Origin of the sequence: Lysinibacillus zambalensis (genome assembly GCF_040183165.1) — a bacterium.
Classification (GTDB): Bacteria; Bacillota; Bacilli; order Bacillales_A; family Planococcaceae; genus Lysinibacillus; species Lysinibacillus zambalensis.
Window position 1 is genome coordinate 1 of the sequence record NZ_JBEGDG010000002.1, and the last position, 115,343, is coordinate 115,343.

Genomic DNA, 115,343 nt, shown 5'->3' on the forward strand with positions numbered 1-115,343 from the left:
AGTCGGCTTTTCTTCACTTCTACTATAAAAAAATAGTAGCACAAACCATGGCCTTGGTTTGTACTACTAATGTTAGTATGTTTTTAATGTGCTCCGCTTTATACACCATCGCCCGAAATAATTGTTCGTGTAGAACTCCATGTTATTATTAACAGCAGTAATTCTTACTTAAAACATGAACGCCTGCCTTCTGTAAGCATTTATGATTTCCCTCGAAAAAGTATTCCAAAGAAAATTGTAGTAAGATTTCTTCGCCTTATATTGTACTATCCTTCAAAAATGAAATAGCAAAGTCACGAAAACTGTTTACGACGAATGAACTTTTTCTCTTTTTATTCCAAGCAATCCCCACTGTTTGAAAGCAATCAGGATTTGAAATTTCTAATATTTTCACATTGTCTAAATACTGATCTAAAAAGGAGTGTTTAAAAATAAAAGAGATGCCCTTTCCTTCGTTCACCAATTGTAAAATAATCGATAAATCCTCACCTTCAAAAGCAATATTTGGCGTAAACCCTGCTCTTTCAAATAATTGATTTTCAGTTGCACGGAAATTTTGCCCTGTTTCTGACAAAATAAACATTTCATCCTTTGTCTCAATCAATGAAACACTTTCTTTAGCTGCTAACGGATGATTTTTCGGGACTACTAAAAATACTTCTTCTGTAAATAACGGAACCCATTGTATTCTGTCATCTTTTATAGGATTGATGACAATCATTAAATCAATTTCACCACAAACTAATTTTTGAAGTGCTAATTTATCTGGTAATAAATACTGTCGTATTTTAACATTCGGACGCTTTTTATAAAAATCATAAAATAATTTTGGCAATAGTTTTGAATTCATTACATTAATCGCTACACTATCTTCTCTAATATTAGCCAGTTCTTGAATTTCCGTTTTCGCCTCTTGTAAATCATTTAAAGCCTTTTCCACCTTTTCATAAAATATTCGTCCATATTCATTCAAACGAATAGATTTCCCTTTTCGATCAAAAAGTTGTACTCCTATATCATCCTCTAAACGACCTATCGTTTTACTTAATGAAGATTGTGAAACCTCTAATTCTAAAGCAGCTTGCGACATATGTTCCAAGCGAGCTACTACTATAAAATATTCTAATTGTGTTAATTGCATTATTACTCACCTTCTTATCCTTATTACTATAAAGGAATAAGCTCATTCATTCAAAAATATTGAATACGCTTTTTACGGAAAGCTATACTACACATGTAATGAACACTTACAAATATGTGGAGGTAATATTATGAATGGTAATGATTTTGAAGGTCGAGTTGTCCTAATCACTGGTGCAGCTACTGGTATTGGTCGTGCTACAGCAATAGCTTTTGCACGTCGTGGTGCGAAAGTTGCTATTGGCGATGTGGATGACCGTGCACAAGAAACTGTAGAACTAGTTCAACAAGCAGGCGGAGAAGCAGTTTTCTTTAAAACTGATGTAACAAGCCCAGAGCAATTAAAATCACTTGTTGAAAAGACAGTAGAAAAATTTGGCGGATTACATCACGCTTTCAATAATGCAGGTGTTTTAAATAATCCAACAAAGTTCGTTGATATTGAAGAAGGCACATTTGATAAAGTAATGGCGGTTGACGTTAAAGGCGTATTCTTTGCCGTGAAACATGAACTTGAATACATGATTGCTAATGGTGGTGGTACAATTGTAAACACAGCTTCAGTTGCTGGTATCATTGCCGATCCAAATATGGCACCATACGTAACAGCAAAACACGCAGTAACTGGTTTAACAAAAGCAGCTGCCATTGACCACGCTCAAGATGGTATCCGAGTTAACGCTGTGGCACCAGGTTTAACAGAAACTCCAATGACTCAAATGTGGAAAGATAATCCTGAAGTTTGGAGCGAAGTTGTGTCTAACGTTCCGATGGGCAGAGCTGCAAAACCAGAAGAAATTGCTGAAGTAGTAGTATTCCTTTCTTCAGACGCTGCAAGCTTCTGTAACGGCTATGTTTACGCAGCTGATGGTGGACAAGTTGCTCACTAATATTCGGAAGTAATTTTCTAGTCAATTTTTCAAATATTCATTTCAAAATATTAGAAGTATGAACATAGACCAAGATTGAAAAATCTTGGTCTTATTTGTAAACCTTCATACCTTCCCCTCTTTCTTATGTATTTGCAAAGCTTATTCGAAACTTCTTTAGCTACTACTTAATCTTGCGTTAATTCTCTTAGCCAATGTTTCCCACCTTAAATGACAAATATCGTTTCATTTTCTTCTCTGTCAAAAATATGGATTCTTTGCGATTGTTGCTTTTAAGTGCATAATAAAAGGCCTCTAACTCGAGGCCTTCTACTGACTACTTCTCGTTTATTTGAATAGATTTACTTTCATCGTCTATTACGAATTCAACTATCACACTAATATCGCCATTTCAGATGCAGGGTAGTACAATGAAAAGCATTATCTATTATCATTCTTACCTACAATATTAAAAATATCTCTTATTGTACCTATAACAACTTCTGGCTTATCAAAATGTATCGCATGCCCGGCATCTTCAACGATAATATGTTGCTTACTTGTTGACAAGTTTGCAAGCTCTTCTTGAAGTCTCATCCAAGCAGCCATAGATTCCTTTGTATGAAAAGGCTGCAAACCTCCTGTAACGACAATCAATGGGATATTTCCTAAAGATTTAGAAGTACGAACTTGCTCAAAACTTTCTTCAATTTCATTAAGAGATCCTTCTATAGTAAATTGATTATAATATGCTTCCTGAACTTCTTTTGTAAATAAGGGAGGCAATATTTTATTTTGATCCTCATGAGATGAATCTAAGAGAACCACACCTGCGACTTCCTCTGGATATTTACTTGCAAATAATCTTACATTTAATCCTCCAATTGAGTGACCTATTAATACATACGGAGGCTTTATACCTGCTTTTTTTAGTAATATACGTAAGTTATCTACACTTTGCCTACTATGCCGAGGTCTGTCATCCATTTCACTTTTTCCGATTCCTGCTCTGTCATAAATAAACATTCTTGCGAACTTTGATACTTCATCTCTAATCGGATTCCAGTTTTCTAAAGTAACTCCATATCCTGATTCGAAAACAAGTGTTGGACCATCGTGATGTTCACCTAACAATTCATAGTATAATTCGATACCACCTATATCTAGATTTAGTCCCGCTTCATTTTCAATAAAATCATTCATTTTCAAACCTCCTTTTCATTAAGATTTTAAAATAACACCATAGAGTTAATAATAATTTTTTGTTCTTTTTTCTGAAGAAAACGTTTATTAAAGGTAGGTCTTTCAAGTTTCTCTATAAAATAATGGTCCAATGTAGCAATGAAATACTATTGTTATACTACATCAAACAGCAATTTCAATAGTAATATCCTCACACACTATAATTACCCCTTTTAATCAATTCTTCTAAAATAGTTCGATTTCGACCTTTAATACCAACAAATATTTATTCATTTCATATTAATTATACCATATTTTCTAAACAATATAATTTTTGTTAAAATCATCGACCCCTCTCGTCCCTATCAATACAAATTACTACTTAAAATGTTTTGAGTAGACATTTCCTTTTCAAGTGCAAATAACATTGCCCTTTTAATATTCGTTTTTCCGCACTAGTGGCTCTAAAATTCACTAAGAATCATGCTAACCATAAAACACTTGGATACGACAGATTAATCTCATAAAAAAAAGCCAAGTTCAATTTTTATTTCGTACCTGGTCAATATCATCGTTTAACCTTTAAACCTAGCAATTCTGCAAAGCCAATTGCTTGTTCAGTGGAAATCACACAGCCACTTAAATTTTTTATCGTTACATTTAATCGTTCAAATTTACAAGTACTAATATCCACATTATTTAGTGGCGTATCGCTAAAATCAACTTCATCTATGTTACAGTTTTCAAATTTCACTTTTTTAAATTGGCAGTCGTAAAAGCTTGTACTACGTAATGATGACTGATCAAAACAAATTTGTTTAAATCTTGCTAGGCCAAAGTTACATAAATTCATGATACACCCTTCAAAAGAAACGTTTCCTAAATGGGCCTCTGAGAAATCAACACCTAACAGTTTGCAGTTTTTAAACGTAACTCGATGGATAATCCCTTCGTTAAATGTTGAGTTAGATAAGTCACAGTTTTCAAAGATTACATCCGTCATATCAATTTTATTGAAATTCGAGTGAATCAAAGATACTTTTTGAAACAGTACTTTGGATACAATTAAACGGTCAATACTATCATTCTCTCTACTTGTATTCGTAATCAATTGATGCGATAGATAAGGTTCTTCATCATAAAAAACGTCTTCAAAGGTTCCTTGAGGCAAATCATTCGGAATAAGCGGGCTTTCAATTTTAAATTTAGTCGTCATTCTTTTTGTCCTTTCTTACTTTAATTGTGATTCTTATTTTATCCCCTCTCCAATTCTTTACTATTGTTTTAAATTATAAAGGAGTTTTGTTTATTAACAAATAAGTTTTCCCCAGCTATGTATATGAATGTATGCAAAATTACCACAACCAAAAGATTGTGGTAGAAAATTATATGCATCTTCTTTATTTTTTATACCGTTTTTGGGAAGTGTTTACGTTTTGTTGTTTTTCTTGATTTGCATTGTTCATTTGCTCTTTAGTTAGTTCATTTTCTTCACGCACATCTAGATCGTCAGGGCTTAAATCTGCTCCAAATTCTACTTGTTCTTCTTCACTTGTTTTGCGCTTTTTGTTTGTCAAAATTATCACCTCCGCTATATAAATTATCCATTTTGTCGCAAATTATACTTGTGCGAATGAAAGCTAAATGTTACGCTATTTCTTCAGTAATTAGTAATTTTGGTATCATTTAGCGATAACTCATTGATAGAGCAGCTTCAATAAAAGGAGAAATACTTTATGGTCGAAAAATATGTACATCACATTTGCATCCAAACGAATACATATGCAGAATCTTTAAATTTTTACACAGATGTAGTAGGTTTTGAACTAGTACAGGAGTCGCCGAATTTCCACGATAGACATTTTAATACATGGTTAAAGCTTGGAGCCTTTTATATAGAACTCCAAACTGGGAAATTTGATGAAAATCTTGAAGCATGTAATTCAAATGCTCAAGGTATTGTACATTTTTGTTTATGGGTTGATAATCTTCTTCAAGAAGTAGAACGATTAAAGGAAATGAACGTTCATTTTATACATAAAAATGGTGAAATTATTTATAGAGTTGAAAATGGTCAGCTTTGTAAATTAATAGCACCTGAAGGAACTATTATAGAAATTCGCGATCATAAAGGGATATAACCATCACTCTTTACTTGTTTACGTTATTGCACGATTAAATATTTTCCACACATGCCCAGGTCTCATTATACAAATGAGTCCTGGGCTTTTATTTAAATGGCTAATTGCTGCTATCCTAAGATTTTCACTGCTTATAATCCTCTTATTTTTTGTCCAAACTATAAACATAACTTCTTAAGTCCTCAAAATTACACAGGAATTTCTAAAAGTAGGGATCAAAAAATGAAAAAAAAAATTACGTTACTCGTCAGTTTAACTGCAGTACTATTGCTTTCAGGATGCTGGGATGTCTCTGAACCACAAAGAATGTACTATGTTGACGGTATTGGCGTCGATTTTAAAGATGGTCAATATGAAATATATATGCAAATCATCAATTTTGCTAATGTAGCTAAATCTGAAGGACCTAGTCCTCAAGGACCACAATCAGAGATAGGGTACGCTAAAGGAAAAACGATGGAAGAAGCCTTTTTTAAATTATATCGCTCCATTGACCAAGAAGTATTTTGGGGACATTTGACTTACCTTCTTTTTTCAGAGAATGCATTAAAAAGTGAGAAAGGCATTGCTATTATTGACAGTTTTTTACGCCATCGAGAAACAAGATATCAAATATTAACTTATATTACAAAAGAACCTATTAAAGATATTTTTTTAATCACACCGTTATTAAATAAATCACTAACAGCTTCAAAACTAAGCAATCCATTGCATACAAAAGAAATTGAAACATATGTAGAGCCCGTTGATTTACGAAATCTAGTCATCGCGTTAAATGAACCGGGTCATGAGGTGAATATACCACTTGTCTCAATTAGCGAAAGTTGGGAGACGACCGAAGAGCCAACTAAGGAAACTGAATTAACAGGTGTTGGAGTAATTTCAAAAGATGGATTTAAAGGCTATCTAGATAACGGGGATGCAAGAGGTATTCAATGGATGTTTCATAAAAAAACTCGTGGAGAAGTAACCTTTAAATTAGACAATAAAGAAAAAGAATACTTAACAGTCGATTTAGAAAAATTAAGTACAGATATAAAACCAATTGTAAAAAACAATGAAGTAACATTTGAAGTTGATATAAAACTCAATGCGATCATTAATGGTTTCAAAGGAAAGATAAACACCGACCAAATAAGAAAAGGTATTATTAAGGCTGTTAAAACAGATATAACAAAAACATATGAAGAGAGCTTAAACATAGATGTTGATGTTTTCCGCTTATCCGAGCAGCTATACCGAAAAGACGTGAAAATGTGGAAAAAAATACACAAGGATGGCAAGATACCATTAACAAAAGATACAATAAGTAAATTAAATATAACCGTAAATAAAGTGAATCCTGGCCGAAAAAGTTTTGATGAAACAATAAAAGAATAGCTTTTTCAAACACAATTGTGTCAACTATCCAACGTTGTATTCAATTCACTGAAATAAATTTTCATTAAAACTTTGATTTATCATACGTTGTGTTATAATGCTGATAATGGCTCAGCCATTATTAGGGCAAGACCAATTCTGTGCTGTAGCGTTGTCATACGCTACAGCTTTTTATGTTATATTAGCTCTTTAATAATTGTTCTCATCATTCAATAATGTATATTTAAAAATATCAATACGATCGCCTTGTTCATCTAATACTGTTTCAATACGCTCCCAGCCTCTTTTTTCATAATAAACTGCAGCATTTTCTGTTTTTAAAAATACTTTTGTATAACCTATTTTTTTCATATGTTCTAGCAAAGCATTGATTAAATAAAAACCTATTTTTTGGCTTCGATATGAAGGTTCAACAAATAAAGATGCTAACCAAGGTTTAAATTGGGGTCTTTCTTTCCAATCATTTTCAAATACAGATACTGTTCCTACACATTGGCCATCTACATTTGCTATAAAAGTAATTGGAAATTTATTTACATATGTTCTTTTGAAAAATTCGACAACTTCTTCATATGTCTTTTTACTGCTTGTTGGTACTACAAATTCCTTGTAGACCATTTTTGCAACATCTTCTATATGCTGTGGCTTATTTACTAATAAATCAATTTTCATAAATCGCCCCCCTTTTTTCTTAAAACTCGTTCTTTACAACATTGAACCCTAAACTTTCAGCTTCTTGACGGTCAAAGCTCTCATCTAAATGCATACACCAAAATATTGGACGTAAATCAGGACGAACTAACTCGCTAAGTTTTCGTAATGATAAATGTACATTGCCTTCATAATCAGCTTTACAAGTATCAACATAAACATAATCGTAGGCCTTACCCGATTCATGTGGAGTTCCTAAAGATGCCTTTAGGCTATTTGTATCTCCCGTATAATAGATAAGTTTGTCATCTATACATAATTCAATGGAATAAGAAGGGATCTCTTTAACATGACTAGATCTTTCGAATAGTACGTTACAGAAATTTAATGAGTACTGTGTATCTGATTGAAATTTTTTTGTTAAACAATGAACTTCTGGGTTAATCCCATTCATGATCAACAATTCTTCAATTTTCACATCATGAACGGCATAAACTGAAACATTCGGTTTTGCCATTTCGCCATGGCAATAATAGCTATAAAATATAAAATCAGCAAGGCTTCCAACATGGTCTGCATGAGTATGCGTGATCAATACATGGATGTGTTCTATACCTTCCAGTAAATTATTTTCCTTAATGCGGTGAAAAATATTGCTACCACAATCAATCAGCAACATCTGATTCCCTGCTTTAAAATAAGCTGAATTATTACCTAATTTCGTATTAAACGCACTTCCAGAGCCAATAAATTTCAACATAATGCGAGCACCCCATTTCCATCAAGATTAAAGCTAAATATAACCTCAAGTAAGTAGTCCATACTTGAGGTTAACTATAAGAACATTATTAGATCAACAGAACTATACATTACAAATAGTCCCTTTTCAAAATGGAAAAATTAATCAAATCTACATACTTTCCTTTTTCAAATTCATGCTCTCTTAATATACCTTCTTGATAAAAATTTAATTTTTCCAATAATTTAATAGATGATATATTTTCTGGATCGACTTTTGCTTCTATTTTATTCATGTTCATCTTAGTAAAAGCAAAATGAATGATACTACTTAATGTCTCCTTCATTATGCCCTTTCCCCAGTAAGAAGGAATTAAATCATAACCAATCTCTATACGATTATGAGCCTTTTCATAATTTAAAAAACCACATGTTCCGATTACTTTTTTAGTTGTAGGTTCTTCTATAAGCCATCGTAAGCCACTCTGGTCTTCGTAAATCTTTTCATACCAATTCATTTCATTTTTTGAATCTTCCACTGAATTAAAAGGTTCCAATGGTATATATTTCACAACACTTTCAGTTGAATAAAGCTCCAAAAGATCAAAACAATCACTTTCCTGTGCTTTTCGTAATATAAAACGTTCCGTTGCTAATACAGGGAAATCCGTAAAGTTGAAATGTGCGTTCATAAGTATGCCCCTTTGCGTCTAGTAAACTCCTATTTTATAGTACCATATTAAGCAATATAAGGTATTCACTGATATATTAGAGGACCTGCTCAATAGGAATTTGAGTAAGGTCCCTCGTTACTAAAAAGTATAGATTATCATTTCACTAGCTTAATTTCAGGGCCATGATAGTGAGCTAAAAGAATTGTCTACATATAAATCTAGTTAATATACTATTTACCTTGCTCTCCTGTTATGTTCTTAAATGTTTCCAAAATTTTTTGACGTTCAGCTTCAAAGTCAATAGCTTGACTTACTTCTATCTCACTGTCATTTTGACGACGTTGATGGAACCATTCGGGGACTATCTCTTTATATTTTTGATGAGTAGATCGATTAGTATGATTTTGTCGTTGTTGTTTTTGAGCTGCAAATTGTAGTTTGTCCGCTTCTACTTCCTCAATGGATGTCACCTTCTTATTACTCCAATCTTGAAGAATCTTTTCTACGTAATTCCAACGAAGTACATTGTTTTCTATTGCTAACTTCATAGCATGTATAACAAGGTCCTCTGACAGATCATCAATCCAATGATCGATTTTGTTAGTGACATAAGCGACTGGAGAACCAAAGCCATTTTGCTCATAAAACTCGTATGCCGTTTGTGTTTTTAGAAGGTTTTCACCTGTGGTATGCCCCCTTTTATCATCATCATTATTTTTATTTAGTACATTGTTATTTAATGATTTATTATTACTTAGTAGTGGCGGTTTTTCCGTTATCGGTTTTTCCGGTGACGGATTAACCGTTATCGGCTTTTTACTATACGGTTCAGTTCTTGGTGTTTCGAACACGAACAGCTCCAATTTCCCGAATTTCCCGTGGTTTGTTCTGACCTGCGTTTTGTGAATATAGCCCGCTTTCGTTAACTCCTTTATAGTATTAGCCGTGGATTCACGACTGCATTTGCTCTTAGTAGCTAAATTTGAAGTACTAAATGACCAATCATCTGGCAATGACAACATATAAGCAAGCAAACCCTTAGCTTTCCAACTTAAACGGATGTCATTCAAAAACCCTTTGTCTAGCACAACAAAATTCTCCTTTTTACGAACCCTAAATATAGCCATGATGCCCCTCCCTGAAAATTCTTTGAGTTAAGTAAAAAAATGAGATTTCTCTCTCTTTATATACAGTTGTTTCACAAAATGAGGGACAAATATTTTCATTAAAATCACTTTAGAAAGCAGAAAAAATAGGACACGCTACAATGGCATGTCCTGTATCTTTACTTTTTATAGTCTGTTAACGTTTTATTTATATAATTCTTTATAGACGATTACTTTTAGTGCCAAAATTTCTTCGTCTGTTAATTTACCTTCCATCTCTTGAATGATCTGTTCTTTCGTCATTGAACCATTTTGTACTTTTGTTCTTATATTATTAAGCTCCGAAATACCAACTTTTTGAATGATTACTTTTGTTGCCTCTTCTTTAGTTGTAAACGGTAACTTGCTACTATCTGCAGTTTTGGCCTCTTCCATAAATGATTTTAATTGAGGGTCGCTTTCAATCGTAGTTTTAATTTCATCCATTTGACCACTTTCCTCTAATTCTGAAGAAATTGTATCAACGACTTTTTCGGATGCAAACTTCACACCATAATGATAAACCCCATAACCGATGGCACCGAGGACAATGACAATAACTAGAAGGAATTTAATGAATTTCATATTCTCACACTCCTTAATTCTACACTTTATCATACTATATAGTGTGGAGAGATGAGAAATGATATCCTTTCGAGCTTTTTAACAAACCTAAGAGGCTACAAAATCAAAATCAACAAACAAAGAAAATCTCCCGGGTTAATTTTTATGACCGGGAGATTTTGATTTATTTAACATACTTCAAATACTTTTTCACAAAATCTACGATATAAACAACTTCTTCTTCTGAAATAGAAAATCGACTGCTCACTATTCGTAGCTTCGCTGGTGATTTTAATTGTTCACGCACTTGATCAATCCTCATATATCTACATTTACGAGGATTTACACTATCTCGAATCTGCTTGTATCGAAGGTAGGCATAGCGAGCAAAAGCATTTACCATCTCTCGCTCCTGCTCATCTCGTTGTATTTTGTTCGCAACTTCATCGATCACTTCAGAATCAAAAATCCATTTACCATTTGTTATTTGCATAGTACCACCTCTTTCATTGCGTATAGTTGATGTCAAATATCGCTGCACCTTAGTGATCTGGCATTAAGATGACTTCCATTGTTTCTTTTTATAGCTATTAGATGCATAAGAAAAAGCCACACCTAGTTAAATGTGACTCTTTTTGTATTTTGTTTAGTTAATGAACCCCCAGCATCACTCGCCAGCTTTTGTGCTTTATTTCCAGATTGGCCCCTTAAAACTTGTATTTTTTTTATTAAAGGATTATACATATATATTTTCATTAACTAAAATGGAAATATAATGAGTTCCTAAATAAAAAGGAGGCAACATATGAACAATCAAACCTACGTGGACTGGGGCGGACATTATCTTAAACTGACGTGGTTACCAAATAAAAATATTCACGATTACAGCAAAGTAACAAGTGTACACGGAGTTTGTTTTCATAATGGGTATGTTTTGTTAGTTCATGTAGACGGGCGAGGATTTAACTTTCCTGGCGGTCATATAGAAAATGGAGAATCACCTGAAGAAGCATTTCATAGAGAGGCATTTGAAGAAGGCTATGTAAAGGGTCCTATCAACTATATAGGAGCAATTGAAGTCAGCCACGAAGAGAATCCTTTATACAAAGCTGATGGAAAGTACCCGTTAATCGGTTATCAAATGTTTTATTGTATGGAAGTTCAAGACTGTCTCCCGTTTCTTCGAGAACATGAAACGATTTCGCGCATTTGGGTTGAGCCGGACGAAGTACCTTATGTTATCAATGACCACGAGTTTGCAAATGTAGTATTACAAGCGGCTTTAAGTAGCAAACCTTCTTATATGTAAAAATAGTTTTGTGTGAAATGGCTCACTCCCGGTCGAAATATTTTGGTCGGGAGCCTTTTTTATGTCTTCAAATGTTTTGTTAGAAGAAGGGCCCACCCCTCTTTAAATACCTCATCTATCAACTGTTGGATTTTGCGGAGTCATGCTATTAGGTATGGGCTTCACCAAATTGCTAGATGAAAAGAATAAAACAAAGGAACAGCTTATTGAGGAAAAAGATGAAAGAAATATTGAATTAAGTCAAAACGCCAAATCAAAAGCATTTGATTTGATGATTAATTTATTCGGCTTCAGTCTTCTAGCTCTAGCGATGTTTGGTTATATGAACGAGGTTTCTTTTTTCAGTCTTATAGCTCTTTATTTTACCTGCTATGCTTATTACTTGTATCGCCTTAAAATTAATAAGGAAATCATGTAGAAAAAAGTGATGAAAACACAATTTTCAAACATCATCTATAAATTTAATTTTTTAATCTAATTCAGAGGCATTTCACTATACAAACATAGCTACCAAATCATATTAATAGTAGTGTAAAGCTAACTTAGCTTTGTCCTCCTAGTTTGTGGTTTAGGGTCACTTTGGTTCGAGTGACCCTTTTTTACTTCTCTTTCATTGTTATTTTAATTCCCCTAATATTTTTATACTTATACCGATAAATATATAAGCATTTTCAAATTTAGTGAGAGTCCTCACAGTTTATTATGATGAAATACCTTCGAAATAGATTACCTTCAGTAATAATTTGGAAAACGTATTTTTGTTTTATTCGTATATTTATTAGTCCTAAAATAAGTGAGGTGCCGAAAATGATTGCTGGCTATATTATATGTATAGTTCTTGCTTTAATCTTTGTTTTCATGGGTTATCTTACCCATATAAAAAAGAAACTGTGGCTTATTGCGGGTTACCAAGAAGAAAGTTTTTTGGGGGATAAAGATAAACTAGCTAAGCTATTTGGGCTATTCTCATACATAGTAGGTATTGCTACTTTTCTTTTACCTTTTGGTTTAGATTTTTTTGGTATCATTAGCGGTATTATTTATGCCGTTTGTATATGTCTAGGCACAATAGCAACTTTGGTCCTGAAACAAATAATGAATAAACCACTTTAAAAAGAGTCTTTCTTAGGCTCTTTTTATGTTAACCTTAGAATATAGTTTATTACATAAAAAGGAGGATATGTAATGTCTCGTAAGTTACGCCTTTGTTCCCCCATTGTTACTGCTATTTTATTTGTCATCTTTGTATTTATGAATTATTTGGGCTATTGGACAGCAGATAGGTTCATTCAAATTCTATTTTTCTTTATTATGATAGTGTCCGTTTTCAACGCGGGTATTAAAACAGAAGCAATTTTAAAAAGCAGAGGTAAAATCGAATCCTCTAGATAGCGAAGAACTTTCTAAATTTTTTATATATCCCCTTGAATTAGTCTACATTCAAGGGGATACTTTTTTGTGTATTGTAGCACAAATTTTCCCAACGTTTCGTTAGTCATTCCATCGCTTTTCTTTTATCTTGCCGAACGATGAAGAACATGTATAAGCTCGATAATAAAATGATAATGACTATTACTGCCAAGAAATATGTATCTTTCATCTTAAACAAAAATAAATTCAATGAATTTAATAATCCAGCTATCATTAAGAATAACCAATAGTTATTTTTTCTTTTCGATTGATCCCCATTTCTAAGATAACTAGCAGAAAGCCATATAAAAAAAGGTAAGTAACATACAATTGAAAAAATTAGTATGGCCCATCCGATAAATGGCATAGTACATTCACCTCCGAAAATCTTCCTTATTATATACGGTTGAAATTTGTAATGGTTTCAATTTTATTATTCTATAAAAATGATTTTTTCTCGAAATATCATAAGTAACGTGCTCTACTTTCTAAAAAAACTCAAAAATCCGAGGAACCTTTAGCGTTGGTATTCCTTTTTCTGGAGTAATTCCTCATGATCAATTTTCCTATTTTTCAACCGAAATTGAGTAAAATCTAGATGAATACCTCCCCTCCTTTCTACACATGAACATATTATAGATTGTAGAAGGGAGGGATATTTTATGGGATACTACCAAGGTGGAAATTATGGTAACTGTGGCTGTTACGGAGGATATGGCGGCGGTGGTTACGGTGGTTACGGCGGTTACGGCTGCGGTGGCGGCGGTGGTTACGGCGGCGGCTCAGCATTCGCCCTAATTGTTGTCCTCTTTATTCTTTTAATTATTGTCGGAGCAACATTCATGAATTATTAATGAAGTCTTTTACTACTATTCAGATTTTTAATAATAAAAGTTAATGCTAATTATCATTGTTACATTCAATCATTCCATACTCTCTATTGCTAAATAACATCAATAGTAATAGTAGGATAACTTACCAGCCTAACATACTACAGTTAAATCAAAAAAGGTCACTTTTGTCCGAGTGACCTTTTATTATTGATTTCAACTTCATTAGAAGGTTTTTTCATTATACGTAAGGTACTCAAAATTCTAAATCATTTATTTACATAATAAAATAAAACCGCAACAATAATATTTGGTAAAGCAATGTATAAGGAATTTATCGTGATTTTATGCCGTTCGTCCCGATGTTCTGTAGTTTCGGTAGCAAAGTTTGCCCTCATCCGATCCCCACTGGTCATGGAACCTGAAAAAACCATTGAAATGACAATAAAAATACAGCCAACTGCTCCTGGGACTACATAAATCTTTTCCATTCCCCACAAAATCTTCGATAGGAAAACACTACATAGTGATAAGAAAACACCAATTGCCAAATATTTCACCCTAAATCCCCCCTACCTTTATTTTACGCATAGTTCCTCTCTTTTGTTTCTCTATAAGGTGAATTTTTTATTGAACTAGGGTCTATGTATAATTCGAGAACATATAGCGACTTGCAAATTTGGGTAGAGCCTGTTACCTCATTGGAATCGAGTATATAAAAAACACTATACAATCATCATCGTCGATGAAAGTATAGCGTTTTATAATATAGGTTATCTTTGTTATTTAACAAAAATTTCTTCAATTTGGTCCAGCATAATTTCTGCTGCAAGGATGCCGCCAGCTGTGTTCCAAATTACATCATCAACTTTATGGACATTCCCTTTTTGTACTGCACTTAAGTTTTTCCAAAGTGGATCTTCTGTCCATTCTTTTTCAGTAGCTAATGCTGTATCATCACCTGTTGGCATGTAAGTAAAGTAGAAAAGTACATCTCCGTCCATTTTAGGAATTACTTCTTTTCCTACCTCAACAGCTAATTTTCCTAATTTTGCATTATCTTTAAATAGTTCCGCTTGCTCTGGTACACGTTTAAATCCTAATGAATCAAAAATAACGCCTGAGAATGAATCAGTATAGTAGATTCGAGATTTATCAGCCATAAAGCGTACGAATGACACCTCTTGATTCGTTTTATCGCCAAGCTTTTCTTTGACAGCTTGAACTTTATCATTATATGCTTTTAAAACTTCTTCGCCTTTAGCTTCTTGATTTACCGCTTTTGAATAAAGTTTAAAGTTGTCTTGCCAATCACCGCGTAATGTCTCTGCGAAGACTGTCGGAGCAATTTTGCTTAATTTTGCATAGTCTTTCTCTTGTCTTATTTTATTTCCAATGATTAAATCTGGTTTTAAAGAAGCAATTTTTTCAATGTTAACTTCACTCTCAACCCCAACAACTTCTACGCCTTCCAACTGATCCTTTAAATGGTCATACCAAGGATTACCTGAAAATGCTTGTACAGCACCTACTGGTTTAATACCTAGAGCAAGAAGTGCTTCTGTCCCTTCGTTTGTTAAAACGACAACTCGTTTTGGTGTGTCTTTAACTTCAGTTGTCCCCATTGCATGTTCGACACTGTAAGCATTACTCTTAGTTGAACTTTCTTCTTTCGTGTTTTCCTTGTTATTGCCACATGCAGCTAAAACAAATACAGCGACAACAGCAAGCAAAACTAGTAGTTTTTGAAATGCCTTTTGCATCTTTTCTTCCCCCAATGTATATGATAGAATGTTTAAGCAGATTCAACGATAATGAGAATCACTTTCATCTACTTGAGAACGAAATTAAGCATATTGTAAGAATCTATCATTGTCAATATTTTTTTACTAATATGCAAGCACATTCTATTGAAAGAAGAGTACAACTTTATATGATTTTAAAAAATAATTTTTCAAAAACAATTGCTTTAATCGTAGGAACATTACTCCTACTTCTTTGTATCGGAATAAGTATCGTTTACGGCTATGCAAATACGTCCATCCAAACGACTATTGACTCTTTTACACAGTTTAATCATTCAAACGAGCATATTATTATTCAAAATGTCCGTATTCCAAGAGCTCTTATCGCTACTTGTGTAGGTGCTTCCTTAGCTATTACAGGCGTGCTCATGCAGACGTTGACGAAAAATCCTTTAGCATCACCAGGAATATTAGGAATTAATGCTGGAGCTGGCTTTGCGGTCGTATTTGCTATGATTTTCTTCCATGTGTCAAGTTTACAAGCCTTTGCATGGATTGCATTTTTAGGTGCTGCAATAGCCGCTCTATCTGTTTATACTATTAGCTCGACTGGACGAGACGCGGTAACGCCAGTCAAAATAACGTTAGCAGGTGCCGCTATTAGTGCATTATTTGCTTCTTTTACGCAAGGATTACTTGCAACAAACGAAGCAGCACTCGAACAAGTATTGTTTTGGTTAGCTGGTTCAGTGCAAGGCAGAAAGCTTGAAATTCTATTATCTGTATTCCCTTATTTAGTGATTGGATGGATTGGTGCTCTATTAATCTCATCTAAAATGAATATACTTGCTCTTGGGGATGATGTAGCGAGAGGCCTAGGATTACCTTTAGGATTGATGAAGTTGATGGTAGGTATTATTGTCATTTTATTAGCAGGTGGTTCAGTTGCGATAGCTGGTCCTATAGGGTTTGTCGGAATTGTGGTACCCCATTTTGCGCGGAAGTTTGTTGGCACAGATCATCGTTGGCTTATTCCAATGGCTGCCCTATTAGGTGGTATTCTTTTACTATTAGCCGATGTGGCAGCTCGCTATATCATTATGCCTCAAGAAGTACCAGTAGGAGTAATGACAGCGATGATTGGTACCCCATTCTTTATTTACCTTGCGCGAAAAGGTGGAAAAAAATAATGAAACAGTTAAAAACAGTACGTTTATTACAAAATAAAATCTCGTTTTTACTTGATGTTAAAGCTTCTAAAAAACTTACGTTTATTAGCATCATGACACTAGCCGTTTTTTTCTTTAGTGCCTCATTTGGTGATTCGTTTATAAATCCTTTTACGGTGATCCAAACTTTGTCCGGCTACGGTTCTGAGTTCGATCAATTAATTATTGTTGATTTCAGAATGCCTAGAATTTTTCTTGCTGCTTTTGCTGGAATGGCTTTAGCAGTGGCGGGCGCTATATTACAAGGAATTATTAAAAACCCACTAGCCTCCCCTGATATTATCGGTATTTCTGCAGGTGGCGGAGCGGCAGTCGTTGGTTTTTTAGCAATGTTTAGTGATTACAATCATTCTTTAACAGTTAGTATTGAATGGTTACCCCTCGCAGGTTTTATCGGAGCAACCATTGTTGGACTTATTGTTTACGTATTTGCTTGGAAAGATGGTGTGACACCGACCCGTCTTGTGTTAATTGGTATCGGAGTCTCTGCATTTATGCAGGCCATTACGACGATGTTAATGATTATTGGTCCCATCTATCAAGCTAGTGAAGCCAATAAGTGGATTACAGGGAGCGTCAAAAGTGCTGATTGGAATCAAGTTCAAATTGTAGTTCCCTTAATACTAGTTCTACTACTTATCACATTTTTTATTACCCGACAGTTAAATGTCCAAGAATTGGGCGATGATACAGCAGCTAGTTTAGGACAGTCTGTACAAAAGGCAAGACTCTTTCTAATAATTTTGAGCTCAAGTCTAGTTGCTAGTGCGATTGCGTTTGCAGGAGCAATAGGATTTGTCGGCTTAATGGCACCACATATTGCAAGACGCATTGTAGGGCCTTCATTCGGTGTATTAATTCCTACATCTGCTGCAATTGGCGCATTACTTGTAATGGTTGCAGACATTATCGGACGAACAGCATTTAGTCCTTTAGAAGTACCAGCGGGTGTGTTTACGGCTGCCATTGGTGCTCCTTATTTCATCTATTTATTATTTAGAAACCCTAGAAAATAAAGGAGTCAAATTTCATGACTACAACTTTAGAAACTAAATCACTTACATTAAATTATGGTGATTCCAATATCATTGAAAATCTGAATTTATCTATTCCAATGAATGAAATTACTGTGCTAATTGGCGCCAATGGTTGCGGAAAATCTACACTTTTACGCTCCATTGCTCGATTATTAAAGCCTAAAAACGGCTCTGTATTATTAGATGGTCAAGATATTTTTAAATTATCGACTAAACAAGTAGCTAAAAAACTTTCTATTCTTCCGCAATCACCAGTAGCACCAGAGGGATTAACAGTACTACAGCTTGTTAAGCAAGGTCGTTACCCACATCAAAGCTGGCGCAAGCAATGGACAGAAAAAGATGAACAAATTGTGTTAAACGCCTTAAAAGCAACAGGTGTTGATCATTTACAGGATAAACCGGTGGACGAGCTTTCAGGCGGTCAACGACAACGTGCCTGGATTGCCATGACACTTGCACAGGATACAGATATTATCCTCTTAGACGAACCAACTACTTACTTAGATTTAACACATCAAATAGAAATTTTAGATTTATTATTTGAATTAAATCAACAGCAAAAACGAACAATTATTATGGTTTTACACGATATTAACTTAGCATGTCGATATGCTGACCACATCATAACGGTTCGCGACCAAGGCGTATTCCAGCAAGGAAGACCTGAAGAAATCATGACGACGACGTTGGTAAAGCATGTTTTTGATCTAGATTGTCAAATGACGAATGATCCTATTTTTGGCACACCATTATGTATTCCTTTTGGTAAAGGGCGTAAAATCTCTTATTCATAAAAATTAGACATTCCTATTGCTTCATTTACATTTAAAAACACGTAACCCCTCATTAGTACAAGATACTAAGAGGTTACGTGTTTTTTATTCTATATATGAAAGGCTAGTAGTGACGATTTATTTCTTCTCAATGCATAAGCCTATCCTAGTCAGGAAAGGCATGAGTGGCTTACTTAAAGTTTCGTAATTATTTATTCATCCCCTAAATATTCCACAACTAGCTCTTCCTCCTTGATATCCTTATCCAACGAGACCTTATAGGCTTTACCATTTGGTTTTGAACTAATGATTTTATGAATTTCTTGATCGATAAAATGGACGGCTACTCCATCGTCAGCGGCAATTCCAGATGACAGTTTATTAGCTTTCACCAAATTATGATATGCTGGTCTTCGATTGATTTCTCCATCATAATGAGGGCAATTACTACCTGGAAGAAACCCTAAACATTTTATCGGCTCTAACTCTCCCCCGAATGAATCTGTTATTCCTTCCTCAAACCAACAAATTGATCCAGCACTAATGCCTGTTAATAGGATTCCCTCATGCCAAGCAGTTTTTAAAATGCAATCTAACGACCATTCCTTCCATAAAGCCAAAAGGTTTTTAGTATTTCCTCCCCCGACATAAATGATATCCTTTTCCATAATAAAACTTTCTAAATCTCGCGTTGGAGGTGAAAAAAGTGATAAGTGGGACGGTGTGCATTGTTGTGAGTTAAAAAAAGAATAAAATCTTGCAATATAGTTTTCTGAGTCTCCGCTTGCAGTAGGAACAAAGCAGATCTTAGGATTAACTTTGTTAGACTGCTGTAAAATATATGTATCTAATAAAGGATTATGCGGCTCCATAGAAAAGCCTCCTCCTCCTAATGCGATAATTTGTTTCATCTCTTCCCACTTCCGTTCCATTTTAGTTTTTTGAAAATACTGAACTTAATTATACGACGCCGATACTATTTAATCCATTTTCTTACAACAAATTATTAGTGAGGTTTAAACCAATGCTTTAAATTTTAGTTGTATACAAAACAAATAACAGTCCAAAATGTAAGCAAATAACGCTGCACATTCCAAGCCATAATGTTATATTATTGGGAAGGAGTGTGATTATTTTGATAATAAAGGTAAGAGAAGAAGATTTTGATTTTAATGGCCCCAGTCTACATCAAAGGTGCTTTGAACCACTAATTAAAATTTATAAGGTAAGAATGTCCGAAGAAACGAATATCTATGTGAAAGAACATTTTTATGAGGAACTTTCGGAAGGCCAAAAAGCATTATTTATGTTTAATGTTTATTATACCCATATTAGTGAATCTCTTATCGAATTTTATTGGTGGAGTGCTTATTTTATGGCTCAACCTAAAAGTTGGGCAGCTATCAAAGCATGTTTAAATTATTTTAATGATGAATCCTTTCTTTTACTCCTTGAGAAAATAGAGCAAGAAATCAATTATGCCTCGGCATAATTGCGTCAGGAATCAGCTTTGTGCTTGCACAAAGAACTCCTTTCTGATTCCGTGACATCCGCCGGAGGCTTTAACTTCTTTCAACGGGTGTTTCTACACTCGCTGAAAGAAGTTAAAACGACATAATCACCCTAGTACGTTAGAGAATTTTTCAATCACTCGTGATGAATTAAATCATAACAAAGAGCTCCATGCATCATTTGAATCGATTTATGTAATGTTCGAAAATATTTATCCAACTACTATAAAAAAAATAAATAATTTCATCGAAAAGAATTTACAAGAATTTATACAAATTGAAAATTAAATAAAGGAGTTATTTTATGGCCACTATAGAAGACTTCATGAATCTTGATATTAGAATTGGTACTGTGATCCAGGCTGAGGTACTTCCGAAAGCAAAGGTTCCTGCCATTAAAATGAAAATAGATTTTGGGGAAGAAATCGGACACAAGCAATCTTCTGCTCAAATTACTAAACACTATACACCTGAAGGAATTATTCATAAGCAAGTAGTAGCAATCGTTAATTTCCCTCCCCGTCGTGTAGCAGGCTTTAAATCAGAAGTTTTAGTGATTGGTGGCGTTCCGATAGAAGGAGATGTGATTTTATTAGCGCCTGAGCAACCTGTACCAAACGGAACTAAAATTAGGTAAGTCGAGGATTTTGTGATAGTGGTATCCTATCAATAAATCACACAATTGCATCCGGAATCGTCTTTGTGCTAGGCCGATACGATTTCGGTATTGCCACACTTTGACTGTGTTCCTCTATTTTAACGGGTGTTTGGACACCTGCTGTAATAAGTTAAAAATAAATCTAGTTTGAAGGCACAAAACTAACTTTAATTGCTTCACCATCATATAAATAGTAGTGTAAAGCTAATTTAGCCTTACACCTCCTGACTTGATACTAAGGGTCACTACTATTGTGGTGGCCCTTTTTGTTTCATCCATTGCCATATGTTACAATTTTCGTTACTTAAAATTGTAAGAACAAATTCCTAATTTGAAAGGAAATTAAAAAATGAAATTTTATATAGATTGGTGCTATATCGTTAAAATCTTCAAATAAAAAATGAAAAGGAGCGTGATACATGAAGAGAAAAAGGAGAGAACATTGTGAAAAACAGACAAGCAACAACTAATGACTATGAAACTATTATAAATCTTTGGAATAGATCCGTTTCCAAAACCCATGATTTTTTAAGTTTTAAAGATAAGGAAGACATTAAAAAGGAAATCCCCATGTATTTCCCACATCTTGATGTGAGACTTTGGTTCGTGGAAAATGAATTGATAGGTTTTTCAGGTACGAATCATCAGCATTTAGAAATGCTATTTTTAGAACCTGCTGAAATTGGAAAAGGTTATGGAAAACAAATAATACAACAACTTATTAGAGATTTTAATGTAAGGTCTGTTGATGTTAATAAAGACAATGAAAACGCAAAGATGTTTTATTTGAACAATGGTTTCACAATTGTCAGCGAAGATCCAACAGATAGTTCAGGTCGCCCTTATCCAATAGTACATTTAAGATTGAAATAAATAAGAGAGGCCCCCCTCTACTTTTATCAAAATAATTTAATTTGACATTAGGCTGCAACCAAGCTTATGTTTGATTGCAGTCTTTTTTAATGAAACCCTATCTTATTCGTGGCTCCCCTTTTTTTACACTTCTGTTAATATCCAATTTAAATCATGTATTTTCAATAAAACATTCCAATAGAATGATATATATACATAATATGAAAAGAGGAATGTGTATGAACTCTGAAAAGAACTATAAATCCCTACTCTTACTAATTGGTTGGTTAAACGCTTCCTTTGCACTTGTCTTTTTTCAATTGTTTTTTGGTATTATGGCCATTTGTATGGGCATTGTTTTAAGAAGTGATTATTATGAGAAAAAGCATGGGCTTATTTTAATTATTGTTGGAATTATTGCTGGGATTGCCGGATGGATACTTAATTACTTATACTTGTAGACTAGCAAAATTGTAAAACAAAAAAGCACTAACATGTTGTACGTCAGCGCCTTCGAAACAAAATAGTACTTACTTCTTCACTTTTGAAAGTGTCATACCATCACCAATTGGAATAATAATCGACTCTAATTGAGGGTGGTTTGCTACTGCAATATTGAATTTCTTCATTAATTCCGTATAACGTTTTGGTTGGGCATTTGAGTCTGCCACACTCCCATTAGCAAGGACATTATCCGTAACGATCATTGCATCAGGTTTTGCTAACTTCACACAGTAATTTAAATAGTTTTCATAATTATCCTTATCAGCATCGATGAAGAAAAAATCGAATCGCTCATTGCCCTGCTCCAGCTTTTCGAGGCTTTGCAATGCAGGTCCTGTCATATAGCTTACTTGTTCAGCAAAACCTGCTTTCGTTAAATTACTGTAAGCTAGCTGCGCGTATTTTTCCTCTAATTCTAGCGAAGTTAATTTCCCATCACTTCCGAACCCTCTAGCTAGACAAATGCCACTATAACCCCCAAGAGCCCCTACTTCAAGAATGTTTTTAGCACCAGTCATCGAGACAAGCATTGTTAAAAGTTTTCCAGAAGAAGCAGAAACAGAAATGGCGGGCATCCCGTTTTCTTGAATGGACGTAATAACCTCCTCTAAAATAGAGTCTTGCGTATGAAACACAGAATCAATGTAAGTATTAATTATTTTCATTTACGTTATCCCCTTCTTCATCATGGTTTATAGATTTTTCATCCTGTTGATTGTCGGGTGTATCCAGCGTTTCACTTTCATGTATTTCAAATAATTGAATGAATTCATTGATGACCATATCAATAGCTTTTAATTCACCTACTAATATTGGCTGAATCGATTGGAACTCTGGTTGCTCTAATTGTTGCTTAATCGTTGCACGCTTTAAATTCATCATCTCTAAAAAAGCGATTGCTCTTCCTCGACGGAAAGTTTTAGGTCCGCGTTGATGAGAACCATCTCTTCCTCTATGACGTCCCCCTCGATGATGTCCTTCTTCTCTAAATTCCTTCATTTTTTCACTTCTCATTTTCATTCCCCTCTCTTTGTATACATTTGTATACAATATCGATTACATTTACAGTGTATACAAATGTATACAATTTGTCAATTAACCTTCTCTATTCATTTCCCGTTTCCTAATTTCATACTTTAACAACAGAAACATTAAACGTTTAAGGAATTATGTTATATGTACTTCCCTCTGTTCTTCCATTAAACTGTAAATAATAGCCATCACCATAAAACGGTAATTAATAGTTGTGTGACTTCTAGGAGTAAAGGGTTCATTGGTATTGAAGTAGAGAACTTCATGTTCAAAAGAAGGAGCGATAAAATGAAAAGGCCATTTTTAAAAATTGGTCTATTACTTGTTTTTGGCGTAGTGTTTTTAACTGGGGTGCAATCATTTTTTAATCAACAGGAAATTAATTTGGCAAGTGAAAGGTGTCTAAAAGCAGGTGGAGAACCCATTGTAGAAAGAGATCTTCTTTCATTAAATTACACCTTTGCATGTCACATCAAATAATTGATTGTATGAGTAATTTCGCATAATGTTGTGGTTTCCTCTGACTGAATATCACTTCACTTCAACAAAAAAAGCGTTAATCATTCTTTGATTAACGCTCCCTTTAATTGAACAAGATTTGCCAAGCTTCCACTACCCGCAGTCTTTTTTCTACCTCGTTTTGTCCGCATCTTATTCGTATTTAGAAATCTAATATGCAATACCTACTCGCGATTTCACATATTCCTTACTCTGAATTTGTTGATAGGCAAACTCTGCCGTATCTGCTACAGATATTTCTCCCCCACCATCCGGTAAAAAGTCTTGTTCAATGCGATAGGTACCCGTGTATTCACCGTCAGGTAAGTATGTAGGACAGACGATTGTCCAATCAGAGTCTGATTTCTTCAATAACTGATAGACTTTATGATGCTCTTCTGCCGCAAAGGTTGTTTTTCTTTTGGACTCACTCGATTGGTAACGCAATACATTTGGTGTCAGACGACTTTGTAGAATTCCCGCCGTTCCAATCGATATAATTCTTTTCACATGCTGTTTTTCCATTGCTTCAAGAATTAGCGGCATACTCTTAGTTAATGTATTGGTGCCGTCTGTGTTTAATGCACTGATCACAATATCAACATTCACCATGACATTTTCTATATCTTGTTTTTTTAATACATTTCCTTGTACAATCTGTAAATTTTCATCATTTAGGTTTAGCTTATTTTGGGTACGAACTAACGCTGTAACGCTATGTTCATCTCGTAAAGCTAGTGAAACAATGTGGCTTCCAACGCGTCCAGTGGCGCCTAAAACTAAAATTCTCAGAATAATCACCTCTTTTCTTGATTATAGCACATAGATTTTTGTATCTTGTTAGAGGCATTTAACCATTCTTACTTGTTGTGAATGCATCAATAAGTCTGACATTAACGATAAACAGTTGAAGATCATTTGTTTCCGCAATACTATTGACGATATTTTGGATTTCGCTTTCTGTACTTTTTTCTAATTTATCTAAATTATGTAATGGTATAGTGATTACTTGATTGTTTGGAGATTCAATTAAGTAGCCGATCGTACTATCTGGATAATAGCCTGCTGCTCGTAACGCTACTATAATTTTTTTTGTAAAATTCGTATTTTGTAATTTCTCTCCAATTTCTTCATTATAATTTGTATCGGGATTTTTTTGAATGGATCTTTCATTTGAAGGTTGATTATACTTAATCAAGGCAGCAGCTATTACGATCACGGAAAATAAAATAAAAAGGCTTTTATTGAACCCTCTCATATATTCTCTCCATTCCATCTTTTTAATAGAATACGCTTCTCTTTTTAAATCATGAATTTATCCGATTTTCCCGGAATGTACAGCATTGATCGAAATGATTTTTATCAATTTGCCAGGCTACCATTTAATTCACCTGGCAAATTTGTTGTAAAGGACAAAAATTACCTTAAAATTTATTTATTAACGATAACTTTCACAACAGGTTCTAATTTTCCTACATATGCATCTCCAAGATAATCCACATCTATAACTATAACTTGTGGCACGAAACGTTGAATGCTTTCTAAAAGACGTGCAGTATTTCGTCTTTTGGCAAGCTGGAAAGGTGGAAGAGTGTCTAGTCTAAAACCAAAATCTCTGTACAAAGGGCAAGAAATTACGAAAGTAGATAATATATACGCTACATTTTGTAATATTTCATCAACGCCTGAAGCATTAAAATCAAAATTATTTTTGCCGGTTACTTGATGTGTCATTCTATCAACCTTTCTACTACGATACATGGAAAGACGTTAGTAATCTTTCTGAATATGAGCTTTTCATCAAAAAAAGAGCACTTAGTTATTTATGCTAAATGCTCAAAAGTTATGAACGAGGTACACATTCGTTATTGTATGTATACGATGCAATGTATCGCTAAACAATTGCACAGTGTCAGGTTCCGTATTTGCGCTTCTTTAATTGGATTCTATCTAAATATTGCGTAATAAATGACATATAACCAGCTTAAACAACCATGTATGATGGCCCAGATGATCGAATGATTGACACTCCAAGAAATAGTAATCGCCAATACCGAGCCAAAACTAATACCACTCTTAATGACTGTTTTGTTTTCCATTTTTCTCACCTTCTTTACTTTTCTAGCTTCTGAAGTATGTCTCCTCATCTTCATTCCTCCTCATCATGCCATCACTGTAACATTGCTGTTTGAACGTAAAAATGATTTTACCGCTAATAAAAATCGCAATCTACACGCCACTCGTTTAGCTCACGATTAAAAAAGAAATAGAAATTCCCATTATCGACGATATTAAAATATGCCTTCCCGTCTGAGGCAATTTGGAGTACAAACGGAAATTCCTCACCATAATCACGACCACTTTGGCAAAAAGCTGGATAGCCACCAATTTTATGCACGGCGTATATTTCTTCAACGATATCATCGAAGTACTCAACATCCTCCTCGTGCTCTAGCCTCAAAATTTCATCTTCCACATCAGACGGAATCCCTCCCCCATCCCATGTCGGATAATCATTGTCAATCCATTTCGGAATAAGTGGGAAAGCTCGAATTCGGTCATGCTGCCAATTTTGCTGGACTAAACCTTCTAAAGAAGTATATGCTCTTATTTCAAAAAAACGGCTAAGATCATCTTCTATGAGGTGATCAAATATTTCTTCATTCATAAATAACGTTAGCAGCTCAATATGTTGAAGCGATGTGGGTACAAAAGGAAGCTCCTTTAAGAATAATGAAGCAAGTGGCTGAAACCCTTGTGGACACTCCTCTGCAGGTAATGACCATCCTACAAAGCCTATCCAGCTTTCTAGCAGGTCATATGTAGGTCTAATACCACCCGTTTCAAAAATCGTTGCTTGCCTTACTAATTGAGCCTTAATATCATCAACTTTCATCAGCTACCTCTTCATCTCGACAAATACAATCGACGACATGGTCATTTACCATTCCTGTTGCCTGCATAAATGAATAGCAAATCGTACTACCAACAAATTTAAAGCCGTCTTTTTTTAATTGCTTGCTCATACGTTCACTAATTTCTGTTGTAACAGGTACGTCTGCAATGGACGACCATTCATTGATGATCGGCTGATGGTCTACAAAGCCCCAAATATATTGAGAGAAGGATCCATACTGCTCCTGTATACGGAGAAAGGCTTGAGCATTCGTTACAACACTAGCAATTTTAAGCTTATTTCTTACAATGCGAGAATCCTGTCTAAGCTCCTGTAGCTTGTCCTCCGTATAGAGAATAATTTTCGAAGCATCAAATTGGTCGAAAGCTGCCCGGTAGCCCTCTCTCTTTTGTAAAATCGTCCACCAGCTAAGACCAGCCTGTGCTCCTTCTAAACAAAGCATTTCAAATAAATGCTGATCATCATGGACTGGGATACCCCATTCTTTATCATGGTATTCAACATATAAAGGCTCATCTTGCTTGACCCATTCACATCTTTTCATTGATATATCCTCCATTTACTATGATTCATTTAATTCCTGTAATACAAAGCCAACCTTTTTGCGTGTTTTCTCGTATCGTAACAGTTTGAAACCCAACATTTTCAAATAACTGCTTGATTTCAGGCTTAGTTTTATAAGCTTTCATATGATAATTAATTTTATAGAGCTCCGAAATGATGATAAACTTCCCATCGTCCTTCAACACTCTAAATACTTCCTTCACATCATTTGCTAAATCTGGCCAAAAATAATGCGTTTGGAATGCTGTAATCGTATCGAAAAACTTATCCTTGTACGGAATGCTTGAAACACTTGCTTGCGTTACGATCACTTTTCCATTTGTCACATCCATTAGATTGGTTTTCGTAGAATCTTTAACCGCCTGCGCAGAAAAGTCTATACCATAGATTTTACCACTTGGATTCATTTCCGATAAGGATTGAAGCGTTTTGCCACCTCCACATCCAATATCTAACACAATATCACCATCATTTACAGCTTCCTGTTTCATGAGCCAAGTATTCATACCGCTATGTGCCTTATTCATAATTCGCAACATCAATGAGCCTACGAATCCTCGTGGTTGTTTAGCTTGTTCGATTAATCGTTGTAAAAGTGTCATTTTAAAATTCCCCCTTGTCATTGTCGCTTTTAAAAACCTGCTGAGAAATATAGATTGAGAGGTCTTGTGTAGCTAGCTTTGTTAAGGCGGTTTCCTTACTTTGATCTGTAGCACCTGCAACTGCATCTCTTACAACTGTTACAGCAAAACTTCTAGCTAGAGCCCCTTTCACAGTTGCTGTGACACAACCTTCTATAAATGCACCTGTTACTATTAACTCGTTTATGTCATTATTTTTTAAATACGTTACTAAGTTAGATTATTAAATGCATCCGGTTTATTTTTTGAAAAAAACACACCATCCATTCTTAATAATCGTTCATCCAATTCAGCACCCTTACTTCCTTTTAAAGCTGTGAATTTTCGTAAAAAATTCGAAAGGATCTGCATTCGCTCAAACTCATTCCTCATATAGATGATTGGAACATTTGATTTTACAGCGCTTTTTATAAGGTCATTTATGCTATTTAAAGTTGGCTCAATTTGATGCTTTGCTACAGGCATTCTCGCTTGATCACTAAAGTAATCATTTTGAATATCGAGTATCATTAGCGCTTGCTTCAAACTACTCCCCCTCCCCTTTTTTTCTATCTTATCTCTTTACGTTCTGAAAAATAAAAAAGTTTCAAATTTTACCATTCACAAGGGATGTTTATGTTCAAAAAAAATCACAAGTGCCTTTAGGAAATAGCACTTGTGATTTTTGTCATCTATAAGTAGGATAATATAATCGTAATAAAGGTTTATTATTTTTCACACTGGTTGTCATCAATTTCAAACCATATGGAATATGTCAAAAAGATAGCTACTTATCCTACAATATTTTCTAATTTAAATATGTATTGTTCGCAATACTTCTTTCGCGCTCGTCCATTACTAGATGGATAATAAATGCAAGTTGTTGCTCGATTCGCAAATTGTTAAGATGCAGGATGTCCGCAATTGCATTTTTTTGTATCTCCTCTAATCCTGCCTTCTCAAGCATTAACATAATTTCTTCTTTTGTCAGCCCAAACATTCCTTTTTCACCTCTATTTCATCCAATTATTATTTTACAATCATTTTTCATATTACTAAAACAACGAACTAGTAAAGCATTTCATGAACTTTTTTCTTTGATTACAGGATAACATATACAAATTAAACAATCCAAAATCTACTTAAATGTAATAAAATTTTAACCTCTGCAAAAAAAACATTGTTATTTAATAATAATTTTAATACAATGCCTAAATCGATACTTGTTATTCACTAACTCTATTATAAAAATAACAAGTGCTTTTGTCGAATTTTAGAATTCGACGCTACAGTGTAAATATCATTATAAAGAAACCGTTTACATACAAATATAAATGGCTATGAACAATGAAGAAGTGTCTTTTTACGTATCCATCATATTTATTTACACCGTTATTACAGTACTTTTACCCCATAAAAAAAGTAATTTCAAAATAATTGAAACTACTTATCCTACTTATTTATTCGGTACCTATACTGTTTTATTAACATTATTCGTTGAGGCTATAATGTTAAGTTTTTGTAAATTTTCAACTTGTATTCGTAATCTTTCGTCCAGTATTTTCATGTCGGCTGCTTCTGCTTGATTTATTACACTGTGCTTTGTTTTATTATTGTCTTGCAAATAAATTATTCTCGACGATGAATCACTCTTCCACAATGCCTTTTTTGTATACCCTTCGATAAATAATTGACTTTTCCCCTGTACAATAGAGGGGATTTTTACAGAAACTAGATCTGTATACACCATCTCAAGTAAAGATTGATTGGACACCGCTAAAAATGGACGATCCGCTTCATCAATCGTACAATGCTTAAAACGGCCCATTGACTGATCAGACCAAACGATTGCATACGGCCCTTCATAACAGTTTTTAAATTTACTATTTGCTATTTCAAAAATAGCATCAATACAAGTAATCGCATTCGCACGAATATGTTCGAAAGTACAATTATCAGTAAAGAGCCGAGCGTTATTAATATAAATATGGTGACTTTCGAGCTCTCGAATTATGGTATTCTGGAGCGTAATCTTAGCGTGATCATTGCCATAAATACCACCTGCCTGCCCAATTTGAATCATGCACTGATTGAGCATTAGCCCGCTGGCGTCAACAATCATTTGAAATTGCGGGTGTTCTTGGATATTACATTCTGTCATCGATACATCCGCTTCATTAACAGCCGTTACTCCCGTCGCCTCTCCTTTTTCTATTCTACATGTACGAAACTCACCTTTACTATTTTCAATTAACAACTGTGATTTCACATTACGATGAAACTTACAATCGTACACTATCGCCTTCGATTTCTCTCCAAGAAAAAGGCCATTTCCCACTCCATCAGAAAAGATAGAATCCGTCACGAACATCTCACTTTGATGAACAACTAAGTGCGTGTCTTGATGTTGCTTGATTTCACAGCCATCCATCGATAGCTTCGTGTTCTCGAAAACTTGAATCCCTATACTTTGCCCTTGGTGAATAAGTGTATTCATCATTGAAATTGAACTGGAGGCTGCAACAATTTGTGCCTTTTGATGCCCATGAATTTCACAATCCACCATCTCCATTTTCACATTTCGTATTGCATAAATGCCATTCGCTCGCCCTTCCAACAGCATGCAATTCGTCAAGGTGATTTCACTATTTTGCACCATCATTTGAGCCTTCTTATGATGCTGGATAGTCGTATCTACAAGAATAACACTCGAACCATTATCAATACGTAAGCCAACATGATTGATAGGACTCGCTAAAATATCAACATTTTTCATCATTAAACTTCCGAAGCTTACAGTTACTTGTGTTTGCACCATTTGCTGCTCAATAACACAGTTTTCTAGCTGTAAATCTCCCTTTACATAAATACCTTGCCCTTGCGTAAAACGCAAATTTCGCATATTCACAAGTGTTTGATAGCGTATAAACACGCCACCTTTAATGATTACGTTTCCTACTCCATACAATGTAAGCCTTTGGGAAATTTCAAAGCTTTCTTCATACATTCCTTCCCGGATTTCAATAAAATCTCCTGGCTTTGCCTCTTGAATCGCCTGCCCAATGCTTTGGTATTTGTACATAATACCTCTCTTTACAACAAGTGTCGCCATCTCCACACTCCTTATCGAAGCTTATTCATGAAAACATGAAATTAATTGTCGGTTTTATTTTATTTATAGCCTCATTGAACTTCCTGTTATTCAAGTTTTGGATAAATAATTTACAACCAGCTTTTATTTAGAGCGACAAAACTATATTTGATAAAGGTATTTACTCTTTTGATTTCAACCTACTTTCTAAACCACATAATAAAATAAAACCAGCAATCACACGATTTTCTCGTCGATTGCTGGTTTAACTAATTTACATAATTCAATTGCTACAAAACACAATACTTTTAATTATAATTTAAATTTCCTAACAAGGTCATTTAAATTTTCTGCCATGCCCGCTAAATTCGCTGAGCTATTTTTGATTTCGTCCATGGAACTTGCTGCTTGTTCGATTGTTGCTGAAGTTTCTTGGATGCCTGCAGCGGATTGTTCTGATACGGCGGCAATTTCGTCCACTGATTTATTAATCGTAACGGTATTTTGTACTACCTCTTCTAGCTTTGTCATCACGCCATCAATATTCGTTGACATGGCGTAAACGGCCTCTGCAATCTGGTTGAATGTTTCATTTGTAGATGCGATTTGAGCCGTACCTTTTTCGACCTCATGATAGCCAGTTTCCAGTGAGGAAGTTACCGTGTTAGAATCTTGTTGAATTTTTTGAACGATCCCCGTTATATCGTCCACGGAGACAGATACTTGTTCGGCGAGTTTACGAACTTCGTCTGCAACGACCGCAAACCCTTTACCATGCTCCCCTGCGCGAGCCGCTTCGATTGCTGCATTAAGAGCAAGTAAATTCGTTTGTGAAGCAATATCCTGTATGACAGCTACGATTTTTGAAATTTCCTGGGTTTGTTTACTAAGTTCATCCACTTTATAAACAGAATCCTTCACAATATGATGAATGGATGTCATTTGCGCAGTTGATGCATCCATTAAACTTTGGCCCTCTTTCGTTAAAGCCATAACATGTTGGGAATATTGCTGAACATCTGTACTACTATTGTTGACGTCTGTCACCTTTAAGGTGAATTCTGTCATTGTTGTCGCTACATCTGAAGCATTGCTCGCCTGCACTTCTGTGCCACTTGCAATTTCAGTAACTGTATCGACAATTTGTTCCGTACCCGTTTTCACTTCTGTCGATGATTGCATAAGCTCTTCACTATGCGCAGCTACGTCATTAGATACTGTTTGAATTTGCTTTAATAATCGATTCAAAATATCGGACATCTTATTAGTCGCTTCTGTAAGCTGCCCTATCTCATCTTGGGATTTCACAGCAAGTGCAGGTTCACTTAAGTCACCTTCAGTAATTCGTTGCATACGATTTGTCAAAGCGATGATTGGTCTTGAAATCAGTCGAGCACTTAACAATGCAATCATAATAGTAATGATCACAATGACAATTCCTACGATACTACCTGTCAGCTGCTTAGTCTCTCCTGCACTGATAATGTCTGCGCCAGCCGCATTAATCGATTGCTTACGATGCTCAGCTAATCCTTCATAGCCTTCACGTATTTCCGTCGCCTTATCACTCATAGAAGCTAAATTTTTCGTCGCTAGTTCCTTCTGGCCTCGATCATAAACATCAAATACCTCTTTTTCCACATAGCTATTCCATTCCTTCGCCATTTCCGCAATTTTGCCGAAATCTCCTGACTCTGTAATTTCTAAACGCTTCTGTTCGTTCTCAACAGCATGCTTTACAGTATCTTCAAAAATCTTCTTATACTTTTCTTCGCCAGAAAGTACATACCCTCTAGCTGCAGCAATTCTTAGTGATATCGTTTGAGCTTGCTCATAATCTGCAATTAGTAATTGCAATTCTTCATCAACGATTTTTTCCGTTGCGTTATTGCTTTGTTGTATTGCAAAGTTATTGTAAACAAAGTAAAAAATGACGATTGCTATAACAATGCTGAAAGAAAAAACGATTCTTTTACTAATAGACTTAAAATTCATTTCAAATTCTCCTTATTTTACAATGCAAATTGTGCTTTATCATAATTTGAATACCATTAGTAATCTACCACTTTAAAGGCGAACTTGGATGAATCAGGAATTTTTTATACATTAAATGAAATAACTAGTTAATTTTTATGTAATTTATAGCATATTATATTATCTGAAAAATAAAGCAGATGGACTACTCGGACACCAAAATTAGGACTTTTAACACACATAAAAAGGAACAGCATTAAAAAACAAGCTGTTCCTTCTATTTAAAAATTAATCCCAATAGTTAAAAATAACATCCCCTATAGTTTTACTGTCAAAGTGAGAAATATAGGTCCACTCCACCTCAGATAAACTGTGCAAATCCTTATCTTGCGTCAACAATGTGTTTAATATATCAGTTGTAAGGCATTTACGCATCGGAAAATATTTGTGTAAGTGAGTTTTTGTTAAAAATTGAAAGCTTAGTTCTTCATCAAACTTAGCAAATGCAATATAAGGCATCAGCCGATGATGGAGAATTGTCAAACGCTCATCCTCCAGTTGAATCACCGCTTGCATATAAACAAAATGAGGCTGATCGATAAATTGCAACGCTTTTGCTCGTTGTTCGCTTGTCACTAGATGATAAACCATCGACTGGAAAGTACGCATATCCTGTTCGATTAGATGCTCTGCATCAAAACCTGAAATCCCTTTCGTTAATCGCAACGAATCACCCCTTTATGATTGTTTATATAAGACCTTCTAGTAAAGGTAGGTAAATTCCTTCTATAAGTATCTAATTTCTTGTTGCTAAACAGAGCAGATCGAAAATACGTATCTTATGTACAGCAATTTTTTTCATCTTGCACCTTAATTCTAAAATGCTTCTAGTTAGTTTTTCTTTTTAAACGTCCATCACTTCCACCTATAAATGGTATTATAGCAATAAAATAATAACCATAAATTGGACATTGGCTAAAAATTAGAACAACATCAAAATTTAGGTACTCATTGGTTAAAACTTATGCTATGTATATAAGTTGATATTCGTTCAACACTTGGAGATTAGCATTAGAGGAACGGAAATCAACCCTACGTTATGGTGATAACCTACTAAATTTCCAATAAAATAAAAAAACTTGAATCGAAATGATGGTTTGCCAAGTCTAATAGTCGGAAGGAGGCGATTTTCATTACTACAAAGCAACAATCATTAGTACAGTTAGCACAAAACGGAGATGAGCAAGCTTTCTATCAGCTTATTGAACAAGAGCAACATAAGCTATATCGAATGGCTTATGTTTATGTCCAAAATGAAAATGACGCCGTAGAAGTTTTTCAACAGACCATTATCCGTGCGTATGAGGGCCTACCTCAATTAAAGGATCCTCACTATTTTTCAACCTGGCTAACGCGCATTATTATTAATTGCAGTAAAACTTATCTTGCCAAGAAAAACTCTGTACAGCTTGTCGAACCACATACATTAGAGGATCTCAATAGTACATCACCTACATATATCGAAGAAGAACTAGATTTATGGCATGCACTCTGCAAGCTAGAGGAAAAATATAAAACGATTTTACTATTACGTTTTTATCAAGACTACTCGGTAAAGGATATTGCTGTGATTTTACAATGTCCTGAGGGCACAGTGAAAACTCATATTCGCAGAGGCTTACAAGCTTTACGACAACAATTAAAGGGGGCATATATAGATGAATGGGTTCAATCCGTTGAAAGGAGTTATTAATGCGATTCCAATCCCTGAAGGACGTTTAACAGAAGTGTTACGTATTGAAGGGATGTCAAAAGTCTTTCAACAAAAGCATCATACAGTCAATGCATTGAAAAATATCCATTGTACGATTTATCAAGGTGAAATGGTGGCCATTATGGGGACAAGCGGTTCTGGTAAAAGTACACTACTAAATATGATTAGTGCCATCGATGAACCGACCGAAGGTGCATTATTCTTATTTGGACAGGAAGCGCATGATATTTATAAAGAGCCAAAAGCATCGAAATTCCGTAAAGAGAATATCGGCTTTATCTTTCAATCATTCCATCTGTTGAAGGATTTATCAGTTGAAGATAATATTGCGCTCCCCCTTATCCTTAATGATGTGCCAAGTAAAGAGATTAAAGTGCGTGTACAGCAAATGATGGAAAAACTCAATATTGCCGCATGGGCGAAGCATCGACCTAATGAGCTTTCTGGTGGTCAAAAACAACGAGTAGCTATAGCACGCGCCATTATAGCAAACCCGCCAATTTTACTGGCCGATGAACCGACTGGTGCATTAGATGTGAATACGACAGATGAAATTTTAGAGCTGTTAGTAAACTTGCAAAACAAAATGAATCAAACCATTTTACTCGTGACACATGACCCTTATGTTGCTTCTTATGCAAACCGTGTATTATTCTTCCATGATGGCGCCATTGTGGATTCCTATCAAAATAAGCAAACAGTAGAGGATTTAGATTGCATTTTATCAAAGTTCAAGCTGATTACTAGAGGTGATGTGTAATGTTTACGATGCGTACCATTGCTCTAAAGCTATTCCGTGCAGCTTGGGCAAATGTATTAACGAGTATAAGTATTATTACCATTTCTATTTGCCTTGTCATGACAATGAGTGTTTACATATTGAATGCTAATAGTCAAATGAAGGAAGAAATACAAGCATTATATGGCGAAATGGATTTGCTGGTCGGTTATAATCCTGATCAACATAGGCTGTTAACTTCACAGCAAATCAAAAATTTCGAATCAATGCCTGGAATTACAAAAGTTTCTAGTGTGTCCTTAGCTCATACAAATGTTGAAAATAAAAAAAACACATCATTTTATACTGTTGGTGTTGAAAACGATGACTTAGTGAAAAGCCGCTATCATTTTAATGTTAATCTTGAACCGAAAGATGTTGTAATTACTGAAAATATGGCCCGTCTCTTCCACAAGGATGTCGGAGATACATTTAACGTTACGTTCAATAAAACAGTCGGAAACTCCGCTGAAGCAAAAACAGGTACCTTTACAATCCAAGAAATCCTTCCACCTCTTAAGGGGACAGATAGTCCTAATATAATCCTGATCCAAAATGATGTGTTGAAAACGTGGATGGATAATAGTGATGCAGAAACTGCAGGGATGTTTGCACTCATTAAAACGGAAAACGACAATGTTGCTACTTCAGTTGGTGCGGATTTGAAACAGCTAGATGACACATTACGTGTCGATATCATGAACGACTACGATGAAATTAAAAGAAATTTACAAGCATTAATAATTTTTATAATTGTATTGTCATTCTTTATCTTACTTATTTCTAGTGTCTTACTACTGTCAACCTTCCAGCTATTATTTTACAAAATTAAAGAACAGCTTATGGTATTACGTGCACTTGGCGCATCCACTAAGCAAGTAAGACGCATAGTACAATTGCAATTAACTATCATCATTGGCTTTGGCGTATTGCTAGGGACATCGGTCAGTTTATTAGTGATAAAAAGTTGGCTACCAAAGCTAATTACGTTGATGAAAATGCCAGACGCAAAAACTGACTTACCGATGATCTTTGTTATCGTGATTGCTATTGCAAGTTTTTTATTACTGCAACTAATCACACAATGGCAAGTTCATAAAAGCGCTAGTCTATTACCTTTACAAATCGCCACAGAAAATGAAAATTTAAATTTACGCTGGACAAAATGGAAAACGATTGTTATGGGTATCGTTGCATTCATATCCCTATTCTTATTTGCGAATGCTTATCAAGTCGGGACAAGTAGTGGCAAAGGGGCACTCATGATTTTAATCGGCACATTACTCGTCTGTGGGATTTTACTCTATATCATGCCATATCTCTTTACAGAACTATTCAAAATTTCCTTGAAGCCCATTCGTGCTGTACTTGGCAAAGAAGCATACTTAGCGTGTCAGCAGCTCATGCCACAGGTGCGAAAAAATATGCCCATTGTGCTTAGTATTGTTGGATTAATGGTCATTTTAATATTCGGTAGCTCTTTATTTAAAACGAATCAGCAAAACTCATATAGATATATAAACTCTCAATATGAAACATCAATAAAAATTGATAATGAATTAGAAGATCCAACTATTACACCAGCTTTGATTAAAGAAATTGAGGCATTGCCGAGCGTGTCCTATGCCTATGAACGAAGTAACGCACCTTATATTGTGCTTGAAGGTGACAATGGCTGGGAAGGTAGTAATTTCGAGGCCATTGATGTTGAAAAATACGTCCAATTAGAAAAGCTTGATGCTTTTAAAGGAGATTTAAAAAATGGGGTGATCATTACAGAACGACTTGCCAAAAAACATCAATTAGCTGTTGGTGATCATATAATGGCGGGGACATTTGATGAAACACTACAGCATGAAGTGCCAATTGGTGAATTACTGGTCGTTGATATAGCCTTTGATTCTTACAATGAATATATAGATTTGTTTGTCGATTGGTCCTCTTTTATAGTATCAGATTCAACTATAATTACAGACATCATGGTGGAAGCAAATGATACAGAGCAGGCATTAGCAGACCTTACTTTCTTACAGGAGCGCTGGCCAGCTTTAAAAATTACAGATAAAGAGACATTTATCGAGCAAAACGATGAAATGATCTTCCAACGCTGGAGCCTTTTTGTTGGCGTCTTCGTTATTTTGATTACCGCTACTTGCCTTGGCGTATTGCAAACATTGCTTCACTCCATTTATTCAAAACGTGGCGATTATGCGATTCAACGACTAATTGGTCTTTCCCCTAGCGGATTAATCAAGCTGATTTTAACGCAGGTGTTATCATTTGTATTATACGGGCTAGTAGTTGGAACAATTCTTGGATTAGCGTTAACGAGAATGTTGAGCTTTATTGACGAAGGAGCTCCGACGTACTATGACTTCTTCACATTAAGTATGACGAGTATCGTCTTTTTAGCCGCGACACTCATTGTCTTTACACTGCAAGGATACTGGATTAGTCGTAAGAAATTAGCGAATGAAATAATTGATATTTGAATGACAACAGACCCTCTTTAAAAGATTCTATTTGAAATATCATACCTCTATAGTTTTCTTAGAGGTATGATATTTTTTTCGGGGAATTTTTATAATTCAACTAACGAGCAAGGTAGATTTATTAAAAAAGATGTTCGCTTTCCGTGTTAAATTTTGTAAAATATATTTTAGAGCAATACTATAAAGAAATATTACATCTTTTATCCAACTGAGCAAGTAGAATGCAATATTAGGAGGAGACACCGTTGAATCAGGCTGTAGAAGCTTTTCTAAATAAGGTATGGCAGGAAATCACTACAATTTACAAACAAGAAAGTAAAAGAATCAATGAGTTTAATGATCAAAGAACGTTGCAAGCTGGAGTTCACAACTACCTACGGGTGGCGTGGAGAAAAGGCAAGTTTACTTGGTCTAAAGGTCAAATTTATATCGATTTCTCCAAATTTTTATCCAGCTCGAATAAATTTGGAGCGGATACTTACATCATGGAGTTAACCGATGAACTTCTAACTGAGGAGTTCTTTCCTGCCTTGTGCAGGCTTGTAGACGAATTGTTCCGCTCGGAGGAACAAGGACACGATTTCTTTGATTACAAGTTTGAAGTTGTGTTTGAGTTTGAATGGGAGAATTCGAAATTAACGCTTAACAAACAGCTGTTGAATGAGGCCAAGTTGATTCAGCTACAAAAGAAGCTGGATCATTTTATTCAAACAATGATTCTTTCTGATCTGCCCGTGTTGCCTGTAGAGATTGACATTTTCTTTTTCGCCAATCATTTGCTCAACCCTGATTTGATGAAACAGGAAGTGGAAGTTATTGATCCGTTAATTCGTCGTCTATCCGACAAGTTAGATCATGAACAAGAGCTCAAAAATGACTGGATCAGTCGGTATACTTATGCGATAAAAAATTGGGCGTTGGATTACTTTTTACTGCAGCATTTTACCCGATCCGGTCATTATGGAATGATTTGGACTTTGAAAGAAGATCGTCCTTCCGTAGACATCAGCGAGATGAAGTTCTTTCTTTATGCAGCATTACAGATTGGCTTCACTGAGCCAGATATCCGGCAAAAATATATGGAATTGGCAGTCCAACTGGGCTCCGAGGAGGCTGCTATTTATTTAAAAGAAGGAAGTGGAAAATTTGTTCGTACATATCGTGGAGAGCTGATAGAAGGCAGAAACAACGATATTACACAAACAATTCAAATCCGAATTCTCTCCGAAGAAGAACTAGCATATAAAGAAGCGCTAGATTACATTATCAATCTTTTGAAGCAAGGTTTTTCCAAAAGTTATCTGCTAAAACTCGAGAGTAGCCAAAAGAACTTCCTTCCTGTGACGGAACTGGCGAAGTCCGAGCTACATCAATTTTTTGCGAATGCACTTTGCTACCCTACTTTGTTTCCGAAGCTTGCAGAATATGTGGAAACAGCTATGGAAGAGTTCGCATGGTATGGGGATGTGGAGCCTAGTGAGGAATCGGTCATGCCAGGCACTTATGCGGTATTGGGACTAGGCTTGTACAGCAAGGCTTATTTTCCGTTGGTCTGTCGCTATATTGAAATGGTAGATACAGAGCATCAGTTAGCACATGATGGCTATGCAGAGGCGTTTATTGAGGCGCACGGCGTAATTGCGGAGCATATGCCGGTAATTGTATCCATTTTGCTTGGAGGGGTTGATGAAGGTACGCTAGTCAAAAATCTAACCATTGATAGTCTTGAGCTTTCCCAGGCACTATTCGATGCGCTGAAAGGCAAAGAGATTTATGAATGTGAAATGGTAATATGCCGGATTTTCGGTAGCATAGAGGAACTTGAAGAGGCAGCCCGAGAGGCACTACCCCCATTAAAAGATGGGCTGGAGCAGCTGTTGGCACTTCAAATCAAAATGACCTGAGGGCTACATACTGTAATAAAGAGCGTGTTTTGATTAATTTAAAACACGCTCTTTATATATGTTCTCATATCAAGTTAATCAAACTTTATTCAGGGCTATTTTTTAATTATCGCGTAATATTTTAGATTTATCGCCTAACTTTTTAGATTTATCGCCCACCTTTCTCATTTTATCACCCAACTATTTCAGTTTATCGGACACTTTTTCAAATTTATCGACATCTGCCAACAATTACGCTCCTACAAACAACACGGCCTGTCCGATCGCAATAAAAAAGGCTTCATGCTGTATAGGGCTGTTATCTTCAATTTGCAGCGTAATCTCAAAATGCGTCTCACAAAAAACTGCCTGCCAACGAGCAATCGGTTGATCATCAAGAGAAAATACCGACCAGTCCTCCATTTCCTTGTTCAGTTTTATTTGTTGGACGCCATCCGTGATGATTAAATCAGGAATCATAATTTGCCAGCCATCATAGGCAATCATATATTCTTTGCCTGTAACAAAATCCTTCCCTCGAAAATGCACTCGCCCACGTCGCGACATCTTCTTACATGTAAAAAGAGCCTGACCAGCGACATCGCTCACATCAAAACGTACAAAATAGCGATAGTCCATCGTGCGGTCAAACACCTTTTTCAATCCGTTTGAATAAACACGTTGAACAGTAGACGATACTTCCCCCGCTTCATTAACGATTGCTACTAACTCTGTCGATTCAATTGCCGCTAGTTGTTTGTATGTAAAAATCTTCAATATATTCGCTCCTTCATTACACTTGCTCCCTATAACCTAACATAAAATAAACGCCAAATACAAAGGTTGCATTTGGCGCTTGACTGTTTATTTAGTTTGCTTTGGTACTTCTACGGTAAATGGTTGGAACTTTACTTCTTTTAGTGATGACGGATCGAATGGTATCTTTGTTTCTGCGCCATTCTTATCAAATTGTACACCGCCTCCACCAGAAGGAAGCATTAAATACGGTGTAATCATTAATTTTTGAACATCCTCTGAAATCGGGTCAAAGGACTTGGTGCTACTAAAGTTCCATACTCCTTTATCGAAATGACCTTCTCCCCCACCTGAATGCGATGTAATCTCCTTGCCATTCTGATCGGTAATACGGAATTCTATAAACGATGCGCCTACTTGAGCATTATCAATTGTACCCTTTTCAGTAGCTTTAAAGTCAAGTGCTATACCTGATGGGCTGAATGAAATTTTGGACACATCTAGTTGAATGCCCTCTGCTTGTTGCTGATGATTGACAGGAACATAAATAGTATTCGTAATCTTTTTAACAGGAACTAAAAATTCCAACTTTTCCCCTTCTTTACCTTCTAATGTTAAGCCCATTTCAAAGGAATCCGGCATATCCTCCTTCACTTCTAATGTTGCGATGCCTGTACGGACCGTTGGACTTATAACTTTTTCACCATAGCCACCAGAACTCACTTCAGGGTTTGTACCATTTATCATAAAGTCTGGTCCTGCCCCGAAGTAATAATCACTTAATTCCTTTTCAGAATAAATTGTAAGTCCTACCGTAATATTTGACGCGTCATAAAGGACTTCATCAATCGTTACGGAAATACCGTTAATTGTTTGTTTTTCTCCAATAGTGCTTGTTAACCCTTGTTCACTTGCTTGTTTTAGCCCAAGGAAGCCAGAGTTACTGAATACTGAACCGACGATTGGTAGCTGTGATAATGTACTTGCGAATGTTGGTGATACATAAGCGGCTGAACCTACCATAATACAAAATGCTGCTGCCGCACTTGCTACATATAATAACGGTTTACGTTTACGTTTACTTTTTCTTTTCATTTGAATAGGGACTTGACTCATTTTAGTTTGCTCCTCTGCTTGTTGGATTCCTTTGCTAATTGCTGCTCGTACCTCATCTCTTGGGAATTCCGGAAGGGGACCGTTTTCATTAAATAGCTTTTTCATTCAACGTTGCACTCCTTTCTAATTCACGCTTTAATTGTTTTTTTCCACGATGCAAATACGTTTTAATAGTGCTAACAGGCTTTTCCATTACTTCTGCTATCTCTTTAATCGGTAAATCGTGATAATAAAATAAAATGATGGCCATTTGCTGAGAATGATTCAATTGCTGTATGGATTCCGATAAATCGATTGGATTTGCAATAACATTTTCTTGCTCCTGTAAACGATTTAATAATTCACTTTCTTCATAGGGCATGATTTTCTGCCCTTTCTTAAGCAATCGGTAGCACTCATGTATTAAAATTCGAAACAGCCATGTAGAAAAAAATTCTGGATGCTTTAGCTGATGAACGGTTAGAAAGGCTTTACACGCTGCTTCTTGAATCGCATCCAAAGCATCCTCTTTTTGACCAACATAAGAAAGCGCAGTATAAAATAATTTTTCTTCCTCTAAAATGAGTAGCTGCTCAAACGCTTCCTTATTCCCCGCAATAGCCTGTTTGACAATTGATAAGTCATGTTCCACGCTGTTCCCTCCTTTCAATACTTAGAGTCAATAACTCTATGAAAAGGTTTCACTTTGATAAAATTCTTTTTAAAAATAAAATAAGTGACTCCAAGCAGGCGCCGTCACTTCGGTTCTTCTATCGTGCATTTTATTCGCTCTATCCACGACCTTGACTGTTCTATCCACGATTTTGATCGCTCTATCCATGACTTTGACTGTTCTATCCATGATTTTGATCGCTCTATCCACGACTTTGGCACTTCCATCTCGCTCTTTAATCTTTCAATCCGTCCCTATGTATCTACGAAAAAAAATAGACTACTTCATATAAAGTAGCCTACTAAAAATTTCTTTATTTATCCAATTTAAATGTAATGTCGCCAACTCCGATTTCCGAGTTGACCTCTATTTTTACATCTGCTTTATCATACGCTTCGTTTACATAAACCCCTTTGCCTTTGGAAATGAAACCTTCTATATTGGATGTACCGAGACCTTTTTCCGTCGTAAGCTTTACCCCAACTTTTGATGGTAATATGACAGTAGTGTCCCCAACACCTGTTTCAATATCCGCTTCGAAGCTTTTTTTCCAATCGCCTCCTAAATTCACATCGAGATCGCCAACGCCTGTTTCAATATTTAGTTTTTCCAGCTGCAACCCTTGTAAATCTAGCTCTGCATCCGATGCTCCTGTTTCGATTGAAAGATTCATAGGAATATCATCATTCAGTTCGATATCCCATATATTTTTTATTTTCCCTAAACGCACGTTAGTAGAATTTTTATGTTCAATCGTTACTTTTCCTGTCTGGCCGCGTAAATCATATTTTACTTTCGGTGCTAGTTTATCGATATTGTATTGAGCAGTACCTTCAACCCAATCGTCGGCACCCTTTTTAACTGTTATTTCTCCAATACCAAATTGTAAATCAACATCTAACTTCTCCGCTTTATCCTTTTCCACTAGGATCGTTTCATCTTTGGTTTTGCCTGGTATGACTGAGTTACACCCCGATAAAGCAATTAATGAGGCGCTTATAACCAAACCAAGTCCCATAAATTTTTTCAATGTAATTTCCTCCTACTATATAATATTCCAATAAATTCATTATATAGGAACTGTCATATATAAAAACGACCCTCCGCTTTAAATTACTCTAAGACCTAAGACGTAGTGAGTATTTATATAATGGATATGTCACCTTTCAAAAAAGTGCACTAGTATTTTGAATAAGGATAGGTAAATATTTGTGAAGCATTATAAAGAATATACGTATTTCCTTCATAATCCAATGCATGTATCACCGCTATTTCTGATTTAAGAGGGACTGATACTAATTGCGCATCATTCGAATCGACTGCTTTCTCAATACGCTCGTCTCCAGTGTCTATTATTAATTTTTCAACGTTATGATTGTTCAGTAATGGAATAACAAGTTTGTGAATGTCTTTCAAATAAACAGCATCCATGGTATCTACTTCACTCTGGATATAGTGATCCAGTGCATAGCCTTTTCCATCATGTTTGAAAATCGATATTCCTTGAAGGCGATCCTTTGAAAAATAACCCATTCTATATTGACGAATCGTTATTGTATCATTCATTTTCACATCATCAGGAAATGGTATCCACTTTATAGCATTTTGAATTTCCGCCTCATTCTGTACATACACTCGATAGCCAATTCGTTCAGACATATTCCCTAAAATGGCAATAATAATGATGATACATAGTAATACACGCCAAAACCAATCTTTCATGAAAGCAAATATTGCGAAAATAAATAACAAGACAACACTTACTAATCCTACTACCATCCATGGTCGTGCTAATGAGCTATAGTCTTTCACCCTTCCAGACTTTTCTGGATAAAGATTTGAATCTGTAAGCACCGTCGTCATTGGTTGGCTATCATGTTGGAAGAGCATCATTTTTAAGCCCATGATCAGACAAGCTGTTACGACTACTGTTAGGATAATCGGGATGAATGGTGTTTGCTTATTCTTTTTTTGATTAATTTTTTGAAACGTTTTTACTTGGCTTTCGTCAGAGAATTTACCTTCCTTATACATTTTGTTGATGGCATTACGAATCTGATCCATATTCGAAACCCTCCTCCAATAGCGTGAAGCCAACCATTTGACGCGCTCGCCTTAATCGTGTCTTCACCGTATTTACTGGTAGCTTTAGCAGTTCTGCGACGTCCTTTAAAGAAAACTCTGCAAAGTGAAATAGAAGTAGTACATCTTTGTATTTCGTCGGAAGTTGTTCAATCGATGCTACTAGCAGTGCATCCGTCTCTCCCATCAATATTTCCTCTTCAGGATTATCGGATAGGCTCTTTAATTTGCTCCAGTAATCAATGACTTTTATTTTTTTATAGCGCCAGCTTGAAAGATAACTATGACACTTGTTAATGGCAATGCGATATAAGTAGGTTTTGACGGAAGCTTCTTCACGGAATTGCTCCATCTTCTCATAATAGTTAACAAATGTGTCTTGAACCAAATCCTCAGCCACTGTCCAATCTTGAACATATGTATAGCATACTCGCAGTAAATAATCTCCGTACATTGTCATAGCTCTAGATAAGTGAGCGTCCTTCTGTTCTTTTAACATGTTGCTCGCCCCCATAAAAGCATTTACTGTTAGACTGCTGAACAATAAAAAAGTTTCATGAAAAAATCAATTTCTTCATGAAACTTATATGTTAAAGGATATCACTCTCCACTAAAGCTTTTAAATTAGCAAGAGAATCCTCGTAACCGCTCGTATTAAAGGTGACCTTGGTGCCACTTTGTTTTTCCTCTAATAAAATAGAGATCAGTGATTCTTCTATTCCTAAGTAAAATGAAAATTCTCGATTTGGCGTTACATGTTTGATCGTCAACACCATTGGCAATTTCTCTGCAAGCTGATTCTGTTCATTCGGCAGTAACGTGAAAACAATCTCTTCTCCAGGCTCTAATTTAGGGATTTCCCAAGTTGAATTCGGAGCGTACCATTGTGACAATTGCGCCTCCTCTGTAACAGCCCGCCAAACTGTAGCAATACTTGCGTCAATCCAAATCGAACTTTTTTCATTATCCATCATTGCATTCCTCCGTTTGTTGAACTTATTCCTTTTCCCTTCATTTTATCCTATTATTGGAATCAATAACACTTATAACTTTAGCTCCTAAGAAATAAAAAAGTGTGTTTTGAGCAATTAATTGTCAAAACACACTCATTAAAGATTTTTTTATGTTCTACGCATATACGCTTTCACTGTTAGTGGTGCAAAGATGGCGACAACCACAGCAGCACCAATAAGTGAGGCCGATAAATCCCAGCCTATTGTTCCTGAATTCGTCAGTTCTCTGACAGCCGTCACGAGATGCGAAATAGGATTAATTTTCACAAACCATTGTAGGAAATCTGGCAAAGTTTCTGCTGGAACAAAAGCATTCGAAAGAAATGTTAGTGGAAACAATACAAGCATCGAAATTCCCTGTACACTTGAAGCTGTTCGAGCAATTACACCAAAGAAGGCAAATATCCAGCTAATGGCCCAGGCACAGACAATGACTAAAAGCCCTGCAAGTACTACGTGTTCCAATCCACCTTCTGGTCGATACCCCATAATATATCCCATAGTAAAAGTAAGTACCGTTGCAATTGTATAACGAATGGTATCGGCCAATAATGCCCCTGCCAATGGCGCAATGCGTGCGATCGGTAATGATTTAAATCGGTCGAACACTCCTTTATCCATATCTTCCCGTAATTGAACACCTGTAACGATTGAGGTAGTGATGACAGTCTGCACGAGAATTCCTGGAATAATGACTGGCAAATAGTTTTGTACATTTCCCGAAATGGCTCCCCCAAATATGTAGGTGAACATCAGCGTGAAAATGATCGGCTGAAGCGTTACATCAAACAACTGCTCTGGCGTACGGCGAATTTTCAGGACACCTCGGTAGGCCATCGTAAGCGAATTTCTTATCGATTGGTTGATACTCGGCTTGCGTAACAATCTACGTCCAACTAGTGGTTTTATCGTATTACTTTTCATACTCTTTCCTCCTCTAGTTGAGGACCATTTTCATTCACACTGTTACCGGTGATTGTTAAAAATACTTCATCTAAGGTCGGTTTCTGTACACTGAACTCGTCAAGTTGAATTCCTTTTTGACGAAGGGCAATCAATAAATCCGTAACTAGATCAATATCTGCCATTGGGGCAGTAATTTTCCCGATATCCTGTGAAATGGTTGTTTTGACTTGAAGAATGTGTTCTACTGTTTCACGAGCAGCCAACATTTCCTGTGTATTTTGAATGCTCAAATGTAAGGATGAAGTACCAACAGATGCTTTTAGCTCATCGACTGTCCCTTCCGCAACAACGCGCCCATGATCTATAACCGCAAGCCGATCTGCCAGCTCATCTACCTCTTGCAAATACTGTGTCGTTAACAATACAGTTGACCCTGTATCTACTAAACGACGAATCGTATCCCACATTTGATTACGTGTACGTGGATCTAGCCCAGTCGTCGGCTCATCTAAGAAAATTAAGGGTGGCTGTGCGATCAGACTGGCTGCCAAATCCAGACGACGACGCATACCTCCTGAGAAATTTTTCAAAGGCCGTTTAGCTGCTTCTGATAATCCGAACTCTTCCAGTAATTCAGCAGCCTTATTTCGGGCCTCAGTACGTCCCAATCCTAGCAAACGAGAGAAAATAATTAAATTTTCCGTTGCACTAAGTGACTCGTCAACTGAAGCATACTGACCTGTGACGCCAATTAATTGACGTACAATATGTGGCTCTTTCACTATGTCATAACCGAATATTTGTGCCGAACCAGCATCTGCTTTTAGAAGAGTCGCTAGCATTCTAATAGTCGTTGTCTTTCCCGCTCCATTAGGACCAAGTACACCATAGATAGTGCCAGCGCGGACGTTTAGATCGACACCATCAACAGCCCGATTTTCTCCAAAATGTTTGACTAGGCCACGTGCTTCAATAGCCCACTCACTATTCTCTAACGGGCTTTTCATTCTATTCACATTCCCCAATACTATTCCTCCCTCATTCATTACCATCAGTTTTATAGAAATTTGTCTATAAACGGATAATACAACAAGTTTATGAACTGAATGTGAACCGAATAATCTACGTCACTCATTTTATTTGTTACAGGATTTCTGAACTGATCTTTGTAGTTTTAGTTGACCTATGTAAATTAATTGCACCTAGCGCTACAAAAGCTGCGACAATATCCAAGGCCAATTGATAACTTGAGAAACAAGTGACCATGAATCCAAATAATGTAGGAGCAATGACGATAAAAAATTGATTTAGCGTCAAAGCAGCACTCACAGTTAGACCCACATATTGTGGATTCGATTGCTCGGTCACGCAGGCGATAAATAATGAATACCAGCCAAGTGCTATGAATCCTAAAATAAAACTAAATAATAGCATCAACAATTTCGCATGTATCATATACGGCAATATGACTGTAAGAATAACTGCACTAACCATTACGATCATTAAAAAATATTCCCGCTTCTGTGCAAAAAATTGATCACTAATCCAAGCAATAGCTATCCTTCCAATCATCCCACCGATTAAAATAAGGCTTAAATATTGCCCCGCTTCCGTTAAGGAATAACCTCCCTCTTGATGTAAATAACTCATAAAATGGGCAACGAGGATCATTTGTAAAGTCATCATCACGATTCCTACAATATAGATTGGATATAAAACTTTATTATTTTTAATAGCCATGAGCTTCTCTTTAAAAGTAACAGACGTTGTAGCTACTGCTACACGTTCTTTAGGCTCCTGATAAATTAGTAAAAAGAGTAATCCACCAGCAATTGCTACGAATCCTTGCACAAGATGAACCGATGACAGGCTATAATGATGGTACATATATGTGAGAATGACTGATGCTAGCGCTCCTCCGATTGGAATACCTGTTTGTCGAATGCCGATCGCCAACCCACGATGTTTGTCTGGAAACCATTTCACGATGGCAGTGCTCCCCCCGGTTTGCGCACTGCCGTACCATACCCCTACGATTAATAATAAAAATAATAACACTACATAATTATTGACCAACATGAGTAGTAAAGCCGAGAGTCCTAATAATATCGAACCCCAAGCGATGATTTGTTTCTCCCCTTTTTTATCCATAAAATAGCCGAACAGAATCATCGAGAAGATTGGCCCAATATTAACCGCAGAAACGATAAAGCCTGTTTGTAGCGAGGATAAATTCCATTCTATTTGATAAAATGTAGCGATTGGCCCCATGCCGTACGTCACAAAAGTTGCCGCAGTTTGAGACAACGTAGCTACTAAAACGATGACCCATTTAAAATATGTATTCATAAAAATTCCTCCAATGTTCTTACACTGATTACATATTTGAGTTTACGCCTCCCCTATGAATGCGTAAAATGGAGGAAAGTGATAGTGGCTATCAAAAAATTTAATAGGTGTGTGACAAACAAACATGAACATAGAAGAAATAGCATTAAAAATCGAGATTTTGGAGAGGCAAAACCTTAGTAAATCCGCTGAAATAACGAATTATACGCAATCCGCCTTAACCTCTAAAGTAAAGAAAATGGAGACAGAAATTGGTCAGGAAGTGTTTAAGCGTACACCGCAAGGCTTGAAGATTACGAATGTAGGGACACAATATTTAAAATTTTTAAAGTTAATGACACAGGAGTACGATGAATTTTTAAAAGAAATCGGTTCGGCACAAACAAATTCAAAAATTAACTTCGGCACTTCCCATACAACGATTAAAATTTATGGCGCTTCCATTATGAATGCCTTACAGATCAATAATATTCCGTTAGATGTCGATTTCACTGTGGAATCAAGCACTTCCTTAAATGAAAAAATACATAATGCTGAAGCGGATTGTGCACTAACAAGTAATCCTATTAAACACTACCCTGATTTAAATTATGACAGGATTGCATTAGAAACATTCGAAGTCATTTCGAACAACTCACATATTATTAGTTTTGAGAAAGGTTCACCTATTACATTACTGGTGTTGAGCAGAGGCTGTATGTATACGCGTGCAATGGTGGAGTGGTTAAATAAGAATCAAGTGCCATTTACAATGAAAGAAATAAAATCGGTAAGTAGTATCCTTGATTTCCTACAAATAGACAACACGATAGCTGTGTTAAATACGAAACTAATTGACCTATATAACTATTCCAACATTCACTATTACAATTTGCCACAACTAAACAAAATCATCGAAACTGTCTTTATTTACAAGAAGAACGAAAGTCAACAATCTCCTATTTTTCAATTAAAACATGTTATCGAGTCCTTACTAGAATACCCAATCGAACGAAGCTAGTTCGTTTGATTGGGTCTAAAACAATTTATCGGAATCATTTCGAGATTTATCGGAACAATTTCAAGATTTACATTTTTATTTAAAAAGGCAAAAATCTTTTCTTTTTCAATTACAATAAGATCTTTTAATATTTTCATCCAATTTCAGCACCTCACCATTTTTTATGGTAAGAGTATGACCCAATGGTTTTTGTTTTACTTTTTATTGAGTGTCTTCGTCAACTTTGTACTCCAAAACATCACCTGGCTGACAATCCAAAGTCTTACATATCGCTTCTAATGTTGCAAAACGAACCGCTTTTGCTTTCCCATTTTTCAGAATAGAAAGATTCGCCATAGTAATTCCAACCCTTTCGGAAAGCTCCGTTACACATTTACCGATAAACTAACAACCAATATACCTAAAACAATCGTCTTCTTCATAATCCCACTCCACTTATCTTAATAAGTTATATTTAGTGTCTTTTTACACTATTCATATACTTTGTAAAGTGATTTTTTGAAAAAGCTTATTCTTATAGGTAATAGAACTAATTTATCCTAATAGTTTAATGCTGTGTTTAATCCCTTTAGATAGACTGCTTTCCTCCACAATTTGACCCATAAATGGAAAAAGACACACTCCTTATTAAAGAAATGCGCCCGATTGTTGAATAAACCTATACTCTTCTTTTATTCTTTTCTTATACATCAGGATTTTCACTAGAGGCTTTCCACTCTAATTCATTTAACAGATTCAATGCTTCCAAAAAACATTCTTCGGCTTCATTTTGCCTCGCTAATTTTATAAGGCATTGGTTTTGCAAGCCATCTATGTATATTTCTCCTTCTATTTATCAGAAACCTTTTTCGATTTCCAATCTAACCTTTTCAAATAGAAAAAGCACAATTCTTGCTGCAGAATTGCGCACGATTGTTAGGTTACTTCATAATAAAATTTACAATAATTCAAGTATGATTCCCACATAACAATCAAATCAATATTTAAAACAATAAAAATATAATAAAAAACAAAATAAATTTATTGATAATCGATAAAAATTATATTAAAATCATAGAATCATTAAATCAGTGAGGTGTTTTAAATGAATGGTAAACTAGGTTCAACTTTTTTCTTAAAGGTTGTTGCTTTTCTTATTGGAATTGCGGTACTTGCCGTGTGTATAGTTTTGTTGCCTGAAGCAGCCAGAAGAGATGCTATAGTGCGTCCAGGAGATTACTCGATATATCCGTTGTTAATATGCGCGTATGGAGTATGCATTACATTTTCTGTAGCTTTGTATCAAGCATATAAACTATTGAGTTATATCGATAGTAACAACACTTTTTCGGAGTTATCCCTTAAATCCTTGAAGGTGATAAAAAAATGCGCTTTTACAATTATTATCTTAATTTTATTAGCAATAGTTTACTTAAGAGTGTATGCCATGTTCACGGGTGATGACCCAGCAGGTCCAATAGCACTTGGACTAATAGGGATATTAGCAACAGCTATCATCGCTGCCATGATGGACGTACTTCAAAAGCCATTAAAAAATATCCTAGAAAAAAAGAAATAAAAATATAGATGTTTATTTTGCAGGTATAATATCTTCTTTCCCTATTAAATTAAAGTGCTCTTAAATAAAAAATTGGCGCCTATTCTTTTTCAAGAATTGCGCCCGATTGTGGAAGATCTTTTTCTATTGAATAGTATCGTTGTACTGCGCAGCTGGAAAGTTGTTTTTCTAAAAGATAAGGGCCCTACGGATCAAAAAGAGATAGTGGGTTTATCCTTTACATCTTCCTTGCATTATTTCACTAACTAGCTGCCATAACGCGTTTTTTTTCTTTATTTTTCGGTCCAAACTTATTACAATTTGCATATTGAGGCTTTGAATTCCTTTATTTTTACATTAAACCCCAATAAATTTTTCAGAGGTAACTAATTATTATATCGTTTGTTAACTTCAATCGTAATGAACTCCGGCAAATAGCTGGGAGTACATCCTTTTGCTACTCTTTCATCTTTGTAAAGACCCGTTTTCTCACCAAGTTTAATACAACGTGCACGATTCTTTTCATCATAAACGCCTATCCAGCCAGCGGTGAAATTCATAGCCCATTGAACTTCCGGTTCTTCCTGCGTAATATTGGCTTCTATTGCTGATAGCAAGTTTGCGGTGTTATCAGGCGGTGTTTGTCCAGTCCATCTCAATCGCCCTTGATAATACCAGAAAGCTCGCCTTTGAAGAGCAGAAGGACTATTTTCCCATGACTCCATCAATGCAATCTTCTTCTTGTCTTTAGTGAGCTGATTAGCCATTAACCAATCCATTAAGTTATTTCGCTCATCAAAAGTGTGAGTCTGCATATCCTTATCAAGCTTATTTAGCACATCATGTGAAAGAAGTTTTTTGTCCATAATTAAGATTGCTAATAGTCTGGGCAAAACCTCTTCGGTTGACCAAAGTTCCATAGCTAGTTCGTGATCTTTTTTAATGTCCTTCGCGATTTTTCGTAAGTCGCCTAGTTTAGTTTTACTATTGATCTGAGATAGAATGTTTTCTGCTTTTGAAGAGCGTTTTATTTCTGTATCCTTTTTTTCATCCATTTTATACAACTCCTTTATTAAAGAACTGTTTCATAATATGTCATTGACTGGATATATTAAGAACTTAATTTCGTTATAAGTCTTATTGCAGTGGTGTGCCTTCAAGGTTTACCTTTTTTAATATTGTAGCATATATCGTATTAAAGCTTTCTCCACCTATAATAGAAGAGCAACCATCTTTAATAAAATAATAACATTTACTTCTTTTTAATTGGATACGAAAAGAGCATCCCTTTTTTTAAGAAACGCACCCGTTAGCCATCCATGTCGCTTAAAATCAACACCACACCACAGAAAATGAAATGATTACGTTCTTTCATGGGGTTTAATAAGAACAGCGACGCTTCTTCAACTAAAGTTCTTGTTGGTTTAAGTACCGATTAAAAAATACTGATTTACAGCTTATAAATTGTCTATATATGCACCTTTTTATTCACATAGCACATACGCAGAATTTTCCGTAAATTATTAAAAAGTCTTATTGTAGCTTTGTTTCTATACCTTTCTATAAAAAGCTGTATAAGGAATGTGCATACAAAAAGCCAAGAAACGTTGATCTCACAACGTGCATGGCTTTTTCAAGTGTCCCCAAACTTGCATTTGGGAACATTTATTGAATTTATAATGTATATAGTATTTATTATTTATTATTTATTATTTATTATTCAGAATAAACATTACAGTAATACTTCAGACAATTAATACAAAAGTACCTGTTTTTTTAAGCATTATTTGAAGCCAACAGTTTATCCAAAGTGATTACGGAAACACCAAACAACAAGAAAAATACTCACTATCCCCCAAGCAGTGGTACTCCATATCCAACAAATTACGGATTTAGATTTTGATGAATTTTCCTCGTCTTCCATATTTTCTTTTATAAAAGCGACCTTACTTTCCATACCCTTTTTCATAGAAGTGAGAACAACAAATCCAATTATTATGAAACCAATAGTTATCCAAAGTAATAGGTCCACCTTTACACTCCCTTTATATAATTGAATTTCACTGCAATTTATTATAGTAATTAGATTCTACAAAGATAACAATAAACCTTTTGTTAATTCAAGTGCGTTTTAGTATATAAATACCCTTACATAATCACGTATTAAAATGCTGAAACTTAAAGTTCTCAAAGCGTCGTTTAGTAACATTTCATAAAAGGTTGTTATTCAATAATATGGCGCGATTGTTGAACAACAAGTTAAACAACACTCTTCAACTAACCTGTCCCGTTAGTTGAATAAGAACTAAAGGCCTCTACTCTTGATTAAAATGCATTAATTTATCTAATGGCATATCTGATTCTTTAAAACCATATTTCAAAGTAGCGATCAAGCCAACGAATGATTCGATTTTTAATACTAGCCAAATCCTCCGTCAATTTTGAGCGAAGAGTAGAATCAGTACGAAGCTCAGCCTCAATGTCTTTCAATATACGTGGATAACTGAAACGTCCATCCTTTAATAAGCGAGCGATGACTAGTGCATCTTTTTTATCGTGCTTTGTTGGTAAGTTATCATCTAGTTCTTTCGAACGTCTTACGTGCATTGGATTCACCATGACAAGTGGGATTCCGTATTGATCTAAGAAATAGGCTAAGTTCATCCAGTAGTGGCCTGTAGGCTCAATCCCTATTATTACTTCAGTTTTATTAGCTTCCTTCATCGTTTGAAGAATCTTTTCATACAAGTTTTCGAAGCCTTCTTTCGATTGATGTACGGCAAAAGCTTTTTCGATTACTCGCCCGCGTTCATCGACAAAGCATGCGTAGTGAATATGCTTGGCAAAATCCATACCAACAACGAGTGTATTTTCAGTTATTTGATTAATTTTATTATTCCATTTAGAATGCATAAAGGAGTCCTCCTTGTTTGATGATGGGTCAATGGCCGTTGACACTCATGCATCATACTAGAGGGCTCCTTTTCTTTCAAGACCTCGAACATCCTTCAAACAGGAATGCTGCCCCGTTAGTTCAATAAGAAAGAGCTGCCTATGTCAGGCTTACTCCCTGTTATCGATCTAATCTCTCCTAAAAATCCTATAAACTTGTCTAAATCTTCACGATTATGCTTAATTGATAAATTTCCCCCATATGGCTTTCCTTTTTTAAAAAAGCTTGTACTTCACTTTCATCTTTAGCTACATCAATACCCACTACCGGGTTCATTTTTTCTCCCCCTACAACGTATTCACCAGTAACCCCTATTACCTCCAAGTAGTATTATAGCTTCGCTTGTTATACGAGATCTAAGTCCCAACCAGCCTAAAACATATTTCTACAAGTAGGGGGTGAACAGTTTAGTTGACGGGATTAATGTCCCACGCACCCGTACGTTCTACCCTGGCTACTGATAGATTAAATCTAAATAAAAAAAGTTCAACCAGAAAGATCTGGCTGAACTATATAATACGAACGCACCCGTTAGTTGAATAAGGAAAAATTATGTTATGGTATGCCCTTCCCCTGACTTTATATATCTTATTTGGTCTGAGCTAATAGCGGAAGTATCTCTTTAATAAAAGAACCGTTATTAAACTCCTTTATACTTATACCAAACCCATCGTCAGACTCATAACCTCTTATATGGTATTTAATTCTTATTGGTGTGTTTTTTTGTAGTACAACCGCTGAGAAATCCCACGGAAATACCTTTAGTGTTTTTCTAATATCAATAGTTGTAGCTGGACTATGGAATATTGATATTTTATTTTCTTGTTCTTTATATACAACGGCATTATCCAAGATTTTAAAACGATAGTTATTAATAAATAAAGCGGCCACATCTTCTTCATAATATAGTTCTAAAAAAACAAGTTTATTTCCTTTATCTTTACAAAATTTATTGAGAATCTTAGCCTCATCTTCAAAGTTTTTGATATAGATGTAAGATGAATCATAACTTATGTCCAAATAAAACACTCACTTTTTTCTGTTATTTAACAAAAATATTACCCATAATCTTAATTCACTATCCTGCACCGTTATTACATTCCTAAAACGGAAATGAACTTAGCTGAGGCACTTTTTTCAATTATCCACGATTGAAATTCGGTAATCATCGAGATAAGCTGCTTCAAGTTTGTATCATAGTTTACCAAAAATTCTTCCTCGGAATTGAGGAACAGAAACCCTAAAACATCCTTCAGTGAATGTGGATTAGGATTATCAGATAGATATTGTTTCATTTTTTCTAATTCCCAAATAATTAACTTCCAATTTTCTATATCTATTTCATTGAAACTATAATAATCGAATTTCTTATAGCACTTTTCGAAGGCAGGCATAATATAGCCAAAGTTTTCTTCTGTAAAGTAAATTGAAGATGCATTCCAACATTTCCCTTTATATTTATCAGGAAGAACCTCTATATAACAAGAGTCTTCCACGGTACTGGCATCATAAATTATTTCAATCATTTTATCACTCCTTTAAACAGTAAATCTCAATAATCTGAGCTTATTATAAGTTGCATCTGTTGAGAATAGGCAACGCATATATGAGATTCAATCATAAACACAAGTCCTGTTCTTATCATACTAAAGCACGCATTAACTTAATAATTACCTCCTTAAATCAAAACCTATAACTTCTTTGTTTGAACGGTCTATATACAATCCAATAGGACCCAATAGCTCACCGCTCAATAAAATCAAAGAATCAAGAGATTTTTTTAGTCAAAAAACAAAATTCGGTCCCTTCTTCGTTCGAGTTGAGTGTATAGTTGACTTGCAGTATTCTAGCAATGTCATCAATAATCTTCAAGCCAAGGCCTTCGCTTACATGGCTTTGGTCAAAGCCAGTACCATTGTCTGTCATGAAAACCTTTTGATCTTTAATGGTGATTTCTAGCTTTGTAGCTTTTGAATGTTTCAATGTGTTTTGGAACACATTATCAAACATTCGTTGAAGCCATAGTGCATTACTCGTCCATGTTACATGGCTATCCTCTAGATGATAGATTAATTCGATGTTTTGCATTCGATATAAATAGCTCCACTTTTTGATCATCGTTTCAAACAATAGCGTGAGTTGCACTTCTTCCTGGACGATATAAGAGTTCTCCATTGTATCTAGGGACTGCCAATTCAATTCATTTGTTAAGCTAGCGATGTATTGAATTTGCTCATTCAAGGATTCTACTAATTTCGGTTGTTCCTTAAACGTATCTTCTAAATAAAATAATTGTAAACGGATCGCTGTTAACGGTGTATTTATGTCGTGTCTTAGCTTTTGTAATAGCTCTTTTTGCAGCTCCTGCTGTTGTTGAAGCTCTAATTCTCGGTAAGTAGTTCGCTCAATTAGTATGTTAACGGACTGAATAAGCTGTCCGATTTCATCCTCACTGCCAACAGCTAATGTACTCGGTGTTCTTTCATTGCTCGCTAAGTCACGAATCGTTTTGTTGAGCATATTAATTTTCGTTAGTAATGAATTGATCGATTTCGAAAATAAAAACGCTAGTAAACATAATGATAGAAAGAACACAATTAGCATCGTTGGATAGGCGAAAGATTCGTGGAATGGAGTGCCTTTATTTCTAGTTTTAAAAACGAAGTCATATATAATAGACATCGACACACTAATCCCTAACAAAACTATTGGAACACTGATGATGGCTGTAAATAATAATAATCGATATTTTGTTTTTAATGTCATTTCTTTATGTAGGTATTTAATCGATACCCTTCTCCGTAAATATTTTGTAGGATGGTACCTGAAGTATCATTCATTTTCGTTCTAATCTTTTTGATATGGACATTGATAATATTTTGATTGCGATCTTCAAGCGGCCATAAATAGTCAAAAAAATGATCCTTCGTTAACACCCTATCCTTATTTTCATATAAATAAAAGAAGATTTTACGTTCGATTGCAGTCAATGCTATTTCATCATGTATATTATTTTTAAATAATTTACGATGCTCGCTATCAATTAATAGATGTTGGATTTGTGTAAATGTACCATACTGCTGCTCTAGCATTTTCTGCATTCTTAAAAGAAGCTCTCTCGGATCAAATGGTTTTGTCATATAATCTTCCCCAACGGTTAAGCCTTGCAGCTTGCTTTCAATATCATTACGAGCAGATAAAAAAATAATGGGGATATTCAAGCCTAGGCTTTTAATGTTCTTTGTCAGCTGATAGCCATCTTCCCCTGGGAGCATAATGTCCATTATTACTAAATCGATTTGATGGATCATGTTCATCATTTCTCGACCATCTGTTTTCCATACAACGTCATAGCCTTCACGTTGTAATATTTTTTGCATCAAATCGCCAATCATTTGGTCGTCTTCTACTATTAAAATCGTAAATCCTTTCATTCCCTCGACCTTTCTTTGTTGTCAACTTTAGTTTTCATAAAATCTATAGCAAACTGATAAATCTCATCCGGTTTATATAAATAGATACTATGAGTGCCACTTAATACTTTCACATCCGCTATGTTAACTTGCTCTGCAAATTCCGCATATTTCTGGCTATGGTACTTCGTATATTGCGAACCTTTATTTTGTTCAGCAATCGCATCTATTAATAATATCGGTGTGTCTTTTGGTTTCGGAAGCTCTTCTGATTTTAAACTATTTTCGTACACTTGTAGTAACTCATTTTTCATATCATCATTAAAAGTATTTTTATTGGATAGTGCTTTATAAATTTCTTTTTCTTCCATAGATAAAAACGATTGCTTCATTACTTCTGGACTATACACTTTCGAAGGTGTTAATCGATGTACGCCCAATTTCGTTAGCAAATTCCTACCTTTAACAGTCCAGAAGTCGACTGTCCCCATTTCATGCTCCACATATTGACTTGGCAAGCCAATATCAAGCGCAATGATTCCCTTAATTTCTTCAGGATATTTTTGTGCCCAATAAATAGCTTCAACCCCCGAAATAGAATGCGGTACTAATATATAAGGAGGCTTATTTCCACTTTTCAAGAGCGCTTCTCTCGTTTGCGCTAAAATTGTATCAATATCTCGTTCGTCCTTCGCGACACCGCTATACCCATACCCTGCTCTTTCTATAACAGCAATCTTATGTTGTTGCGAAAATTTACTGTACAGCCCTTTCATTTCATAAATGGGTGCCGCAACCCCTGAACCTGCCATGAAAACGTAAGTATCTTGACCATCCCCCTCCGTATAAACATTGATTTTTTGATGATCCACTTCAATAAGCGTCCCTTTATTGCCTAGAAGTTTCGATTCTTTACTTAGCTGATAACGATGATAACTGAATATGCCCACTAGTCCAATAAGCATGACCGCTATAAAGTAGATAACTATTTTCTTTAAAAGTTTTTTCATAAAATGCTCCCTTCAGTTGATAATGAAAGGATAAACAATAAAAATAAATTTCTAATTAATTTTTTTCTTTTTCCATAACGTTGGGTTGATTTCCGTTCCGGCTGGGCGCTTTCCTGGGGGCGTCCGATGAGCCGCTTCACTCGCGGGGCTCGCTCCAGGGTCTCATCTATGACGCTAATCCCCAAGGAGTCGCCCAGTCTCCACTCCAATCAACAATTATATAAACTTTAACAAAAGTCATCCCCATTAAGCTAAAAAAAGCTGTCTAAAAGTGTTTTACTCCACTTAGACAGCGCTTAATTATTGATCGGGATAGGTCTCTTTTAAAAATGATACAGATCGTTGGATGAGCGACTTTAATATTTCCACATCAATATCCGCTAGTTTATTTATATAAACACAAGCTTTTCCTGTTGTATGTTTACCAAAAACCTTTAATAAATTGTCTCGCTCACTGTCACCTGGTGCAAAATATAAACTGATTTTAGCTTTTCGGGGAGAGAATCCAACTAAAGGTGCATCGCCTTCATGTCCTGATTTATATTTATAATGATATTTGCCAAATCCTATTATACTTGGCCCCCACATTCTCGCTTCATACCCTGTGACTTCAGCAAATATATCCAATAGTCGGTAAGCATCTTCACGCTTTTTTGGATGATCCACGTTTTTAATAAATTCAATAACACTCTCATCCGTTTCTTTTGTTTTTAATTCGTACATTTTTAAGCCTCACCTTCTAAAGTTGAATTTTGATGCATCATAACATTTCCAAATGCTTTCCACAATAGTAAAAACAAAGCTGTCTCATAAGTTTTTTCATACTTACGAGACAGCCCTCTTACTCTTATTCCACTTGCTCCAGTAAAAGTTTTTGCTGGAGATTACTATAAATGCCTTGTTTTTGCATAAGCTGTTGGTGATTGCCCTGCTCCACAATTTCACCTTGTTGAATAACAAGGATTTGGTCGGCATTTTCGATTGTTTTTAGGCGGTGTGCAATAACAAAGCTTGTGCGCCCCTGCATTAAATGCTGGAGACCTTTTTGAATATCAACCTCTGTTTGCGTATCCACACTGGATGTAGCTTCATCCAAAATTAAAATATCTGAATTTTCAAGAATTTCCCGGGCAATAGCTAGTAATTGACGTTGACCTTGACTTAAGTTTGCCCCACCTGCCTGTACAGGTGTATCATATTGGGCTGGTAAATGTTTAATAAAATTATGGGCATTCGCGATTTTCGCCGCTTCTTCAACCTCTTCATCTGTAGCATCAAGTTTACCGAAACGAATATTTTCACGAATCGTTCCTGAGAATAAATACGTATCCTGTAAGACAACACCCACTCTTTGACGGATTGTTGCCATTTTATAATCCTCGATATTATGACCATCAATCAAAATTTCACCTTCATCTACATCATAAAAACGAGTTAATAAATTGATAATCGTTGTTTTCCCTGATCCCGTTGGACCAACAAGAGCAATCGTTTCACCCTTCTTCGCTTGGAAGCTAATATTTTTTAGTACTGGCTTCTCTGGCAAATAGCTGAAGGAAACATTGCAAAATGCCACATCTCCTTTGAGGCTTTGGCAATCAATGGCATGCTTTTTATCCGCTACTTCCGAAGGTTCATCTAAAATTTCGAAGACTCGTTCTGCCCCTGCAATCGCCGATTGGAAAGTATTCAATAGATTAGATAACTGATTCAACGGACGGAAAAATTGACGTGTATACGTGACAAATGCGGCGATTACCCCAACTGAAACGATCCCTTTTAACGATAAAAATGCTCCTGTGCCAATAACAACAGCTAAGCCTAAGTTATTCATAAAATTATTAATGGGCCCAAGTAGACCTGAAGTAATTTCTGCTCTCTGTGCCGAGTTACGAAGATTTTCATTTTGCTTATGGAACGTCTCAATTGTTTGCTGTTCTGTTCCAAAAAGCGTCACAACCTCTGCACCCGTAATCATTTCCTCAATATAACCGTTCAGCTTACCTAAATCACGCTGGCGGGCCGCATAGTTTTTACTACTACGTTTAACAATTTGCTTCGTTGTAAAAACAATTAAAGGAATAATAGTCAGCGTCACGATTGCTAGCTGCCAACTTAAAGAGAACATAGCAATACTAACACCGATTACCGTTAAGACCGACGACACGATTTGTGTCACACTTTGTACAAGTGCTGTATTTAAATTATCGATATCATTTGTCACACGGCTCATTAGATCACCAAGTGCTCGCTGATCGAAAAATCTCAGTGTTAATGTTTGTAACTTTTTAAACAGTTCAAGCCGTAATGTGCGAATTGTTTTCATCGCCACATGGATCATGACATATGTTTGAAGCCACGTAAAAATTGATGCAGCTGTATAAATAACTGCTAGCACAATACCAAGACGAATCGTACCGGCAATATCTTTTTTCATAATATATTCATCGACGATATGCCCAATTAAGTACGGTCCTGCTAAACTTAAAAATGTAGAAGCTATTACAAAAAATATAGAGAAATAAAGCCCTATTTTTTGTTGCTTCACATAATGCCACACACGATTAATCGTAGCTTTTTGATTTTTAGCCTTTTCAGCTGGTCCAGCCATACGTGGTCCGCGTCCAAAATTCATTTGCTTTGGTTGACTTTGACTCATTGTTGTACACCAGCCTTTTGCTGTGAAGCGTAAATTGCTTGGTAGAATTTATTATTCTGTAATAATTGTTGATGTGTGCCTTGACCAACAATTTCGCCGTCATCTACTACTAAAATTAGGTCTGCCTGTTGAATAGAGGCTATTTTAGACGCCACGATAAACGTCGTTGTATCATTATATTGATGGCTAATAGCTTCCTGGACATGTTTTTCAGAGGCACTATCAAGAGCAGATGTTGCATCATCCAGCACTAAAATAGCAGGCTGTCTTACGAGTGCACGTGTTAACGCTAATCGCTGTTTTTGACCGCCAGAAAGATTGGTCGCCCCCTGTGAAAGTTCATGCGCTAAACCTTTATCCAGTCGACTTACAAATTCAGTAGCACATGCTGCATCTAGAGCTTGCTGTAATTCCACTGACGTTGCATCTTCCTTACCAAGACGGATATTATGGTCAATTGCACCTGAAAACAATAATGCTTTTTGAGAAGTAAAACCAATATGTTTGCGTAAAGTGGATAATGCATAATCCTTTAGAGGCTTTCCGTCCAAGAGGATTTCTCCACTCGTCGGATCAAATAAACGTGGTAATAGCTTCACTAGCGTTGATTTTCCACTTCCTGTTTTTCCGATCAAACCTACCGTTTGCCCCGGCTTTACCGAAAATGTAATGTTTTTCAGGACATCCTCAGCCGATTCATAATAACGATAGCTTACATTTTGAAAGTCAATCGCCCCTTGAATTGGTGCTGTATGTGGATTTTCCGCTTCCTTAACCGCTACTTCTTTATTTAAGACGTCCACGATTCGCTCCCCTGAAGGAATTGCACGTGCAATTTGCATCAATACCATACTAGAAGTCATCAATCCATTTAATATAATCGTTAAATAGTTAATAAAAGCTAGAATTACTCCAACCTTTAAAGTACCGGCTTCTACCTTAATGGCCCCAAGCCACAGTGCTGCTACAATGCCTAGATTGACAACGAACATCGTAAACGGCACGAGCACGCCAACAATTTGCTCGGCTGTAATAAAGCGCTTCGTTAGCGTATCATTTAGAGCGCCAAACTGTTCAATCTGTTGCGTTTCACGACGGAACGCCTTCACAACACGAATCCCCGCTAAGTTCTCCTGTAGCTTCGTATTAACACGATCAATTGCCTCCTGCACTCGGCGATACAGGACACCCGAATACTTTGTGAAAAAGTACATCGCAATAATTAATAGCGGCACGATAATAAGGAGTATCGAAAATAACTCACGTGCCGTCACAAAAACAATGATAACCGCTCCAATAAATAATAAAGGACCACGCACAAAAATACGCAACGTCATCATAAACGCGCGCTGAACACTTTCTACATCACTCGTTAAAATCGTAATAAGCTTCCCTGTTGTAAAAGTGTCACGTTCCTTTGCCGAATACGTCATCATTTTTTCATAAAGTGACTGACGAACATCCGATGCAAAATGGATTGCCGCCTTCGAACTATAATAGGAACAGCCTATCCCACCAACAAGTCCGAATACCGCACTGATCAGCATCCAGACGAACATTTTCAGCACATACGGATCATCACCATTCGCAATACCCGTATCAATCATATGCTGCATAATCGTCGGCTGAAGTAAATCCATCGTTACCTCTAGTACCATTAATAATGGTGCAATTAAGGTAAAAAATTTATAGGGCCCTAAAAACCCTCCTAACTGTTTTATTGCCTGCATTCCTTCGACTCCGTTCTTTAATTCACATTCATTATTAATTATAACTGAAAAACATTCTCAAGTGGCACTATTTTTACGGGTCTCGTAATATTTGGGACACGATTGATTTTTTATGTAGGTTTTGGTAACTGTAGAAGTTGCTTTCAAATAGGTTAAAAGGAAGCTCTGGACTAAGGTTCATTTACTGGCATCTCTAAGTTAGAATGCAGTTAAGATAGGGTAAATATTACCAATAATGTAATGACGTCCTTAAAATATCATAAGGGAGATGAGAAATAGTGTTACCAATCTTTTATTCTATTGGTTTGCTAATCATATTGCCTGCGAGCTTTATTATTTCGTTATGGAAAGCTCCATTTAAAAGTAAACTAGAATGGTTATTGGACTCAATGTTGACTACAGCACTAATCGTTTGGTTATTTCAAGCAGGAAACTGGAGTTGGGTCGGATACTATGTTAGCTTTCTTTGGTTGATTCTCTTGATTGTCACTTTCATTTTTTCTTGGAAAAAGATAAGAAATTTACCGTTTACAATAAAATATTCACTAAATCAAAAGTTTTCAATTGGTATTTACATTTTACTTATTCTCGTTTTTGGTACGTATAATGCTTTGGTCGTAAAAAGCTATTCAGTAGCCGAAAAAGGCATTGAATTATCCTTCCCTCTTAAAAATGGCACCTACTATGTCGGACAAGGTGGGAATCAGGTGGCAATGAACTACCATCAAGCCCATCCAGGACAAAAGTATGCTTTAGATATTTTAAAATTAAATACGATTGGAACTCGCGCTAATGGACTATATCCAGAAGAATTGAATAAGTATCAAATATTCGAAGATAATTTATATAGTCCTTGTAATGGGAAAGTAGTCAACGTCAAAAATGATTTACCTGATCTCACTCCTCCAAAATCTGATTCAGAAAATCCTGAGGGAAATCATGTCACCCTATCATGCGAGAACGATGATGCGACGACCATTTTATTAGCTCATATGCAAAAAGGCAGCTTAGTGGTGGCAAAAAATGAAAAAGTAACAACGGGCCAAAAACTTGGAAAAGTAGGAAATTCGGGCAATACAAGCGAACCACATTTACATATTCACGCCGAAAAGGATGGAAGAGGTGTTCCGATCATATTTAATGATCGCTTTTTAGTGAGAAATAGTTTGGTTAGGTAATATATATCCCCCTCTCCCTATTGTTTATTGCAGTTTGACCCGTTCACCCTCATAAAAAATACACCGCAATGTTAGTTCAACATCGCGGTGTATTGAGTATTACAAATCATCAAATCCGTTATCTTCTACATTGACCTTCACATATTGGCGAGAACGCTGCTCGAAGAAATCTGTTTTTCCTAAGTCAACATCCTCATACGCTTTAACCCACTTTAATGGATTTTTGCGATAGCCTTCAAATGGACGCTCTACGCCAAGCTGATTACAGCGTACATTCGCATAGAAGTGTACATAATCATGCACATCTTCCACATCAAGGCCTTCAATTTTATCACCAATCACTTCATTAGCCCAATCGATTTCTAGCTGTACCGCTTCACGGAAGATTTCCTGTACACGAGCCGCTCGTTCTGGTGTATCGTATTCAGGATATTCCTCTAAAAGCTCCTGATAAATTTTCACAAATAAATCGACATGAAGCTGCTCATCGCGATTAATATAATTAATCATCGTTGACGATGCCACCATTTTTTGATTGCGTGCTAAATGATAGAAGAAAGCGAAGCCAGAATAGAAGAATAAACCTTCTAAAATCACATCATAGACAATCGCTTCTAGCATATTTCCAACAGATGGCTCCTCTGAAAATGCATGGTAGCCTTTAATTACGAAGTCATTACGTCGCTCTAATACTGGCTCTGTACGCCAAAAGTCAAACGTACGATCCTGTTCGTCTTTGTTCACAATACTTGATAGCACATAAGAATAAGAGTGATTATGAATTACCTCTTGTTGCGCTAAAATAATCATTAATGCATTTAAGCTTGAATCTGTTAAATAATCCGCTACTTTCCCTGCAAAATCAGTTTGCACACTGTCTAATAGTGCTAGTAAGCCAATGATTTTTAAAAAGGATTCCTGCTCATTCGCTGATAGCTGTGGAAACTGCTTAACATCATTGCTCATATTAATTTCAAACGGAGTCCAGAAGTTACCTAGCATTTTTTTATATTTAGGATATGCCCAGCTAAAACGCACATCGTCCCAGTTTAAAATGTTAGAAGAGCGTCCGTTCACAATACCTGTTGAACGGTTTGGTGCTTCTTTATCCATAATTTGTCGTTTTGTAATAGTTGTCATTGTTACTTCCTCCTAGCTCGCGCAAGACTCACATTCTAGTAATTCTACAGACGTTGAGCGTACATAATATGTCGTTTTCACACCGCTCGCCCAAGCGTTCATATGCAATGCTAGTAAATCTTTTGCCTTAATCGTATTTTGAACGTATAAATTAAGTGAAATGCCTTGGTCGATATGACGTGCTCGAGCAGCATTTTGCTTGATTGTCCAATTTTGATCGATGAAATAAGCAGATTTATAATACCAAGTTGTCACAGGTGATAGATCCGGTACCGTTACTGGAATTTTGTAATCCTTCTTCTCTTCTGAATAACTCTTTTGGAAAATAGGATCAATCGTAGCCGTACTACCCGCTAAAATGGATGTTGATGAGTTCGGTGCAACCGCCATAACATAGCCGTTACGCATTCCTTTTTCAGCAACCGCGGCGCGTAACGCATTCCATTTATTGCTGTCGTAGCCACGTTTTTCAAAATACGCACCAGTATGCCAATCTGAGCCTTCAAATAATGGGTAGGCTCCTTTTTCACTTGCCAAATCGTTAGAAGCGCGAATCGTTAAATACGCAATTTCTTCATATAGCTTGTCCGCAAATTCTACAGCTTCCTCAGACTCCCATTGAATTTCTTTCAATGCTAATAAATGATGCCAGCCAAATGTTCCAAGTCCAATGCCACGGTAGCGTAGATTCGTACGCTCTGCTTGTTTTACTGGAATTGTATTTAAAGCAATAACATTATCTAACATACGTACTTGAATCGGAATTAATTTTTCTAAAACACCAGCCGGTACAGCTCTGCCTAAATTAATAGATGATAAGTTACATACAACGAAATCGCCAGGCTTGCGACGTGTTACGATGACATCATCTTCTAGAGTAATAGACTCGAATTCAGTAGCTGACATATTTTGAAATATTTCTGTGCACAGGTTCGAGCTATAAACCATTCCCTCATGCTTATTCGGATTCATGCGATTTACTTCATCTCGATAGAACATAAACGGCACGCCTGTTTCAAGCTGCGAGCGCATAATACGTTTCATAATATCAATAGCTGGTACGACCTCACGACTTAATAATGGATTCGCAATACATTCTGCATATTTAGTACGGAAAGTGCCATCACCTTTTTTCTCATCGTAGAAATCCTCTAGTGAAAAGCCCATAACTTCTCGTACTTCATGTGGATCAAACAAATGCCATTCCCCGCGCTCTTCAACCGTTTCCATAAATAAATCCGGTAAACATAGCCCTGTGAAAATATCATGGGCACGTAAACGCTCATCCCCATTGTTTAAGCGTAAATCTAAAAACGTAAAGACGTCTTTGTGCCAAACATCTAAATAAACAGCAATAGCTCCTTGTCGTTGACCTAGCTGATCGACTGAAACCGCCGTATTATTAAGCTGTTTAATCCATGGTAAAACACCACTAGATGCACCTTTAAAGCCTTTAATTGATGAGCCTCGGCTACGAATTTTGCCCATATAAACACCAATACCACCACCGTATTTCGATAATGTTGCAACATCTGTATTCGTGTCATAAATACTTTGTAAACTATCATCTACTGTATCGATAAAGCAACTAGATAGCTGGCCATGTGTTTTACCTGCATTCGATAATGTAGGTGTTGCCACAGTCATATATAAATTACTCATTGCCCAGTAAGATTCACGTACTTTTTCTAAACGATTTTCTGTTTCATCCTGCATAAGGGTCATCGCAATGACCATCCATCGTTCCTGTGGTAGCTCTACTGGTGTTTTCGTGTAATCACGGACTACATAGCGGTCCATTAATGTTTTTAAGCCAATATACGTAAACAATTCATCTCGACTTGATTCTAAATAGGAAGCGAGTTCTTGAAGATCCTGCTCACTATATTTTGTTGTTAAACTTTCATGATACAAACCAGCTTCTGTATAGCGTGCTAATTGTTCCGGGAAACATTTATAAACATCTTGCACTGGAACGCCACGGCGCATTGCAAATTGATCATATAGTTTTTCTAAATAAATTTGAGCTGCGACGAATGTCCAGTATGGCTCCTCCTCATCAATTAGGCTAAGCGTTTGTAAAATCATCGCATCCGCCCATGCTTCAAATGTCGCATTGTCGTTTTTTCGTAGCCATCGATCCGATAATCTTACAAAACTTTCGAGTTCATCCTCCGTATAACTTTTCTTGAGCTTAGCAATTTGCTGTTCGATTTGAATTGTCATGTATACATTCTCTCCCTTTCTTTCTCCAGCAACACAAAAAGCGATCACGCAACACTTATCGGTTACGTGATCGCAGTAAAATCGGAAATGGAAATGAAGGACATGCACACTAAGAAGTGGACAAATCTCTCGCCTCCACTTCTCAATCCCCGAAGAATGTGTTGCTGTCTTGAACAAATCGGCAGGTCTCCTGGCTCATGCTTCCTCCAAATGATGGCCTTCCCGTTCTTTACAGTGGCCTATTCATCATTTGTCAGCACTTACAGTTGCGGGGACAGCTTCGGCCTAAGATGACTCTTTTCCGAATTCCCTTTTAAACCATATTTGGTACCGCTCGTCCAAAATACTATATATTGTGTTTTAACTCCTAAACAAATCTAACATATAGTGTTTATAGTTGCAATAGGCGTTTTGCCCCTTGAATTTTTTAAAGTACTACTTTTTCTCGAAGCAAGCCCGATTACAATGCAGTTTTACGTAGTTTTTCAAAATTTCTAGGAAAATATTTTTGTACTAGCTGCTCTTTTTCTGGATCAATTCCAAGTAAAACTACTGCACATGGACCAGCTGTTTTCTCAACATTTAATGCACTTTTGACCTGTTGCTCGCCAAAAAGCCGGCTAAATTCTGCTTGTAAACCTTTTGATCCAACTGGCCATACTTGCTGCACAATTCCCTCTTTCCACGCTTGAAAAATAGGTTGCAGCTGTGCGACATCTTCAGGTTGTGCAAGGATTTCATTGCCTACAAGTGGCAAACCATATGTGTACCAACTTAGCTGCTCATGCTTAGTTGCTGTTCGTTTCTGCTGCTCCCCAAGCATCGTTATTGACAAGCCTGATTGTAAAGTTGGCATATTAGTCTCTGAACTACCGTCTATTTGCGGACAAAAAAGACCAGCCTCCTCAAAAACCTGTTGAATGCCTGCAACATAACGAGACCATGTAGCATCCCCTGAAAAATTAGCAAGTAAAATATGCTTTGGTAAAGCATTTGCAGCAAGCTGCTCTAAAAATGTAACACGTGCAGTAAAATATGCTGTAAGCTGATCTGGAGCAGACACAACATCCTGTAGCTTTTCGCCAATTGCAGCGGCATTATCGGTTGTCGCAATGAGCTCACCTATTTTTATTGCATTTCTCAATGTACTCGACCTTCCTTACGTACAAACACCTTCGACAGAACTGGCATCGCCACCGCAACGATCACTAGATTAATGAGTGTTGCCAGTGGAAGACTAGTCAATGACGTCCAGTAAAACGCCGGACTAATAATAAAGTAAAATGGTATAGGTGCCACGACACCATTTAAAATAAGTGCCACAGGCCATTTCCAGAAATACATGCCTTTTTTATGCATAACCCCAAAGATCCATACAACGATAAACATTTCCACTGCGATAATTATATGTAGTGGTCCAAAAGGAAAGCCAGTAGTTAGGGCTGAAATAAAATGCCCAATGACTCCCGCAACACCAGCTAATACTGGCGATAAAAATACAACGCTCAAAAATGCCGGTGCAGAGTCAAGCGCAGCAGTTGTAATAAATGTTGGAATTTTAATGACTGCACCTACTGCACAAATTGCCGCTACCATGGCAGTGAGCGTCAATTTCATCAATTTTTGTCGATCCATTCCATTGCCTCTTTCCGTTAAATTTTTTCATCAAAGCTTGGGGTTGATTTCCGTTCCGGCTGTACGCTTTATCGCTGACGCTTCGCTTTCGCGCAGAGCTTCCTGGGGGCGTCGGGACAACAGGATGTTAGTCACGAAGGCGTTATCACAAGATGTGATGGTTTTAGCCTTCATTCCTCAATATCGCTGATCCCCAAGGAGTCGACCAGCCTCCACTCCAATCAACTTATATACAAAGCATGCGACTTTGCAAATGTCATCCCACTTTTGTGAAGTGTTTTACAAACTCTGCAAGCAAGTCACTATATCATTTGATTTGTTCCCCAATACCGTACCAAATGCGTACGACTTGTTCGGCTTCAGCAAACAATGCTTGATACAAACGCCCACATGTATCACGTAATAATCGTGCCTGTTTGTCCATCGGCACAACACCACGCCCCATGTCGGTCACAATTATATACAATGCACAATTTTCTTCAAGGGTCTTTAGTCTTGTCAAAATAGTTCTGACAAGAGGTTCATCATCCTCAAGGTCTTGTGTTACGAGCCATTTCTCTATGTTTTTAATTACTAGTACATCACAAGTAGGAGCGCCATCAGGTAGAGTGCCATCCACTAGCTCAACGTTTTGACCTGTAAGTAATTTCATGACATAGTCGGTTTTTCCACTATAGGCTCCTCCGATAAAGACATGCATCTTGCTCTCTCCTCCCAAGCCTTTCTTGAAAACGTTAAAGAAAACATTTTATCATGCGGTGTTTGGTAAGACCAAAAAGGTTGCTCAGTTGGAGCAAAGGCTACGAGTAGCGCTCGAATAACCCCGCCATGGACAACGAGATGATACACATCTTCCCCTTTTGGTAATGCAGTGAACCCTGCCAAAACACGTGCACAAAACATATCAAAGCCTTCTCCCCTTGGAGGTGGAGACTTTACAGGATCATCTAACCATGCACAATAACGATGATCTGATTGTAAGTCCTCATATGTGAGCCCTTCAAATTCTCCGAAATTCGACTCTCGAAATCTCCGATCAGACACGTAAGTTGCATTCGGAAAATAACGGAAAGCTGTTTCCCTACAGCGTAGTAAATCACTACCATACACCTTGGTGACCTCTTGATCTACAATAGGGAGTAAAGATGCATCAGCTAATGAAGAATCTGTCCAGCCGATATAACGCTTTTCTAAATTTTCCTTTGTTGGTGCATGTCTCATTAAGCGCACAGTAACAACGTCACCCACAGTACAACCTCCATTCCTTCAATTGATGCACCGAGTAAATCCCCAGAAACACCGCCAAAGTTACGCACTGTAAATTGCCGAAAGACTAAAAAAGCAATCGCTAGTACTGCCATCAACACGAACGGAACAATTGTGAAGCCAGTTACAAACAACAAGCTACTGTATGCTACAACTAATGTTAAAAGCATACAGCAGATTAGTAAACCTGGCTTAATATGTGTTTTAAAAAAGTAGGCAAGCCCCTTTTCCTTTGAGCAATTAAGCGACATAAAATAAAAGCTCATACCTACTCGTGTACATAACGGAATAAATACAAGCATCCACAGTTCAAACTTTTGCTGTACGAATAATTCGTGAAGTATGACAAATTTACCAAGCACTAAAAATAGCACTGAAAGCACACCAAATGCACCAACACGTGGATCATCCAAAATTTCAAGCCGCTTCTCACGATCTCGATAGGAAAAATAAGCATCCCCCATATCAATAAAACCGTCTAAATGTAGTCCACCAGTAAATATGGCAAATAATCCGATAATCACAAAGGCAAGTAATACCTCGCTACTAGCCGTCCATTCCGTTAAACCATAGATCACCGCAGCCACTGTCGTACCCATGAGTGCCCCTATCCATGGCAAAAAGGCGAACATCCCTGTAATTGTTGCCTTCGTTAAAGGAATTTCTTTATGTACTGGCAAAACTGTAAAAAATTGAAACGCAAGTTGTATGCTATGCCAGATATTTTTCATCGTCTTGCCTACCTTCTTTTATTTTCAAAGCATCATTCATTATTTCCATTTCTTAACGACACCATAATTGATTTCATACGCCTCATCCGCTTTAGACACGAACCATTGATGTAATTCCCCAAGCATTTGCCGGTATAACTCTACTTCCTCGTTCGTATAGGCTGGCTCATCAAATAATTCGTTTGAGACGATAAAAAACGTCACCCTTTTCTCAAGTAACGTCTCTACCGCCTCTTTTAAAACCTCAAGTTTCATTTCTAAACATCCAGGTTGTTCCACACAGGGAGCTCCCGCATCAAAACCTTCGTAAAACGCATTTGTTAACCACGTCGTAACACAGTCCCATAACACGACATCTCCATCAGTCAGTTTATGCAAAGTATTTGCGATTTCATAAGGTGCTTCTATCGTCAGCCACTCGATATTTTGCGCCTGTCTGTCTGCCTGATGTCGAATGATCCGCTTCTCCATTTCACGATCCAACGCTACGCCGGAAGCAATATAAATAAGCCGCTGCGCTTGTATAGACTCTGTTTGATAGTGAGTAACAGCCGCTTTTTCAGCAAAGTGGGATTTACCACTGCGTACTCCCCCCGTAATGAAAATCAGTGGCAATGGTTTCCCCTCCTATAGTAAATGTTGAATGTTGCCGATCTCTTGAACGTGCCATTGTTGATCGACTTGTTCAATAATCGTTACACTTGTACCATTAATAAATGGCTCTGTCCATAGCTGATCGACCCTTCGCCCTAAAATAGCGTTAATGATACACTTAATCGTTACCGCGTGTGACACAATTAAAACAGTATTCTCGGGATATTTTTCTGCTATTTTCTTTAACGTAAACATCGCTCGTTCTGTTACCATACCAAAACTTTCCGTATGGGTTGCAACGAATTGTCCAGGATAATCAGTATATAATTCATAATCCGGATGAGAAATCACGATGTCCTCGACTTTTTTCCCTTGCCAATCTCCTAAAAAAATCTCCCGTAAATTTTCCTCTTCATAGACTGGAAGCTGTCGATCAGCTAGAAGAATTTGCATCGTTTCCTTCGCACGACCACTTGAACTGCTATATGCCGCTGTAAAATTAATATTTTTCAAATGATCTCGAAGTTTTTCTGCATGTAAAATACCATTTACAGATAACGGCGAATCTAACCATCCTTGTAGCCGTTGTTCTTTATTCCACATTGTTTCGCCATGTCTTACTAAATAAAAAGTCGTCAGCTTTCTCACTCCTTATTTGCAATCAATTATGCCTCGGCATAATTACGTCCGGAATCCGCTTTGTGCTTAGGCCTGCACGATGTCGGTCATTTCGGTAATGCCACAGGACGTGGCGTGTTTACCGATGCAGGTCAGTTAGCCGTTATCGCATAGATGCGATGGTTTTAGGCTAACATCCCCTAAGGACTCCTTTCCAATTCTGTGACATCCGCCGGAGGCTTTGGGCCAACGCGATGTTGGTCACTCAATCTTTACCACAGAACGTGGCGCTGTAGCGACAGGTACAGGTGTTTAAATACCCGTTGAATAGTAGCTTAAATCTGTATTCATATCACCATCTATAGAGGTGGAAGACTTCTGCTGAATGAAGTTAAACCACGCCTGCAAACAATTCTGTAAATACGTCATGGCTACAATATCTTTAATCCCAATACGGAACCATTCGCCATTTAAGCCCATAAAGTTTTTTGTATGACGCAGTACGACGCCCTTTGATAAACAATATGTAAAAAATGTATCTGCTTGCTGATTTTTCGGTAATGCAAAACATACATAATTCGTTACACTATTTGTCACCTGGCAACCATGTTCCTGTAAATAGCTCTGTAGCGATTGTCGTTGATTTTTCGCATAGGCAATGGCTTGCTTACAGTATGTGCGTTCATCTAAACAGCCTGTCCCAATAACTAGGGCAAAGGCATTCAAGTTCCAATGCGGTAGAATATACTTTAGCTCAGTAACAACTACCGGGTTCGCCACTAAATAGCCTAGGCGTAATCCTGGAATCGCATACATTTTTGTCATCGAACGAACGACAATCAAATGAGGATTTTCTGCCACATACTGGATTAATGAATAAGCTTCATCTACCCAGTCAATAAATGCCTCATCAATGACAAGCTCACAATTGACCTTTGCACCGTGAGAGATTAATTCGAGCAGCTCCTCTTTCTTTGGAAGCACACCTGTTGGATTGTTCGGTGTACAAATATATAAAGCATCCGCGTTCACCATTTCACGCTTCAGATGCTCCATTGGCAATGTATAGTGAACAATATCCTCTACAATAATTGGCACAATTTCAGCGCCTGCAGCTGTTAATGTTCGTTCATATTCTGAAAAAGTTGGATGTACGATAATAACACGCTTATTGCTGTAGCGTCTAACTAAAACACTAAATAGCTCAGATGCACCATTACCTAGTAATATAGAATCTTTTGGCACAGCATGAAAAGCTGCTACCTTTGATAAAAACGGCTCACCGTCTGGATCTGGATAACGTTGAATTAGCGGATAAAATGTCCGCCAACGTGCCTCGACAAACGGTGGTGGCCCTGCCGAATTCACATTTTCGCTAAAATCATACACCTTTTCCGGCATATTAAGTCCTAGCTGATGATAAACATTTTGCGGATTCGCTCCGTGATTAGGTAATTGCAAAAATTAACACCTCCACTGATAACATTACTAGCGTAAAGAGCAAGGTCGCGATGCGCATATGAATCACTGACGTTGCAATATGCTCTTTTGTTAATGGGACCAATTTCTCTCCCATTATTGCTCGATAAGAAACGACACCCTTATATGTATTTTTCCCACCAAGCTGAACACCTAATTGAACAGCTGTAGCTGCTTCTAAATAACCACTGTTAGGACTTGGATGCTTTTTCGCATCTTGAGCCCACCGTTTTAAGCGCTTCCCGAGAGATACATTCGTTTCATTTTTCGTCCCAAGCACCATAAGTAAACCTGTTAATCGGCTTGGAATAAAATTAAGTACATCGTCTAGCTTTGCTGCAAACATACCAAAGTCTTTATATTGTTCGTTTTTATAGCCAATCATAGAGTCTAACGTATTAACAGCTTTATAGCCCCATAACCCTATAGCGCCAAATAAAAAGGCATAAAATAATGGAGCTGTTACGCCATCACTCGTATTTTCTGAGACTGTTTCCACAACACCACGAACAATTTCATCCTCGTCAAGTTTCTCCGTATCACGGCCGACTATCCAGGATAGCTTCACACGAGCTTCAGTAAAATTGCCTTTGACGAGCGGTTCATAGACAGCCATCGCCGCTTCCTTCAAGCTACGCTGTGCTAGTCCAATCCCAATAAGTAAGCCCTCAATCACTATGCCAAATAGCAGGCTCACCTTATAGCTTAGTAGCATAATGGCCGTCACAACAAACATCGTTGTACCAACTACAGCAAGCGCCATCACCATGCCACGGAGTTTTCTCATTCTTCCTTTATTCCATAACTCTGTTTGAGATTGAATGAGTTTTCCAATCCAGCGTACCGGATGAGGCATTTTAGGAGGATCACCCACTATTAAATCAAAAACAAGCCCAATGATACAGGCAATCACCAGTGCCATCATAACGGATTCTCCTCCTTATCTTTTTTATATTTTTGAATGGCATCGCACATCGTTTCATAAACACCATGGCCAATGATTTTGCCAAGCATCGTAATCGGCCCAGCATATTGATGGTAGTCACCTTCCTCTGTTGAAGCAATCAACAAGCTATCTGTTGAAGTACCTGTAGCTTGTGTACCCGTTGTTGGATCAGTGATGCCCTCATCAATAAGTGCCTTAACCTTTGCCTCTGTCGTAGAAATCATCGCTTGAAATAATGCTTCATCCGACAATCTCCCATTTATTAGTACCCACGTATTAATAGTCCCCGCATGATACTGCTCCTGACGATGAAAAGCTCGCGTAATATCGACGGCATTGCCAAGACCAGCAGTAATCATGATGACAAGATGAATTCCTTCATATGTAAATTCACGAACTGTCGCATACCGAGCGTAGACTGCCGTCATCATCGCCACCGTATTGTCAATGGGAAAGCCCTCAGACTGTAAAAACCGTTGCAATTCTAGCTGTGGTTTTCGCTCATCATACGTATAGGGCACTGAACGATTCATCAAATGAGTATAAAAGCCAAAACCCGGATTATGTACGGCTGAGGATACTACCTTCATCGGTGAATCTGTTTGGACGGCAACATAATGGTCAGAAATATGAATATCGCCCTTGCGAAGTGCTGACATAATCTCGCCTCCTATTCAGAAAATAAAAAAACAAATTCTTACAAAGAAGAATTTGTACTGTTGATCTTAAATTAATCATCTTTCCCCAATTTAAAGCTTTTGAATTTTCACACAGCATCGCAACTTCATAATACTCAAATTATTTATTTTTTTTGAAATTGTATCATAAATTCACAGGTTGCCACAATTCAATTTCGCGATATTTCGTTATTGTCTTTGTTTTAAAGTTTTAAAACGAATGACGGATCCTGCAATAATAAATACCCAACCAATACCGACATAGACAATTTTCATTGTTTTAGTCGAGGACGGTAAAATATCCATAATCGTTAAACAAACAAATAGTATGCCAATCATTGATAGAAGCATACCAATCGATAATTTTTTCAAAAGAAAAACCTCCAATCTGTGTACGCCCTCGATTTTACAGTATTCTCGTCAAAAAGAAAACACTAATCCGTTTCAAGGATTAGCGTTTATCCCCTCGCATTAACAAGCAGTATTTTTTCTGCCCCACCTCTACCCATTAATTAAGCAAAGGCAAAGGCAAACTGCCCGTGAACACTAATTAATAAGTGGGGATAAAGAACTCCCCACTTTTAAAAGTTTCACTATATATCCTTACACTCGCACATGTGCAAAAAATTCCTCATAAAGCGCTTGTAAAATTTGGTTTTCAAACTCTTGTAGCACTCCGAATACTAGACTAACTTCAGATGAACCTTGATTAATCATCTCTATATTTGCACCTGTTTTAGAAATCGCAGTTGCAGCACGTGCCGCTAAACCTGTATTATTACGCATACCTTCGCCTACGATAACAATCATCGAGAAACCATGACGCATTTGCACATCATCTGCATGTAACTCATTTTTCACACGAGAAAGAATTCGTTCTTCATTTTCTAGTGTAATTTGGTTTGAACGCATAATGACAGAAATATCGTCTAAACCAGACGGTGTATGTTCATAAGAAATATTTTCATCTTCCAAAATTTGAAGAAGCTTACGTCCAAAGCCTACTTCACGATTCATCAAATATTTTGACACATATAAAGTTGAAAAGCCACTGTCTGCCGAGATACCTGTAACTGGACGTCCTGTAACAGAGCGTCTTGGTACGATACGAGTACCTGGGGCCGATGGATTATTTGTATTTTTTATGTTAACGGGCACCCCAATCTTGTAGACAGGCATTAACGCTTCATCATGGAAAACTGAAAAGCCTGCATAGGATAATTCGCGCATTTCGCGATACGTAATTTCTTTAATTTCCACTGGATCATTCACAACTTTCGGGTTCGCGGAGAACACGCAGTCCACATCCGTAAAGTTTTCATAAAGCTCTGCTTCAACAGCAGCTGCTAAAATAGAGCCTGTAATATCAGAGCCACCCCGATCAAATGTTCGTAGTATGCCCGCTTTAGTGTAACCGAAGAAACCAGGGAATACAATAATTTCCTTGGTATTTTTTAGTGGCGCTAAATTAGCATAGGCCTCTGGTAATGCATACGTGCGTTCAGGTAAATCATTGACGACCAAACCTTCTTTTGGACTTACATAGCGTGCCGTCATACCGATGGAATTAAAATAAGCTGCGATTAACTTCGCGTTATTGTCTTCCCCTGCCGCTTTGATGCTATCGATAAATAATTCCTCATTCGATTTATCACCCTGTACACGTTCACGTAAATCTTCAGCGATCACATCACAAATTGTATAATCTAACTCCAAACCATCCGCAATCGCCATAAAGCGATTTACAACGATTTGCAATTCTTTCTCAATATCTTCATTTTTTAATGCTGCCATTGCTAAGTTAATTAATAAATCAGTTACCTTTATATCGTCACCAGAACGCTTCCCTGGTGCAGAAACGGCTACGATTTTACGTGCCGGATTAGATTTTACAATGTTTGCTACTTTTTGAATTTGTTCTGCACTTGCTACAGATGTTCCACCAAATTTACATACGATCATAACCATCAAATCCTAACTTTTTAAATTAAATGTATTCCTCCAAAAAACAATTGATTGTACACAGTGTACAAATTATCATTCCCTACGTCAATACAATTTAAAAAATTCACGCAATTAATCGATGGAAAATGGACAATTTTCACACTGTTTGATTTATTATACGGATTTCGTATGAAATAGTTAAGGTTTTTGCAAAATTTTTTCGTAAAATTCCAATATTCGTACAAATATTTGTCTGAACTAGCTGAATTCATCTAATTTATAGAATTTTCAATGGTGTATTTGACATGTCAAAACGGACCACGTCTTTACGAATTTATATGGATATCAAGATGAACAATTTTAATTGTATAAAGTTGTATCACTTCAACAGCAGGATGTTGATTTATTACAACGATAGGTCTAAACTCTTCGAATATGACTTCTTTATTTAAAGACATTTTTTTAAGCGTCGTAATAAAATCAAGTGACGAAAAGTATCTCAATCAAGAACTCTTTTATACTTACTTATATTTAACATTCGTAACAAAGTATTTTGCAGCAAACTTGATTGAATTGTAGTGACTTTCTTCTATATTAATTGAAGAAAACGCTTTCTCCATTATGATATGCTGAAAAAATTGTGATGTTTGTGCTATTTATGAGTGATGTCAAGCTATTCTTTTGTTGTTTTTTTATCTGTTTTAAACGGGGATTGCTTTGATTTGCGTAAGTTTGTGCTTTTATTCTGTGGAGGGCTGTATTCGTAAGGATCGGAGCAGTTCTTTAGGTGACCTGATTTTATAACGAAAAGGCCCTAACACAACGATATGCTAGGACCTTCTGTATGTTAAATCACGCCAATTACATTTAAAAATACGATAATAATTGCAATCGGTGCTATATAGCGAAGTAAGAATAACCATAATACAAATAATTTATAGCCTTTATTTTTACTTACACCCAGTTCACTCATTAATACATCTTTCTTCATTTTAAACGGTACGAAGATCGCAACTAATAATACACCGAGCGGCATAAGAATATTACTTACTGTATAGTCTGCTAAATCAAAGATATTTTTTCCGAATAATGTAAAATCGCTTAATACGCCATATGATAAAGCTGATGGAATCCCTACAACAAAGATTAGTAATCCTACAATCAATGACATTTTTTCGCGTTTCCCTTTACCTTTTGTCGTTAAAGAGGCCACGCTAATTTCCAACATGGAAATGGCTGATGTAATCGTTGCAAAGAAAAATAGTAACAAGAAAATAATGAAGAACACTTTTCCAAATGCCATTTTACTGAAAATCGCTGGCAAGACAATAAATAATAGACCTGGTCCTTGAGACGGTTCCATTCCAAATGCGAATACTACCGGGAAAATCGCAAGCCCTGCAAGCAATGTAATGACAAGTGTTAAACCGACAATAGAAAATGCGGAACGTGGTAAACTTTCTTCTTTCGGTAAATATGAGCTATACGTTACCATTACGCCTACGCCGACAGATAACGAGAAGAATGATTGCCCCATCGCATATAAAATAATTTCAGATGTAACATTTGAGAAATCAGGCTGTAAGAAGAAACGAACCCCTTCTCCTGCTCCATCTAGTGTAAGAGCACGAATAATTAATACAAAGAATAAAACAAATAGTGCTGGCATGAAATACTTATTTACTTTTTCAACACCATTTTGTACACCTTTACTTACGATAAAAATAGTCATAAGAATAAATAATAGCTGTGATCCAACTGCTAAAAATGGATTAGCAATGATTTCAGTAAAAGTTGCTTCGTAAGAGCCATTGCCTTCCCACAGTCTACCTGTAATCGCATTCCATAAATATAATAAAATCCATCCTCCAACAACACTGTAGAATGAAAGCAATATGAAACAAGTGACAATCCCTAATTTACCTACCCACGGCCATTGCGTTCTTGGAGCAATAGTTCTATATGCTTCAACAGCCTCTTTTTGTGTACTTCTTCCAATAACAAATTCCGCCAATAATAACGGTAAACCAATTAATAAGGTAAAACCGATGAAAATAAGGAAGAACGCACCGCCACCTCCAATACCGGCCATATACGGGAACTTCCAAATCGCCCCAAGACCTATCGCTGAGCCCGCTGCAGCTAAAATGAAACCTAATTTCGATGTCCATTGCTGTGAATTCATCTCTTTATCTCCTCTCTTTTTCTATTTCTTCGTCGTTTATTACAATTCGGTCTTTATTCATATTGGTCTATCGTACTCCTTTCTCATACAACCACTGCTTTTCAAATAAAAATCGTCCCTACGAAAATGTAGGGACGATAAAAATATCGCGGTACCACCCTAGTTATGAAGATTTAACAGGATGAAAACCTTAATAAAAAAACGTCCCTACGCAAATACGTAGGGACGATTATATATCGCGGTACCACCCTAGTTATGAAGATACAACAAGAGATAAACCTTAATAAAAATGCCCCTACGCAAATACGTAGGGACGATGTAATATCGCGGTACCACCCTAGTTATGAAAATACAACTAGAATAAGACCTAAATAAAAAACGTCCCTACGTAAGTACGTAGGGACGATATATATCGCGGTACCACCCTAGTTGTGAAAAATTCTTCACCACTTTATTTGATAACGGTATTCACTACCGTCTTCCACTTCCTCACAACATGTGATTTATGAAAGATGCTCCAGGTCGAAATTCATGATCATCTATATACTGATTCGCACCAACCATCAGCTCTCTGAAATAGGGAGATTTTCACTACTTAATCCTATCATTGCCCAAATATTAATTTTCCGAATTGATACTATCATTTTTATCACACATAAAAAAAAGAGTCAATTAATTTTTTGAATTTTTATGTATTATCCTCTTATTTTTTGCTATAAAAATTCAAAATATTACTTTTGAATGAATACCCTTATTAAACATCGATAGGGGTAATTTTGGAATTCAGGAAAAAAAGGACAGAATTACTTATAAGAGCTGGTTTGTCATTAAAGATGAACTGGAAGAAAAATTTGTATCAAAATTTCAATACCTCCAATACTGCACTGATAATAGTATTTCAACGATTTTAATACAATCCAGGCGTCGTTTTCTCAGACTATCAACAAAATGGGGTAAAACCCATTTTTATCTTTATCCTACCATAAATATCAAGTTCCGCTATCCTAACTATTTCTCTACTTAGTCATTTCTTTAGTTTACGTATTTTTCTATTTCATACCCGAATCTACTTCCCTTTGCAAACGGGTATTCACTTCCCTTTTCAATGAAATTTTCTACTTCCATATGTAATAACAAAAAAACTAGGCTCACATTCTATGTGAAACCTAGTTTTTATCTCAAGTTTAATTGCTCTTTATTAAATAGCTGTCCAACCGCCATCAATAACTAATTCTGCACCTGTCATAAAGCGTGATTCGTCAGATGCTAAAAATACAACGCCATAGGCAACATCCTCTGGTTCACCAAAGTATGGAAGCTGCGTATACGTTTTATAGAAAGGAAGAGCTCCTCCTTCTTCCATCGTTGGTGCTGTCATTGGTGTCACGATGATACCAGGATGTACGGAATTTACACGGATTTTATCTTTTCCATATTCAACTGCAGCTGATTTTGATAGTACGCGTAGTGCCCCTTTAGCCGCTGTGTATGGACTTGTACCTGCCATACCAACAATACCGCCAATGGAAGAAATATTAATAATAGAGCCCCCGCCTGCTTTTTGCATTTCAGGAATCACATATTTCATCCCAATAATACAGCCATTTAAGTTAATGTCCATTATTTTATTCCATTCGTCCATTTCCATGTTGGCAATCGTTTTCGGTGAAGAAACACCGGCATTGTTAACGAGTACATCGACCTTACCATATGTCTTCATTGCTTCGGCAATGACGGACTTCCAAGCATCTTCAGATGTCACATCATGCTGAATCCCTATAGCATCACCGCCACTTTCTTTAATTTCTCTTATTAATTGGTTCAATGGTTCGATTTGAACATCTGTAGCGATAACTTTTGCCCCTTCTTGAGCAAATAATTTTGCTTCAGAAGCACCCATCCCCATTGCTGCCCCAGTAATGATGGCTACTTTTCCATTTAAACGACCCATATTAAAACTTCCTTTCTAAATGAAATAAAACGACTAATTCATGAACATATTAACAACTAGTTGTATTTTCGACACAATGTCGTTAATATAAGTATATCAATACTCTTAAAAAGGGCAAACAACACAATTCATAGATTCGACGCTTTAGCAACGAACTTATAGCCAGTGTTGTAATAATAGAAAAAATAAGACAAGGAGCTTAAAAATGTCGAATAAGAAACAGAAAATGGACCCGCGGGTTATGAGGACGCGCCAACTACTAAGAGACGCACTTGTGGAATTAATTGAAGAAAGGGGCTTCGAAAAGATTACTGTACAAGATATTACAGAACGAGCGACCTTAAACCGTGCTACCTTTTATCTACATTATAGCGATAAGCTCGATCTTCTCTATCAAAGCACAAAGGAAATATTAAATGATTTAGTGAGCAGTCTTAACGATACATTCGATGACAAGCTAGAATTTGATTTTTCAAAAGATGCAGATGAGCCACACGATACATTTTTGCATTTATTCGAGCAAATTTCTTTAAATAGCAAATTATATAAGGTGTTTTTAACTGAAAAAGATATTCCTTATTTTTCTTCAGGCTTGAAGGAAATCATCATCGATTTTATCTCAAATGGGATCAATTTTACACAACCTGATGATAAGAGGCTTACAGTGCCACGTGAAATGGCTGTCAGATATTTTGCTGCTGCCTTTCTCGAGGTGATTGTTTGGTGGTTAGAAAACGATATGCATTATTCATCAAAATATATGGCTACTCAGCTCATGCGTATTACAATGATGGGCCCTTATGTTGACAATCCTTTTGGAAAATAAAGTAATTTTATGCTATCAACTTCATAGGAAAAACCATCTTCATTTTAAATATGTCGTGTAAATGTTAGCAAGCGAGGCAGTTCATTATATAGCAGTAGAATAGTTTAAAAAAGGGTTCCTATTCTTTATTTATAGGTGTTTTCTCAAGAATTGCTTGCTAGTGGAATGTACAATTAATAACAATTCAGAAAATAATATATAGTAATTTTATATTTTTTTTGATATCTTTTTTAGGATGAAACTATTAAGGAAATGATTCGTATTTTATGATAAGCAAAATACTCCATAATAAATGGAGAACCCTATCATAAGTAAGAAATAAAATTTTTATTGAACTAACTGAGCAGTTCTGTCCAATTATGAGGATTAACAATAAGGAGGAAACTAATATGACAAAGAAAAATAAGGAGTTGTCACTAGAACAACGAGAGGTACTACTCAGAACTTTAAAAGCCCGTTTTGAGAAAAATATGAACCGCCATAAAGATCTTGAATGGACTGATGTACAAGCTAAGCTCGAAGCAAATATTGAAAAACTGTGGTCGCTTAATGAAATGGAAGGAACTGGCGGTGAACCGGATGTTGTTGGCCATGATGAAAAGACGGGCGAATACATTTTTTATGATTGTTCAGCGGAAAGTCCTAAAGGTCGCAGAAGTGTTTGTTACGACCGTGAGGCACTGGAGTCAAGGAAAAAGCACAAACCAGAAAATAACGCTATTGATATGGCAACTGCCATGGGCATTGAACTTTTAACGGAAGAACAATACCGAGAGATGCAGAAACTTGACAATTTCGATATGAAAACGTCGAGCTGGGTGCAAACACCTGCTAATATTAGAAAACTCGGCGGGGCCATCTTTTGTGATTATCGCTACGACACTGTTTTTGTGTACCACAATGGTGCAGATTCTTACTATGCAGCAAGGGGCTTCCGTGGCTCGCTAAGAGTCTAAATTTTTGATCTCATACCCAGGTTAATATCATTTAATCAAACTTTACTATAAAGCTACATCCAACTCTACAGGAAGAGGAGATAGCTCCACTATCGCGCAAGGAATGACATTAGGACTTACCAAAATTGGTAAGTCCTAATTTTTCACTGCTTATTGGGGAAATAAAGGATAAATTTGACACGAAACATGGCTCCATATTATAAGTGCTATTTCGTATTAGTATCCCCCAATTTAAAAACCAATACGAACTCAATTTTTTCTTCAAATCCTAATTAATCTTTATGAGATAAAGAAAAGGTTTCCACCAAAGTTGCGCCCTCTTATAGCTAATTATTAAAGTTAAGCCTATTGAAGCTGGCTCGGTTGTAACAGCCGTTGAAGGTTTAAACACTTATTTGTAAAGAATTTGTTTGTCTATTATTCTTCAATGTCTTTGTCACTTTTGTATTCTAAAATATCTCCAGGTTGACATTCTAAAGCCTTACAAATCGCCTCTAAAGTTGAGAATCGAATCGCTTTTGCCTTTCCATTCTTCAATATAGAAAGATTAGCCATTGTTATTCCAACTCTCTCCGAAAGTTCTGTCACACTCATTTTCCTTTTGGCCAACATCACATCAATATTGATTATTATTGACAAATTGAACACCTCAAATCATTAAATCATTTTCTAATTTTAGATCGATGGCTTCTTTTAAAAGCTTTTGAAGAACAGCAGAAAAGACTGCGATTATCATTGAAGCAAAGATAGGGACCATTCCGAAAATTATGAGACCTGGAGCATCATCTGTCTCTGCTGCAAGAAAAACAAATGGCATCATTAACACATACAAGATACTAATTGTGATTGCACAGTATTTTATTTTCTTTAAAGCTCTTACAGAAAGATTAGAGAACGCTTTGTTCTTATCAATGTAGCTTAGAAGTAGGAAAGCCTGATATAACGCAATGAAATACGGTATTACTGATACATACATAATAATTATACCAGGATATAGTATATACCAGTAATCTGGATTTGCTAGATTATTAGCTAACCAAAATAAGCCAAATATACAGAAAGCTAAAACGGGAGTTCCCATAAGAAAAACAGCTATTTTTAAAAAGAGTGTTGAACCTCGTTTCATAAAAAGCACCTCACTTAATTAATCTACGTTTGATTTTAAAACACTATTTATCGTTTTTCAATAAAAAAATATCTAAATTCATTATTTTTTTATTGAAAACCTATTATTCAATCCTCATCAATAGTAAAAAATACCATTTTTCATTTATGAAGAAATGTTTTTAAATGAAAACTATTCTGCTCCTGTAAGTAATTAACTACAATAAAAAGAGATCAATCCATATTGGATCAACCTCCTCAATCAATAAATATAATTCATAATGTTTGGCTATTGCTTAACATCAAATTACAAACATGGGCCTAGGGTGGTTTGTTGGCTTTATCGTCGTTTTCTCCTCAATTATTTAACCTTTTACGATTGTTCTTTGAGCCTTTTTAATGATTCTCTCAGTCGCTTTAGTTGGTGATGCTTTTTGCCATTCATCACAAAGGTTTATGACCCACTCTGGTTGAGTTTTACTAGCATCATTTAACCAGTTGCCGACAGAATCTTGAACATACTTTGATGGATCTGATTTTAGTAACTGTAGAATCGGAAGTGCGATTTGTGGCTCTTCTTTTAATCTTTCAATATGCTTTGTCCATACCCCGCGAGGACGGATTGATTCTAAACTAAACCTACGGATGTTTTCATCTTCACTTTTCGCCCATTCCGTTAACAAATCGACACTACTCTCAATATTAGCTGAAAGTTTCTCCCTAATTGACATCCAAGCAATTTCTCGGACACCAAAATGATGATCTGCTGCGAAAGATCGGATATACAACAATGCTTCTTCTAAAGAATGATCGTTGTTTTTATTCATAAACGCTGCCCAACATCGGACGCTATCAGATACATGAGTGGAACATTTTTTGATTAACTCCTCTTTTTTTGTATCACTTTCATTCATCATGACTGTATCTAATAAACTACCTATTAATCGTATAGCCTTCATTCCCGTTTCTACTTTTTGCTTCTCTATCTCTGTTAATATAAAGTCTAACTTTTCTTCTAGCCCTATTGACGGTAGCACATTTTTTACTAAAGTAATATGGTCAACAGCTTGCCATTCTGTTAAATTAACACTCTCTATTTTCCCTTGATTTAACAACATTAAAACTTCACTAGGAATATCGCTAGCCTTTCTAGCTCCCTTTCTATTTAAAACGTCTTCTTTTACAATCATTTAACACCCTCCTGCAATAATGGTTATTAAATCCGACCTATTCAAAAAAATGTCTATTTTTATATTATTTTTTCTTACAAAATATTTCCACTATTCCCTCTAATAAATTTCTCCTCGACATAATTGTGAATCGATATTGATATGGAGTAGCTTGATAGAGACACCTATGATACGATTACCAAATAACAACTTCATTTGTTTTTTATGAACATTAGTGAATTCAAGTGAACAACAACTTAAAAGGATGATAATCAATTGAGTAACGAACAAAATAACAGTAAATTTATATACACATATGTACATCATGTTGATGAATACGATCTGTGCAGAATGGAGATGCGTTCATTTTTTAATCTTGATTCCCAATCAAACTATATAATAAGCCCTATTAAAATTGATCCAAGCCGTAGCCCTTTTATGCAGGACAGACTTGAAGTGCTATTTGAAGATAACAGTATCGAAAACATCAAGACATTGGTGAAGGATTTAAAAGTAAAGGAAGCAACTTATAAAGTAGTTTGTTTAAATAGTATGGATATTGGTGATGAGAAGAAAATTCATCTGCCAGAGCGTCGAATGATAGAACGCGAGGTAGGATTGTGCATCGATGGCGAACCAGAACTAAATGAGCCTGAAGTTGTATTTGGTCTTATTTTAATAGATGGAATATGGTATTTTGGAAAGCATATGAAGAGTGAATCCATTTGGCATAATCATTTACACAAGCCACACAGTTATTCAACGGCACTAAGTACTAGAGTAGCTCGTACTGTTGCAAATATCGCAGTTCCACAGCCTCAAAATATCCGTGCGATTGATCCTTGTTGTGGTATAGGGACAGTAGTAATTGAAGCCCTTTCCATGGGGATTAATATAGAAGGGCGAGATATAAATTACAACGTTTGTCAAGGTTCCAGAAAAAACATCTCTTATTTTGGGTTAACAGGCAACATTACATTAGGTCCAATCTCCGAGGTTAAGGAACATTATGACGTCGCGATCATTGATTTACCCTATAACTTATTTACACATATATCAACCGAAGATCAATTTAATATTCTACAACATGCACGACGCATTGCCGATAAAGTAGTTGTCGTTACAATTGAAACAATTGATGACTTGATAGAAGATGCAGGTTTTGTTATATCTGATCGATGCGTTGCTAAAAAGCAATCATTTTTACGTCAAATTTTATTATGTGAATAAAAACCATCATATTGAAGATGTATATCTAATATATAAGACGAATCGCTTCAAACGCGATTTGCAATGAGAAGAAAGTAAACCTACTCCCAAGTTGCGAGGCGGAGGCGGTTTACTTCTTTTGTGTAAAAGTAAACGACAATGCAATTACTGAAACTATAAGCGATGAAAAACTTATAGCAACCATATTATCAAGACTTTTTTTATAAAACTATATATAAATACTAAGTAACTATAAAGGAAACTTATTAGGGAAGTATTTTTATTTTATTTTTACTGTTTTCTCAAAGATTGGTTTGATATTTCGTGAACCGAAAATTTAACTATAGCACCCCTTCGTATTATATGGTTTTATTATAGCAGTAGCCAGAGCTGAACGTAACTGACCTCCATCTTCGCTATTCATCCATTTTTTGTGAAATTCCAATACATTTTTATTTCGTTCTTTTTCATGTTTTTCCCTCCATTTTGCTTTTTCATTTTTTATGTATTGATAATACTGTATTAAGAAAAAACCGAATGCAGCTATGGGACTCTCTGCGGCATAAAAAAAGCATAGCGATTTATAACATAAAATGCAGGATGTGAAAGATTACACATGCAGGAGATACTAGCATAACCCCGTTCTAAATTTAGAACAGGGTTAAAAATATAGTTGTAAAACTATTAAGTTTTTCCTTACAAACTTTAAAAGTATATCATCTTCAGACGACATCATAACTCGCTATTTTGAAGATGTTGATATTGAAACACTTACGACTGTTCAACTAAAAGAGTACTTAGCAAAATCTAGTGTGTATCTTAAATCCTCTAGTCTTGCTCTCCAAATTCTTGCACACCTAAGTGGAAAGCGTAGGAAGGAATTTTATCAGAAATATTTTTAGTTAATTTAAAACAGAGAAACACCATAATAAATGTTTCTCTGTTTAATTAATGCTCCATTAGTTCAAGAATACAAATACTGACTCATTAAATATTTGTTTTTAACATCATTCTTTATTCAATTGGTCTGCCCTACAGCTACAATTTTGCAAGTTGAAATAGCAAATCTAAAGATTGGTTGGTTAGGACTTATTGGTAGAGTACCTAACACAATACCAAGACCTGTTTGTTCCACGGTAAAATCTAATGCAATAGATCCATTACTTGCCAAAAGATTAACTGTTGAACCAATAAGTGTATTCAGTAATTGTCTAATTGGTCGTTCGCGACAATTGCATTCACATCCAGATTCAACAGGCGGCAACAAATTGATAGTAGGTCCTGGTGGTAAAAAACCTACCCCTGTTACATCAGAAATATTTACAACATAGGTTGTAGTTCCATTTGTAACAGTAACTAAAAAATCATTCACCTCTACAATAGTGAATAAAAAAAGAAGAGGAGGTACATTAGGTTCGTCTGCAATAGTACCAAGAATTACAGTCTGGCCGACAAGTTGTTGTAAGACGGACTGAAGTGGAGAAACACAACAGTCACAAAGACATGAAGATACAGGAACTGAAGGACAATGACTATTAAGCGCTGTGTATTTAACCGGAGGACAACATCCGTTAGGTTTTATGCTAGTAATTTTCTTTTTTTCTGACATAATTTCACCCCACTATTTCTTATAGAGTATGCTTTTAAGAAATAGTAGTTTGGATTAAAAACTACAAGTTTTTATTGAACATTAACTATTTCTTTAAAGGCATAAATGATGATGGATTTAATTGTTCACTTTCAATAACAATAGCGTTTAATCCTGTGTCAGTTTTGGTTTCATGCCATTCATCTTTCTCCCAAAAGACAGCATCACCTAATTGAACTTTGGCATATTCTTCTTTTTCACCTCGAACATATCCTTCTCCATTCAAAACTAAAAGAAGTTGAGGTACTACTGCTTGATGAAAGCCAATAATTCCGTTTTCTTCTAAGTACATACAACCTACATTTGTTTGCATTTCTCCAGACTGGATAATACGGGATATAACAAAGTCTGAATCAAATTTAGTAATCTTCTTACCAATATTTTTACTAAAATTATATATCTCCATTTATACCTCCACAACGCTTAGAATTTATATATAATCATTCAAGATTGCTATAAGAAAAACTTATAATGTATTACATTAACCTGCTACGTTAACACAAGAAGCGATTGCTCTTATTAAACAATCGCTCCCCATTAGTTAAATAAAACTCACTTAATTGTTCTCAATACTATAAATATCAAATCAATATAGTATTTAACAATTAAAAAATGAACAGTATGCTAACTTAGAGAACGTTATCTACTGCCCTTACTTATAGTCACATAAACCATCATTGCTTCAAATTGGCATCAAGTCCTTTCCCTTCAAGGACTTAAAGAAAATAGGTGGAAATTTGATTACCAATCGCCCATAAAACCTCTATCTAGTTACTCTCTGAATATACTATATTTTAAGAATAACTCCTTTTTCGCGTAGAAATTCAAGTCACCTCAATGGACAAAAAAGCCCACTCTATTTGAATGAATAGTAGTCTTTTTCATATCTAGTGACTAGTTGAAAAATGATAGCGGTATATTTTCCAAAAAGTCTCTAACCATGGCAGGTTTATATCACGGTATTGTTTTGTATCATAGAAATAAAAACAAGGTACAACTAGGAAGAAGGCTACATGGAAAACAGAAAATAGAGAAGCTGAAAATCAGTTAAAGCTCTCTCTCCTTTCCATCTATAATGGATTATTTATTTACGACTGTTCAACTAAAAGAGAACTAGCAAAATCTAATGTGTATCTTAAACCCTCAAGACATGCTCTCCGAATTTCATTTTCAGAATCATTATCCCGATGGTCGCATGAAGAACCTATAAAATCAGTGGCTTAAATAAAAAAACCAAAAGTCGGAAAACTAATCTCTAGTTTTTAACTAAAAGAGAAATTGAACATTTACTTGAGCATGAAATACCCCCATGGAATAAGCTTGAGTTTATATTTTCAACGGGATGTAGAATTGGAGAAATTGTTTCACTAGAAATGAATCGTATTAATTGGTCAGAACGCTCTGCTATTGTTAAAGGTAAAGGAGATAAAATAATAAAGATATGCGCACCCATTGAAGTAATTCAAAGTTTAATGGAGCATGAAAAAAGTAAAACAACTTGGAAAACTTAGGAAGGAATTTTTTCAGAAGTACTTTTAGTTTAATTACTACAGAGAAACACCATAATAAAAGTTTCTCTGTTCAATTAATGTCCCTGTTAGTTCAACGTTTTTTTATACAGAAGTTTTAAAATTTTTTTTGAAATCTCTTCATATGAAGAATTCTTTCCCCACTGGTTATACCACTTTCGAATCATTTCTACTAACCAAAACGGCACAGAATTTCCATCTATTAAATGATAGTATTGTTCATATCCTTTTTTAAAATGCTCCCATCGAAAATCATTACCTTGTAGTGTGTATTCAGAGACATCAATTATTTTTGCTCTTCCGTTTTGTAGTAAAATATTTTTCAAATGGATATCACGGGGGTTAAGGCCCTTATTCCGAACATATTCTCTTGCATCCTCCACTTCATTTACAACCTGTTCTGGAATGTGAATACCTTGTAGAATGCAGTCAAAGAGTGTTTTTCCTTCTTCGTAACTTAGAACGAGGTATTCGTCGTATGAAGCAAAACATGTTGAAAAGTAAGGTGAATCTTCTAATATTTGATAAACATTTGCTTCAACTTTTACTTTGTGTACTTTGTCCTCGGCATATATTTTAAATGCATAAGCTGGTGCGGAAAGAGATTGAAAAACAGCCGCATCTGTCCCGACACCTATACACTTCAAATCATCAGCTTCCCCACTTATGGTTACTGGTTCGTTATTTGGATTTGAAAAAACTTTAATTTTAGAAAGAGAACCTATAGCTTTGTCCCAGTCGTTTTCCATATAATTTCTCCTTTCATTAGCAAAGAAAACTACACTATCCAATTACTTTTATAGGGATTCTATACCGCTCTTAACAAGAATAAAATTATACAAGGAAGTTCATAAATCTTTAACTAACACACCCGCAAGGCTTAAGTGGTACTATTTTCATCATTGTTTTGAATACCTCATTAACATATTCTTAGACTTTAAATAAATTACTGAACATCGAATTTTGATAACTCAACCAAAAGGGAATATATGTTCATTACTTAACTAAACTGCTCTGTTCAATAAGAAAAAAGAGCTGCCTATGCAACTCAATGATCTTTAAGAAAGTGTCACTATCAATATACTACTTTCTTATTCAAGTATTCGGCCTCTTCAGCACAAAAAGGAATTTCGCAGCAAACATACCTGATGGGCTAATAAACTCAATAACTTCAACAAAAAAAGCGTCAATCCTTGTTGGATCAACGCCCCCATTTATTTTAATCCTCTTTTTCCTGATCAAACCACAGTAGCTCTTTATCATCAACGTCGCCATTATAATTGATTAGAATTTCATCTCCGGCTTTAATATCCGTATAAGCAAAGAAATCAAAAGTTTGGTTTCTAAAATTAATCTCATACGTTGCATTAGGTTCATAAGAATGGTTAAACAACATACCATAACCAAGAAGGATAGCAGATTGGCCGATCCCGTACTCAAATGCGTAATCAGCGAGTAATGTTTGCTCAATGTGTTCATGTTGTTCATTTGGGTATGAAATGACAGGGGCTTCGTGTAAAAGCTGACCTTTTTTAATATCACACGTTGCAAATACCCCTCTATTGAATTCTCCATCACTTAATGGAGATGTTTTGATCTCTATCATGTTTGTTCTCCTACTCACTTTTAAAATATTCTTTGCAGCTGTAAACATTATCTAGTTCATTTAAACACTTCGTTTATCATTAATTAGCGTGATTCTTTTGGCGGTTGGCAAACGTCACATTTACGTTGATGTTTATTTTTAAACTTTGTAAATGTTTTTTCAAACTTGCTACCACACGCACATTTTAATAATAACTTTTGAGAAAAACCGTGATATTCAGTCGTTAGCAACTTACTTTCCGAATTAGTTTCAACAAATTCTTTAATTTTTTCAATCGTCCATTTTTTATTCAATCTTTTACACCTCTATATTTTATCTCTATGCGGAGGCTTTCATGGCATCCGTTCAGTTATAAGGAACGTCTTTATTACCTTAAGTTACTCATTATAACACGAGCTGGTATATAATCAAAACTGATTGAAAAATCATATTTGACTAACATCCTACTACAAACATTTATGTATAAAAGGTCTACTACTTTTATGATGGAGGAAACATCCCCTTGTTTTATTTATGACGGTACTTCTAATGTTACAAGCTTAATCTCGAAATGATTTAACACACGTTCTTGGAATGCACATTTACTCCACCGAATCATTCGTATTTTACAATATATGGTATTTTATTAATAAAAAAGGAGTGATATTTTGATGAATTCCTTTAGCAAATTTATACATTATATACTACCGCTCATGTTAACTTTCCAATTAATTTATTTCGGAATTCCAGATTTTGTGAAGCCTATTTTTGTTTATGAATATATTTTATTTTTCGGCGTATATTATTTATTTGCTATTCTTCAAGATTTTTTTAGTCCTAGTAAAAGAACAGATATATTACTACGAGTTGTCATGATCATTAGTTCTCTTATCCTATTGATTACATCCATCTACTATACTGCCACGTTTTCGATTATACTTTCTACGATAATGTTCGTTGCAATTAGTTTCTCATTATATTTAGAAATCAAGTCAAACAAGCAAGAAGAGTAATCTTTTTTGCTTGTCTGGCTTGATGATTATTATCGTGAAACATTCACCTCACTAATTTTGTATACAGACGGCTTTCTTTAAATAGAGCACCGTTTTAGATGTTCACCCAAAATGGTTGTACAGCTGTTTAACGAATCATATTCCAATCATTTGCTTTAGTTGTTCAAAAGGCACATATCCAATAATTGGTTCACGTAATTTATGATGAATAATCAATCGAGAATGAGGAATTCCCATTACCTTATATTCTGCTGCAATATCCGGGCTTTTCTCCACATTCACCCTTATAATTTTCACCTTACCACTGAATTCTTCATTCAGTTCTTTAAGCACCCCTTTGAACATTTTACACGGGCCACACCACTCAGCCCAAAAATTTATTAACACGATCTTTTTAGTTTTTAAGTGTTCTCTTAATTCTTCCTTTGTTGTTACTTGAACAATTGACATCCTTCTTTTCCTCCTTTGTGAAAATAAAAATCTTGAAGTTATAATATGTTTATTATTATGATTAGACCCTACTCTTTCCCTTTTAGCTCACAATAAAGCCTTTTTATAGGATCAATGTCCACGCCCCTATAGGTTCTAACTTGGGCTACTGATTGAATCTAAATAAAAAAGTTCAACCAGAAAGATCTGATTGAACTATATAATACGAATACCTCCGTAAATTGAATTAAATCTCAATTCACAGACTTTCATCCATTTGTATACATCGAATACACAATAGTAATATTTTCTACATATTTCTCATCTCATAGATTTTTTGCAAAGTATTAAGGTGCATTGATTTATCTTCGGGAGACGTAGCGAATTTATACCACTCCACAAGCCTGTACCCGAACATAGCAAGGATTAGTTCATAGATACAATGTTCAGATACATTGGACATATCCGCATATTCCGAAAAACCTCTGTAATATGCCGGAATGCATTTTTGGTAGTATTCAATCATATGACAGACGTCCGCTTCATCAGTTATTAAACTCGCGATATCCTCACCCATGTACCCCCATCCGGCGGTATCCCAATCGATAAGTACGATTTCATTATCCGAATAGAATATGTTTGCCACCCAAAAATCTCTGTGGCAAAGCACTATTGGTAACTTTTCGATTCGACTTAATATTTCGTCCGCATTGTTATCAATGTCTATGAGCATTTTACACAGATGCTTCGGGATTTCACAGTCATCTGAGCGTATATAATCATACAAAACATTCCATGACCGATAATGCAGATAGGAATTTTTCATATACTCAACATTGCTTAAATTGGACAAATTCTGCAACACTTTTGGCCTTTCAGTGTACAACCTTCCTTGAAATCGCCCCAATTCCTCTGCTATACGTTCATACATTTTCGAGGTTAGATTTAAGCCTGACACACCATCAATATATTCCATCCACAGTTGAATCTCATCGCCATTTATTTCGGTGTGATAACATTCCGGCCACCGGAACGAATCAGAGAAAACCTTTTTGAAATCCGATGTATAGAGGTCGAATTCCCTACGCCATGATTCCGGATCACCATAACGCTCAAATTTTTTCTGTGTTTTCCAAATCATCTTATACGGAAGATTTTCACCATCAGAAGTTTCAGCCATGCCTGTTACAAGCCGAACAATTCCTATTGTCCCTCCTTGCAACTCTTTAAGTTGATAATCTGCGCGGATTATCGTCTTGTCGAGCATTTTACTCAAAACAAGCGTCAGTATTTCGGGTTTTACAACCTTTTCATCATATTTGTTCATTTTTTGTATCCTCCCTTTTTACCCTTATGTCGCATGTCAATAGACTTTTGTCTCGCCTGTTTATCGATGAGATACTTCGATTTATCATCTACAAACCTGCTTTCCCGCTTCTGTACAAGGTAACGCTCCCATTGCTCTGGTGCCAATGATCCATCAGCAAGGGCAGCAAGAACAGCGCAGCCCGGCTCTGAATGATGGCGGCAATCATTAAAACGACACTGTGTGAATAATTCCTCCACATCGTTAAATCCCGCACTGATCCCGTCGTCCGCACCGAACAGTCCAAGTTCACGCATACCAGGCGTATCAATAACCATCGCACCGGACGGAAGCATAAAAAGCTGACGATGCGTTGTTGTGTGCCGTCCCCGACTGTCGGCCTCTCGGATAGCCTTGACAGTCATCACTTCCTGATTCATTAAAGCGTTTAGCAACGAGGATTTTCCCACACCGGACATGCCGAGTAATACAACGGTTTTTCCTGGTTGCAAATATTCACTCAACTCGTCTAAACCACTCCCGTTGTGGCTGGAAACTGCATGTACTGGCACATCAGGAGCGGCTTTTTTAACTTTAGCTAACGGTATGCTGAAATCCGGGACCAAGTCAGCTTTTGTTAAGATAACGACTGGCTGGCTGTTGCTCTGTCGTGCCTGTGTCAGGTAGCGCATGATGCGGCTGACATTGAAATCCCTGTTTAAGGACGACACGATAAATACGTAATTAAAATTCGTTGCTACTACTTGCTCCAATATAGTTTTGACATACCCTGCTGCATGTCCCGAATAGTTAGCACGGGAAAATTTCGAGCGGCGAGGCAGCAAATTGGCAATGCGGGAAGCACCATTTTCGTTGTATTGCAGAAATACAAAATCACCAACGCAAGGAAAATCCTCCCGAGATACCGCAGTGTGGTAGAAAGCGCCCTTCAATACAGCCGTAACTTCTCCTTGTTCGGTGATGACGGTATATTGCTCTCGCTGTAGTTCTGTAACCCTTCCAGGTATTAAACCTATCGGCGGTGTTTCGGCTGCGATATAGCCGTATTGTCTCAAATCAATCATTGAACCGACCCTCTCCCAAAAATTAAAGTTGTATTTGGGCATAAAAATACCGCGAACAAGCAGCCTCCTAAGAAGCTGCTGTTTCGCGGAGAATAGCCAAAAGTCGACTAAAATTAAAAAGGAATACGACTTTCATCGTATCCCGCTATCAGCAGTATTCACGAAAGGTTACTGTTTACGGCATAGCAAAAAAACAAGAGTGATATTCCCGCTTGCTCTTATGCCAAGCTATAATAAAAGATTGGAATTCACTATGCCCGATATTCGGTTAAATTAAAACCACCAATATGATATAAGTTGTCATTAATAACATCCCCTTCCACAGGAAAAACCTGGAATACGATTCACTTCTATAGTGTGCCATAACCCTTCACTATAAATCAACAGAAAATTTCGATTATATAAACTTTATCGGTCAGCTACCTCTCCAACTCAATGCCACAACTACCGCATTTAACATGAGAAAAGCCACCTTCGCTCTCGATTTGAAGGTGGCCTCTCGTGCCGAAGTAACTCAGGAAGCCCACTGCCATTAGTCAGCTTGTCCCTTTAGGGGTTGAAGTCTCAAATTTGTATCTTTCTGTCCATACAGTACATTCTTTGGATTGATAATGATGAATATAACCGCTGCAACAAAATAAAAAATGGCGTTATACATGATTAAATCGAGTAAGTTTCCGTTTATTAGCCCTATAAAAAAATTAAATAATTGATGGATAATGATTGGGATGACTAGATTTTTATTTAAGTTAAAAAATGCTGTCATGACGATTTTAATAGACATGATTGCTATCATAAAGAATAGAATATATTTGATTAATTCAATGCCTACAAGCCTTGTAGTAAACCATATGGGCAGATGCCACATACCCCACCAAAATCCAATGATGATCGACGCTTTTAATGGTGAATTCTTCTTTTGAAGCTCAAGTTGAGCGAAACCTCTCCACCCTAGTTCCTCTCCTAATGGTCCAGAAAGAAGGTTTTTAAAAAAGAAGTAAAACAGCATTCCCCAGGAAGAAACAGTAAAAATAGAGTCTACTTCATTATTTTTGGATACGAGAAACAAAACCATCAAAAATATGAAGGTTTGAATCCAAATCACATTAAGAATCACAGAAAATTTAAGTTTATTGTTGAATTTATCTTTTACAAATTGGATAAAACTTTGCCCTGGATAGATTTTTTTAAATAGAATTGCAAATGCAAAGGTTGAAGACCATGCTGATATGCAAAACATTACATCAATAACCCACGCAGGAAATCCTAACATGCTGATGACTCCTACAACACAAAAAAGTGGCAAAAAAATGATATTGGTTAGTAGAATAAAATTGGCTACTGGTTTTTTTAGTTTCTTTTCTTTACTCATGCATATTCCCCGCTTCAAACTAGTATTTCATAAATATATTTACGAATACCTTTAGCCTAAACCTAGGGGTTGCTCACAGGTCAATACTTTTCCCACCAAATAATTCGACGAAAAAATACCCTTCAAAAACAATGAAGGGTAAAAAATATATTCTTTCTATTCATCAAAATATGTAGTTTTTATATTTTTCTCGTCTAAAAACTTTTCAATTTTTAATTGCTGCCTTCCATTCGCTTTAGAAAAATGCTCTGAAGCAAAATCTGATATTTCGGTCAAACTACCATTTTCAACCGCACCAACAATTTCCTCTTCAAATTGTGTTAAAGTTTCCCTGATGGAAGATACAAATTCGTAAATTGTCTTTGAAGGTTCTTTATAATCATCAGGGATAGTATTATTACTTAAAAAATCATTGAAATTCGCATCATTCTTTTTTCCTTCATCCATTAATTTTTTTAATTTTTCCCAATCCGATTCAGTAGCATCCTCATCTTTATAAACGATTGTTTGCATTTCTTCATCGATTACATGACTATAATCCATATACTTTTTTATACTTGCTTTCATTTCATCTTCACTAATAGTTTCATTCTTTTTATTAGAAACAAATAGATCGTCTGGAATTTTAACAGGCACATTGCTAGCTGAATTTTCCTTACTTTCTTTTTTGCTTTCTTCTTTAGGCATTGTATCTTGTGAACAACCATACATGACCACAATTGATAATGCCATTAATAAATATAAAAAAATTCTTTTCATCTTAATCTCCTTTTCAATTCATTAAATATTTCTAGTATAGTAAAGCTATTATTGCTAGCCCCCTTATTCGAACATCTCGAATCGTCTATAAATGAATTAATCTAAAAAGGGTTCCTTCGCTTCATGGTGTACTAGTTGAATAGTACACTATAACTGTTGAGTTTTCAAGTATTAAATTCAAAAAAAAGGAAGAACCTATAAATAAATGGCTCTTCCTTCGTGAATTTAAGTTGAATAACGTACGCCTCTTTAGCTAAGAAGCGTGAAACAATAATGATCACTTGATAGGTGCATAAATCTCTAAAAATACCCGTTCCAGTCCACCTTCATAAGTGGTCAGTAATAGATTTATATAAACTTGCCCCAATAGTACATACCCTTTTTCTATTGCAAACTTTCTTAAATTCGCTTCCACGTGTTGATCAATATTTTTCCCACCATTTGACCATCTTCCATCTTCAATAACTGTATAAATACATTTTTGATGAGATAAAATTTCACCTTCTATTTCTTCATCTAAGTCTTCCACTTTTTGTACAATTATAAACTTATCTCCTATAATACTTTCTTCATTGAAGCTGATGACTCTTCTTAAAGATGTGAGCGTAACTGCTTTTTTTAAGCTGTCTGCATTCTTTTTTAAAGTGTCATATTCTTCATACGCAGTAAAATGTTCTATTTCTCCCTTTATTTCTAAAGGTTTCATTTCCTTAACTATGTACTTCCCTAAAAATTGTTTGATTTTTTTACAATCTTCTTTTACTTTCTGAATCTTTTTCAATAGTAGTTTTTTATATTCAATTTCCAGTAAAACCTCTTGTTCTTTTTCTTCTAATAATGATTGAATTCCATCAATACTCTTACTCTTTCTTAATTCCTGGATTTTTTTAATTTCAATATCAATTTCTCGATAGAAATTTACTGTTGTAATATCATAAATATCAAAATGACTATATTTTCTATACCCATTCTCAATATTTTGCTTTGGCTTTACTAATTCTTTTTCCTCGTAAAATTTCAAGGTATCTCTAGATACACCTAAAAAATTAGCCACTTGCCCAATTGTGTACATTTTCCCACCCTTTAACAATACAATTTCTATAATCGATAAACCTATTTTTCCTATCAAAGGAAAAATAGGCAACTGTTATTCTCCAAGGAAATTTCTATAGATTCTATCCTACCGAGACTTTCCGACAGTACACTCAGGAGAAATGACATCCCACTTTCCAAACAGCGTCAAACCTGCCGCTTTAGCTAGGAACGTTGAAGCCTCGTTATCGAGCTGGCATCTGTACTGTGTTTCGTAACCCTGCTCAAAGGCGTACTTACTAATTGAACGCACTACTTTGCGAGCATGACCTTTTCCTCTAAAAGATGTCAAAGTCAGTACGCCTAGGTCTGCAATTTGAGTATCTTCTTCCCAAGGATACATGCTAGCAGCACAAACTAATCGGTTATGCTCAAAAGAACCGTATACCGCCCAATGATCCAACTCCACATAAGCATCATCCAAATCTTGTTCCGACGCGGAGGACTCGAACTTAGAGAAAACTGCATCATCTTGCTCTGTTAATTGGCGCAATGACCCTTCCAAACTTTCTTGCAGCAAAACGTTCTTTTCGGCTTCTGAAAAATAGAAAATATAATCTGCACCATGTAGTGTGACGCCAACTTCCTTTAATTTCTGACGGAAGACCAGATCAGACAGTTTTCGTCCTTTGGATAGGTCTAATTTATCGGCCATCTCAGGCGTCAAGACTGCCCAAAACCGACCGTCAGTCGTTTCCAGCACCATGAGTCTACTATCTTCGCTTAGATCTGGGTTGATAGTAATCGTAAATTTTCCATCGTTATAGATAATGTCTCCGTTTAAAAAAAGCGACTTCCAATAGTCAGTTATCGTCGGTGAAAATAAAGGCATACATATACCCCCTACAATTTCTCAAGTATTACCCTAAACCAATCTCGGTATTGAGCCAGCACGATTTCGAAATTAGTTTAGGGTTTTAAATGAACTTCTGAAATCTACCTTTCCCTCTTATATGTGATTTAGCTATGGTGCGGAGAAATAAATCGTTCGCGAACGTACATTCAGGATATTTCATTTGCTATTTTCTAGACTCTATTTTAATACATTTCTTGCCGATTCGATAAAGGCCCTCATCGATGGTGAAATCCATTTTTCTTGATGCCACAGCATTTGAGTAGTAAATCGTATTTCCGATAAATCCCAAGGTAAAGCAATCAGTTCTCCCCGCTCCATCTCTCCCTTTATAGCCATTTCCGGTAGTAAGGCAATGCCAAGCCCAACCATAGCGCATTGTTTAATGGCCTCTGCACTATTAAACTCTAGTTCAGTTAAGCTGTCGGCACCCTTTCTCAGTAACGTTCGATAGAAGAAAGTCCGGTAAGAGCAACCTTTTTCACTTAATATAATTTGCTCTCTATTAAAATCTTCTATGCCTAATGTAGAGCGTGTAGCTAATGAATGGTCGGGTGATACTACCATAAGAAAAGGTTCGTCCATTAAAAGCTCTGCATGTAGATCTGTCGATATGACAGGTTCATCCAGCATAAAGACCACATCAACATTTCCTTCTCTCAGGCTCTGTTTCAAATTGTCACTAGACAAGGGCCTAAATAAAAGACGAACGTGCGGATATCGTTCACGAAAAAGCCGGAGCAAAGCGGGTAACCGATATGTACAGAGCACTTCATCTGCACCGATTATCACCGTACCAGTTAATTCTTCGCTCTGACTTGAAACATACCGAGCCTCCTCAACATCATTTAAAATTTTATTGGCATAGGGCAACAACTGGTGGCCTGCATCTGTTAATACAACACTCTTACCCCAGCGATCCAATAGCTTAACGCCCAATTCTTCCTCTAAAGCCTTGATTTGCATGGTTACAGTAGACGGAACATAGTTCAATACTTCGGCAGTGCGGCTAAAACTGCATGTGGAAGCAAGCGTCCAAAATGTTTTAAGTTGGCGGATTTCCATTGACAACACCTCTTAAGTTCAAAAACATTGAATGTTACAATCAAAAACGTTTCGTTGATTTGATGGTAGCAGTGTCGTAGAGTAAAAATCAAGCTTCAATACCAAATCTTGTATAACAAAGGAGATTCGAATCATGAAAGATTACGAAATTTATTCACTAGGAGATGTCATACTGCAATCAGATCAAAAGCTACCTCAAGCCTTTCTTGCCTATAAAACGTATGGTACTTTAAATTCTGCAAAGTCCAATGTAATTGTCTATCCTACCTGGTTTGCTGGCCAACATACCGATAATGAGTGGCTTATTGGCCCCGGTAAAGCACTCGATCCTGACAAATATTTCATCATTGTGCCTAATATGTTTGGAAATGGGTTATCTTCCTCCCCAAGCAATACACCAGCCCCTTTTGACAGAGCGAATTTTCCGCTCATAACGATTTATGACAATGTCCGACTACAACATCAGCTCGTAACAAAGAAATTTGGTATTTCAAAAATTGCTCTAGTCGTTGGCTGGTCACTGGGGGCGCTGCAAACCTTTCAATGGGGAACTAGTTATCCTGAGATGGTCGAGCGGATTGCACCATTTGGCGGAACAGCAAAAACTAGACCACATGCTCAAGTTGTTTTTGAGGGGCTTATTGCAGCATTGCAAGCGGACTCCAATTGGAAGGAAGGCTTCTATGATTATCAGCCTGTAGTAGGGCTTGCTGCGATGGGACGCGCCTATGCTCCTTGGGGGTTTTCTCAAGCTTATTATTTAGAGCAACTCTATGAGTCAGAGGGATATTTGACGTTAAATGCATATCTGAAAGACTATTGGGATCAAGTGTTTCTTTCTTTTGATGCCAATGATTTGGTTGCTATGCTCCGTACAGGAATCACCGGAGATATTAGCGCTAACACCGAAGACTACAAAAATTTTGAACAGGCATTAAACAAAATCACTGCTCATGCTCTTGTTATGCCAGGATCGACTGATCTGTTCTTCCCTCCTGAGGATAATGCATATGAAGTGAAACATATGCCTAATGCTATATATCAGCTAATTGAATCCAAATGGGGACATTGCTTTGGAATCGGACAGAACGAACTTGATTCCCTTGTGATAGACAACTATCTGAAACAATTTTTGCAGTTGGGATGAGTAACTTTACGTATTCTAGTAACAGAGAAGTAGATAATGCCCTTCTCCATAATTTTTTCACTTACAATAATAAAGTAAAACTTTAATCAGTGTGGGGTTTGCTTCTTCCCCCACTGATTATTAGTCTTCACCAATCGGACTTTTACTGGCAGTTCATCTCCCACCTATCTTCTTTGCTTTCGCCAAATTTTAAGGTAAGAATCTGGTACCTAACGCTTCGTTTACGGTACAAATAAATTACTGCCCTTTAATGTAAACATAGGCTATTCATCTAAAAAGATACACGATCAAACTTGCTAAAAAATCTCACTCTGTTTTACCATGGTTAAGCAATGATAAGGGAAAGTATCTCTTACTCTTACACCATTTTGACTATACCTTTATCTAAGGAGTGGTAAAATTGGCGCGTGTTTTATTTAGGCTGTTTTCCAAAAGATTGTTGCTGTTAAAACTAAAAGACAGATTTAATCTACAAAATGTGTAGGATAAATCTGTCTTTTCGGTTTGATATTTCGTGAATCGAAAATTTAACGAAAGCTCTGATTAGTTGAAGAAAAAACATTCATTATTTTTAAAATATTTTACTTACTTCTATGTAAAATAACTATTTTCCTCGTGGCCAAATGAAATATGCAATAGATATGATAAAATCAATTCCCAGTACTAAAGACCATACTTTTAGTGTTTCAAAAAGTATAGAGCTTCGGTCCGCATCATTTACTAAGTATATCAATATTAATAAAAATCCTGCTCCGATGATATATGCAAATAAATGCTGAAAAGACCCTTTCAAAGAATTACGAGCATATGCGAAACCAGTCTTTTTTTCAGGTTTTGTTCCCTCTTTTTTTATGTAGTATAAGAACTTTTCATCAGCCCAACGAACGATACTCTTTCCAAAAGCAATCGACACACCTAAATAGATAGCAGCAATTGCGTGAGACTTAGTTGCATTTCCACCCTTTAATAGATCTATAGCAGTTACGATTAACAGAAACAAATCAATCACGGGTGTTAGAAGTAAAAAGAACGATCCCATTTTTTTAAAGTTATATACATAACGTAAAGTTAGACCGAGTATTATAACAATCCAAAAACCAATTTCTGCTGCAATAATTGACCAAGTAATAAAATTCAATTAACCACCCCACACTTTTACTTACAAAAAATCTAGTAGTATAAAAACACACGCTTATATATTGTATATTATATTATAAAATAAGGAGAAACAATAAAAAAATTCCAACTATTATCAAATTAACCATATTAATTCAGCAAAAACCTCTTTTTGCTTCGCTAATTGAATAACAGTAAACCACTGAATCTGCTTAAAAAGCATCTGATAAATGGTGCTCTTTGCCTTTTCTTATTGCTTCAATTGTGAAATAGTTAGATTTTTGACAAGTTGAAATAAGCATTTGCTCTACCCGATTTTCAAATGCCAAGTTTTTATGTAACTCAAGCCAACGATACCAGTAAAGGTAACTATCCAAATAATACGTACCAACGCCCTGAAATCGTTCCATCCATCCTTTCAAACGGCGATGGAAGTTATTAACGTGTTGTATATGGAATATCCCTTTTTTTACTCGTTGATTTTGATTAAGATTAACTGTTTCGTGTTTAAGATTTTTTGCTGCTGCAAATTTTTTATAATTGGTAGCGGTATCCGTGCATAACAAAGAAGAATGGGCTATATAATCCCCGAGGAGCTAATTTCGCGAGGAGAAGAGGTAGTGTTCTTTACGATAGAAGCTTTTCGGGAGCGTATTGAGAAGACAGGAGCGACTGTGCGCACGTTTGATGGCCAAAAATTTATTAAAGCCTTTATCTCAGGCGGAAGAACTCATTTGCTCGAAAGGGTCAATGGACTTTTACTTACTGCAGATATCGTCATCCCTAGCGTACTTGAACAGAATGGAGAACATTTTGATTACATCATCCACGATTCTATGCTTGGTTGTGGGCATTTACTTGCCAAAATCCTGAAGCTGCCGGCAATCAATTCGTGTACTTCTTTTGCGGAAACCAAACTATCATTCGATCAAACATTAGAACATCTTTCACAAAACGTCCTATTTATATATCCCTCGGTACGGTCTTAAATCAAGCCATTGATTTCTATAAGCTATGTTTAAAGGCATTCGGGAATACTGAGCATGCCGTTGTCATGTCGATTGGGGAACAAACCCCACTTGATGCATTAGGAGAAATTCCTGAAAACCTCATAGTGAAAAATTATGTACCACAAACAGATTTGCTTCAATACACTAAATTATTTATCACACATGGCGGCATGAATAGCACCAATGAAGCTCTCTATAACGGGGTTCCGCTAATCGTTATCCCACTAAGTGCGGATCAGCCGATCATCGCTAAGCAACACGCTTTTCAATATGACAACATGGAAGAAATAGAAAGACATTTAGCATTTAGAGATTATCTCCGAGAGCATCCCGAAATTTGCAGGCAGTATGGAGAAATAAAGAGCCAACTTGCCAAGCAGTATCCAAATGATAGTGATGGGTATTGTAATGGGAAAGACGATTTTATCAAAAGTGTTGAAAAAGATGCTATTAAATGGCATTGGTCTGTCCGTTAATTTGAATCTTCATTTAGCGGCTAGAAAGCGATCCGGCTCGTTAGAGGAACGCTTTCTAAATTTGCTTCCACTACTAATCTGTCATTTTTCTCATCACCCACTCAATCGGTCCTCTTTTATATTTTTTGCTCCATAAAACAGAAAAGAAAATACTCGCTACGAAAAATAATATTGTAAATACTAATGAAAATGCTAACGTTTGGTTTTCTAACCTATTGAATAACGCCAATATACCCACACCGATGAATACATGGCTTACATAATGCGTTAATGTTAATTGGCCTGTTTGAATAAGTGATTTTATCAACCATTGTCCAGCAAACCTTTCTACGATATAAACAGAAGCGACAATGACAATGATCGAAGACGCGGAATTCGATAAGATATATAAAATATTTGGAGGAATTGGCCCTGTTTGAAACAAAAATTCACCACTTTTTACATCTAACACCGATAGCGATAGTCGCATTAATAGTTTTGAAAGTACCTCTATTGTTATTAGTAGAATTATAGAAATAAAAAACATTTTGTTTCCTACAGCTTTCTTCATTATATCAAGTCTGCCAAGGATCATTCCAAGCAAAAAGAAACAGAGCCAAGGGAATAATGGGTGATATCCATTAAACAAGAGATTTCTTAGAAAACCTTCGATCGTCCAAAAATCAAGATATTCCATAAACGGTTGTTCTGGATGCCATCCCTTCAAATAATTCATTGTCACTTGTAAGGCTTGCGAGGTGATTAAAAAAAGACTAGATAGGATGATCATGAGTTTTGTAGAAGCTACGATAAGGAAGGATGCCATCAACATATAAACACCATAATAATGGAGAATATCTCCAGTCCAATCAGCAACATATAAAAGTAAACCTAGAATAAAGAGAAAAGCGGAACGTTTCCATAATTTCATCTTATTCTCTTTAATAGTAGAAAGCTCACCGCTAATTCTAGCTTTTCTTGTCATCAAGGCAACTCCGATACCAGCCAACGTAACAAAAGTGGCAGACGCTCTTCCATCGAAAAGTCCAGTAAACCATAAAAGCCAATCCGGCCCTCTCCCTGCCGCTCCCATAATGATTTTAAAATTGACGATAAGCATCCCAAACATAGCCAAGGCTCGAGCGAAGTCTAGCCCCTCAATTCGTTTAGATTGTAACGGTTCTGTCATAACTGTTCCTCCTTCTGTTAATACACCATCACTATAAACTATAGGGTTTACCTAATGTCAAACCAACTTTTGTTTGTCCACCACTCAATTCATTTCCCCAAAAAATACGTTAGGTTTATCGCATGGAATTAATCTTTCTTTCATTCTCATTGATAACTGTAAGAGGTTTTATCTTAGGTTTATTGGTTGACATTAGGCTAGCCCTAGAGTTTATATTTATTTAGAGAAGAGGGATATTATGGATGAAACAATTACAATAAATCAATTGGCTAAAATATTTGGTATCAGTCATCATCAAATACGATATTACGAAGAAAAAGGGCTCTTATTCCCATCCTACACGGATAATAATAGATATCGAAAATATTCGCTGAAGGAAATTTATCAACTTGCTCAAATATTAATGTTGAGAAACTTAAATCTTTCAATCGCACAAATTAAAGAGGTTTTAACTTCGTATGAAAAAAGTGATTATTTGAAGTTATTAAAAGAAAAATCAAAAGAAGTTTCCGATGAAATAAACAAACTGCAAAAAATAAAAAAGGTAATTGATCACCATTATGTAAATATTACAAACCAAAAAGTAAATTCAACAAAATACTTAAACAATAAACATTTAGAAAAAATAATCACTTTAAAAATAAATGAAACTTTATCAGCCAAGGATATGTTTAAATTTCAATTATCAAAACAATTTTTTTATAATGATATTATTTATGTTTTTGAAGAAGAGGAATACCATATATGTACAGAAACAGAACGGAAAGCTGATTTCATCATGAATGAAGGTAAATATAGTTCAATATTTATTGTAGGTGAAACAGATGATGAAATTGAGGAACAAATAGCATCCATTATCGACAAAAATAGTACCCCTATCTATATAATGGAGCTCTCAAGTGGCATTTTTACTAATAGTAATATTCTTGAGTTAGAAGTTCTGATTCCCGAAAAAGATGATAACTACTTGGGTTAAATTTATTAGAATATTAACCTCATGATAGCGAATATTAATTTACGGTTCTAAGTCAAATGTTGGGGTGGTGTAATCTTTTAGCACGTTAACCCAGATGAACTCCGATTTCTTTATACTTTAAATTTAATAAGATTTTTGCTCGAAAGTGATCGAAACGTCGAAAGCCATATGCATTCCGTTTCATCACTTTTGTCTTATTATTAATATCTTCTAAGAAGCCGTTGGAATAACCAAAACTAAAGCTATTTAAAATTTCTACATGCCAATTTTTCAATGTTTGAATTGCTTTTAAGAAAGCTGGTAATCTTGTCTCTTCTACCTTACGGTAAAAAGCTAGTAATCGCTTCTTCACTTCTACGACATCATTCTTTGTCTTTGCCAAATCAAACCATTCACAATAGGCTTCCTTTAATTCATGAGCTACTTTTAAATACATTTCCTTTCTTAAGAAGTATGGATAAACCGTTCAACTTTAATTAGTTGAGCGGTCTTATTTTTTAAAACATTTCCTTTAGCAGCGACTCAGTGAGTCCTTTTTATTCGTAGTCCCTTAGTTCAGTTACTAACAAACTTTGTTATGCATGAAAAGAATATGCTTTTTATATTTTATTGACAAGAATGGACAAACACCAAATTTGGATAATCACATAATATATTAAATAACTTATATAAAACTAAAGGAGAATTGAACATTTGAAAATATATTGTAGACATCCGTTTAATACGACAGCACAAATCGAGGTCATTTATGGGTGTAGTGATAATCATGAGGGTGCAAAAGACTTAAGATTTGTTGGTGGTATGCCACATGGAACGCCTGTTTATGCAATGGAATCGGGCGTAGTAGCTCATTTAAAACGAGGCAGAATACATTGTGATACTGATAACTGCCCAAATGAAGCTAATAATGTTGTGATTCAAGGTAGTGATAAGTTCTTCACCGAATATGCTCATATAACACCAGCTCCCTTTATTTCTCAACTTAGTCCCCCTCGGTTTGTACCGCTAAGGATCGGGGACAGAATCAGAGCTGGGCAACTAATTGGTTGGGTGGATAACTCCGGCCGTACGACGGTTCCTCATGTTCATATTTCACGTTTTCAATTTTTAAATTTAAATCCTCCCAGACCAATGAAAACTTATGATGGATTTACTTGTGATTGGTCTATAGTCGGTGTCGATGCACCTTATGTACCTTTAGAGTGTAAGTCACTCGACAGTTTTCCTCGTTGGCCATTGCTACCATGACACAGGTTCGATTCAAATTGAATATTAATATTCAAAAAATAAAGTTTTTAATAACCTGTCATTTTAGATCCACCTCAATATAACAGTATTGGGGTGAAAGAAATGAACAAGAAAAAACATCCGTTATATTATATATGGAATTGGATGATGTATCGTTGTTATAAGCCGTATTTGCCACATACACTACACACATTGCGAAGCGGTCGTTTGGTTGGAGTTAGTATAGAAATAAAAAAAGGTTAATGTTGGGGTGGTGTAATCTTTTAGCACGTTAACCCAGATGAACTCCGATTTCTTTATACTTTAAATTTAATAAGATTTTTGCTCGAAAGTGATCGAAACGTCGAAAGCCATATGCATTCCGTTTCATCACTTTTGTCTTATTATTAATATCTTCTAAGAAGCCGTTGGAATAACCAAAACTAAAGCTATTTAAAATTTCTACATGCCAATTTTTCAATGTTTGAATTGCTTTTAAGAAAGCTGGTAATCTTGTCTCTTCTACCTTACGGTAAAAAGCTAGTAATCGCTTCTTCACTTCTACGACATCATTCTTTGTCTTTGCCAAATCAAACCATTCACAATAGGCTTCCTTTAATTCATGAGCTACTTTTAATGTTTCAGACATTTCTGTATAGCGCTGTAAGTACCACTGTTGTTTTGGTGATAATTTAGATGCACGTTTATAAAACACATGACGCATACGTTTACACTTTGTGCGATTGTATTTGTCCCATTCTTTTTGTACTTGTCGGCGCACTTCATCCATTGCCCAATAGATATAACGGCTAAAATGAAAGCGATCTGCCACAATAACAGGTCGACCTAGCGATTGACGAACAACTGCTTTAAAACTTGGATTCATATCCATGACTACTATCTCAACATCTGCTCCATACTGACTTAAGTAATTTTTTACGATTCGGTAAAATATCAATCGGTTCGCGCGTCTCCGCATTCGCAATTATTAGTTGATACGTACCTGCCTCTGTATCGCCTTTATACTCATCAATCGCGATTGCTTTTGGTAAACGTACACCCTCTACTAATTGTTTATTCGCAACCTTTTTAAAACGGCGAATGACCGTGGTGGTTGATGTACCTAGTACTTCTGCAGCTTCCTTAAATGTTTTAGCTTTTATAGCACGTATACTCACCACTTGATTCCATTCTTTTGAGTAGCGTTGATATTTATCTACGAAGGGGGAATTCTCAGAGAAACGCTTTCCACAATTACAAACATAACGACGACGTTTATAGAAAAGAATAGTTAAACGTTCAAACCATTATAAATGATTGATCTTTTGTATACGGTAATCGTGAACCTTCGAAGTTTCTTTTTTACAAACTGGACATTGATGCGTACATTTTGGCAATTGTACATATAATGCGATTCGATCGCCTATTTCTTCTACTTTCGTAATCTCTACATCTTTTAATCCTGGGATATTCATGTTAAAATTCATTTGCACAGTTCACCTTTCTATTACTTGTTTCTCGACAATTCAAGTATATATAAATCAGTGAATCTGTGCTTTTTTATGCGCGCAAATGTGTGAATACCCCAAAAAATATTATAGAACCTAATTTACTGACATCATTTTAAACGGCTCACATATTGAACACAATCGTTCAACATGTGAGCCGTTTTTTATACTGAATTATACATTCATATCTGTAATTGCAGGAATATTTATCTCTTTCACACAGGAAACTGGTGATAAATTAATCACACATTGGACAATGGCTACAATATCTTGTACAGGAATACGTGTACCTTCGTACAATTTAATTGCTTTTTCAGCCCCTTCTTCAAAAGGTACTTCAGCAGCCAGTTCTCCTGGATTAATACACGTTACAGCGATCTTATCTTTTCTCACATGCTCCCGTAAAGCATTTGTAATACCTCGCAAGCCAAATTTAGATGTCACAAACGAAACTTGCGCATTATTCGTATGATCTAAACCTGCTGTCGATCCTATTAAAATTATTTTTCCATTTTCGGCCTGTCTTAAATTGGGTAATAATGCCTGAATATATGTAATCGTGGAAGTTAAATTAATATTAATTAAGTTTGCAATATCCCCAATCTCATCATTATCAAACGTATAGTCATCTTCAAAACCACGCTTTTCCCATACTCCAACATTATAAATACAAACATCAATAGCAACGCCTTGTAAACTTTCTTTTAAAGCAGGAATATGTTGTTGACTAGATAAATCAATAGCGAGCCATTTCCGATTTACGCCATCATTTATATCTAAACTGCTTGGTCGTGTTCGAGAAACCACCCATACTGTATCTCCTTTTGTTGGTAACCCCTTTACAAATGCATCTCCTAACCCTTGGCTCGCTCCAAATATAATAAAGTTCTTACTCATCCAATCACCCTTTCTATATAACTACAACGTAAGTATAGTTAATACAAAAACTAGTAACAACTAATGTGATTTATGGAAATATTAAGGTATCAAAAAATCGTTTATTTTAACATACAAAAAAAGAATCCATTTTGACAATAATCAATCAAAATAGATTCCTTCAATAGAATAAAAGAAACGATGAACATATCAATTTTTGTTATTCAAATTCTTTTACCACTAGAGAACTTCTAGCAATAAATACAGATTTCACTAGGATTAATCATTTTTAGGGATGAACCAATAGTTATCTTGATTATTTTCATCCATGTATTTTTTAAACTCTGGAGAATTATAGGCGTCTTTTACAGCTTTTGCCCAATCGGTATCTTTGTTTTTTTCATCTACTACTGCTACTAACTCGTAATTTTTCACAACATCTTCTTGCAATATTGCATTTTTCGCATCAATTCCTGAAGAATACACGATACTTCCTGGGATTACACCGTAGTCCAAGTCTTCTAATGTACGTGGGATTTGAGCCGATTCCATTTCTTTAATTTCTAACTCATATTTATTTTCAACGATATCCTCTGCTGTTGCTTGAATTGGATCTACACCGTCTTTAATTTTAATCCAACCTGCTTTTTGTAAAATTGCATATGCACGAGCTGCATTTGATGGATCTTGAGGAATACCAATTACGTCGCCTTTTTTAACCTCATCTACTGATTTCTTTTTACCAGGGAATAAAGCAGCTGGAACTGTTGGCACAGCTGTTACAGCAACAAGAGTTGAGCCACTTTCCTTATTGAAATTGTTCATGTAAGCTGTATGTTGGTCCACGTTTAAATCAATACCACCATCCGCTAAAGCAACATCCGCTTGTCGTAAATCTGTAAATTCCGTGTCTTCCACTTTATATCCTTCATCTTCAAGAATCGGCTTTACGGCTTTTAAAAATAATTCACTATAAGGTCCTGGTGACGTACCAACTTTAATTGTTTTCTTCTCATCTGATGAGCTTGAGTCAGAATCTGAATTCCCGCAGGCTACTAAAAAAATAGCAAGCGATATTATAAGAAATGCTGAAATATATTTTTTCATAAACGTAAGACCCCTTTTTTATTGATGTCTAATTTTTTTCGCTAAATAACTGCCTAGCGTTTGGATAAGTTGCACAATAATAATTAGAATAACAACAGTTAAAATAATGACAAATGTATTAAAGCGTTGATAACCGTGTGATATGGCTAAATTACCTATTCCACCGCCCCCAACTGTACCAGCCATCGCCGTTGCTCCAATCAATCCAATTGTTGCGGTTGTTAACGTTAATATAATAGAAGCAAGTGCCTCAGGAATTAAAAAATGTCGTACAATTTGTAAAGGCTTCGCGCCGAAAGATTTTGCTAATTCGATAATTCCAGGATTCACTTCTAATAGAGATGTTTCCACTAATCGTGCAATAAATGGGGCAATGTAAATAATAAGCGGAACGATCGCTGCCTCCGTACCATATGTTTTTCCGACGATTAAACGTGTGAACGGAACGATCGCTACGAGCAAAATAATAAACGGTAACGAACGAATAATATTAATGATTGAATTTAAAATGAAATAAACAATTTTATTTTCTTTAATACCATTTGGCCTTGTGAGTACTAAAAACAGTGCAAGTGGTAGCCCTAATAACGTTCCAATTAATAACGAAACAGAAACCATATAAACAGTTTCGGTCATAGCCTGCCAAATTATATCCGGTGAAATCCGATTCATATTTTCACATCCTCTACAATGACATTAAACTCTTTAATAAATGCTTTAATTTCTTGAATGTTTGATTCATTTGCAGAAAATGCGATAGTAAAGATGCCTAAAGTAGTTCCCTCTAGTTCTGTAACATTGGCAAAGACAATATTGCTTTCTACATGATTGAAACGTTTATTTAGTTGATATAATAACGAGCTAGCCGTATTTTCTCCTAAAAACTTTAGCCGTAATAAAGTATACGACTGTTGATTTTTTTGATAAAAGTCCAATAAGTCTTTTGGAATTTTATTAGGAATAACCGTTTCTACAAAATCTTTAGTAGTTTGTTCTTTCGGTTGACCGAATACTTGAATAACATTTCCTGATTCGATTAATTGACCATTTTCGATCACAGCTACTTTATTACAAAGGTCACGAATCACTTCCATCTCATGTGTAATTAATAAAATCGTTATATTAAACTGTTCATTTACTCGTTTTAACAATTTTAAAATTGATTTTGTCGTTTTAGGATCGAGTGCAGAAGTTGCCTCATCGCATAATAAAATTTCAGGATTTGTAACCAGCGCACGTGCTATCCCAACACGTTGCTTCTGACCTCCAGAAAGCTGGTTCGGATAGTTTTTATCTTTATCTTCTAACCCTACAAATGAAAGCATTTCTTTCACTTTTCTATCAATCGCATCTTTACTTTCATTACGGAGTTTTAATGGCAAAGCGACATTGTCAAAAACATTTTTAGACTCAAGTAAATTAAAATGTTGAAAAATCATACTAATTTTTTTCTTATTTAAAATTTTCTCATTTGGACTTAATGTTTGAATATCCTTTCCGTCTACGATGATTTGCCCAGAAGTCGGATTTTCTAAGCCATTTACCATCCGAATTAATGTACTTTTACCCGCTCCACTATAGCCAATAATTCCATATATATCGCCTTTTTGAACTTCTAGAGAAACATCATTTAAAGCGACTACTTTCTTTTTCTTTTGATAAAATTCTTTTGCGATATGTTTAAAGACAATCATGGTATTCATTCCTCCAGATTAATTTGCCACTAAACAGAGAATATGCGCTCCATTCTATTGATTTTCATTTTTAATCAATCAAGAAATGATTAGCTATTTTCAAGAATATTTCCCCTGTATTGAGTAGTGCTCGTTCATCAAAATCAAATTTTGGATGATGGTGAGGATATTGTGTATTTGGTTCCTCATTATGAGCGCCTACATAAAAGAAATTTCCGGGTTTTTCTTGTAAATAGTAAGCAAAGTCTTCCGCTCCTAACACCGGTTCTTTTTGAATAAAAGCACTATCTCCAAACTGTTCTTTTATGAATTGCTCCACAATTTTAGCTTCTTCCACCGGATTAACTAGTACTGGGTAACCATGTAAGTAATCTAATTCAAAATCTATATAATTTGTAATCTTTAACCCTTCTAGAATTGCTCGGATTTCCTTTTCTATCTGAGCACGAACATCTTTATTTAATGCACGAACGGTTCCTTCTAAAACAGCTGAATCTGCAATTACATTGAAGGCATTCCCTGCATGTATACTTCCTACTGTTACAACGGCAGCTTCTGTTGGGTTAATACGACGACTAACGATTTGTTGTAGGTGTTGAACTAGTTGTGTTGCGGCAATAATGGAGTCTTTCGTTTCATGAGGTCGAGCTCCATGCCCGCCTTTACCGAAAATTTGAATCGTAAAGGCATCAACTGAGGCCATTGTTGCACCTGAAGCAGTTGACAGCTTGCCAACTGGAAGGTCTGTCGCCAAATGTGCACCAAATACATAATCCACTCCATCTAAAACCCCTTCTTCAATCATAAACTTCGCCCCACCTGGTGGTTTTTCTTCTGCTGGTTGGAAAATAAATTTAGCTGTTCCATGAATGCTGTCCCTATGTTTTTGAAGAACTTTTGCCACCGCGAGTAAAGCAGCCGTATGTCCATCGTGACCACAGGCATGCATAACGCCAGGCACTGTGGATTTATATGTAACTTCTTTTTGATCCTCGATAGGTAATGCATCAAAATCTGCGCGAAATGCAATCGTTTTTCCATGTTCACTTCCTTGAACAATTCCAACTACACCTTTATCACCAACATTTTCTTGCACAGAGATTCCATAGCTTTTTAATGTATTCGCGATAAAGCGGGATGTTTTTTCTTCTTGAAAAGAAAGCTCTGGGTTTTGATGTAAATAACGACGATTTTCTACTATTTCTTCAAATAAGCGGCTCAACTCTTTTGATAGTATTTCAATAGTCAATTCTTAACCCTCCTCGTATTGATTAATCATTCGATATATTCGAACAATTAATACGATTTTAAACATATAAAACCAATAAGTCAACTATGTTTTATGTATTTGTCATCCATTCCAAAATAAAACAACCATCCATCTCGATTGAATCTCGAGACCAGATGGCTGCAAAAGTCTGTCTATTTGATAGGGATAAGTTTTCATTAATTAGGCTGTTACGGGCAAAAAAGATTGTAAAACTATTATCTAATCGTTTTTTTCACTTTCCCGAATATGAAAGCACTGCTTATTATGCCAAGCACACCAAATAACAAAACCCATATATTCTTAAAAAGAAGTCCATAGATGGTCATTACACTACCAATAATTCCACTTGAAAAAGCACTGGATACCATAGAATTTTTTGTTGGTTTAGGGTATTGAATAGAGGTTCCTAAATTTTTATTTCCCCATTTACAAGCTGCATCCATAATATTTTGTAGTTTGTCTAACATCTTTGTATCCTCCTATTTTTAAAATACGATAAAAGAAAAAAATGCATTGGACATTGCACCTAGAAAGGACAACATTGAAAATGATAAACAAACCATTCCTGCAATCTTTTTCGCCTTCTGTTCTCTATTCTTCTTGGACATTAAAACTAACCCTAAGATCAGTAGGAAGCTTGCTAAAATGATATTCATTGCGATAAAGAAAGGTGCTGTTTCTTTTAGAAAGTTTATAATACGCCAAAAAAAGTCCATTGATATCTCCTCCTATTTATTATTTGCAATAGAGCCTTTACTCAAAAATGCTTGCTACCAACTGCTTCGTCATAAATTGAAATGCAGCTAAATGATCACAGTTCTTTGAAATTCCTTCTTTACTTGCAATGCTTGAAAGAAGAACGGTGAAGGTAGAAAAGGCTAAATTTTCAGGAACCTTTAGTTTAAGATTTGCTCGTTTGATTGCTGTACGAAAAAGTTCACTACTATCAAATATTAGTTTTTCTTTCATTTCCTCCGAAAGTTTACTATAAAACGAAGTGAAATCAGTCGTTTTCACGTCATAAAGAAATGGTTTGCTTTCGTATTCATAGTAA

123 protein-coding genes, 5 pseudogenes, 1 riboswitch and 1 other annotated feature (1 of these 130 running past the window's edge) are annotated in these 115,343 nt (G+C 36.0%); of the genes and pseudogenes, 33 read left to right on the forward strand and 95 right to left on the reverse strand.

The genetic code is table 11. The annotated features are described in order from the left end of the window. Positions 1–256: 256 nt before the first annotated feature. On the reverse strand, positions 257–1,141 hold the full coding sequence (locus ABNX05_RS02785; protein WP_349658315.1) for a LysR family transcriptional regulator: 885 nt from the start codon (positions 1,139–1,141) through the stop codon (positions 257–259). A gap of 130 nt (positions 1,142–1,271) precedes the next feature. Here ABNX05_RS02785 and ABNX05_RS02790 point away from each other — a divergent pair, with 130 nt between their 5' ends. Continuing rightward, positions 1,272–2,030, forward strand: coding sequence for an SDR family NAD(P)-dependent oxidoreductase (locus tag ABNX05_RS02790; RefSeq protein ID WP_349658316.1), 759 nt, complete (start codon positions 1,272–1,274; stop codon positions 2,028–2,030). A gap of 420 nt (positions 2,031–2,450) precedes the next feature. On the opposite strand, the gene ABNX05_RS02795 is transcribed toward ABNX05_RS02790, so the two are convergent. The 3 genes from ABNX05_RS02795 to ABNX05_RS02805 form a co-directional block, all read right to left on the reverse strand. Then, entirely contained in the window at positions 2,451–3,212 is a 762-nt protein-coding gene (locus ABNX05_RS02795) for an alpha/beta fold hydrolase (RefSeq protein ID WP_349658317.1), read from the reverse strand. A gap of 547 nt (positions 3,213–3,759) precedes the next feature. Beyond that, on the reverse strand, positions 3,760–4,407 hold the full coding sequence (locus ABNX05_RS02800; protein ID WP_349658318.1) for a pentapeptide repeat-containing protein: 648 nt from the start codon (positions 4,405–4,407) through the stop codon (positions 3,760–3,762). A 184-nt stretch (positions 4,408–4,591) separates the two neighbouring features. After that, entirely contained in the window at positions 4,592–4,777 is a 186-nt protein-coding gene (locus tag ABNX05_RS02805; RefSeq protein WP_349658319.1) for a hypothetical protein, read from the reverse strand. 150 nt (positions 4,778–4,927) lie between these two features. Here ABNX05_RS02805 and ABNX05_RS02810 point away from each other — a divergent pair, with 150 nt between their 5' ends. Both ABNX05_RS02810 and ABNX05_RS02815 read left to right on the forward strand, forming a co-directional pair. Further along, positions 4,928–5,332 (forward strand): VOC family protein, encoded by a 405-nt coding sequence (locus ABNX05_RS02810; protein ID WP_349658320.1) that lies wholly within the window; start codon positions 4,928–4,930, stop codon positions 5,330–5,332. Between the two features lie 222 nt (positions 5,333–5,554). Further along, the gene (locus tag ABNX05_RS02815; RefSeq protein WP_349658321.1) at positions 5,555–6,712 is read left to right on the forward strand and encodes a Ger(x)C family spore germination protein; all 1,158 of its coding nucleotides are present in this window, start codon (positions 5,555–5,557) and stop codon (positions 6,710–6,712) included. A 189-nt stretch (positions 6,713–6,901) separates the two neighbouring features. On the opposite strand, the gene ABNX05_RS02820 is transcribed toward ABNX05_RS02815, so the two are convergent. The 6 genes from ABNX05_RS02820 to ABNX05_RS02845 form a co-directional block, all read right to left on the reverse strand. After that, positions 6,902–7,384 carry a GNAT family N-acetyltransferase gene (locus ABNX05_RS02820; RefSeq protein WP_349658322.1) on the reverse strand — a complete coding sequence of 161 codons (483 nt, stop codon included), beginning with the start codon at positions 7,382–7,384 and terminating at the stop codon, positions 6,902–6,904. 19 nt (positions 7,385–7,403) lie between these two features. After that, positions 7,404–8,123: an MBL fold metallo-hydrolase gene (locus tag ABNX05_RS02825; RefSeq protein WP_349658323.1), complete on the reverse strand. Its 720-nt coding sequence runs from the start codon at positions 8,121–8,123 to the stop codon at positions 7,404–7,406. Between the two features lie 109 nt (positions 8,124–8,232). After that, a complete protein-coding gene (locus ABNX05_RS02830; protein ID WP_349658324.1) occupies positions 8,233–8,793 on the reverse strand; it encodes a GNAT family N-acetyltransferase in 561 nt (186 codons plus the stop codon). 212 nt (positions 8,794–9,005) lie between these two features. Continuing rightward, positions 9,006–9,902: a DnaD domain protein gene (locus ABNX05_RS02835; RefSeq protein WP_349658325.1), complete on the reverse strand. Its 897-nt coding sequence runs from the start codon at positions 9,900–9,902 to the stop codon at positions 9,006–9,008. Between the two features lie 183 nt (positions 9,903–10,085). Next, on the reverse strand, positions 10,086–10,505 hold the full coding sequence (locus ABNX05_RS02840) for a hypothetical protein (protein WP_349658326.1): 420 nt from the start codon (positions 10,503–10,505) through the stop codon (positions 10,086–10,088). Positions 10,506–10,668: 163 nt separating this feature from the next. Continuing rightward, positions 10,669–11,013 (reverse strand): hypothetical protein, encoded by a 345-nt coding sequence (locus ABNX05_RS02845; protein ID WP_349658327.1) that lies wholly within the window; start codon positions 11,011–11,013, stop codon positions 10,669–10,671. 276 nt (positions 11,014–11,289) lie between these two features. Between ABNX05_RS02845 and ABNX05_RS02850 the strand changes: the two genes are divergently transcribed. The 5 genes from ABNX05_RS02850 to ABNX05_RS02870 all read left to right on the forward strand — a co-directional run bounded on the left by ABNX05_RS02850 (position 11,290) and on the right by ABNX05_RS02870 (position 14,057). Beyond that, positions 11,290–11,793, forward strand: coding sequence for an NUDIX hydrolase (locus tag ABNX05_RS02850; RefSeq protein WP_349658328.1), 504 nt, complete (start codon positions 11,290–11,292; stop codon positions 11,791–11,793). Positions 11,794–11,935: 142 nt separating this feature from the next. Continuing rightward, positions 11,936–12,211, forward strand: a complete 276-nt coding sequence (locus ABNX05_RS02855) for a hypothetical protein (RefSeq protein WP_349658329.1) — start codon at positions 11,936–11,938, stop codon at positions 12,209–12,211. 389 nt (positions 12,212–12,600) lie between these two features. Next, positions 12,601–12,906: a DUF3784 domain-containing protein gene (locus ABNX05_RS02860; RefSeq protein ID WP_349658330.1), complete on the forward strand. Its 306-nt coding sequence runs from the start codon at positions 12,601–12,603 to the stop codon at positions 12,904–12,906. Between the two features lie 72 nt (positions 12,907–12,978). Continuing rightward, positions 12,979–13,185 (forward strand): hypothetical protein, encoded by a 207-nt coding sequence (locus ABNX05_RS02865; protein ID WP_349658331.1) that lies wholly within the window; start codon positions 12,979–12,981, stop codon positions 13,183–13,185. A 680-nt stretch (positions 13,186–13,865) separates the two neighbouring features. After that, positions 13,866–14,057: a YjcZ family sporulation protein gene (locus ABNX05_RS02870; RefSeq protein ID WP_349658332.1), complete on the forward strand. Its 192-nt coding sequence runs from the start codon at positions 13,866–13,868 to the stop codon at positions 14,055–14,057. A gap of 245 nt (positions 14,058–14,302) precedes the next feature. Here the strand turns inward: ABNX05_RS02870 and ABNX05_RS02875 are convergent, their stop codons facing one another. Both ABNX05_RS02875 and ABNX05_RS02880 read right to left on the reverse strand, forming a co-directional pair. Continuing rightward, positions 14,303–14,593: a DUF5316 domain-containing protein gene (locus ABNX05_RS02875; protein ID WP_349658333.1), complete on the reverse strand. Its 291-nt coding sequence runs from the start codon at positions 14,591–14,593 to the stop codon at positions 14,303–14,305. A gap of 222 nt (positions 14,594–14,815) precedes the next feature. Further along, a complete protein-coding gene (locus ABNX05_RS02880) occupies positions 14,816–15,796 on the reverse strand; it encodes an ABC transporter substrate-binding protein (RefSeq protein ID WP_349658334.1) in 981 nt (326 codons plus the stop codon). 170 nt (positions 15,797–15,966) lie between these two features. Between ABNX05_RS02880 and ABNX05_RS02885 the strand changes: the two genes are divergently transcribed. The 3 genes from ABNX05_RS02885 to ABNX05_RS02895 are packed head-to-tail and all read left to right on the forward strand — an operon-like array spanning position 15,967 to position 18,841. After that, positions 15,967–16,968: a FecCD family ABC transporter permease gene (locus ABNX05_RS02885; RefSeq protein WP_349658335.1), complete on the forward strand. Its 1,002-nt coding sequence runs from the start codon at positions 15,967–15,969 to the stop codon at positions 16,966–16,968. Continuing rightward, positions 16,968–18,023: a FecCD family ABC transporter permease gene (locus ABNX05_RS02890; RefSeq protein WP_349658336.1), complete on the forward strand. Its 1,056-nt coding sequence runs from the start codon at positions 16,968–16,970 to the stop codon at positions 18,021–18,023. The genes ABNX05_RS02885 and ABNX05_RS02890 overlap by 1 nt, the downstream gene beginning before the upstream one ends. Before the next feature lie 14 nt (positions 18,024–18,037). Continuing rightward, positions 18,038–18,841, forward strand: coding sequence for an ABC transporter ATP-binding protein (locus tag ABNX05_RS02895; protein WP_349658337.1), 804 nt, complete (start codon positions 18,038–18,040; stop codon positions 18,839–18,841). 191 nt (positions 18,842–19,032) lie between these two features. On the opposite strand, the gene ABNX05_RS02900 is transcribed toward ABNX05_RS02895, so the two are convergent. Continuing rightward, positions 19,033–19,731 (reverse strand): Type 1 glutamine amidotransferase-like domain-containing protein, encoded by a 699-nt coding sequence (locus ABNX05_RS02900; protein ID WP_349658840.1) that lies wholly within the window; start codon positions 19,729–19,731, stop codon positions 19,033–19,035. 224 nt (positions 19,732–19,955) lie between these two features. Here ABNX05_RS02900 and ABNX05_RS02905 point away from each other — a divergent pair, with 224 nt between their 5' ends. From ABNX05_RS02905 to ABNX05_RS02920, 4 genes are all read left to right on the forward strand, one after another. After that, positions 19,956–20,312 (forward strand): hypothetical protein, encoded by a 357-nt coding sequence (locus ABNX05_RS02905; protein ID WP_349658338.1) that lies wholly within the window; start codon positions 19,956–19,958, stop codon positions 20,310–20,312. Between the two features lie 323 nt (positions 20,313–20,635). Next, a complete protein-coding gene (gene csaA, locus ABNX05_RS02910) occupies positions 20,636–20,968 on the forward strand; it encodes a chaperone CsaA (protein ID WP_349658339.1) in 333 nt (110 codons plus the stop codon). Positions 20,969–21,433: 465 nt separating this feature from the next. Next, entirely contained in the window at positions 21,434–21,862 is a 429-nt protein-coding gene (locus tag ABNX05_RS02915; RefSeq protein ID WP_349658340.1) for a GNAT family N-acetyltransferase, read from the forward strand. A 218-nt stretch (positions 21,863–22,080) separates the two neighbouring features. Then, complete coding sequence (locus ABNX05_RS02920; protein ID WP_349658341.1) at positions 22,081–22,302, forward strand: hypothetical protein; 222 nt, start codon at positions 22,081–22,083, stop codon at positions 22,300–22,302. 69 nt (positions 22,303–22,371) lie between these two features. Here ABNX05_RS02920 and ABNX05_RS02925 read toward each other — a convergent pair whose 3' ends face one another. Continuing rightward, positions 22,372–23,010: an O-methyltransferase gene (locus tag ABNX05_RS02925; RefSeq protein ID WP_349658342.1), complete on the reverse strand. Its 639-nt coding sequence runs from the start codon at positions 23,008–23,010 to the stop codon at positions 22,372–22,374. Further along, entirely contained in the window at positions 22,997–23,359 is a 363-nt protein-coding gene (locus ABNX05_RS02930; RefSeq protein WP_349658343.1) for a hypothetical protein, read from the reverse strand. Before ABNX05_RS02930 ends, ABNX05_RS02925 begins: the two co-directional genes overlap by 14 nt. A 306-nt stretch (positions 23,360–23,665) precedes the next feature. Between ABNX05_RS02930 and ABNX05_RS02935 the strand changes: the two genes are divergently transcribed. Beyond that, positions 23,666–23,857, forward strand: a complete 192-nt coding sequence (locus tag ABNX05_RS02935) for a hypothetical protein (protein WP_349658344.1) — start codon at positions 23,666–23,668, stop codon at positions 23,855–23,857. Between the two features lie 189 nt (positions 23,858–24,046). Here ABNX05_RS02935 and ABNX05_RS02940 read toward each other — a convergent pair whose 3' ends face one another. The 13 genes from ABNX05_RS02940 to ABNX05_RS03000 form a co-directional block, all read right to left on the reverse strand. Continuing rightward, positions 24,047–24,667 (reverse strand): NAD(P)-dependent oxidoreductase, encoded by a 621-nt coding sequence (locus ABNX05_RS02940; protein ID WP_349658841.1) that lies wholly within the window; start codon positions 24,665–24,667, stop codon positions 24,047–24,049. A 58-nt stretch (positions 24,668–24,725) separates the two neighbouring features. Next, positions 24,726–25,133, reverse strand: a complete 408-nt coding sequence (locus ABNX05_RS02945; protein ID WP_349658345.1) for a hypothetical protein — start codon at positions 25,131–25,133, stop codon at positions 24,726–24,728. A gap of 173 nt (positions 25,134–25,306) precedes the next feature. Next, positions 25,307–25,609 (reverse strand): hypothetical protein, encoded by a 303-nt coding sequence (locus ABNX05_RS02950; RefSeq protein WP_349658346.1) that lies wholly within the window; start codon positions 25,607–25,609, stop codon positions 25,307–25,309. Between the two features lie 212 nt (positions 25,610–25,821). Further along, complete coding sequence (locus ABNX05_RS02955) at positions 25,822–26,022, reverse strand: hypothetical protein (RefSeq protein WP_349658347.1); 201 nt, start codon at positions 26,020–26,022, stop codon at positions 25,822–25,824. A gap of 65 nt (positions 26,023–26,087) precedes the next feature. Further along, positions 26,088–26,771, reverse strand: coding sequence for a DUF1963 domain-containing protein (locus ABNX05_RS02960; protein WP_349658348.1), 684 nt, complete (start codon positions 26,769–26,771; stop codon positions 26,088–26,090). Beyond that, on the reverse strand, positions 26,761–27,336 hold the full coding sequence (locus ABNX05_RS02965) for a DNA-3-methyladenine glycosylase I (RefSeq protein ID WP_349658349.1): 576 nt from the start codon (positions 27,334–27,336) through the stop codon (positions 26,761–26,763). Before ABNX05_RS02965 ends, ABNX05_RS02960 begins: the two co-directional genes overlap by 11 nt. A gap of 25 nt (positions 27,337–27,361) precedes the next feature. After that, positions 27,362–27,958, reverse strand: a complete 597-nt coding sequence (locus ABNX05_RS02970; protein WP_349658350.1) for a class I SAM-dependent methyltransferase — start codon at positions 27,956–27,958, stop codon at positions 27,362–27,364. Position 27,959: 1 nt separating this feature from the next. Continuing rightward, entirely contained in the window at positions 27,960–28,184 is a 225-nt protein-coding gene (locus ABNX05_RS02975) for a cysteine hydrolase family protein (RefSeq protein ID WP_349658842.1), read from the reverse strand. Positions 28,185–28,207: 23 nt separating this feature from the next. Beyond that, positions 28,208–28,522, reverse strand: coding sequence for a cysteine hydrolase family protein (locus tag ABNX05_RS02980; protein WP_349658351.1), 315 nt, complete (start codon positions 28,520–28,522; stop codon positions 28,208–28,210). 262 nt (positions 28,523–28,784) lie between these two features. Beyond that, a complete protein-coding gene (locus ABNX05_RS02985) occupies positions 28,785–28,976 on the reverse strand; it encodes a hypothetical protein (RefSeq protein ID WP_079560942.1) in 192 nt (63 codons plus the stop codon). 471 nt (positions 28,977–29,447) lie between these two features. After that, positions 29,448–31,088 carry a right-handed parallel beta-helix repeat-containing protein gene (locus tag ABNX05_RS02990; protein WP_349658352.1) on the reverse strand — a complete coding sequence of 547 codons (1,641 nt, stop codon included), beginning with the start codon at positions 31,086–31,088 and terminating at the stop codon, positions 29,448–29,450. Between the two features lie 291 nt (positions 31,089–31,379). After that, complete coding sequence (locus tag ABNX05_RS02995) at positions 31,380–33,062, reverse strand: methyl-accepting chemotaxis protein (protein ID WP_349658353.1); 1,683 nt, start codon at positions 33,060–33,062, stop codon at positions 31,380–31,382. 267 nt (positions 33,063–33,329) lie between these two features. Beyond that, a complete protein-coding gene (locus ABNX05_RS03000) occupies positions 33,330–33,767 on the reverse strand; it encodes a hypothetical protein (RefSeq protein WP_349658354.1) in 438 nt (145 codons plus the stop codon). A gap of 565 nt (positions 33,768–34,332) precedes the next feature. Between ABNX05_RS03000 and ABNX05_RS03005 the strand changes: the two genes are divergently transcribed. The 4 genes from ABNX05_RS03005 (at position 34,333) to ABNX05_RS03020 (ending at position 39,989) form a co-directional block, all read left to right on the forward strand. Next, on the forward strand, positions 34,333–34,794 hold the full coding sequence (locus ABNX05_RS03005) for a sigma-70 family RNA polymerase sigma factor (RefSeq protein WP_349658355.1): 462 nt from the start codon (positions 34,333–34,335) through the stop codon (positions 34,792–34,794). Positions 34,795–34,846: 52 nt separating this feature from the next. Then, complete coding sequence (locus tag ABNX05_RS03010) at positions 34,847–35,575, forward strand: ABC transporter ATP-binding protein (RefSeq protein WP_432760124.1); 729 nt, start codon at positions 34,847–34,849, stop codon at positions 35,573–35,575. Then, positions 35,575–38,085, forward strand: a complete 2,511-nt coding sequence (locus ABNX05_RS03015; RefSeq protein WP_349658357.1) for an ABC transporter permease — start codon at positions 35,575–35,577, stop codon at positions 38,083–38,085. The genes ABNX05_RS03010 and ABNX05_RS03015 overlap by 1 nt, the downstream gene beginning before the upstream one ends. Before the next feature lie 245 nt (positions 38,086–38,330). After that, positions 38,331–39,989, forward strand: coding sequence for a DUF6138 family protein (locus tag ABNX05_RS03020; RefSeq protein ID WP_349658358.1), 1,659 nt, complete (start codon positions 38,331–38,333; stop codon positions 39,987–39,989). 231 nt (positions 39,990–40,220) lie between these two features. Here the strand turns inward: ABNX05_RS03020 and ABNX05_RS03025 are convergent, their stop codons facing one another. From ABNX05_RS03025 to ABNX05_RS03070, 10 genes are all read right to left on the reverse strand, one after another. Next, positions 40,221–40,745, reverse strand: a complete 525-nt coding sequence (locus ABNX05_RS03025) for a tubby C-terminal domain-like protein (RefSeq protein ID WP_349658359.1) — start codon at positions 40,743–40,745, stop codon at positions 40,221–40,223. An 87-nt stretch (positions 40,746–40,832) separates the two neighbouring features. After that, positions 40,833–41,945, reverse strand: a complete 1,113-nt coding sequence (locus ABNX05_RS03030; protein WP_349658360.1) for a DUF4179 domain-containing protein — start codon at positions 41,943–41,945, stop codon at positions 40,833–40,835. Then, positions 41,929–42,471 carry a sigma-70 family RNA polymerase sigma factor gene (locus tag ABNX05_RS03035; RefSeq protein ID WP_349658361.1) on the reverse strand — a complete coding sequence of 181 codons (543 nt, stop codon included), beginning with the start codon at positions 42,469–42,471 and terminating at the stop codon, positions 41,929–41,931. Before ABNX05_RS03035 ends, ABNX05_RS03030 begins: the two co-directional genes overlap by 17 nt. Before the next feature lie 334 nt (positions 42,472–42,805). Continuing rightward, complete coding sequence (locus ABNX05_RS03040; RefSeq protein ID WP_349658362.1) at positions 42,806–43,522, reverse strand: toast rack family protein; 717 nt, start codon at positions 43,520–43,522, stop codon at positions 42,806–42,808. A gap of 149 nt (positions 43,523–43,671) precedes the next feature. After that, positions 43,672–44,556: a hypothetical protein gene (locus ABNX05_RS03045; protein WP_349658363.1), complete on the reverse strand. Its 885-nt coding sequence runs from the start codon at positions 44,554–44,556 to the stop codon at positions 43,672–43,674. Beyond that, the gene (locus ABNX05_RS03050; RefSeq protein WP_349658364.1) at positions 44,540–45,073 is read right to left on the reverse strand and encodes a sigma-70 family RNA polymerase sigma factor; all 534 of its coding nucleotides are present in this window, start codon (positions 45,071–45,073) and stop codon (positions 44,540–44,542) included. Before ABNX05_RS03050 ends, ABNX05_RS03045 begins: the two co-directional genes overlap by 17 nt. A gap of 91 nt (positions 45,074–45,164) precedes the next feature. Further along, the gene (locus ABNX05_RS03055; RefSeq protein ID WP_349658365.1) at positions 45,165–45,548 is read right to left on the reverse strand and encodes an SRPBCC family protein; all 384 of its coding nucleotides are present in this window, start codon (positions 45,546–45,548) and stop codon (positions 45,165–45,167) included. Between the two features lie 147 nt (positions 45,549–45,695). Next, positions 45,696–46,511 (reverse strand): ABC transporter permease, encoded by an 816-nt coding sequence (locus tag ABNX05_RS03060; protein ID WP_349658366.1) that lies wholly within the window; start codon positions 46,509–46,511, stop codon positions 45,696–45,698. After that, positions 46,508–47,500, reverse strand: a complete 993-nt coding sequence (locus ABNX05_RS03065; protein WP_349658843.1) for an ATP-binding cassette domain-containing protein — start codon at positions 47,498–47,500, stop codon at positions 46,508–46,510. The genes ABNX05_RS03060 and ABNX05_RS03065 overlap by 4 nt, the downstream gene beginning before the upstream one ends. Positions 47,501–47,636: 136 nt before the next feature. Further along, positions 47,637–48,857 carry an MFS transporter gene (locus tag ABNX05_RS03070; RefSeq protein ID WP_349658844.1) on the reverse strand — a complete coding sequence of 407 codons (1,221 nt, stop codon included), beginning with the start codon at positions 48,855–48,857 and terminating at the stop codon, positions 47,637–47,639. Between the two features lie 109 nt (positions 48,858–48,966). On the opposite strand from ABNX05_RS03070, the gene ABNX05_RS03075 reads away from it, so the two are divergent. Next, a complete protein-coding gene (locus tag ABNX05_RS03075) occupies positions 48,967–49,842 on the forward strand; it encodes a LysR family transcriptional regulator (RefSeq protein ID WP_349658367.1) in 876 nt (291 codons plus the stop codon). 201 nt (positions 49,843–50,043) lie between these two features. On the opposite strand, the gene ABNX05_RS03080 is transcribed toward ABNX05_RS03075, so the two are convergent. After that, complete coding sequence (locus ABNX05_RS03080) at positions 50,044–50,223, reverse strand: helix-turn-helix domain-containing protein (RefSeq protein WP_349658845.1); 180 nt, start codon at positions 50,221–50,223, stop codon at positions 50,044–50,046. Positions 50,224–50,926: 703 nt separating this feature from the next. Between ABNX05_RS03080 and ABNX05_RS03085 the strand changes: the two genes are divergently transcribed. Beyond that, the gene (locus ABNX05_RS03085) at positions 50,927–51,400 is read left to right on the forward strand and encodes a DUF2975 domain-containing protein (RefSeq protein ID WP_349658368.1); all 474 of its coding nucleotides are present in this window, start codon (positions 50,927–50,929) and stop codon (positions 51,398–51,400) included. Positions 51,401–51,765: 365 nt separating this feature from the next. On the opposite strand, the gene ABNX05_RS03090 is transcribed toward ABNX05_RS03085, so the two are convergent. From ABNX05_RS03090 to ABNX05_RS03140, 11 genes and pseudogenes are all read right to left on the reverse strand, one after another. Next, positions 51,766–52,434, reverse strand: a complete 669-nt coding sequence (locus ABNX05_RS03090; protein ID WP_349658369.1) for a DNA alkylation repair protein — start codon at positions 52,432–52,434, stop codon at positions 51,766–51,768. A 746-nt stretch (positions 52,435–53,180) separates the two neighbouring features. Continuing rightward, a complete protein-coding gene (locus tag ABNX05_RS03095; RefSeq protein WP_349658370.1) occupies positions 53,181–53,411 on the reverse strand; it encodes a hypothetical protein in 231 nt (76 codons plus the stop codon). Between the two features lie 347 nt (positions 53,412–53,758). Next, a pseudogene (locus tag ABNX05_RS03100) lies at positions 53,759–54,292 on the reverse strand (IS110 family transposase); the annotation flags it as partial. 628 nt (positions 54,293–54,920) lie between these two features. Continuing rightward, positions 54,921–55,352, reverse strand: coding sequence for a hypothetical protein (locus ABNX05_RS03105; RefSeq protein WP_349658371.1), 432 nt, complete (start codon positions 55,350–55,352; stop codon positions 54,921–54,923). Between the two features lie 74 nt (positions 55,353–55,426). Further along, positions 55,427–55,858: a hypothetical protein gene (locus tag ABNX05_RS03110; protein WP_349658372.1), complete on the reverse strand. Its 432-nt coding sequence runs from the start codon at positions 55,856–55,858 to the stop codon at positions 55,427–55,429. A 241-nt stretch (positions 55,859–56,099) separates the two neighbouring features. Beyond that, positions 56,100–57,098 carry a sensor histidine kinase gene (locus ABNX05_RS03115; RefSeq protein WP_349658373.1) on the reverse strand — a complete coding sequence of 333 codons (999 nt, stop codon included), beginning with the start codon at positions 57,096–57,098 and terminating at the stop codon, positions 56,100–56,102. Further along, positions 57,095–57,766: a response regulator transcription factor gene (locus ABNX05_RS03120; protein ID WP_349658374.1), complete on the reverse strand. Its 672-nt coding sequence runs from the start codon at positions 57,764–57,766 to the stop codon at positions 57,095–57,097. Before ABNX05_RS03120 ends, ABNX05_RS03115 begins: the two co-directional genes overlap by 4 nt. Beyond that, entirely contained in the window at positions 57,763–58,755 is a 993-nt protein-coding gene (locus ABNX05_RS03125) for an alpha/beta hydrolase (protein ID WP_349658375.1), read from the reverse strand. Before ABNX05_RS03125 ends, ABNX05_RS03120 begins: the two co-directional genes overlap by 4 nt. A gap of 300 nt (positions 58,756–59,055) precedes the next feature. After that, a complete protein-coding gene (locus ABNX05_RS03130; RefSeq protein WP_349658376.1) occupies positions 59,056–59,478 on the reverse strand; it encodes a DUF1801 domain-containing protein in 423 nt (140 codons plus the stop codon). Between the two features lie 124 nt (positions 59,479–59,602). After that, complete coding sequence (locus tag ABNX05_RS03135; protein WP_349658377.1) at positions 59,603–61,414, reverse strand: ABC transporter ATP-binding protein; 1,812 nt, start codon at positions 61,412–61,414, stop codon at positions 59,603–59,605. Next, positions 61,411–63,144 carry an ABC transporter ATP-binding protein gene (locus tag ABNX05_RS03140; RefSeq protein WP_349658378.1) on the reverse strand — a complete coding sequence of 578 codons (1,734 nt, stop codon included), beginning with the start codon at positions 63,142–63,144 and terminating at the stop codon, positions 61,411–61,413. Before ABNX05_RS03140 ends, ABNX05_RS03135 begins: the two co-directional genes overlap by 4 nt. 278 nt (positions 63,145–63,422) lie before the next feature. Here ABNX05_RS03140 and ABNX05_RS03145 point away from each other — a divergent pair, with 278 nt between their 5' ends. After that, the gene (locus ABNX05_RS03145; RefSeq protein WP_349658379.1) at positions 63,423–64,322 is read left to right on the forward strand and encodes a M23 family metallopeptidase; all 900 of its coding nucleotides are present in this window, start codon (positions 63,423–63,425) and stop codon (positions 64,320–64,322) included. A 99-nt stretch (positions 64,323–64,421) separates the two neighbouring features. On the opposite strand, the gene ABNX05_RS03150 is transcribed toward ABNX05_RS03145, so the two are convergent. From ABNX05_RS03150 to ABNX05_RS03225, 16 genes are all read right to left on the reverse strand, one after another. Continuing rightward, positions 64,422–65,462 carry a ribonucleotide-diphosphate reductase subunit beta gene (locus ABNX05_RS03150; protein WP_349658380.1) on the reverse strand — a complete coding sequence of 347 codons (1,041 nt, stop codon included), beginning with the start codon at positions 65,460–65,462 and terminating at the stop codon, positions 64,422–64,424. 12 nt (positions 65,463–65,474) lie between these two features. Further along, positions 65,475–67,688 (reverse strand): ribonucleoside-diphosphate reductase subunit alpha, encoded by a 2,214-nt coding sequence (locus ABNX05_RS03155; RefSeq protein WP_432760118.1) that lies wholly within the window; start codon positions 67,686–67,688, stop codon positions 65,475–65,477. A 162-nt stretch (positions 67,689–67,850) separates the two neighbouring features. Next, positions 67,851–68,038: riboswitch (cobalamin riboswitch) on the reverse strand. Between the two features lie 110 nt (positions 68,039–68,148). After that, on the reverse strand, positions 68,149–68,832 hold the full coding sequence (locus ABNX05_RS03160) for a hypothetical protein (RefSeq protein WP_349658381.1): 684 nt from the start codon (positions 68,830–68,832) through the stop codon (positions 68,149–68,151). Next, entirely contained in the window at positions 68,829–69,323 is a 495-nt protein-coding gene (locus tag ABNX05_RS03165) for an ECF transporter S component (RefSeq protein WP_349658382.1), read from the reverse strand. The genes ABNX05_RS03160 and ABNX05_RS03165 overlap by 4 nt, the downstream gene beginning before the upstream one ends. Positions 69,324–69,630: 307 nt before the next feature. Further along, positions 69,631–69,975, reverse strand: coding sequence for a bifunctional adenosylcobinamide kinase/adenosylcobinamide-phosphate guanylyltransferase (locus tag ABNX05_RS03170; protein WP_349658383.1), 345 nt, complete (start codon positions 69,973–69,975; stop codon positions 69,631–69,633). After that, positions 69,972–70,571 (reverse strand): histidine phosphatase family protein, encoded by a 600-nt coding sequence (locus ABNX05_RS03175; protein WP_349658384.1) that lies wholly within the window; start codon positions 70,569–70,571, stop codon positions 69,972–69,974. Before ABNX05_RS03175 ends, ABNX05_RS03170 begins: the two co-directional genes overlap by 4 nt. Continuing rightward, positions 70,544–71,320, reverse strand: a complete 777-nt coding sequence (cobS, locus tag ABNX05_RS03180) for an adenosylcobinamide-GDP ribazoletransferase (RefSeq protein WP_349658385.1) — start codon at positions 71,318–71,320, stop codon at positions 70,544–70,546. Before cobS ends, ABNX05_RS03175 begins: the two co-directional genes overlap by 28 nt. Before the next feature lie 39 nt (positions 71,321–71,359). Further along, positions 71,360–71,935 carry a bifunctional adenosylcobinamide kinase/adenosylcobinamide-phosphate guanylyltransferase gene (locus ABNX05_RS03185; RefSeq protein ID WP_349658386.1) on the reverse strand — a complete coding sequence of 192 codons (576 nt, stop codon included), beginning with the start codon at positions 71,933–71,935 and terminating at the stop codon, positions 71,360–71,362. Between the two features lie 12 nt (positions 71,936–71,947). After that, positions 71,948–72,562: a histidine phosphatase family protein gene (locus ABNX05_RS03190; protein WP_349658387.1), complete on the reverse strand. Its 615-nt coding sequence runs from the start codon at positions 72,560–72,562 to the stop codon at positions 71,948–71,950. 282 nt (positions 72,563–72,844) lie between these two features. After that, positions 72,845–73,993: a pyridoxal phosphate-dependent aminotransferase gene (locus ABNX05_RS03195; RefSeq protein WP_349658388.1), complete on the reverse strand. Its 1,149-nt coding sequence runs from the start codon at positions 73,991–73,993 to the stop codon at positions 72,845–72,847. Then, positions 73,980–74,936: an adenosylcobinamide-phosphate synthase CbiB gene (cbiB, locus tag ABNX05_RS03200; protein WP_349658389.1), complete on the reverse strand. Its 957-nt coding sequence runs from the start codon at positions 74,934–74,936 to the stop codon at positions 73,980–73,982. The genes ABNX05_RS03195 and cbiB overlap by 14 nt, the downstream gene beginning before the upstream one ends. Next, entirely contained in the window at positions 74,933–75,616 is a 684-nt protein-coding gene (locus ABNX05_RS03205) for an adenosylcobinamide amidohydrolase (RefSeq protein ID WP_349658390.1), read from the reverse strand. The genes cbiB and ABNX05_RS03205 overlap by 4 nt, the downstream gene beginning before the upstream one ends. A 207-nt stretch (positions 75,617–75,823) precedes the next feature. Continuing rightward, entirely contained in the window at positions 75,824–76,006 is a 183-nt protein-coding gene (locus ABNX05_RS03210; RefSeq protein ID WP_349658391.1) for a hypothetical protein, read from the reverse strand. 231 nt (positions 76,007–76,237) lie between these two features. Next, entirely contained in the window at positions 76,238–77,596 is a 1,359-nt protein-coding gene (locus tag ABNX05_RS03215; protein ID WP_349658392.1) for an aspartate kinase, read from the reverse strand. An 829-nt stretch (positions 77,597–78,425) separates the two neighbouring features. Beyond that, positions 78,426–79,763, reverse strand: coding sequence for a sodium-dependent transporter (locus ABNX05_RS03220; RefSeq protein WP_349658393.1), 1,338 nt, complete (start codon positions 79,761–79,763; stop codon positions 78,426–78,428). Between the two features lie 395 nt (positions 79,764–80,158). Next, positions 80,159–80,380 (reverse strand) — a binding site (T-box leader). 581 nt (positions 80,381–80,961) lie between these two features. Further along, positions 80,962–81,714, reverse strand: coding sequence for a glucose 1-dehydrogenase (locus ABNX05_RS03225; protein WP_349658394.1), 753 nt, complete (start codon positions 81,712–81,714; stop codon positions 80,962–80,964). 205 nt (positions 81,715–81,919) lie between these two features. On the opposite strand from ABNX05_RS03225, the gene ABNX05_RS03230 reads away from it, so the two are divergent. Further along, positions 81,920–82,540 (forward strand): TetR/AcrR family transcriptional regulator, encoded by a 621-nt coding sequence (locus ABNX05_RS03230; RefSeq protein WP_349658395.1) that lies wholly within the window; start codon positions 81,920–81,922, stop codon positions 82,538–82,540. Between the two features lie 389 nt (positions 82,541–82,929). Then, positions 82,930–83,496 carry a DUF4256 domain-containing protein gene (locus tag ABNX05_RS03235; protein WP_349658396.1) on the forward strand — a complete coding sequence of 189 codons (567 nt, stop codon included), beginning with the start codon at positions 82,930–82,932 and terminating at the stop codon, positions 83,494–83,496. 417 nt (positions 83,497–83,913) lie between these two features. Here the strand turns inward: ABNX05_RS03235 and ABNX05_RS03240 are convergent, their stop codons facing one another. The 3 genes from ABNX05_RS03240 to ABNX05_RS03250 all read right to left on the reverse strand — a co-directional run bounded on the left by ABNX05_RS03240 (position 83,914) and on the right by ABNX05_RS03250 (position 85,790). Then, positions 83,914–84,135, reverse strand: a complete 222-nt coding sequence (locus ABNX05_RS03240; protein WP_349658397.1) for a helix-turn-helix domain-containing protein — start codon at positions 84,133–84,135, stop codon at positions 83,914–83,916. A 10-nt stretch (positions 84,136–84,145) separates the two neighbouring features. Continuing rightward, the gene (locus ABNX05_RS03245) at positions 84,146–84,622 is read right to left on the reverse strand and encodes a DUF2975 domain-containing protein (RefSeq protein WP_349658398.1); all 477 of its coding nucleotides are present in this window, start codon (positions 84,620–84,622) and stop codon (positions 84,146–84,148) included. Between the two features lie 343 nt (positions 84,623–84,965). After that, a complete protein-coding gene (locus tag ABNX05_RS03250; RefSeq protein ID WP_349658399.1) occupies positions 84,966–85,790 on the reverse strand; it encodes a DNA alkylation repair protein in 825 nt (274 codons plus the stop codon). A 255-nt stretch (positions 85,791–86,045) separates the two neighbouring features. Between ABNX05_RS03250 and ABNX05_RS03255 the strand changes: the two genes are divergently transcribed. After that, positions 86,046–86,999, forward strand: coding sequence for a TRM11 family SAM-dependent methyltransferase (locus tag ABNX05_RS03255; protein WP_349658400.1), 954 nt, complete (start codon positions 86,046–86,048; stop codon positions 86,997–86,999). A 997-nt stretch (positions 87,000–87,996) separates the two neighbouring features. Here the strand turns inward: ABNX05_RS03255 and ABNX05_RS03260 are convergent. Together ABNX05_RS03260 and ABNX05_RS03265 are read right to left on the reverse strand one after the other, a co-directional pair. Then, positions 87,997–88,485 (reverse strand): annotated as a pseudogene (locus ABNX05_RS03260) (hypothetical protein); the annotation flags it as partial. Positions 88,486–88,672: 187 nt separating this feature from the next. Then, positions 88,673–89,032, reverse strand: coding sequence for a cupin domain-containing protein (locus tag ABNX05_RS03265; protein ID WP_349658401.1), 360 nt, complete (start codon positions 89,030–89,032; stop codon positions 88,673–88,675). Between the two features lie 967 nt (positions 89,033–89,999). On the opposite strand from ABNX05_RS03265, the gene ABNX05_RS03270 reads away from it, so the two are divergent. Continuing rightward, positions 90,000–90,137, forward strand: coding sequence for a hypothetical protein (locus tag ABNX05_RS03270; RefSeq protein WP_349658402.1), 138 nt, complete (start codon positions 90,000–90,002; stop codon positions 90,135–90,137). 86 nt (positions 90,138–90,223) lie between these two features. On the opposite strand, the gene ABNX05_RS03275 is transcribed toward ABNX05_RS03270, so the two are convergent. The 3 genes from ABNX05_RS03275 to ABNX05_RS03285 all read right to left on the reverse strand — a co-directional run bounded on the left by ABNX05_RS03275 (position 90,224) and on the right by ABNX05_RS03285 (position 92,054). Continuing rightward, a complete protein-coding gene (locus tag ABNX05_RS03275) occupies positions 90,224–90,904 on the reverse strand; it encodes a serine/threonine protein kinase (protein WP_349658403.1) in 681 nt (226 codons plus the stop codon). A 470-nt stretch (positions 90,905–91,374) separates the two neighbouring features. Beyond that, a complete protein-coding gene (locus ABNX05_RS03280; RefSeq protein WP_349658404.1) occupies positions 91,375–91,761 on the reverse strand; it encodes an SET domain-containing protein in 387 nt (128 codons plus the stop codon). A gap of 83 nt (positions 91,762–91,844) precedes the next feature. Beyond that, the gene (locus ABNX05_RS03285; protein WP_197143105.1) at positions 91,845–92,054 is read right to left on the reverse strand and encodes a hypothetical protein; all 210 of its coding nucleotides are present in this window, start codon (positions 92,052–92,054) and stop codon (positions 91,845–91,847) included. Positions 92,055–92,411: 357 nt separating this feature from the next. On the opposite strand from ABNX05_RS03285, the gene ABNX05_RS03290 reads away from it, so the two are divergent. Next, positions 92,412–92,753 carry a hypothetical protein gene (locus ABNX05_RS03290; protein WP_349658405.1) on the forward strand — a complete coding sequence of 114 codons (342 nt, stop codon included), beginning with the start codon at positions 92,412–92,414 and terminating at the stop codon, positions 92,751–92,753. Between the two features lie 135 nt (positions 92,754–92,888). Here ABNX05_RS03290 and ABNX05_RS03295 read toward each other — a convergent pair whose 3' ends face one another. The 8 genes from ABNX05_RS03295 to ABNX05_RS03330 all read right to left on the reverse strand — a co-directional run bounded on the left by ABNX05_RS03295 (position 92,889) and on the right by ABNX05_RS03330 (position 100,714). After that, positions 92,889–93,203 (reverse strand): thioredoxin family protein, encoded by a 315-nt coding sequence (locus ABNX05_RS03295; RefSeq protein WP_349658406.1) that lies wholly within the window; start codon positions 93,201–93,203, stop codon positions 92,889–92,891. A 289-nt stretch (positions 93,204–93,492) separates the two neighbouring features. After that, positions 93,493–94,509: an aminoglycoside phosphotransferase family protein gene (locus ABNX05_RS03300; protein ID WP_349658407.1), complete on the reverse strand. Its 1,017-nt coding sequence runs from the start codon at positions 94,507–94,509 to the stop codon at positions 93,493–93,495. Then, entirely contained in the window at positions 94,506–95,573 is a 1,068-nt protein-coding gene (gene rsgA, locus ABNX05_RS03305) for a ribosome small subunit-dependent GTPase A (protein ID WP_349658408.1), read from the reverse strand. Before rsgA ends, ABNX05_RS03300 begins: the two co-directional genes overlap by 4 nt. A gap of 532 nt (positions 95,574–96,105) precedes the next feature. Further along, the gene (locus ABNX05_RS03310; protein ID WP_349658409.1) at positions 96,106–96,945 is read right to left on the reverse strand and encodes a CPBP family intramembrane glutamic endopeptidase; all 840 of its coding nucleotides are present in this window, start codon (positions 96,943–96,945) and stop codon (positions 96,106–96,108) included. Between the two features lie 156 nt (positions 96,946–97,101). Further along, positions 97,102–97,704, reverse strand: a complete 603-nt coding sequence (locus ABNX05_RS03315; protein WP_349658410.1) for an NDxxF motif lipoprotein — start codon at positions 97,702–97,704, stop codon at positions 97,102–97,104. Positions 97,705–97,981: 277 nt separating this feature from the next. Next, positions 97,982–98,776: a MerR family transcriptional regulator gene (locus ABNX05_RS03320; protein WP_349658847.1), complete on the reverse strand. Its 795-nt coding sequence runs from the start codon at positions 98,774–98,776 to the stop codon at positions 97,982–97,984. 108 nt (positions 98,777–98,884) lie between these two features. Next, positions 98,885–99,628, reverse strand: coding sequence for a GNAT family N-acetyltransferase (locus tag ABNX05_RS03325; RefSeq protein ID WP_349658411.1), 744 nt, complete (start codon positions 99,626–99,628; stop codon positions 98,885–98,887). A gap of 201 nt (positions 99,629–99,829) precedes the next feature. Next, positions 99,830–100,714 (reverse strand): LysR family transcriptional regulator, encoded by an 885-nt coding sequence (locus ABNX05_RS03330; RefSeq protein WP_349658412.1) that lies wholly within the window; start codon positions 100,712–100,714, stop codon positions 99,830–99,832. Positions 100,715–100,847: 133 nt separating this feature from the next. Here ABNX05_RS03330 and ABNX05_RS03335 point away from each other — a divergent pair, with 133 nt between their 5' ends. Further along, a complete protein-coding gene (locus tag ABNX05_RS03335) occupies positions 100,848–101,861 on the forward strand; it encodes an alpha/beta fold hydrolase (RefSeq protein ID WP_349658413.1) in 1,014 nt (337 codons plus the stop codon). Between the two features lie 604 nt (positions 101,862–102,465). On the opposite strand, the gene ABNX05_RS03340 is transcribed toward ABNX05_RS03335, so the two are convergent. Together ABNX05_RS03340 and ABNX05_RS03345 are read right to left on the reverse strand one after the other, a co-directional pair. After that, positions 102,466–102,999 carry a hypothetical protein gene (locus tag ABNX05_RS03340; protein ID WP_349658414.1) on the reverse strand — a complete coding sequence of 178 codons (534 nt, stop codon included), beginning with the start codon at positions 102,997–102,999 and terminating at the stop codon, positions 102,466–102,468. Positions 103,000–103,189: 190 nt separating this feature from the next. Further along, positions 103,190–103,573 (reverse strand): annotated as a pseudogene (locus ABNX05_RS03345) (IS1595 family transposase); the annotation flags it as partial. On the opposite strand from ABNX05_RS03345, the pseudogene ABNX05_RS03350 reads away from it, so the two are divergent. Both ABNX05_RS03350 and ABNX05_RS03355 read left to right on the forward strand, forming a co-directional pair. Then, positions 103,550–104,244 (forward strand): annotated as a pseudogene (locus tag ABNX05_RS03350) (nucleotide disphospho-sugar-binding domain-containing protein); the annotation flags it as partial. The pseudogenes ABNX05_RS03345 and ABNX05_RS03350 sit on opposite strands and share 24 nt — an antisense overlap. A 21-nt stretch (positions 104,245–104,265) precedes the next feature. Beyond that, positions 104,266–104,463 carry a GrpB family protein gene (locus ABNX05_RS03355; protein WP_349658848.1) on the forward strand — a complete coding sequence of 66 codons (198 nt, stop codon included), beginning with the start codon at positions 104,266–104,268 and terminating at the stop codon, positions 104,461–104,463. A gap of 73 nt (positions 104,464–104,536) precedes the next feature. Here the strand turns inward: ABNX05_RS03355 and ABNX05_RS03360 are convergent, their stop codons facing one another. Beyond that, the gene (locus ABNX05_RS03360) at positions 104,537–105,631 is read right to left on the reverse strand and encodes a DUF418 domain-containing protein (protein WP_349658415.1); all 1,095 of its coding nucleotides are present in this window, start codon (positions 105,629–105,631) and stop codon (positions 104,537–104,539) included. Positions 105,632–105,869: 238 nt separating this feature from the next. Between ABNX05_RS03360 and ABNX05_RS03365 the strand changes: the two genes are divergently transcribed. Continuing rightward, positions 105,870–106,607 carry a helix-turn-helix domain-containing protein gene (locus ABNX05_RS03365; protein ID WP_349658416.1) on the forward strand — a complete coding sequence of 246 codons (738 nt, stop codon included), beginning with the start codon at positions 105,870–105,872 and terminating at the stop codon, positions 106,605–106,607. Between the two features lie 85 nt (positions 106,608–106,692). Here ABNX05_RS03365 and ABNX05_RS03370 read toward each other — a convergent pair whose 3' ends face one another. After that, positions 106,693–107,043, reverse strand: a complete 351-nt coding sequence (locus ABNX05_RS03370; protein WP_349658417.1) for a transposase — start codon at positions 107,041–107,043, stop codon at positions 106,693–106,695. A gap of 257 nt (positions 107,044–107,300) precedes the next feature. Here ABNX05_RS03370 and ABNX05_RS03375 point away from each other — a divergent pair, with 257 nt between their 5' ends. Beyond that, positions 107,301–107,855: a M23 family metallopeptidase gene (locus ABNX05_RS03375; protein WP_349658418.1), complete on the forward strand. Its 555-nt coding sequence runs from the start codon at positions 107,301–107,303 to the stop codon at positions 107,853–107,855. Positions 107,856–108,126: 271 nt separating this feature from the next. Here ABNX05_RS03375 and ABNX05_RS03380 read toward each other — a convergent pair. The 9 genes and pseudogenes from ABNX05_RS03380 to ABNX05_RS03420 all read right to left on the reverse strand — a co-directional run. Next, a pseudogene (locus ABNX05_RS03380) lies at positions 108,127–109,327 on the reverse strand (ISL3 family transposase). Between the two features lie 189 nt (positions 109,328–109,516). Then, complete coding sequence (locus tag ABNX05_RS03385) at positions 109,517–110,239, reverse strand: SDR family NAD(P)-dependent oxidoreductase (protein WP_349658419.1); 723 nt, start codon at positions 110,237–110,239, stop codon at positions 109,517–109,519. A gap of 258 nt (positions 110,240–110,497) precedes the next feature. Next, positions 110,498–111,325, reverse strand: a complete 828-nt coding sequence (locus ABNX05_RS03390) for a MetQ/NlpA family ABC transporter substrate-binding protein (RefSeq protein WP_349658420.1) — start codon at positions 111,323–111,325, stop codon at positions 110,498–110,500. Positions 111,326–111,343: 18 nt separating this feature from the next. Further along, the gene (locus tag ABNX05_RS03395) at positions 111,344–111,997 is read right to left on the reverse strand and encodes a methionine ABC transporter permease (RefSeq protein ID WP_349658421.1); all 654 of its coding nucleotides are present in this window, start codon (positions 111,995–111,997) and stop codon (positions 111,344–111,346) included. Then, positions 111,994–113,028: a methionine ABC transporter ATP-binding protein gene (locus ABNX05_RS03400; RefSeq protein ID WP_349658422.1), complete on the reverse strand. Its 1,035-nt coding sequence runs from the start codon at positions 113,026–113,028 to the stop codon at positions 111,994–111,996. Before ABNX05_RS03400 ends, ABNX05_RS03395 begins: the two co-directional genes overlap by 4 nt. A 61-nt stretch (positions 113,029–113,089) precedes the next feature. Continuing rightward, the gene (locus tag ABNX05_RS03405) at positions 113,090–114,268 is read right to left on the reverse strand and encodes a M20 metallopeptidase family protein (RefSeq protein WP_349658423.1); all 1,179 of its coding nucleotides are present in this window, start codon (positions 114,266–114,268) and stop codon (positions 113,090–113,092) included. A gap of 236 nt (positions 114,269–114,504) precedes the next feature. Then, positions 114,505–114,756 (reverse strand): hypothetical protein, encoded by a 252-nt coding sequence (locus ABNX05_RS03410; protein ID WP_349658424.1) that lies wholly within the window; start codon positions 114,754–114,756, stop codon positions 114,505–114,507. A gap of 18 nt (positions 114,757–114,774) precedes the next feature. Continuing rightward, a complete protein-coding gene (locus ABNX05_RS03415; protein WP_349658425.1) occupies positions 114,775–115,005 on the reverse strand; it encodes a hypothetical protein in 231 nt (76 codons plus the stop codon). Between the two features lie 37 nt (positions 115,006–115,042). Next, positions 115,043–115,343: the 3' portion of a TetR/AcrR family transcriptional regulator gene (locus ABNX05_RS03420; RefSeq protein ID WP_349658426.1), read on the reverse strand. It continues 293 nt past the right edge of the window; the window shows 301 of its 594 coding nt (coding positions 294–594); its start codon lies off the right edge, out of view; the stop codon is at positions 115,043–115,045.

Coding starts and splice junctions, on each gene's coding strand:
- ABNX05_RS02820 (WP_349658322.1), bottom strand. CDS start 7,384: ATGAAAATTGATTTATTAGTAAATAAGCCACAGCATATAGAAGATGTT.
- ABNX05_RS03300 (WP_349658407.1), bottom strand. CDS start 94,509: ATGAACAAATATGATGAAAAGGTTGTAAAACCCGAAATACTGACGCTT.
- ABNX05_RS03120 (WP_349658374.1), bottom strand. CDS start 57,766: ATGAAAGGATTTACGATTTTAATAGTAGAAGACGACCAAATGATTGGC.
- rsgA (WP_349658408.1), bottom strand. CDS start 95,573: ATGATTGATTTGAGACAATACGGCTATATCGCAGCCGAAACACCGCCG.
- ABNX05_RS02825 (WP_349658323.1), bottom strand. CDS start 8,123: ATGTTGAAATTTATTGGCTCTGGAAGTGCGTTTAATACGAAATTAGGT.
- ABNX05_RS02810 (WP_349658320.1), top strand. CDS start 4,928: ATGGTCGAAAAATATGTACATCACATTTGCATCCAAACGAATACATAT.
- ABNX05_RS03265 (WP_349658401.1), bottom strand. CDS start 89,032: ATGGAGATATATAATTTTAGTAAAAATATTGGTAAGAAGATTACTAAA.
- ABNX05_RS02840 (WP_349658326.1), bottom strand. CDS start 10,505: ATGAAATTCATTAAATTCCTTCTAGTTATTGTCATTGTCCTCGGTGCC.
- ABNX05_RS02960 (WP_349658348.1), bottom strand. CDS start 26,771: ATGAAAGTTGATGATATTAAGGCTCAATTAGTAAGGCAAGCAACGATT.
- ABNX05_RS02935 (WP_349658344.1), top strand. CDS start 23,666: ATGAAAAGGCCATTTTTAAAAATTGGTCTATTACTTGTTTTTGGCGTA.
- ABNX05_RS03055 (WP_349658365.1), bottom strand. CDS start 45,548: ATGATGGATAATGAAAAAAGTTCGATTTGGATTGACGCAAGTATTGCT.
- ABNX05_RS03365 (WP_349658416.1), top strand. CDS start 105,870: ATGGATGAAACAATTACAATAAATCAATTGGCTAAAATATTTGGTATC.
- ABNX05_RS02865 (WP_349658331.1), top strand. CDS start 12,979: ATGTCTCGTAAGTTACGCCTTTGTTCCCCCATTGTTACTGCTATTTTA.
- ABNX05_RS03320 (WP_349658847.1), bottom strand. CDS start 98,776: ATGTACACAATTGGGCAAGTGGCTAATTTTTTAGGTGTATCTAGAGAT.
- ABNX05_RS03290 (WP_349658405.1), top strand. CDS start 92,412: ATGAATTCCTTTAGCAAATTTATACATTATATACTACCGCTCATGTTA.
- ABNX05_RS03110 (WP_349658372.1), bottom strand. CDS start 55,858: ATGATTGAAATAATTTATGATGCCAGTACCGTGGAAGACTCTTGTTAT.
- ABNX05_RS03005 (WP_349658355.1), top strand. CDS start 34,333: ATGGCTTATGTTTATGTCCAAAATGAAAATGACGCCGTAGAAGTTTTT.
- ABNX05_RS03125 (WP_349658375.1), bottom strand. CDS start 58,755: ATGAAAAAACTTTTAAAGAAAATAGTTATCTACTTTATAGCGGTCATG.
- ABNX05_RS03155 (WP_432760118.1), bottom strand. CDS start 67,688: ATGACAATTCAAATCGAACAGCAAATTGCTAAGCTCAAGAAAAGTTAT.
- ABNX05_RS02950 (WP_349658346.1), bottom strand. CDS start 25,609: ATGACACATCAAGTAACCGGCAAAAATAATTTTGATTTTAATGCTTCA.
- ABNX05_RS03245 (WP_349658398.1), bottom strand. CDS start 84,622: ATGAAACGAGGTTCAACACTCTTTTTAAAAATAGCTGTTTTTCTTATG.
- ABNX05_RS03400 (WP_349658422.1), bottom strand. CDS start 113,028: ATGAATACCATGATTGTCTTTAAACATATCGCAAAAGAATTTTATCAA.
- ABNX05_RS03075 (WP_349658367.1), top strand. CDS start 48,967: ATGAACATAGAAGAAATAGCATTAAAAATCGAGATTTTGGAGAGGCAA.
- ABNX05_RS02830 (WP_349658324.1), bottom strand. CDS start 8,793: ATGAACGCACATTTCAACTTTACGGATTTCCCTGTATTAGCAACGGAA.
- ABNX05_RS03090 (WP_349658369.1), bottom strand. CDS start 52,434: ATGGATGAAAAAAAGGATACAGAAATAAAACGCTCTTCAAAAGCAGAA.
- ABNX05_RS02855 (WP_349658329.1), top strand. CDS start 11,936: ATGCTATTAGGTATGGGCTTCACCAAATTGCTAGATGAAAAGAATAAA.
- ABNX05_RS03060 (WP_349658366.1), bottom strand. CDS start 46,511: ATGAAAAGTAATACGATAAAACCACTAGTTGGACGTAGATTGTTACGC.
- ABNX05_RS02955 (WP_349658347.1), bottom strand. CDS start 26,022: ATGAGGAGACATACTTCAGAAGCTAGAAAAGTAAAGAAGGTGAGAAAA.
- ABNX05_RS03050 (WP_349658364.1), bottom strand. CDS start 45,073: ATGTTAAAAGAACAGAAGGACGCTCACTTATCTAGAGCTATGACAATG.
- ABNX05_RS03250 (WP_349658399.1), bottom strand. CDS start 85,790: ATGATTGTAAAAGAAGACGTTTTAAATAGAAAGGGAGCTAGAAAGGCT.
- ABNX05_RS03010 (WP_432760124.1), top strand. CDS start 34,847: ATGTCAAAAGTCTTTCAACAAAAGCATCATACAGTCAATGCATTGAAA.
- ABNX05_RS03065 (WP_349658843.1), bottom strand. CDS start 47,500: ATGAAAAGCCCGTTAGAGAATAGTGAGTGGGCTATTGAAGCACGTGGC.
- csaA (WP_349658339.1), top strand. CDS start 20,636: ATGGCCACTATAGAAGACTTCATGAATCTTGATATTAGAATTGGTACT.
- ABNX05_RS02970 (WP_349658350.1), bottom strand. CDS start 27,958: ATGACACTTTTACAACGATTAATCGAACAAGCTAAACAACCACGAGGA.
- ABNX05_RS03335 (WP_349658413.1), top strand. CDS start 100,848: ATGAAAGATTACGAAATTTATTCACTAGGAGATGTCATACTGCAATCA.
- ABNX05_RS02945 (WP_349658345.1), bottom strand. CDS start 25,133: ATGAGAGGGTTCAATAAAAGCCTTTTTATTTTATTTTCCGTGATCGTA.
- ABNX05_RS03355 (WP_349658848.1), top strand. CDS start 104,266: ATGGAAGAAATAGAAAGACATTTAGCATTTAGAGATTATCTCCGAGAG.
- ABNX05_RS03395 (WP_349658421.1), bottom strand. CDS start 111,997: ATGAATCGGATTTCACCGGATATAATTTGGCAGGCTATGACCGAAACT.
- ABNX05_RS03235 (WP_349658396.1), top strand. CDS start 82,930: ATGACAAAGAAAAATAAGGAGTTGTCACTAGAACAACGAGAGGTACTA.
- ABNX05_RS02990 (WP_349658352.1), bottom strand. CDS start 31,088: ATGGCGACACTTGTTGTAAAGAGAGGTATTATGTACAAATACCAAAGC.
- ABNX05_RS02870 (WP_349658332.1), top strand. CDS start 13,866: ATGGGATACTACCAAGGTGGAAATTATGGTAACTGTGGCTGTTACGGA.
- ABNX05_RS03370 (WP_349658417.1), bottom strand. CDS start 107,043: ATGTATTTAAAAGTAGCTCATGAATTAAAGGAAGCCTATTGTGAATGG.
- ABNX05_RS03030 (WP_349658360.1), bottom strand. CDS start 41,945: ATGAAAAAGCTATTTAATGAAAACGGTCCCCTTCCGGAATTCCCAAGA.
- ABNX05_RS03360 (WP_349658415.1), bottom strand. CDS start 105,631: ATGACAGAACCGTTACAATCTAAACGAATTGAGGGGCTAGACTTCGCT.
- ABNX05_RS03130 (WP_349658376.1), bottom strand. CDS start 59,478: ATGTACGAATTAAAAACAAAAGAAACGGATGAGAGTGTTATTGAATTT.
- ABNX05_RS02920 (WP_349658341.1), top strand. CDS start 22,081: ATGAACTCTGAAAAGAACTATAAATCCCTACTCTTACTAATTGGTTGG.
- ABNX05_RS02995 (WP_349658353.1), bottom strand. CDS start 33,062: ATGAATTTTAAGTCTATTAGTAAAAGAATCGTTTTTTCTTTCAGCATT.
- ABNX05_RS02800 (WP_349658318.1), bottom strand. CDS start 4,407: ATGACGACTAAATTTAAAATTGAAAGCCCGCTTATTCCGAATGATTTG.
- cobS (WP_349658385.1), bottom strand. CDS start 71,320: ATGAAAAATATCTGGCATAGCATACAACTTGCGTTTCAATTTTTTACA.
- ABNX05_RS02895 (WP_349658337.1), top strand. CDS start 18,038: ATGACTACAACTTTAGAAACTAAATCACTTACATTAAATTATGGTGAT.
- ABNX05_RS03410 (WP_349658424.1), bottom strand. CDS start 114,756: ATGTTAGACAAACTACAAAATATTATGGATGCAGCTTGTAAATGGGGA.
- ABNX05_RS03325 (WP_349658411.1), bottom strand. CDS start 99,628: ATGCCTTTATTTTCACCGACGATAACTGACTATTGGAAGTCGCTTTTT.
- ABNX05_RS02795 (WP_349658317.1), bottom strand. CDS start 3,212: ATGAATGATTTTATTGAAAATGAAGCGGGACTAAATCTAGATATAGGT.
- ABNX05_RS03115 (WP_349658373.1), bottom strand. CDS start 57,098: ATGACATTAAAAACAAAATATCGATTATTATTATTTACAGCCATCATC.
- ABNX05_RS03230 (WP_349658395.1), top strand. CDS start 81,920: ATGTCGAATAAGAAACAGAAAATGGACCCGCGGGTTATGAGGACGCGC.
- cbiB (WP_349658389.1), bottom strand. CDS start 74,936: ATGATGGCACTGGTGATTGCCTGTATCATTGGGCTTGTTTTTGATTTA.
- ABNX05_RS03085 (WP_349658368.1), top strand. CDS start 50,927: ATGAATGGTAAACTAGGTTCAACTTTTTTCTTAAAGGTTGTTGCTTTT.
- ABNX05_RS02885 (WP_349658335.1), top strand. CDS start 15,967: ATGATTTTAAAAAATAATTTTTCAAAAACAATTGCTTTAATCGTAGGA.
- ABNX05_RS02900 (WP_349658840.1), bottom strand. CDS start 19,731: ATGAAACAAATTATCGCATTAGGAGGAGGAGGCTTTTCTATGGAGCCG.
- ABNX05_RS02860 (WP_349658330.1), top strand. CDS start 12,601: ATGATTGCTGGCTATATTATATGTATAGTTCTTGCTTTAATCTTTGTT.
- ABNX05_RS03295 (WP_349658406.1), bottom strand. CDS start 93,203: ATGTCAATTGTTCAAGTAACAACAAAGGAAGAATTAAGAGAACACTTA.
- ABNX05_RS03140 (WP_349658378.1), bottom strand. CDS start 63,144: ATGCAGGCAATAAAACAGTTAGGAGGGTTTTTAGGGCCCTATAAATTT.
- ABNX05_RS03215 (WP_349658392.1), bottom strand. CDS start 77,596: ATGATCGTATGTAAATTTGGTGGAACATCTGTAGCAAGTGCAGAACAA.
- ABNX05_RS03045 (WP_349658363.1), bottom strand. CDS start 44,556: ATGGATCAGATTCGTAATGCCATCAACAAAATGTATAAGGAAGGTAAA.
- ABNX05_RS02965 (WP_349658349.1), bottom strand. CDS start 27,336: ATGAAAAGATGTGAATGGGTCAAGCAAGATGAGCCTTTATATGTTGAA.
- ABNX05_RS03220 (WP_349658393.1), bottom strand. CDS start 79,763: ATGAATTCACAGCAATGGACATCGAAATTAGGTTTCATTTTAGCTGCA.
- ABNX05_RS03330 (WP_349658412.1), bottom strand. CDS start 100,714: ATGGAAATCCGCCAACTTAAAACATTTTGGACGCTTGCTTCCACATGC.
- ABNX05_RS03225 (WP_349658394.1), bottom strand. CDS start 81,714: ATGGGTCGTTTAAATGGAAAAGTAGCCATCATTACTGGGGCAGCAATG.
- ABNX05_RS02890 (WP_349658336.1), top strand. CDS start 16,968: ATGAAACAGTTAAAAACAGTACGTTTATTACAAAATAAAATCTCGTTT.
- ABNX05_RS03135 (WP_349658377.1), bottom strand. CDS start 61,414: ATGAGTCAAAGTCAACCAAAGCAAATGAATTTTGGACGCGGACCACGT.
- ABNX05_RS03310 (WP_349658409.1), bottom strand. CDS start 96,945: ATGAGTAAAGAAAAGAAACTAAAAAAACCAGTAGCCAATTTTATTCTA.
- ABNX05_RS03165 (WP_349658382.1), bottom strand. CDS start 69,323: ATGGATCGACAAAAATTGATGAAATTGACGCTCACTGCCATGGTAGCG.
- ABNX05_RS02985 (WP_079560942.1), bottom strand. CDS start 28,976: ATGTTTGGGCTGACAAAAGAAGAAATTATGTTAATGCTTGAGAAGGCA.
- ABNX05_RS02850 (WP_349658328.1), top strand. CDS start 11,290: ATGAACAATCAAACCTACGTGGACTGGGGCGGACATTATCTTAAACTG.
- ABNX05_RS02930 (WP_349658343.1), bottom strand. CDS start 23,359: ATGAGAAGTGAAAAAATGAAGGAATTTAGAGAAGAAGGACATCATCGA.
- ABNX05_RS03390 (WP_349658420.1), bottom strand. CDS start 111,325: ATGAAAAAATATATTTCAGCATTTCTTATAATATCGCTTGCTATTTTT.
- ABNX05_RS02925 (WP_349658342.1), bottom strand. CDS start 23,010: ATGAAAATAATTAATACTTACATTGATTCTGTGTTTCATACGCAAGAC.
- ABNX05_RS02835 (WP_349658325.1), bottom strand. CDS start 9,902: ATGGCTATATTTAGGGTTCGTAAAAAGGAGAATTTTGTTGTGCTAGAC.
- ABNX05_RS02815 (WP_349658321.1), top strand. CDS start 5,555: ATGAAAAAAAAAATTACGTTACTCGTCAGTTTAACTGCAGTACTATTG.
- ABNX05_RS03385 (WP_349658419.1), bottom strand. CDS start 110,239: ATGAGTAAGAACTTTATTATATTTGGAGCGAGCCAAGGGTTAGGAGAT.
- ABNX05_RS03015 (WP_349658357.1), top strand. CDS start 35,575: ATGTTTACGATGCGTACCATTGCTCTAAAGCTATTCCGTGCAGCTTGG.
- ABNX05_RS03415 (WP_349658425.1), bottom strand. CDS start 115,005: ATGGACTTTTTTTGGCGTATTATAAACTTTCTAAAAGAAACAGCACCT.
- ABNX05_RS03315 (WP_349658410.1), bottom strand. CDS start 97,704: ATGAAAAGAATTTTTTTATATTTATTAATGGCATTATCAATTGTGGTC.
- ABNX05_RS02880 (WP_349658334.1), bottom strand. CDS start 15,796: ATGCAAAAGGCATTTCAAAAACTACTAGTTTTGCTTGCTGTTGTCGCT.
- ABNX05_RS02790 (WP_349658316.1), top strand. CDS start 1,272: ATGAATGGTAATGATTTTGAAGGTCGAGTTGTCCTAATCACTGGTGCA.
- ABNX05_RS03205 (WP_349658390.1), bottom strand. CDS start 75,616: ATGTCAGCACTTCGCAAGGGCGATATTCATATTTCTGACCATTATGTT.
- ABNX05_RS03270 (WP_349658402.1), top strand. CDS start 90,000: ATGAATCGTATTAATTGGTCAGAACGCTCTGCTATTGTTAAAGGTAAA.
- ABNX05_RS03150 (WP_349658380.1), bottom strand. CDS start 65,462: ATGACAACTATTACAAAACGACAAATTATGGATAAAGAAGCACCAAAC.
- ABNX05_RS03170 (WP_349658383.1), bottom strand. CDS start 69,975: ATGAAATTACTTACAGGTCAAAACGTTGAGCTAGTGGATGGCACTCTA.
- ABNX05_RS03275 (WP_349658403.1), bottom strand. CDS start 90,904: ATGGAAAACGACTGGGACAAAGCTATAGGTTCTCTTTCTAAAATTAAA.
- ABNX05_RS02785 (WP_349658315.1), bottom strand. CDS start 1,141: ATGCAATTAACACAATTAGAATATTTTATAGTAGTAGCTCGCTTGGAA.
- ABNX05_RS03280 (WP_349658404.1), bottom strand. CDS start 91,761: ATGATAGAGATCAAAACATCTCCATTAAGTGATGGAGAATTCAATAGA.